This window comes from Rhizobium sp. 10N427 (assembly GCF_056394605.1).
Window position 1 is genome coordinate 57,672 of record NZ_JBFTID010000015.1, and the last position, 88,854, is coordinate 146,525.

Here is an 88,854-nt window from a genome sequence, read left to right on the forward strand (position 1 = left end):
GATCGATCTTGATCGACAGATTGGGCGCTTCGGCTTGCTGGTCGCTGCCAACATCCCGCAGTTGCGGGACGCCTTGAAGGCAGCTGGTAACCTTCGATGCCCAGGTACCAAGCTCCTCGATATCGGCGTCCTGAAGGGTAAACTGATACTGGGTCTTGGCAGGCCGCGCGCCGATATTGATATCCTGCGCGGACTGCATGAAAAGCTTGATGCCTTGCTGCGCATTCAAAGCCCGGCCGAGCCGTTCGATGACTTGCCTGGCACTCACGTCCCGGCTCTCCAATGGCTTCAGTGTAATGTTCACGTGGCCCTGGTTGAGTGCGTTGCCACCATTGCCGCCGCCGATGTCCATGAACACGCTGTAGACCGCCGGATCCTTCAGGATGATGGCGCTGACCCGCTCCTGCAGTTTTGACATCTCCGTGAATGAGATATCCGGAGAGGCTTGCGATAGCCCGCCAATGAAACCTGTATCTTGCTCCGGAAAGAAGCCCTTGGGGATAACAATGAACAGATAGGCTGTTCCTGCGATCGTGGCGATCAATACGCCAAGCGTCAATATCCTGTGGCGAATCACCGGTCTCAGGCTCGCGATATAAAGCGAGGTGAGGCGATCGAAGAACGCTTCTCCAAGGCGATAGAACCGCCCCCGTTGGCGTTCATCGATCGGGCGGATCAGCTTGGAAGCCAGCATCGGGGTCAACGTCAGCGACACGATGGCGGAAATGACGATCGCGACCGTCAAGGTGATCGCAAATTCGCGGAACAGGCGGCCGACGATGCCGCCCATCAACAGGACCGGGATGAGAACAGCGATCAGCGACAGGCTGATCGAGACGATGGTAAAACCGATCTCACGTGCCCCTCGGCGGGCGGCATCACCGGGATCGACGCCGTCTTCGATATGGCGGGTGATGTTTTCCAGCATGACGATCGCATCATCGACGACAAATCCGACAGCCACGACGAGCGCCATGAGAGACAGGTTGTCGAGACTGAAACCGAGCACCCACATCGGCGCCAACGCACCGACGAGCGCAATCGGCAGAGTAAGCACCGGAATGACAGTCGCGCGGAGGTTTCGCAGGAAAAGGAAAATCACCACCACGACCAGTCCGTTCGTCAGCATCAGCGTGAACTGAACATCATTGACTGATGCCCTGATCGTTGTCGTGCGATCAGTGACGAGTTCGAGCTTGATCGACTTGGGCAGTGACGCCTGAAGCGCCGGGAGCTGTTCCTTCACGGCGTTTACGACAGCAATGACGTTTGCGCCCGGCTGACGGAAGACGTCGAGTGCAATACCGCGCTCGCCATTGGTCCAATGCGCCATCTTGTTGTCTTCGGCGCCATCGACCGCCTGACCGATATCGCGGATACGAACCGGACCGCCGCTGCTATACGCGATGACTGCGTCGTTCCACTGCGCGCTGCTGCCGATCTGGTCATTCGTGTAGATCGGAAAGGTCCTGGTCGGATCGTCGATATTTCCCTTGGGCGCGCTGAGGCTGAGATTGCCGATCGCCGTTCGCACGTCCTCGAGTGTGATATCCGCCTGCGCCAGCCGCCCGGGATCGACCGCGATCCGGATCGCGGGCTTCTGCTTGCCGCCGATGTTTACGAAAGCGACACCCGATACCTGACCGATCTTGGATGCCACATTGCGTTCGATAAACTCATCCAGTTCAGGCAAGGTTAGAACATCGGAGCTTGCCGACAGTTGCATGATGGGTGCGTCGGCGGGGTTCGCCTTATGCACCGTGGGCAGAGACGTCATGTCCTTCGGAAGCTGACCAGCCGCTTCGCTAATTGCCGTCTGAACGTCGCTTGCGGCCGTCTGGATATCCTGGTCGAGTCCAAACTGCACCGTGATCGAGGTCGTACCGAGCGAACTGTTCGAGGTCATTTCGGATATGCCGCTGACGCGCGACAACGCGTCTTCGATCGGCTGGGCGACGCTGGCAGCCATGGTCTCAGGCGAGGCGCCGGGAAGGTTTGCTGCGATCTGGATCGTCGGGAAGTCGATCTGCGGCAAAGCCGAGACCGGCATAAACCGATAACAGATGGCCCCGAGAAGGAAGATGCCGCACATGATCAGCCCGGTCGCGACCGGATGAACGATAAAGAAATCGAAAAATCCTGCTGGTTCTCCGGGCTTACGCTCGCGATCGATCATTATGGCGTTGCCTTGTCTGCGAGCTCACCTGCCGGGGAGCCGGTCCATGGGGTGACCGAAACCAACGCGCCGTCGCCGATGCGTGACTGACCGTCCATGACGACCTGATCGCCGTCACTGATACCTTCTGTAACCAGCGCCATCGCATCGGTGACGAAGGCGGTCTTGACCGCGCGGCGGACCGCTTTTCCGCCGGCGCCGACGACGTAGGCGTAGAGTCCGTCGCGACCGCGGGCGAGCGCCTTGTCAGGAACGATGACACCAGTGCGTTTCTCGACCGTCAGCGTTGTTGCGACGGGCAGACCGGGCCAGAGCACCGCCTTGGCATTGTCGAATGTCGCCTTGAGATGGATGGAGCCGTTCGAGGCATCGACGGAGTTGTCGAGAGTGGTCAGTTTCCCGGTGGCAAGTGTGCGGCTGCCGTCGGTGCTCGTCAGTTTGACCTCTGCTATACCCTGATTCAGAGCGTCCCTGATCTCGCCAAACTTGTCGCCCGGCGCCACGAACGATACCCCGATCGGATCCATCTGCGTGATCGTCACGATGCCAGTCGTGGAGCTCGCGTTTACGACGCTGCCGACATCGACCTGCTTGAATCCGGTGCGTCCTTCAAAGGGGGCGGTGATCGTGGCAAACCCGAGCTGGGTTTCCGCGCTTTTGATAAGCGCGTCGTCATATTGGACGGCCGCCGCATATTGTTGACTCGACGCGGTCTTTTGCTCAAGCGTCGAAGCCGACGCAACGCCCTTCTCGGCGAGTGCCGCATACCGCTGTGCGTCTGTCCGGGCACTGTTTAGCTGCGCCTCGTCCTGGGCCTTTTTCGCCTTTGCAGACGCGAGAGCGGAAATCAATTCGCGATCGTCCAGCTTGAGAAGAACACTGCCTTTTTGCACCATCTGCCCTTCAGCAAAGGAGATGTCGACGACTTGCCCGTCGATCCTGGGCCTGACCGTCACAGACTGCAGGGGTGCAACGGTTCCGATGCCATTGATGACGCGGTCGATCGTTCCCGTCCGCGCAGCGATTGCGGTTACCGGCACTGCGGCGGCATCCGCTGCGATTGTTGAACTGCCTTGAAAGGCCGCGGTGACGACGCATGCCGTGAAGAAGACGGACTTGCCAGGAGAGGCAAGCAATTGAACAATAGGTTTGATCATGCGTGCCACTCCCGGAAATCCGCCAGATAACGCGCGCCGTTGATTTTGGTTCAACGGCGCGCCAGGCATCGTTTTTGGAAGCTTCAGGGCTTCATCTCGTGCGACATATTGCCGAGCGGTCCGCCATGCGGGGGAGGTCCAGGCGGCGGGCGAAGGGCGTCGGTCTTGCCATCCTGATGAACAACGTAGCTCGCATGCAGGAACCCGTCGTCGAAGCGGCCTTGGACACTGATGGGTTCGCCGACAGCAACGAGCTTGCCGTCATCGCCGGCCGGACCGGTCTCGATCAAGGCCTTGCCGGTTTCGTCTTGAACGATGAACTTGTTACCGTAGATCTCCGTGACCTTGCCTTTGAGCGTCACCACGCCCCAATCGTCCTTGAGGCTGGAGATCGAGGTGGGTGTCAAGGGTGCAAGCTCGATGCCGGGCCGGGTGAATTTCATTGCCGCGGCACCGCCGGCCGCACCGATTGCAAGGACCGCAAAGGCCGCAATTCCAAAAGCCGCCAGATGCGTTGCCGGCCGGCGCGAGCCGCCCCTGCGGACCGGCCGCTCAGGCGAGGTGCCGGGAGCGTCGTTTTCCATGGACATGATGCTGTCTCCAGTTCGTTTTGACTGGAGGATGATAGGCGTGTCCGGATCGACGCAGGCTGAACGTCGCGGTTCAGTTTCAGTTAAGCAAACGCGCCCTAGTTCTCATGAAGACATCAGAGAAACTGGGTTCACGATGCGCATATTGCTGGTCGAAGACGACGGATGATGGGCCGGGCATCGACGCTGGCTTTGACCCCGGGGCGGTCTCACCTGGCGTGCGGCTGGATGAGACTTCCCCGGACACGGTTTCGGCCTTTCGATAGCACGGGAGCTTGTCGGGCTCTTCGGCGGACCGCTTCATCTCAAGCAGAGGGAAGGTGGGGGACTGGCAGCGACCGTTGAATTTCCGGCATCCTCTGGCCTGCTCAAGCCGTCACAGTGATGTGTTGCCGCAACGTTCTTGGGTGCGAACGGACCGGCGCTCAGGAAGTTCGCCGGACTTGTTCAATTCGAAACAGCGGACGGCCTCCGCGGACTCCGCAAGTATGCCGCCTGGGCACGTTAACTCGGTGTCCGTGGCGACAAGATCGCATTGTTAGTGGAGTTGCTCAACTCTTCTGTCATCCCTCCGGAAGGCCCGCCTTGCGGAAACCGTCGACAAAATGGTCTCCAACAGATGGATCACGCAGCGGTTGGGAACTGAGCCAATGGTTGATCGTGAAATGGGGGTGGGCGATCAAGAACAGCTCTGCCTCGCGACGAGCCTCTTCTAGGTCGTCCAATTGTGCAAGCGAGGCAGCAAGAAATTTACGTGAGTTGGTTCGGTAGGTTTCATCCCGGCGGAGAGTGGCCTTCGCCCCGTCATAATTGCGGGTAGCGTATTGGGCCTGTCCAAGATGACAAAGATACCAGCAGGGTGGATGCGGATTGAGCCGCAGCGCCTTCTCGATCTGTGCCAGTCCGTCGGCGACCCTGCCGTCGAGAACTGACATGTCCGACATCGCAGCCCAGGTATCAGCATGGTTGGGATCCAGCTCCAAGGCCTTGGCGAAGGCCGCCTCTGATTCCTCCCATCGCCGCTCGTAAGCTAAAATGGTCCCCAGAACATAACGGCACCCGGCATCGTTTGGATCGAGGCTGACTGCTCTCTGCGCGAACGTCGTCGCTGTCCGGCGATTGAGATCTTCCGGTTCTCCAAAATGAGACCAGGCGAGCCACCGATTATAGGCGAGCAGCCCAAGCGCCTCGGCATATGATGGCTCAAGCTCAACAGCACGTTGGAGCAGCATATAGGCCTCGCGCGCGGTATGCGGCGACTCTTCCGTCAAGCGCCGAGCGCGGACACAAAGATCGTACGCCTCAAAGTGCTTCGGCCGATTACGTTGTATCGGCACAGCCAGCCGTCCGACAAGCGCCTCAACAATCTTGGCATTAACTTCGTCCTGTAGCTCGAAGACATCTTCCATCGTTCTGTCAAAGCGATCAGCCCACAGGTGCTGGCCGGCACGGGCATCGAACAGCTGCGCATTGATGCGAACACGGCCCGCTGAGCGTCTCGCGCTCCCTTCCAGGACAAAGCGGACACCGAGGTCCTGGGCCACCACCCGCACGTCGATCTGCTTGCCCTTGTACGCGAACACCGAGCTGCGCGCGATGACGAACAGTCCAGGCCTTCGAGAGAGGTCGGTGATCAGATCCTCTGTCAAGCCGTCGACAAAATAGCCGTCCGCTTCATCCCCGGTTATATTGGTGAAAGGCAACACCGCGATCGAGGGGCCATCGGGCAGCGGGAATATGCTTTGCAACTGATCTGGCCAGTGCCAGACGTGGACCGGGCGGATAAGGTTCTTCAGGTGGCATTGGCCTGCGTCGAAGAACCGCTCGTCGATACTGCCGGCGATCTCGCCATGAACGTCCGCTGAAATGCAAATGCCGCCCGGTGCGGCCGCCGTTTGAAGGCGCGCCGCGACATTTACCCCGTCGCCAAGCAGATCTGAACCGTCGTCGATGACATCCCCCAGGTTCACGCCTATCCGCAAGAGGAGGCGCCGGTCTCCGAGATCCTCAACAGCAAGGGTGGCTCGTTGAATTTCCAACGCTGCTTTGACCGCATCCATTGCGCTACCGAACTCGATCAGGAATCCGTCGCCCAGAACCTTGAAGATGCGACCTTTGTGGCGCGTCGCAGCAGGCTCGATAATTCCAAAGCGCAGCTCCCTGACGTTTGCCAAGGTTGCGGCTTCATTGGCTTCCATAAGGCCCGAATATCCTACCACGTCAGCAACGACAATGGCAGCAAGGCGGCGTTGAAGAGATTGATCTGTCATATGAGGACAAGCCTAACGACCTGCCTCGTAAGGTACTGTTCACCCGCAGATCAGTCAACAAGCCGAAAAATACGATCGTTTCGCAGACCAGCGAATAGAGATCTGCGCCTTTGGAGGTCTCGGTTCACCAGGCTAGACATCGAGTTATAAAAAAAGCCCATATCTCGTTTCTTGGAGATCGCACAGGTATCACACAGATCATTGGATACCCGTCCCGCCCATCGCCTACCTTCTTCCAGGCGGATTGGTCCTGCTCCATTCCTCGTATTCACTGCGGGCATCGTCGTGCAGTGGATAATAGCGTTGCAGAGATCCGCCCTGCATGAGTTTCATCCGCGAAAATTCTTCCCAGTCGTGATGCGTTTGCGATTCTTCGATAACCTTGCGGGCCATCGCGACGGGAAGCACCACCACGCCGTCATCATCAGCCACGATGATGTCACCTGGAATTACCGTGACACCGCCACAGGCAATCGGAACATTGACAGCGTTAGGGTAGATGCTCGTCTGGACGTGATAATTTGGCGTCCAGCCGCGAAGCCACAGGGAAAGATCTAGCTTTTCGACATTGGGCCTGTCTCTCATGCATCCGTCGATGACGATGCCAGCACCGCCGCGGCCTTTGAAATAGGTCGACATCATGTCGCCGAAGACGCCGGAGCTCATGTCGCCACGTGCATCGACGACGACGACATCGCCTTCCTGGACGTGGTAGAGGACGTGGCGATGCAGCTGCGTTTCAGGATCAGCATACTCTCCTTCGCTAAAGAGATCCGGCCGCTGGGGCATGAACTGGAGCGTCAGTGCCGGTCCGACGATCGACTTGCCTCGCCTCTGTGAAGTGGGACCGACCATGTGCGGATAGCGAAACCCCATATGCCCGAGTGTGCCGGCAATCGTCGCCGCGCCAATCTCCTTTAATGCATCGATCAATTCCTTGGGCGGTCGCGTAATGTCGGGCGTCTGCGTCATGACAAGCTCCAATGTTGAGTGGATTACCAGTTGGTGACGGAACCATCACGGCGCCTGAGGTGAGGGGCTTCCCAGAAGCGGAAGCTTTGTGCCGCAATTGCATCCTCGTTTACCTCAACGCCGAGCCCAGGCAGGGCGTTGACCGGGTAGTCGGTCCCGTCGAGCCTCGGCTGCACGGGAAAGAAGTCAGAGTTATCAAAGCCAAGTTTCGTCTCAGGAGCTCTGGTCTCCAACCAAGCAAAGTTGGCTACAGCAGCCGCAAAATGGATCGTCGCGGCCGTGCATACAGGACCAAGCGGATTGTGCGGCATCAGATCGACATAATGCGCCTCACTCCAACCGGCGACCTTCATAGCTTCGGTAAGGCCGCCGACATTGCAGACGTCGATCCGGTTGAACTGGTGAAGATCTTGCTCGATGAAGGGTAGAAACTGCCATTTGCTGGCGAACTCTTCCCCTATGGCAAATGGAATGTTGGTCATCTTGCGTAAGGATTCATATGCGCTTGGGGTCTCATCCCTGATTGGCTCCTCAAGAAAATCCAGTACGCCACTCCCGAGCTTGCTGCAGAAGCTTGCAGCTTCCGCAACCGATAGCCGGTGATGATAGTCGATGCCGAGGACGACGTTGTCGCCCAGAACCTCGCGGGCCTTGTTCAGCACCGCCGCAGTCGCGCCAATCGACTCTCGTGGTTCGAAGACCTCGCGGTTGCTTTGTCCGGCCGGAAAGAAGCGGATCGCCTGCCAACCCTGTTCGCGCAGCTCGCTCGCACGGTCAATCGCAGCATCGCCCTCCGCCTCATCGCCGGTAGAGGCAAAGGTCGGTATGCGCTCGCGCTGTTTGCCACCCAGAAGGTCGTAGACCGGTACGCCCAGCGCCTTACCCTTGATGTCATGGAGGGCAATATCGATCGCGGAAATCGCTGCCTGCAAAACGCGCCCGCCTTCGAAATACTGGCTGCGATAAAGCTCTTGCCATATCCGCCCTATCTGCATCGGATCGCGGCCGATCAGGAATTCGCGATAATGTTCGATTGCGCCCGCAACTGCTTGCTCTCGTCCGCTTAAGCCGCTCTCGCCCCACCCGAAGATCCCGCAATCTGTTTCGACTTTGACCAGCATCTGATTGCGGATGCCGACCCAGATCGGATATGGCTTGATCGCCGTGATTTTAAGTTTCGTCGTCATCGACGCCTCGTGTTGCGCATGCGCGTCATCTCAATCTGCCTTGAGAGCCATTTCTGTTTCGCCGTCGAACAAGTGGATCCGCTCCTGATCGAACTCTAGCCAGATCGGTTCATCTGGAGCGACGACAACGGCTGGCGGCACGCTGATATTGACGATAGCGCCGGACAGGAAGGCCTGTACGAAAGTGACGTCTCCTGTCGGTTCAACCGTGTAGGCTTTGGCGGGGACAGTTCCTGGGGTCGCAGTCTTATGCAGTTTGATGGTCGAATGACGCGCACCGAGCACGACCTTCTTGGATGCCGCTTTGGCGACCTTCCTGGCATTCTCCGGCGAAAGTTCCAGTCGCCAACCTTCCGCGCTGGTCAAGACCGTATTGCCTCCTGCGGTGGATGCTTCCAGCGGAACGAGGCTCATCGCCGGACTGCCGACGAAGCTTGCCACGAACATGTTCACGGGATTGGCAAAGACTTGTGCCGGCGTATCGTATTGCTGCAGATAGCCACCGTTCATCACCGCCATTCGGTCGGCCATCGTGACCGCTTCAAGCTGATCGTGCGTCACGTAGATGATTGTGGCTTTCAGATCTTGGTGAAAACGCTTGATCTCCGAACGCATCTGCACGCGGAGCTTGGCGTCGAGATTGGAGAGCGGCTCGTCCATCAGGAACACGGCCGGATCGCGTACGAGGGCGCGGCCGAGCGCCACGCGCTGCTGTTGGCCGCCCGAAAGCTCCCGCGGCTTGCGCTCCAGCAACTGCGTCATGTCCAGGACGCGTGCAGCTTCCCTGACTTTCCTGTCGATCTCGTCCTTTGGCAGTTTGCGCATCTGCAGCGGGAAGGCCAGGTTTTTATAGACCGACTTCTGAGGATAGAGAGCGTAGTTCTGGAACACCATCGCGATGTCCCTGTCCTTGGGGTCGAGATCATTGACCACCCGGTCGCCGATGACAATATCGCCAGACGTCACAGACGTCAGCCCCGCCACCAAGTTGAGCGTTGTCGTCTTGCCGCAGCCTGACGGGCCGACGAGTGCCACGAACTCGCCGTCGTTAACAGTCAGCGTGACGCTCTTCACAGCATTGAAGCTGCCATAATTCTTGATCAGATCTTTGAGGACCACATGGGCCACGAGCAACTCCCTAATGCTTGACTGCGCCTTCGGTGAGGGCGCGTACGAAGTATCGTTGCAGAAGCAGAAACAGGACGACGACCGGTACGCTCATGATGAAGCTGGCCGCCATGAGACCGGGAAAGTCGGTGGTGTTCTCTGAGAAGAAACGCTGGATGCCAACGGGTAGGGTCAACTGTTCATTCTTCGACAGGAACGTGTAGGCATAAATGTATTCGTTCCATGCGCCGATAAACGAATAGATCGCTGTAGCGATGATCCCAGGCGTTGAGAGTGGCACGACAATCAGCACGAAGGCCTGGAAACGGGTCGCCCCGTCAATGCGTGCGGCCTGCTCCAGTTGGATGGGAATATTGTCGTAGAAGCCTTTGAGGAGCCAGATTGCGAGCGGCAAGCCAAATGTAAGGTAGGTCAGGACGAGGGACCCATGGGTGTTCACCAGCCCTAATGCGCGCATGAGAATAAACAGCGGCACGAGGAAGATGACTGCCGGGAACATATTGCGAAGCAAGACAGCGAAAAACAGGAAGTTCCGTCCCGGGAAGGTGAAGCGGGAAAACGCGTAGGCAGCCGGTACCGCCACGACAACCGACATTATTGTAGTCGCCGTGGACACGAAAAGGCTATTCCAAAAGAAACGCAGGAAGTCTTGGCCGACGCTGTTTTGGGGATCAAGCAGCTTTTGGTAGCTGGCAAGAGTGGGTTGGTCCGGCCACCATTGGGGCGGGAACTGCATTGCGGCAAAACCAGATTTGATTGATGTCAGCAGCATCCAGACCATCGGCAAAGCTGTGTAGAGCAGCATGAAGAGCAGGAACACCCGGCCGCCCCACCGCCATCCGTCGATGGTTGTGCGGCCGCGTGCCTGCCTGGTCTGCGCGGTCCCGGGAATTGTGCTCATTCGCTTCCTTCCTTTTGCCCATTGGCGCTTAGCGCGCGAACATAGAAGTAGCCGAAAGACATCAGGATCAAGAACAGCAGGACCGAGTAGGCCGATGCCACACCCCACCGCTGGCGTCCGAACGCGAGTTCATAGATATGCGTGATCCAGATGTGCGATGCGTTCGATGGTCCCCCGCCCGTCATGATCCATGGGATGATGAAGGAATTGAAGTTGGCCACCGCCAAGAGCAGGATCGTTACCGTGGAGACATTTCTGACATGCGGGAAGGTGACGTGCCAGAACCGCTGCCAGGCATTGGCGCCGTCAACTTTCGCCGCACGCAGCAGTTGATCGGGCACTGTTTGTAGGCCAGCCATCATCATGATCATGGCAAACGGGAACTCTCTCCAGATGTTGACGACGATAAGCGAGGGCAGCACCGTATCGACACTGTCGATGAAATTCGGTGGCCGGTCGGCAAGGCCTACGCCGACCAATACCGCGCCGATCACACCAAAGTCCGAATGGTAGATCCACTTCCAGATGTAGGATGCGGCGACTGCACTGATAACCCAGGGGATGATCAGGATGGCTCGCAGGATTGCACGGCCGGCGAAGTCACGATGGAGCGCCAAAGCACAGGCGAACCCAAGAACGAAGGAGATGAAAGTTGACCCGAGGGTCCAGATGAGGGTGTTTTTGGTCACAGTCCAAAACACCGAACTTTTAAGGATGGCAGTGTAGTTGTCGAGGCCGACGAAAATCTTGTCTTTGAGCTGTAGGCCGGGCGGCGTGTTAAAGAAAGACAGCTCGATCGTATAGTAGATCGGGTATGCTATCACGATGAGCATCACTGCGATCGACGGCAGAACGTATGCGTAGTCAGCACGATGGTCCCAGATCTTTCGCAACAAACCGGGCCTGTATTGTTCAAGCGGCCGGGAAACGTCTGCCTTTCCAGTCAAGATCGCCACTACGCTAGGCCCTCATCCTTTGAGACAAAGCCGGCTGCGGGTTTCTCAGCAGCCGGTTAGATCGTCGGATCTGGGCTAGAGCCCACCGTCCATTATTTCTTTAACTTTCTTGGCGGCATCGTCGGCTGCCTGGTCGACCGTCATCGCACCAGTCAAAGCGTTCTGCAGCATGTCCGGTACGATGATGTTCATGATCTCGGGAGACTGCGGTAGTGCGGGGAACGGAATGCCAAACGGCAGCATCGATGTGGTGACGTCAAGGAATTTGATCTTGTCCAGACGGTCCTTCATCCACTTGGTCTTGAAGCCGTTGAGGTTGCCTGGGTTCGAGCCGACATAGGCCAACTTCAAGGACCATTCAGGGCTGGACCACATGCAGACGATAGCCTTCGCGGCTGGTTCGTCCACCTTGCCTCCTTCCACGTATTCGGGTTTGAGGATATGAATGTTTGAACCGCCAAAGACAACGGCACGCTTGCCGTCGGGGCCGGTCGGAATGAGTCCGTAACGCATATTGTCGATGACCGTCTGCGCCTTCTCCTTATCCGTAGCGGTCGCCTTCTTTTGCAGATCCAGCATGACGTCGTAGTCAGACGGATGAGAAACCATCATACCAAGCTGGCCAGCCAGGAAAAGCGGCTGATTGTCTGCCTGCTGGTTTGTAAGAGCTGAGACAGGTACGGATTTGTCACGAACATACATGTCATAGGAAGCCTGCAATGCGGCCTTGCTTTGAGGGCTGGCAAGTTCAACCTCTTTGTAGGTCGGATCCTTGGATGCCTCGTCAAAGACACCTCCGCCATAGGCCCAAAGCTGCGGCATAAAGCGGTAAGGCGTATTGCCGGCGTTCTTGCGAGCCACGAGGCCGTAGCCCGAGATTCCAAGCTTGTCGTGGATCTGCTTGGAATACTTGACAACATCGTCCCAGGTTGCTGGAGCCTTGTCGGGGTCGAGGCCAGCTCTTTTGAATATGTCGGCATTCCAGATGAAGGCCATCGTTTCGTTATTGGTCGGAATGCCGTAGGGCACACCGTCCCAGCTGACGGCCTTCATGGCGCCAGGCCAGAAATCATCCGTTGAATAACCAACATCCTCTGGCTTCAGAGGCTGAAGATAGCCCTTGGCAGCAAACTCGACGCCTCCCAGGATCTGCAGGCGAACCGCCATCGGAGCGGCATTGCCGAGCAGTGCGGTGCGGAATTTATCGAGCAGGTCGTTGTAAGTCAGCCCCTGTTCCTCGAGCTGAATATTCGGGTAGGTCTTGCGGAAGGTCGCAAAGAAATCCTTGTAATATTGCCGCAGCGAGTCTGGATCGCCTTCGAAGATACCCTGGTACCAGAACGTCAGACGTCCTTTGTAGTCCAGGGGCGTAACCTTGCTGCAATCGGCCGCGGTATCGAAGTCCTGTGTGCCAGCAATAGAACGAACGTAGTCCGGTGACCACTTGCTCAGGTCCACCGACGCGCCAAAAGCGGAAGTAGACAGCATAGACACCAGCATAGCAGTCGAGACGGTGCTGCGCAGGACGGCACCTCCGAGTGAAATCCTCGTCATAGGTATCCTCCAGGTTCTCCCAAGCCGCTCTGCTCAGGGCAGGCGGTCCACGCTCGTGGGACTGACCTCCTCAAGCCAGTGTATCCCATGACGCAGATTATACGTTTTCAGATCAAGGAATGTATGTCAATCGACAAAATCGTACATTGTTTGGCTGAGATTTGCATGATAATTGGGAAAATACAGTATTCATGGGGAACATTTTGACCGAGACGACTGAGTTCAGAGCCATGCCACCCGAAGGCATCGACGCAGATGGCGCATCGAGCGAGGGAGCCACCCTCTACAAACTGATCAGAGATGACATCATCGAGGGTCGGCTTGCAGCAAACGAGCGGCTGGTTGCGACCGATCTCGCCCGACGCCACGGCACATCGACCAATCCGGTTCGCGAGGCCTTGCAGCTGTTGCGTGGCGAAGGTTTCGTTACCTTCGTGCCAAACCGCGGTGCGCGTGTGCGGCCTATCGATCAGGACTTCGTTCGGGATGTCTACGAGATTGGCGTGTTGATCGAGCCGGCACTGACGCGATGGTTCGTCACCATGGCGACCGTGGAAGACATCGCAGAACTCGAGCGCATTCAGGATTTGATCGAGCAGAACAACTTCAGCGACCCATTCAAGCATAGTGAGCTGGATACCGCTTTCCACACGGTGATGTATCAGAAACACTATAACCGTCACGCCGCCGAGCTTTGGTGGAAGCATCGTGAAGTTCTGAGGGCGGTCGGCCGGCGTTTCAACTTCACGCTCGCCCGGCGCGCAGCCATCCTCAGCGAACACCGTGAACTTATTGCGCTCGTGAAGGCCGGAAATGCTGATGCGGCAGCCGAACTCATTGCGCGCCACGTCGAGGGTTCGGGCCGACATCTCCTGGAACATATGAGGGCACGTAGCGCGGCCCGCGCGGGATAGGACAAGCCGGCAAACATCTGCTCAGTTCAAAAGGTAGCCCAGATGAAAATCACAAGCGTACGGCCGTGGCTCATCAAGTCCGATGCGTCTTACTGGGGAGAATTCCTTTTCGTGGAGGTAACGACAGACGAGGGGGTGAGTGGCTGGGGCGAAATAACAACCACGACGAAGCTCGCCAATCGCGCGCTCTGCACAATCCTTCGCCAGATCGGTCAGGCTCTCAGAGGCGAAGATCCCGCCCGTATCGAATATCTGTGGCACAAAATATTCCGCAGCTTCACATACATGGGCAGCAGGGGTGCTGCGGTCGAATGCGTAAGCGCCATCGACATCGCTCTGTGGGATATCCGCGGCAAGGTCCTCGGCAAGCCGATCTACGAGTTACTTGGCGGGCCTGTGCGCGACGAGATCGCCCTCTATACCCATCCCAACCAGGCGAAATTCACCAGCAAAGAGGCTGTCATCCGCGAAATTCGGGATATTGTCGATTCCGGCCACACAGGACTGAAGTTCGATCCGTTCCCTCATCAAGGCCGCGGTGCCGATGGAATCGCGCGTGAACAGCGGGACGGTTATCTCGACGGCAGCATGACCCGCAGGGACGAACGCGAAGCCGCCGAGCTGACGGAACTGATCCGCGAGACAGCAGGCCCGGACGTCGACATTCTCATTGACGCCCACGGCCGGTTCGATGTCCCAACCGCCATCCGTCTTTGCCGCAGCCTTGAAGAAGCAGGCCAGATCGACTGGTTCGAAGAGCCTTGCCCACCCGAGAGTCTAAACGCGCTCAAACAGGTCCGGGAAAAGGTAAATGCTGCAATTTCATGGGGGGAACGTGGTCATACCAAGTGGGACTTCGTTCCCATGCTCGAAAACAAGCTCGCCGACTACATCATGCCGGATGTCACCTGGACCGGCGGCATTACCGAGCTCAAAAAGATCTCGGCGCTGTGCGAGGCCTATTATATCCCGGTCTCCCCGCATGACGCCGCCGGCCCGATCAACGTGGTTGCGGGCGCGCAGGTGATGATGACCGTCCCGAACTTCTACAAGCTTGAGACGTCGGAATGGAACCTCGGCAAATATGATCACCTTATCGACCGGCCGCTGGATGTCTCGAACGGCAATCTCAGGCTTGCCCAAAAGCCGGGCCTCGGCGTCGAGATGAACCGCGACTACCTTCAAGACCACGAGATTGAATTGGACTGACCGACGTTTTCGGCTGTGTCGGCCGTGCGGCGACAAGCCCTATCGACTAGCGAGGAATCAAATCATGCGAGAGGTAGATGGAGCGGAAGAAGCGCTCAATCGGATAAACTTGAATTCAAAACCGTCCGAACTTCGCATCACGGATATGCGGGTCGCCGAGATCAACGGTGCCCCGTTCACCTCTGCGCTTCTCAAGATCTATACGAACCAGGGAATTGTCGGGTTCGGCGAGGTTAGAGACGGGGCTAGCGCGACCTACGCTCTTATGCTGAAAAGCCGCTTGCTGGGGGAGAACCCCTGCGACATCGATCGCCTGTTCCGGCGTATCAAGCAGTTTGGTGGACACGGGCGCCAGGGCGGTGGCGTGTCGGCGGTTGAAATTGCTTTGTGGGATCTTGCCGGCAAGGCCTATGGCGTTCCGGTCTACCAGATGCTTGGCGGACGATTTCGCGAGCAGGTGCGCGTCTATTGCGATACCGACGCCACCGTGCCGAGCGGCACGGAGACCGGAAAGCGCCTGAAGCAGCGCATGGAACTCGGTTTCACGTTCCTGAAGATGGATCTCGGGCTGATGCAGATTGCTGATGTGCCAGGAGCTGTCGTGTTTCCCGCAGGATCGCTCGAGGGATACCGCAAAAGCCCGGTGCGTGGGCCGCTGAAAACCATGGATGAGCGCCGTCTGCGCAATGCCGCCTACGATCTGCACAACGTTCAGCACCCGTTCACCGGCCTCCACTTTACAGACAAGGGCCTTGACCTGCTTGAGAAGTACATCGCCGAAGTTCGTGAAGTCATCGGCATGAATATCCCGCTGGCAATCGACCATATTGGCCATATTTCGATGCAGAACGGCATTCGCCTCGCCAGGCGGATCGAGAAATATGTCCCGGCCTGGCTCGAAGACGTGATCCCCTGGCAATATGCGCAGCAATATCGTCAGCTGCAGGATTCGACCACCGTCCCGATCTGTACCGGCGAGGACATCTACCTGAAGGAGGGGTTCAAGCCGCTTCTCGACGGCGGCGGCGTCTCCGTTATCCATCCGGATCTGCTGACCAGTGGGGGGATACTGGAAACCAAGAAAATCGGCGACATGGCACAGGAATACGGTGTCGCGATGGCAATCCACATGGCGGAGAGCCCCATCGCCGCGATGGCGGCTGCCCATGTTGCGACCGCGACCGAGAATTTCATGGCGCTCGAATATCATTCGGCCGATGTCGACTGGTGGGACGACATCGTCACCGGCCTCCCAAAGCCTCTCGTCAAAGATGGCTTCATCACCGTACTGGACAAGCCGGGCCTGGGGATAGACGACGTCGTCGATGAAGTCATCTCACGTCATCTGCAGCCGGGCGTTGCCGGGATTTGGGAGCCTACCGACCGCTGGGACAACGAGTATTCCTGGGATCGTACCTGGAGCTGAAGCGAGGAGGAACGAAGATGAAGATCACCGATCTGCGCTGCGCCGTTATCGGCAAACATCCTATCGTCCGTGTCGTGACGGATGAGGGCCTCTATGGGCTTGGCGAAGTCGAATTCACGAAGTCCTACCTAAAACCGTTTGTGCTGCATTTCCGCGATGCGCTGATTGGCGAAGACCCGACCGACGTCGAAAGAGTGATGCTGAAAATCCGCCAACGCGGGTCTTTCAAGCCATATGGGGCTGCGGTCAGCGCAATAGAGCATGCGTTGTGGGATATTGCCGGCAAGGCGGCGAGCGTCCCCGTTTACAAGCTGCTCGGTGGCAAGGTACGCGACAAGGTGCGCGTCTACAATGGCTCTATCCGCCAGAAGCGCACCGGCGATCGGCCGGAGGATTACGCTGCCGACGTCAAATGGATGATGGAGCAGCCGCAGAACTTCTTTATGGTGAAGCAAGGGATCTCGTTCCATTCGAATATGAAAGACAGCATCGAGGGCTTCCACTACGGCGTAACGCAGAAGAAGGCTGGCTATCACGGCGCAATGGATCAGGGCGTAATCAGCGAGCGCGGCTTCAACCACATGCTCGACTGCGTGATCGCGATGAAGGAGGTGCTGGGCGATAAGGTCAGTCTAGCGCTCGACTGCGGGCCGGGCTGGATGCTGCCGGATGCGATTAAGTTCGCGCGAGCGGTGGAGAAGTACAATTTGATGTGGCTCGAGGATATGTTGACCGGGGACTATGTTCCCTGGGTCAATCCCCAGGCCTATCGCGAACTGACCACCTCCACCTCGACACCGATCCATACCGGTGAGCAAATTTACCTGCGGCACAATTTCAAGGAATTGATCGAGACGCAGGCAGTGCGCGTCATCGGGCCGGATCCAGCTGACATTGGCGGCATTGCCGAACTCAAATGGGTTGCCGAGCATGCGTACATGCACTCGATCCTGATGGCGCCGCATGGCACTGCCAACGGCCTTTTGGGCCTAGGAGCGCTGATCAATGTCTGCGCCACCTTGCCGGCAAATTATGTCGCATTCGAATATCCAAGCGCCTCCGACGCCTGGTGGGAGGATCTGGTCATTGGCCTGCCGCCGAAGATCGTAAAGGACAGCATGGTGGACGTGTTAGAGGCTCCGGGCCTGGGCGTCGATATAGATGCTGAGCGTGCTAAGAAATATCTTATGGAAGAGGATGCGGATTTTTTCGCCTGAACGTCCTCGCCTGACGTGGAAGCTCCTTTCGTAGCAAAGAGATCGCCATCGCGGAGAACTTCAAACGAAGTGCGGGCGCAAGTTGGCGTCCACGCCATTGACTGCGATCGACCCGTGCGAAGGTTGGACATCGCACGTGCTGGGCCGATAACCAAGTCTTTTCAGCAGCGCGTTTTGATCGATGATCTCCGCGTTCAGCTCTGGCTGTCCTTGAGTGCCCGACTTGCTGTGGTCCCCGATATGTCTTGCGAGAGCGCGTAAGGTCGCTCTAGGCTGCTGTTGCATCATTTGTTGATTTTGCTGCCCACGTCTGATGGTCAAAGTGTCAATTCAAACCTGGAAAGCCAAAAACGCAATCAAACAACTGTCACAAGCCGCACTATAGTGCGCTATTTCGTGCCCTGAAGGGCGACTTAAAGGCCTGCAGAAGATGACCTTAGCTTGCGGGACATACAGTTAGTTCTGAGCGCAGAACCACTTTTGCGGGATTTAAAATGCAAGGTTGAACAAGATCCTGCCCCATTGCAAGGTGCCGCAATTTCATCGCGCCATTGTGGCAGCCATTGCCCTACCGACGCTCGGGAGCCTGCCCACCGGAAGTCACCAAGCCCGCGGACAAGCGATCGCGGCTTCCGCTCTAACGCCACGGATCTCTTTGCTCATCGCACGGGTGTTGCGCAGCGCGAGGCGGTTTTTATGCCGATTGCGCAGATGGCCGGCGAAGCGCAGCATACTCCCAAGCGCCTGTGGCGAGCAGTGCCGCCGTGGCGGCGATGTTCATACCGTAGAGCGGCAGCAGCGGCGTAGCGATTGCGATTGCCAGAAGTCCAACGAGGCCTGCGGCATGCGAAAACGGTATCCGCTCCGCCGCGGCCAGTTTTAGCCAAATGTTTCCACATAGGAACAGGAATGGCCCCCCGGCGATTGCTGCAGTGGCCCTCAGGTCAGCTTGCTCGTGAGGGTGCGAGAGCGCAAAGTCTTCGCCAACCGCTGTCAATATGATGCCGGCGACGATCGGCAGATGACCGTAGGTGAAAAGATTGTGCGCCACAGCTTCCGGCTTGGATGTCACCTCGGCCTTTTCCGCGGCCTCTTCTTGGCCCTGGTGAAAATAAATCCACCACATGGCGACTGTGGTTAGAAAGGCCCCACAAAATACCAAAAAAGTTAAATCTGTGCCCATGTGTTCGGCAGCGTTACGCCCGGTTGTCAAAATGGTCTCGCCGAGGCAGATGATGACGAACAAAGCGCAGCGCTCAGCAAGGTGCTCACCGTTCAGGTGCAGCGTTTCCTTTTCGGATCCTCCCAGGCCTGGAAAGCGAAACCGCAACAATGGCGCACTATATTCCAGCCCCAGAGCAATGCTCCAGATGGACAGCCGCCATTCGAATGAAGCCAGCCCGCCTCCGATCCAGAGCGTTCCGGCAGCGCATGCCCAAACGGTGATGCGAAGGAAGGTGGAAGCCGACTTGGGATCATGACGGCGAAATGCGAACCATGCAAAAAGTGACCTTCCGATCTGCATGCCAACGTAAATGACGGCAAATGGCAGAGGATGGTCACCGAAAGCTTCAGGAAGGGCGATAGCCAAGAGAATACCCGCAAACATGAGCGCGAACAAAAGTAAGCGGACAGGCTCGCTGTCGGTATTTAGAAGGTTTGTGACCCAGGTCGTATTGATCCAAAGCCACCAGATCGCCAGGATGAGCAGTAGGGCTTCTCCTGCGGTCGCTGAGGTGAAATCCTCCGCAAGAGTGTGGGACAACTGGATCAGCCCGAATACAAAGACGAGATCGAAAAACAGCTCTGGGAAGCTTGCTTTCGACTTTTCCGCGTCCTTGTCACGGAGCCAGGCCCGGCCAGATTTTCTCGCCTTCATTGAGATGTCCATCGACCAGGGTTAGCGTTGCCAGCGGCCCTCATTGTTATGTGGTTCTCCTTTGGTCGCAGCGAAACGCCAATGTGGGCAACTCTTGCCCTCGCAAACCAGTGACGCGCTTCAAGGCTTGGCCGTCACTCGCCACACCTTGTTTCCGACATCGTCGGCAATGAGTAAAGCGCCGGTTTTATCGAGCGTCACGCCGACCGGCCGGCCTTGCGCCTGTTCCTGATCGTTCAAGAACCCGGACACCACATCCTTCGGCGCGCCACTGGGCCTTCCCTCTGAAAATGGCACGAATATCACCTTGTAGCCGTTGAACGCATTGCGGTTCCAGCTGCCATGCTCGCCGACAAAGGCGCCGCTTCGATATTCTTCAGGCAAGCTCGTGCCGTTAGAAAACGCCATGCCGAGTGGGGCGACGTGGGAACTGAGCGCATAATCGGGGACAATCGCTTTGGCGACGAGGTCAGGCCGTTGCGGCATGACGCGCGGATCGACGTGCTGGCCGTAGTAACTGTAGGGCCAGCCATAAAAGCCGCCCTCTCTGACGGAAGTCATGTAATCAGGCACCAAGTTTGGTCCGAGCTCGTCACGCTCGTTGACCACCGTCCAGAGAGCCTTTGTCTGCGGTTCGATGCTCAGCCCATTTGGATTGCGCAAACCGCTTGCGAAAACGCGGTGCATTCCCGTCTGCCGATCGATTTCCCAGATCGCTGCCCGGTCTTTCTCCGCCTGGATGCCGTTTTCCGTAATGTTACTGTTTGAGCCGACACCCACGTAAAGCAGCGAACCGTCCGCGCTCGCCGTCATGCTTTTTGTCCAGTGATGGTCGATTGGCCCTCCAGGAAGATCTGTTAGTACCGTGCCAGGCTCGGTAATTTTTGTCTCGCCCGGCGTATAGGCATAGCGCACAACCGCGTCGGTATTGGCGACATATAGATCGTTTCCGACAAGAACTACGCCGAAGGGCGAGTTCAAATGATCGAGGAAAACGTCTTGAATTTCGGCCGTCCCATCGCCATCGGCGTCTCTCAGCAGCGTGATGCGGTTGCTTTTGCCGCTGCTTCCGGTTCCTCCAGTCGCGAACGACTGAACTATACCCATGATCAAGTCTTTTGGACGCTTCGCTGACACCTCGGGAGGCGCCACTGACTCCACCGCCAATATATCACCGTTGGGCAACGTATACACTGAGCGCGGATGCTGTAATCCGGAGGCAAGCGCCTTTACTTCAAGACCGCTCGCGACAGTCGGCACTTTGCCGTCCTTCCATCCTACGACCTTGGCTATATGCATTGGCGGAATCAGATATTGGGATTGATCGGGAAGCTTTGGATCTGGCCCGATCTCTGCGTTTGGATCGGGCTCATTGTCGCTGCAGGCGGAAACCAAAAGGGCAGTCGAGGCGAAAAGTGTTGCCATAACAAAAAGGCGGGAACGTTGGCGCGCCATCATATCAATATCCTCTGGCGAACCGCCGCTCGGTGATGGAGCCGCAAATCGAAACCACCACGATGAGCACAAACGCCACGATCGACAAAGCTAGACCGAGGGGAACGACCGACGTCCAGGCATCGCGGCTATGGATCAGCGCGTTTACAAATGAAATAGCGAAAATCGCGATGCCACCAAGAACGTAGAGCGCTGAGGCGAGCCCGGCGAAGCGAAACCGACCACGCGCGAGATCAACAAGACCGGCAAGGAGGGCAACACCGCCGGTGACCAGCCCGGCTGCCAGAAGCCATGCAGAGAAATTCGCCCAGGTCATTTCTGCCGTCTGCCAATACGCAGTGTCAGTGAACAACGCACCAATGAAGCACGCCGCTGAAAAATGAAGCGGGATTGAGCGAAGGGATGGTTTGTAGATGGGGATGGAGGCTTCTACGGGGATCATGGGTCTATCCTGAGGAACGTCTTCGCGTTCTTCACAAACCACCACCGGTCGCAATTGTTCCCGCCCGTCATCGAACCGAGAAGCCAGCACGCAAGTTAGCTACGGCCACATAGACACGCTGTTTCGCGTGGGGGATGTTACAGCCCGGATCTCACAGGACGCAAACCAAGCCAGACATTTCTTTATCAGGCAAAATTTATAGTTCACTGGCCGCAGCGCGTGCTGCGAGAAGTCATTTTTCAAGGTGCAATAAGATCTTGGCGATCGGCCGCAATTTGCTACTATCCGATGATAGGTTCCACGGAGCAATGTGCCGGGGCCTCATCACCGCGCAAACGCACTGCCATTGAACGGGAAGCCGCTCTGTGGCCTCGCGAGGTCGATTTAAGAACTGATCCATCCGGTGTTTAAGCGGTACCGATCAATGCAGAACATCTTTGAAGTCAATGCGGGCAACAATGTCACCTGACTCATTCGTCAATTCAAACACCTGGTCTCGAAGGGCGGCACCGGTCCTCAAGCGCTCGGCAATCATTTCCCGCGCATTTGCTTTTGCCTCATCGATCGCGGCTTCAAGCGAACCGAGGTCACTACCTTCCGGATCTGCAATAAATGTTTCGCCATCTCGAATATTAAAAAAATAGCGCATGTTCTGCTCCGCGGGTCAGTGTCTTTTCTTGGAAATATCTCTTTTCCGAATGATGTGCGCTTCAGATTGTTCCGAGTATTATTCGGTTTCCCTATGCGCGCGGCCGATCAGCCTTTCGAATTCCTGTTCAGGGATACCATAGGATCCAGCAGCGAATTCCTCCAAGCCTTTCCGATCGAGGACAATGATCAAGCCACGATTTGAGCGGATCAGCCGCTCGCCCTCAAGCACGTGCAACGCCGTCGTCACACTTGGGCGACGTGTCCCAAGCATGAAAGCGATATATTCGTGCGTGATATCGAGTTCGTCTGAGCGGAGACGGTCGTGACACATCAAGATCCACCTCGCTAGGCGCTGCTCGATCCTATAGCGGGCATTTGCGAGCGCCGTATAGGCGACCTGTGTTGCGAACACATGCATGTACTTGATGAACGGGATCTGCAGTGAGGAACTCCTTGCCGTCAACTCCCGCATTACTTTGATTGGAACACGGTAACCCAGGCCAGCAACATGCATCTCAATCAAGTAGGGGACGATGTCATCGCCGATGATCGTCGAAGTTGGAACAAAACCTTCCGATCCGAACATCCCTGCCTCCGCCGACCTGTCATTCGGTGAAACGGTCATCACCGCGCCGATGCCCGACTCCGGAAAGTAAAGATACTCAAGTCTGCTGCGCGGCCGGGCGATCTCGAAATGTGCAGGCAGCTTAACCTTCTCAAGATACGGTTGCAGAAGCGTGAAGTCCGCGGGCATCAATGCGGCGAGCATCCGGTTGCCGACTTCGTCCTGGCGAAAGGTCAATTCAAACTCCTCAAGGCGTTATCGACGAACGAACGCGGCTTAATGTTAGCAAGACGCATTGTCTCAAAAAGCCACCGCTTCTTCCGCCAGTGACCCGGAAAACGGCCCGTTGACCTTTAAGAGCGCGACGGCGCAACCAGCGAGGTCCTCTTTTCCGGCGGCGATCGATACGGGTTGCATCTGACGTGCTTCGCAATCAACGAACATCCTAATATTTCCACTGTTCTGCTTGAACACAGCAGATATTCAACGAGTAAACAGCAGGCTGCGACAAATGTTCCAGTTTCGCGGCGTTGCAATCTCCGCCCAACGCGAAGAAGGTGGACTATCGGCAAATTTCGATCATCGTAATTTCCTTATGCCAGCGTCACGATAATACCCTTGACACGCCGGGGGACATCGCTGCGGTTAAAGTATGCCCTTGATCCGGTGTTCAGAGATCCATCCGGCTTCCTCCGCGCAGTCCATCAGCGGCTTCAGGATCGACAGCGTTTTGTTGCCAAAACGATGTCCCTTTTACTCTGTCGTGCGATTGTGTACCGCCTATCGCAGATGCAGTCACCCGGCCAGCAGTCGCAGCGGAAGTAGCCGCGACCGTTACAAGCCAAGCATTTCGAAAGACGATCAGTCATTCGCGTGCTCCCCATTGATTGCAGGAAGTGCCGAACGCTCCAGCGCTAGCAAGGAAGGCATCGTACTGCAGGCCGCCGCGGGATGTCTTACTCAAGAACTGCCGCGATCTTTTCGGCCGCCGACACTAGGATCTGGTGACAATGTGGAGGCGAGGGCCGGATAGCTGAGATTGGCATATCCAAACACGCTCGCCATACCTTGGCGGATTACCTGAAAGACGCCTTAGAGGATTTGGCTGTGCATCGGGGCTTTCATCCGGGGTGTTGTCCCGGTGAACATTCTACAGTGCGTAGTGGATATTGTGGTGATTTGCACGAAGCGACCACCAAATCAGGCCGCCTTCGGGTTGTCTTTTTCGTTTCAGAGATCGGGCCGCCTTCCGTTGCAAAAATACGGTCTTGCGAAGATGAGCCTGATGGCCAAACTCGCTTGTGACCAGCGAGAACGCTGCGGCCCACCACCCATTAGGTGCGTTAAAACAGGTCTTGATTTTCCGCCGCCTTCTCCTAAATCTTGCGCCGTCAAACACGCAACGAGGAAGGAGATGGCCATGGCGAACACCTCGTTTGACGCTCCGTTGTTCCTGAGGAAGCGGCATTATATTCAGGAACTCGCTAGCCTCGAAGATGTCTTTGACTTCCTCGACGAATGGGCGGAAGAGCAAAGAGATGCCACCTATGAGGTTATTGAAAAGGCTTGCCGCATGGCGGCCCAAGGTATCTTTCCTTTGCCAGCGTTCAGGGAAAACCTTCGTCGGTTCCTGATAAAGCACCACATGCTCGCAAACATTGAAGAGGTGCCCGTTGTTGCCAAGCGCCAGAGCGATCGGAACATCGGCTCGTAGGCGCCTTCATAGACACAGCGCAAATTCCACGCCCGCCGCCCTTTCATTCCGGTGGCGGCTTTTCACATCAGGAGATGCCTAGCTTCGTCATAGGATATGGACGCAACGATAGCGGCCTCATCGCAGCGTGGACGGCGCACTAGGCTTTATGTAGTGGACATGGCGGTGATTTGCGCGAAGGGATCCTAGGTTTGCGTCTAACTGCGCGCGCGTCTCCAGCCCGCCGCGCGCGCCTCGGCCTCTGAGCAGAACCCCCGTTCTCCATACTGGGGATAAATCTTGGTCTCTTCGTAATATTCCTGGCCTGGCACATGGTAAATGTGTTCTCGGCTTTGGATGCTGATGTTGCCCTTGATGTTGCAAGCACCACTGAGCGCTGATGTGGGGGTGAGAAGATTGACCGCATCGACGGCACCGTAACCAATCACGCCTGCGCCGATGACAGCCAGATAGAACGCCTTCATCGAGAAGAGCGGTGGCGCCTGCTTCACTCGGTATCGTGGGGCCGGAAATGAGCGGTGTGTCGGCATTCCAGAAGGATGCCGCGACCATGCGGGAACGCAAGGAAAAGTTGAGCTCCGGGTAAACTGAAGGTTGGCAATATCATTAAAAAGCCAAGCTTCGGGCGGCATAATCACAGAAGTGCTACGGCGCTAGATGGTAGCTCTCGGGCCGGTCAAGCACATTGCCGCGATGGTGCACCAACCGACCTACTAGGCGGTTCGCTTTCGTCTAGGCTTAACGGGCTTGACGGGCTCAAGCAGGACCGTAGCGGCTCTCTCCGCGTCGCGGGCTAAGCGCAACTCCCGCAGCTGCGATGTCTTCTTATCGCGAGCGGCATCCTGTGCAGCGATGATCGACATGGATTCCGTATGGGTGGCTTGTGCTTTGGTCGCTGGCTTGTTCATCACCTATAAGTAGTGCGCAAAATGAATCTTTCAATGGTTGGTAGGGACTAGGCGGGCGCGGGAAGCCTCACTGAGGCCATAAGGAAACGTTTCCGCCACGCCTCGTGAGCGAGGGGCGCTTACTATACGCTTCGGGGCCACCCATCAGACCCAAATGAGAGACCAGCGTCGAAAACAATTCCGAGCGCTCCCGTTAAGCCGCCCCTTTTAGCTTCGGCCTTGAAGATCGAGAAAAAGGCCCGCTCTAAGGCGGGGCGGGTGTGCGTATTGGAGTGTGTTGAGGCGATTACAACGCAGACGTCAGAGAACACACCTGCGTTTACAGGCCAGGGATAGTGAACGGCGTCAACCTTCGCACTGCCACCATTGGGGACCTCAAAGCAATGAACCATATGCTTGTGATGCTTGTCGCGGTGGGAAGACGCTCGGCGCGATCTGACGCTGCCTTCGTTCATGACAACTAAGAGCCCGATCAAGCAGCCATCCGATGTTCGGTGGAGCTAGAATGATGGTAGAACTAGATGCCGTGAGGCGACACTCGCCATTCGATGAGACGGACCACACTGACGCTATCCCTTGACCTACTGGATCTTCTCTGTACCCGATGGCGATGTGACCTGGGTTGGCCCGCCCCCACTGCCGCTAGGCGACGGCGATCGGTCTGTTTTTTCCGGCGGACGTGCACTGCCATCGGCCGCGTTATTATCGAATGTGCCTGCTCCGGATGGCTGTGTGTTTATAGGATCGTTCGATGTCGAGGCCGTTGGTTTGGCATCCGTGTCAATGCTTTCGCCCCATATACCGAGGCCAGCCCAGGCGATCAGCGCAAGCACAAGACCACTGATCAGCACGATCAGGACTGGCCTGCCGCGGTTTCCCTGCCTTGCTTGCGTGGCGGTTTCCGTCACATCTCTTTGGTCGCCATCGTTTCTCGTCATTCTGAAATCCTTCGAGCGAGCTGGAATTTCGCGGCCACCACATCGGAAGGCGCTATGTCCTAAGCTAGTCGTTGCCTGAAGGTTCCCGATATCGCACCAATGCTGTACGGGTTTCCGCTAGATCGGTGGGATTTCCTCCGGCGACATTATGGACCGCCCTGAATATCTAAACCGTGGGGATGGTCGGCCCGGCCGTCGAAGGTTGATCTATCCAGTGAGTCCGCGACCGGCATCGTGCGTCATACGTCGACGTAAATTGTCTTGAGTTCAAATTTTGAACGGCTAGCGTCAACGATCGCTGATGGACGGCAGGTGTACTTCAACTTGGTGCCGATCTATTTCGCTAAGCGTTAATATCTTTTCCTTCCAGAACGCCTCCGCCTCCGGAGTGTCCTTGTCCCAGGAACGGACACTAATGATGTTGTCGTCGATATTCGCAAGTCTGCGTCCGCCTAAGCGCACATATTCCTCTGCAAGTTTCCGTGATGTGCTTGTCATTAACTTTCTCCTTCACAAGGAAACACACGTGCGCATCAACAGTTCCTGCTCCGACCTATAATTGCATACCGACCACCTATCATAGCAAAGATCATGCCGGCATCGATCGGCTGTCCGAGACGCTGGACTGCGGGGTGTCTTACTCGTCGCCTGCACTCATCTTCCAATATTGATCGAAGCCGCGAAATGTTTCGCTGCCCCAACCGTTACCGAGAAGAAGTCGAGACTGTCAGCCGGAAGACGATCGGCCCGCAGCCTCACGCTGAGCTTTCAGCCGTTCGGTTTTCTCGCGGCGCGCGTCGATTTCCGCCCCGATGGTCGCCATCGCCAGATCGTTCGTGGTATCGAAGCGATCGCGGCGTTCCTGTGCCGTTAAGGTGTTCCGGCGTCGGATGTGTTCTGGATCTTGTTTGGACATGCCATCGAGCTAGGCCGCCGTCAGAAAGCGGCAAGCCGCGGGTCGGCAAGCGTCCTATACCGTACAGTTGATTAATCGGTAGTGGATAGCCGTAAGATAGTTGCCGGTCGGCGTCTAAGGGCCACGTCAACAGGCCGAGGCGAGTACGACCAGCGGCATAAGTTCGTAYGCTAGTTCACCCACTACCCGGTGACACGCTCTCATCCCCCTTATCGGGTAACGAACCTGCTCCAGGCGTCTTGGTTTCATCCTGAAGATGCGGTTTGTCATGGGGTCCGGCTGGCGGATTATCCACCCCATTGACCGGCTTCTTTCCAGTCTCCTCTATTGCCTGCTGGGCCTTCGTGTCCTTATTCATCTCGCAATCCCTTTCATCGGCCTGATTAAATCCCTGGTCGCTTGGATAGTTCCGCGCTTAGCCCGTGCGCGATCGCCACGCATTCCGCTTCGGCGTAATTTCGGATGCCGGGATTCATAGCAACCGTGAACGCGAACTTTATGATTTTAATCAGCCGATCAGCAATTTTAACAGTGAGCGCGCAACATTCTCTGGCGGCGGGAACGCTGTGCAGGAAATGCGACACCGCCGTTCACCCGTGTTCAGGCCTCCGCCCTTCAATGTCCTCCTTGCCCCGAGGTCTGGCGCGCTGGCCACACCTCGTAGGGGCCACGCTCGCAGAGTTCCAACGTCTTGGCATCGACGGCTTGGCCCGCTAGGTGCAACCGTGCCCAGTCGCTAATCCACTCGATTTTGGGACGAACGTGTTGTCTTTCGGGCAGGTCGGTGTTCGTCTTACGCTAAAGCCGTCGGCGCACCATGCCCTGGCGGCCTTGACTATTGCCTTGCTCTGAGCCTTCGTCAGGCCATGATCTGCCGTAATCTTATCGTTGTTATTTTCTCCCCATAGATCCCCCTTCAAATTCCTGCCGTCCGTCTTTCCCGCTGTCATTGACGTGCTGCGGCACGATCAGGCTCAAGCTTCAGATTTCCACAGTTTGTGAGATCAGCAGCGCGGAGCTAATCGAAACAAGGCTGTTGAGGTCTGTTCTCCTCCCTCGAGGATGGAATTGCTTTACCTAGGATTTTTTTGAGGCTGCGGCTGAAATTGAACGAAGATTGGCTGATGGCGTTTGAAACGGGCAGCGTTCCCCCTAGCTTGTACCAGCGGGGGTCGACCGAATCCGGCACAAGGGAGATGAGCCTATGCATTTCATTGTCAACGGAGAACAGATCGATGTCGAGGCAGACATCCGGACGTCGCTCCTCGATCTGCTCAGAAACTGCCTCGGACGTACAGGCACGAAAAAGGGATGCGACCAGGGCGCCTGCGGCGCATGCACCGTGCTTGTTGAAGGCGAGCGCATTAACTCCTGCCTTGCCTTGGCGGTGCAGTATCAGGGCCGCAAGATCGTCACTGTCGAGGGGTTGGCTCAAGACGGACATCTCAATCCGCTGCAGCAGGCATTCGTCGATCATGACGGGTTTCAATGCGGCTATTGCACTCCCGGTCAGCTCTGTTCCGCCATCGGCATGGCAAGCGAGATTGAGCGGGGCATGCCGAGTGCCGTTACAAAGGATCTGACGTCGCCGCGCATCGCTCTCGATCAGACGGAAATTCGTGAGCGGATGAGTGGCAACCTCTGTCGATGCGGCGCCTACAACGGGATCGTCGAGGCGATTTCCGAGACCCTTTCCGCCGGCAATCACCCTACAATCGGAGAGGGGGTCCGCGCATGAACATCTTCACCTACGAGCAGCCTGGCAATACTGCGAGCGCCATTGCGCTCGCCAAGACGAACGGTCGGGCAAAGTACCTCGGCGGCGGCACGAACCTCATTGATCTCATGCGCGAAACCGTCGAGCAACCTGATGTGCTGATCGACGTGACCGGGCTTGATGACCGGATCGAGATGCGTGCTGACGGCAGTCTCTTCGTCGGGGCGGCGGCCAAAAACTCGGCGCTCGCGGCCAACGCGCACGTTCGCGACAGATATCCGTTCTTGGCGCGCTCGATCCTTTCCGGCGCCAGCGCCCAAATCCGCAATATGGCGACCGTCGGGGGCAACATTCTGCAGCGGACGCGCTGCCGGTATTTCTACGACAACGCGGCAAGCTGCAACAAGCGCGTCCCGGGTGCCGGCTGCGATGCGCGCGATGGCTTCAATCGCTATCATGCGATACTGGGCGCTTCGCCTGCCTGCGTGGCGACCCATCCGTCCGACATGTGTGTCGCGCTTGCTGCACTGGATGCGACCGTTCATCTCGGCGGACCTCTCGGTACACGAATGCTGCCTCTGGAGTCGCTGCATCGGCTGCCAGGTGACCACCCTGAGGTGGAAACCGAACTGCTTCCGGGCGAATTGATTACGGCAGTCGAAATACCGCCGCTCGGTTTTGGTCGACGTTCGACCTACAGAAAGGTTCGGGACCGGGCAAGTTACGCCTTCGCGCTGGTTTCCGTTGCTGCCGCCCTCGATGTCGATAACGCCGGTGTCGTGCGCGATGTGCGTCTTGCTCTCGGGGGCGTTGCTCACAAGCCCTGGCGCGCCGCCATCGCCGAGGCGAGCCTGAAAGGTAATCCGGCCGGATCCGACGCTTTTCGCCGCGCCGCGGAAGCCGAACTCGCCGCAGCGGTCGGGCTCAGGGACAACGGTTTCAAGATCGAACTGGCGAAGCGCCTGATCACCGTCGTGCTTGAAGAATTGATGGGAGAGGAAAAATGAGCGCTGGTCAGGATACAAAACCGCAGAAGCCCGGATACTGGCAACCCGCCGTTACCCGCGATCCGCTCCTTCGAAAACACGGCGCCCTTGGCCAACCCGTATCGCGTATCGATGGACCGCTGAAGGTGCAGGGCGCGGCACGCTTTGCTGCCGAGTTTCCCTATGACAATATCTGCTACGCGGCCCTGGCTTTCAGCACGGTGGCCCGCGCACGCATATCGCAGCTCCATGTCGGCGATGCGGAAAAAGCGCCCGGCGTCATCCTGGTCATGACCTATCGCAATGCACCGCGCATGAAAGCGCCGTCATTGATGATGTCGTCACCCAATGCGGCTGGCGCCAGCGACCTGCCGGTAATGCAGACTGACGAGATCCACTGGAACGGCCAGCCGATTGCGTTAGTTCTGGCCGAAACGCAAGAAGCGGCAGATTATGCCGCTTCGCTGATCGACGCCGACTATGATCTCTTACCGGCCGTGACATCCTTCGCCGAGGCCAAGGCAAATCCGCGTCAGCTCGAAACCCTCCTTGGCCAGCCGCCCGTTCTTGAGATCGGCGATGCCGAGAGCGCATTGCGAGCCGCCGCAGTCCAGGTCGACAACCTCTACCGGACGCCGCGTCACAATCATAACGCCATCGAGCTTCATGCGGCAACAGTGGCCTGGAGCGGCGATAACCTCCGTGTCCATGACGCCAGCCAGCTTATCGACCTCACGACCGGCCAGCTTGCAGAGATCTTCGGGATCGATCCGGCAAACGTCCATCTTACTTCGCCCTTCGTCGGTGGCGGATTCGGGGGCAAATGCCTTTGGGATCATCAGATCCTCGCCTGCGCGGCTGCAAAGCTCGCCAGCCGCCCGGTGCGTATTATGCTATCGCGCGAAGGTGTTTTCCGTGTCGTGGGCGGACGCACGGTGACTGAGCAGCGCGTCGCCCTCGGGGCCGACGAAACGGGGAAGCTTGGCGCTCTCATCCACACTGGCATCGTCGCCATGACACCGCACAATTCCTGCCCGGAACAATTTACCTTTCCGGCACGCCACCTTTATGCTGCGGGAAGCTTCCGGCTTGCCCAGGAGGTGGCGGATATGGACATGCTCGCCAATACCTTCATGCGAGCGCCCGGCGAATCCGTTGGAACCTTCGCCCTCGAATGTGCACTGGATGAGCTCGCCGACAAATTGGGGATCGACCCAATCGAGTTGCGGCGGAGGATTGAGCCAGAAACTGACCCGACGAGCGGGAAGCCGTTCTCCTCGCGCATGTTGGTCGAAGCTTACGAGCGGGGCGCCGAGAGGTTCGGCTGGCGCCACCGTAACCGGAAACCGGGACAGGTGCGCGATGGCGAGTGGCTTATCGGCTTGGGATGCGCGACTGCGACCTACCCGTATCACCGCTTTCCAGGGGGGGCAGCGCGCATCAAACTGACAGAAGATGGTTCCGTTGCGGTCTCGACAGCCGTTCACGACATGGGCATGGGCACCGCGACCGCCCAGGCTCAACACATCTCGGCGCGTCTGGGCGTGCCACTCGACAAGGTGAGCTTCGAATACGGAGACAGCCATCTTCCGCGCGGCGTCATCGCGGGAGGCTCGACGCAGACGGCATCGATAGGAGGCGCGATCATTGCCGCCTCCGAAGTGTTCATCGAGGAGCTGCTTAAACTCGCCGGCAACGACTCTCCCCTTGCAGGCCTGTCGTTTGCAGACGTGGAAGCACGCAATTCCGGCCTTGGTCACGTGCAGGATCAGAGCCGCTTTGAAACCTATCAGTCGATCCTGCTCCGGGCGGGACGCACAGAGCTTGTCTGTCAGGCCGAAGCACCGCCGCCTGCCGAAATGGAAGCCTTTTCCATGCATTCCTATGGGGCGCAGTTCTGTGAGGTCGGTGTCAATCAGATTACCGGCGAGACCAGGGTCCGGCGGTTTCTGGGCTCGTTCGACGCTGGCCATATACTCAATGGCAAGATGGCGACCAGCCAGTTCAAGGGCGGCATCATCATGGGAATAGGGCTTGCCCTGACGGAGGAGACTAATTTTGACGAGCGTACAGGTCGCATTGTGAATGCTTCGCTGGCTGAATACCATGTTCCAGTGCAAATGGACGTTCCTCAGATCGACGTCATTTACCTCGACGAGGCCGACCCTCAAGCACCAATGGGAGCGCGCGGTATAGGCGAGATCGGAATAACTGGGGTAGGGGCGGCCATCGCCAATGCTGTCTATAACGCGACGGGCAAGAGGATCCGTGACCTGCCGATCACATTAGACAAGCTCCTCTGAACGAATGTTTCCTAGGCGGCGAAGTGCCCATCGCCGATCGGGCAGGCTGCCGCTAACGGCTCCCTTGTTTTACCCAGTTGGGTTGCAGATTGGTGTTTCGGCGAGCGGCGTGAAACGAATTAGCGAGTGATAGTAAAGATTGGATCAGTTGGCAGCTGACGAGCTTCTCCCGTTCGATCACGGGGTGATTTACTGCGCCATCTACTGGAAACGATTGCTGCATCCGCGCCGCCGCAGCAATCGTTGCTGTTGTCGGCGACCTTGACAAGCCCGGCGCCTGAACGCTCCAGATCTTGTCTGAATGACCTCGCAGACCGGGCTCTTACCGCATTGGTATTATACGTCCGCGAGCCGCTTCCCGCGCCGGCCATGCTTCGTTCAACCCCGACGTTTACAGGCCACGGCGCGCAACCGTTACCAGCAGTTAACACGTTGAGGCGCGCATCGGCGGACAAAAAAATGACAGGAAATGCCTTGGCCCGTCATTGCAGACGAAGACCTCCGTAAGAAGGCATCTTTTGGAGATCCTGTGCGTTGTTATTGGAACGACAGGAGGATCCTATGGCAGGAACACATACACGGACGAATGCGCGCGTCGTCAAGTCTGAGCTCGATCGCTACGCGCTCGAAATGGAGGAAGCTCGCGCAGAATCTGAAATATCGGGCACGGAGCATATTGCGGAAGCCAAAACTGCAGCGGAAAAGGAGCTCGCATGGCTGAAAAGTGAAGCGACGAACCTTCGCTCACGTTTGGCGATCATCCAAGGCCGAAGCACAAGCAGCAGCGCAAGCGGCCCGAGGGCCTCCTATCGCGTGCTGAAAACGATTTCGGTATTTGCGCTCACTATGATCGTTTCCACGCTTTTACAGCACTCACGATCCGGTGGCCGCGGATAGGCAGAGAGCTCTCATGATGCTCGCCGGTCCAAGCGAAATGCTAAAGGCCGCAGGAGAGGCGGTTTTAAGGGCCTCCTCCGATTTGTATGCGGCGGTTGTAGCGATAGGCCGGTGTCACTTCTGCGCAGGGACGTCTCATCAATATCGCCGTTATTTTTGCTCATGGGGCGAGGGGCCATCGCCCTCGACCCAGTAGTGCATAGCAGGCAAAAGTCTATCTTTCTCAGATGATTGGATAGATCCTAAAGTGTCATGGTCGACATTTTTCTTCTCTGCCTATAATTGTGCGAAAGAAGCGCCCAGCGCGGCCGAAGGTTCCCGAACCTCGCCTGTCGGTAAGGTTCCCAATGCGGTGCGGGAATTAGCACCTTGCAAAAGGAAATCAATGGCAACTCAACCTACAAAGTTCGCAGCTGCGGACATGACGCTCGCCGGCCATCGGCTCGCAAAGCTCGACGATAGCGAGATCAGGACGCGGTTAAGCAGCGGTACGACGTCGAGATCCATCTGTCTTCATCGCGGGTGTAGCCATGGGCGCATAACGCCGCTGCAGCACCCTTATCGCGATGTCGCCACCGTTAAACGTCAGGTAACCATTGACCCGGCCTCAAACGTGAAATGAATCAGGTGCTGGAGATCGGATTGGCAAAGCTTTAGAAAAGTGGTGAAGCTGCCCCCCTTAAGGTAATCAAGAGAAATGAATCTGGCAGGTAAAGCGGGCATAACGGCCCTTTTTAGGAGGATATGATGGCCACGAATGACACCAATGCTACACCCGAGCAACGACGCCCGCGCGATGTAAAGCCGGTTCGCAAGAAGCCCCACATTGCCGACAAGGAATCACTGGCGCCTGCCACGGTGCAGCCTGCAGGCAGCGAGGACGAGAGCGAACGTCCAAGCATTGATCCGGTTACCGGCGTTGCACTATGACCGAGAATGCCGACCTCCAGCTCGAGGTGGAAGCTCTCGCCGTGGCCGCGGAAGCCGAGCCTGAAACGACCGTAGATCTTAGGTCGCTTGCTGTTCAGCTCTGGGCAAATTTCGATGAGTTTTCCGTTGAAGAACTGCAGGACATTTTGCGCCAAGCGTGGCGTATTCGCGGCTTGCCGTTTAACGACAACGCGGGCGGCGATGGCGCCATGCTGTTAAGCTAATCGGTCTTGCACTGATCCGTACACCTGTACTGTTCGTAACAGCGCGAGACCGCATATGGACGCGGCCCGCCGGAGGTTCAATGATCATTTTACATCATCTCAATAACAGCCGATCTCAACGTGTGATCTGGCTGTTGGAGGAGCTCGGCCTCGAATACGACGTCCGTCACTACAGGCGCAATGCCGACATGAGTGCTCCGGATGAACTGAAGCGCGTTCATCCGCTCGGAAAGTCGCCCGTGATTGAAGATGCCGGCCACGGGGACACACAACCCATACTGACCGAGACCGCGGCGATCTGCGAATACCTGGTCGCAAAAGCTGACGGCCAGATGGGCCCGCCGGAAGGCCCCTCCGGCCTGCTTCGCTACCGCATGTTTCTCCACTATGCCGAGGGTTCTGTCATGCCGGTGCTGTTTGCGCTCCTTGCAGTGTCCCGTGTACCGCTTCTGGGAAAGGTCGCCTTCAAAAGGCTTCGCCCTATGCTCGACGTGCACCTCGACTATATCGAAACTGAGCTCTCGACGCGCCCCTGGTTCGCTGGCGAGAGCATTTCGGCCGCCGACGTCATGATGAGCTTTCCTCTTGAGGCTGCAGCCAAGAATGCCCGCCTGAGCGGTTCCCGGCCTGCAATCGCCGAGTGGCTCAAACGCATTCATGCTCGCCCGGCCTATATCCGGGCGCTCGAAAAGGGCGGGCCTTACAGGTTTGCACAGTGATCGAAGATGTTATCTCGGACAACTGTCGCAAGCTGCACGGGAACAAGGATCGTCAGCGGCGCATTGTCGGTCGACGAGGCTGACGAAAGGCATATCGTCGAACTAAGGTCGCCATCGCACACCTGTCTCTATAGGTGGGGTCTGAAGATCATTGCCAGGCCTGTCGCTTTGGTTACAGGCGCCGCATCTGGAATAGGATTGGCGACGGCGTTCAGGATGGCGACCGACTTCGATCTCGCACTGGTCGATTCCGATAGTTAGGGAACCGGTCCGCTCGAAATTTTCCAGTGACCGTTGCCTCACTTTCTGTGCGGATATCGTCGTCGGACGAAGAGATTGGAGGTGCTCGCGCGGCCCTTTTGGCCAGGGTCGGCCGCCTGGATGCCATTGTCGACAACGCCAGCATTAATGGGGTGTGGGCCCCAATTGACGATCTGATGCCGAACGAGTGGGACAGGATCGTTCGCGTCAACCTGCGCGGCACGTACCTCACGCTGGCGTTCGCACTTTCACCTCACCCGGTGCGATTGCTTTACAGCGCGACAAAAGGCACCCAGGTCGCGATGGCTCAGCAGCTGGCACTCGAACTTGGCCGTCATTCAATCCGATCAACGTTCTTTGTCCGGGCGCGATCGCTACCGAAATACAGCCTCGACGCATATCAGGCATCGCGAGGATGTGGAGGTCCCCGTCGTGTGTCCGGAAGGTAGCGTTGCTCTCACGAAAGGCGAGCCAGGAACAGCGCTGATGCAGCTGACGCTATCCATTTTCTGCTGACCGCTAGCGCGAGGAACATAACCGGCCCGCCGCTATTTATCGACGGAGGTCAGGGACTTCTCCGGTAAAGACGGCTACGGCGGTTTTAGCCGTTCGGCCTTAGTCGTCCTGCGTTGGCCGTATCGTATCGACCGAAATCTTGCCATCGACCAAGCCACGCTCAAGATCAGTGCGTCCGTGGTCGATCTCGGTCACCGAATAAAGCTTGTCGTCGCGAAATGAGCTGGCATTCGTCGTGGTCACGCCCTCGGCCGGAGCTGAGTCGATCTCCATGAAGTCGAGCTCGCGGCTGGTCGCAACGATACGGGCGTCTCCTGAGCTGCGCGCAGCAACAACAACAGTCCCATGCCCAGGCGAATTGACCCATCTGGGATCGGTCGGCGCCGCGATTGGCTCCAGCCTGTAAAGATTCAGGGTTTCGCCACCAAAGTCGGCACCGGCCGCAGCCGCATCATCAATCTGAGCTTTGCTCTCGACAGACCTTCCGAAGCGGACCTGACTGGTCGCATTGTTGGGATCTTCTCCGCCTGCTCTCGATACATTCGACATTAATGATCTCCATCGTGCTGGTGTGTCAGTCGTAACGACGGGAGGTCCTAACGGTTCCGTGCTGATGCGCGGTTTCACCGGGCGATGGATGATCGGTCAGTCTGGAGGGGAGATTATCGTCGCTTGTTACTGCGATTCGGTGCCCGCAGCAGCCGAAACACCCCGGCCACAGAGGCCGGGGCGCAAAAGCTTAGGCAGGTCTGACATTCTCAGCCTTGGATTTTCCAGTCTTGCGATCCTGGCCAACGTCATAGCTGACCTTGTCGCCGTCGCGCAGTGATCCCTGACCACCGAGCGCGCTGACATGAACGAAGACATCAGGTCCGCCGGCATCGGGGGTGATGAAGCCGAAACCTTTTTCCTGATTGAAGAATTTCACTGTGCCAGTTGCCATGTTTATCCTCGTGAGAATTGCGGCCTTAACTACCGCTGCCCACCTTAAGCAGCTGCCAACCAGTCCGCAACCTTCCTGTCGCACTCGGCGGGCAGGACCTTCAAATTGATCCCCAGCGGGAACGCTGTCATCAGGAAGAGGCCTGCTCCCAGTGAGTTTTTGTCCGTCACATGTTTTCTTGCCTGAGGATCTGTCCACTGATGCGGAGGGCTCAGTCTTCATCCACGTTCCTGGGCGCCAATTGCGAACGCAATGGTTTGACTGGGAACATATGCAGCCCCTGGAACTGTTGGGCGATCCGCCGCGTTTTTCGAAAAGGGCACGGTATGCTTCATTAGTTTCGGAGACTGAAATGGATGATGAACTCATATTTTCGCGGCGTGACTGGCTCGCTACTGTCAGCGGCGTCTTGACACATAAGGCCACCGGATCAAACGTTGAAGGCGCACCCCGCAATATGCTCCTCGGCAATGCTATCCATCATCTCGCTGGCCTCGAAACTTTGAAATGCGACGAGCACGAGGCTTCGGTCGCACTGGCAGGCATCGTACTCAATTGCAAGGACTGCCGCCGTCTCGCTGCGAAGTTCGGCGAAGCATTGAGAGTAGCCGAATAGGGAAACCTCCGTTTGCTCGCGTTCAACCATTTCGGCTCAGCCGGCAGTGATACACGGTGCAGCTACATTGCCCGCGAGGGCGTCGTCACACGCGGCCAGGACGGCATCGTCTCTGGCTCACGAAAGCACTGGAACAGGGCCGGGACCTCTCCTCGCTGTCCGGAACGGACCAGAGCGGTCTCGTCATGTCGGTTTGGTGGTAGCCAGGGGCAACACGTTGACGCGCATGCCGCGATTGCCAGCCGCTCAACTCTCAAACGCTGGGGCACAGCCGACGATCTGGTGGGTCCAATCTTGTTTTGTGCTCGCCGGCTGCGGCCTTGTCACGGGTGTGACGTTGCCCGTCGATGGCGGTTATAGCGTCGGCTAGCGCTCTCCAGCCAATAACACCCACGCGGCCTCGCTTCGACGCGCTGACAATGTTAGATCGTCAGTGATGCGGTCATATGCGAACCCTGGCAGTCCCAATGAATGATATGTTGCTCCTGTTGCTCGCAGGGATGCTGGCAGGCAGCATGAACGCCTTGGCGGGCGGCGGGTCCTTCGTGTCCCTGCCGGCGTTGATCTCCGTCGGCGTGCCGTCTGTCGCGGCCAACGCGACGAGCACATTTTCTCTTTTCCCGGGTGGGTTGGCGAGCTCCTGGGTGTATCGCGATGGTTTCGGTAAAGTCTGCGGCGTGCCGGTTTTGCCGATTTCGCTTGCAACCGTCCTTGGCGGACTCTGCGGCAGCATGCTGCTGTTATTGACGCCTTCCCGTGTCTTCGACGCCATACTGCCATGGCTGCTTCTGATTGCTACGGGCATGCTTGTCTTCGGTCGGCGCATCAGTGCGGCCTTCCGGAGCCGCGCTTCAGCCCGAACCGCGACCATCGTCCCAATCCAATTCCTTCTTGGCGTCTATGGCGGCTATTTTGGTGGAGCGGTCGGCCTGATGATGCTGGCCACCTGGAGCATTTTCGGCGGAGGCGAGATCAAGGAACTAAACCCGATGCGGATGTTGATGGTGACTGCTGCAAACGCAGTGGCTGTCATTGTTTTCGTCGCAGCTGGGGCGATTGCCTGGTTCCAATGCCTTCCCATGTTGACGGGCGCGCTTCTCGGCGGCTGGGCAGGTGCGCATGTTGGCTTGAAATTGCCAGCCTCCGCGGTCCGTGCCCTCACGATTGCGCTCGCGGTGGCGACAACGGCGCTGTTTTTTGCCCGGGCCTATTTTTCTTAGAAGCTGGCGTATAGCCAAACCTATTTCAAGAAACCGTCGCGTCCGAACTCGTCCCAGCCATCCAATTTTGAAGCGTCGGCGTCAGCCATGGTCCGGACCTTAGCGGGCTTACTCTTTTTGAGCGATCGCGTCAGCTTCGCCTGATATGCGGCGCGCCGCCGGTTTTCGGCTTTGGCAATCGCGTCTTCATCGCGCCATTCGTCCACCACACCCCGGTCCAGAATGTCCTCGACCACCTTGGGATCGAACACGTGGAAGGTGATCCGGCGTGCCCTGCCATTCAGCCGGACGGTTCGCGTACCTGCGCTCGGCAGGCGGCCGTCCGCCAGCCAGCGATGGCGTTCGCTGGTTGTGATCGTCAGGATGTCCTGGATCTCGCGCGGGATCACCGGCAATCGCTCAATGCCATCGAGTAGATTGGCGACGATCGCCGATATCGCATGAAACTCGGCCTTCTGGCTGGCAGGCATCACCAGAGTGATTTCGCCTCCATCAAGGTCAAGCGACTTCTTCGCCGGCGCTGGCACCCTGGCGCGAAGCTCCATGAGAATGCCTTTCGCACGAACCGTCGATCCCATCGTCGCTGCCGGCACGAGTCGCCATGTCTTCAGGAGTTCGACATCATTCTTCTGTTCTTTCCGCATGGTGATGAAATGGGTTGCCGCGCGCTCTTCGTCAACGAGGCGAGTGTCGCTCAACCTGCCAAAGCCACAATTCTGTCGCGCGGGTCATCGCGAAGGATCGAACTGCCAGGTCAATCCTCCATGCACCGTGGAAAATTACAGTCGGCACAGCGCGATCGCCTTAGAAACAGCACGCCGGCGGATCAGGAATTGCATCTACGCAGGCACCCTGCACCAACGACGCGTCATCCGTTGAATGACTGACGCATGATATGGGCGGAGCCACGAAACTCGGGGCAGCCGGGACTGGGTTCGCGAGTGCTTGGCGGCCGGCGCGCGACCCCTGCGGCGCCGGAGCGATTTTCGATCTGCGGAAGTCTTGGAGCATGGGTTAAGAGGCTGTGACCAGTCGTTGTGAACCCTGTGGCTCGGTGGTCGCGACCGACACTTTACGGACTTCAGATGGCATGCGCACGGAACCGCAGGATCAATAAAGCGGATCCGCCCCACAGCCAGTGACCGGTGGGCCGACCTTGATCAGCCCATCCGATCGAAGCTGAGTTTCAGGTTCTCACTTTATGACCGACAAAAAGGGTACTGTCGCGATGAGGGTGCCGCCTTCGTCGCGGACCTCAAATGTCTTTCCGTCGATAGGTTCGCCGCTTAAAACAAGCTCGGCAACCATCTCCCTTGCAGCCTTGACGGCTTCATTGCGGGCTTCCCCACCGCCCGGTAAGTCGATGCCTTCCACGTCTTCGATATAGACTGCATCTTCGTGGATATGGAAAAAGTAGCGCATTTGCTTAGAACCAAGAGAAACCGCATGCGTTCCAAAAATAACAGCAACTTGTGGCCTTGATACGGTTAAGCCGGTGTTCGGCCCCTTTTAACAATATTACAGGTCGGCGGTCGTGAGGAGACGGTCGGCGATCATGCATTCGAGCGGGCAGTTGTATGCTGAGCACGTCCCCTCCGGCGAGCTCCAGACTTCGCACCACTTCGTTCGTCCGGTACCGTCTCACGACGATAGACGGTTTCGCGCAACGTGTGCGGAACCAACTTGTTTGATCAAGGTTTTTATGGCGACACGGAAACCTCGTTCCCAATCGGGGCCACGATCGAAACCCCTCACGATAGCCTGTCGAGACTCAGCCCTCGGTTCCCTCCCTCTCGAACCGAGGGCATTTCTTTTAAAGGAATCGCGAAGTGCCAAGCCTATAGCTAACGATTGCTCTCTCCTTCGCATGCACCCGCACCAACATCCGAGCGGCTCTTTTGAACAGTCTTGCCGCCGGTATCGCGACGACATCTGTTGACGGGTGGGACGGCGTTTAGACCTGGCCAGGCCGATCTTTCAAGGCGCGGGCAACCGCAGCCACAAGGAGCTCGGGTTCGCACGGTTTCGAAAGTTGTTCCCCCTCGGCAAAGGCCGGTTCGATCTCCGGTAGGGACTCCGCCTCGCCAGAATAGACGATGAACGGTGTGCCTCTCTCAACAAGGATTCTGACAACCTCTGCGCACAGCCCGTCCGACAGCCGTGGATCAACGATCGCGGTCGATGGAGTGTTGTCGTTCAGCCATTTCTTCGCATCTGCACATGTGGAAAAGGTCACGTGATCGTGGCCATACTCGCCAAGCAGCATTTCAATGTCGAGCGCGATGAAGGGCTGGTCCTCGAGCAGCATTATTGTAGCCATGATTTTCCCTCTTGGGCAGTCTCAATCGCTACCCGAAAGCCGCCGATTTGTCACTCGTGCGGCTCGTTGCGTGCGATGCCGTACATTTGACGACCGTCTGCAACATTCTGAGAGCCGCGCGCTTTCCAACTGGCCGCCTGTGGTCACCCAAAGCGCCACCGAAACTTTGGAAAGCTCGTCTCCATTGTTGTCTCCTGCGGCTGCGACGATGACAGGTCCTATCATTGCTGAATGATCCGGGCAGGATACCTTTGAAAACAGCGCAAGGCGAGGCTGCAGCCGTCCGCCCGATATTCGACCTATCACCGACCTGTTCGGCAGCGGTCTGGCGCAGGTCGCAACGCTACTTGGAAAATAAAAGGCCCATTATTCGATCCGCCTGCTCCGCCCGACCTCAAGGTCCGGGTTGGTTGATACGAAGGAAATCACGCTTTTTGAAAACCATTCGGAACACGATCGGAAAGTGGGAGTTAAGCTTTCGAGATCATGAGGATCTCTTAAGGAGGAAAATGATAATGGCATCCACTGGCACCGACACTTCGCATTCCAAGAGCGGGTCCAAATCGAGCTCGGGTAAGAGCGCATCATCGACGACGAAAAGCGCAAGCTCGTCTGGCAAACAGGGCGGCTCGCATGAGCAGCACGTCAAAGCCGGCGCACAGAGCCACAAGAACTCGAAGTGACATCAAACCCTTTATCCGAGAAGATTAACGGGCGCGGAACACTCCGCGCCCGAACTGAATCAGGCGATTGGCGGCGATGCCTTGCCGAGCTTCACTGAAGGCTCGCGGCCCCAAACACGCAGCTTGCCGAGTTTCTCAACAAACGCTTCTATGTCCTTGCTATCTGATAACTGAATCGTTCCCTCGTCAAGCTGACCGGAAATTCCAGCTTTTTCAAGGAGCGGCATGGCAGATTGGTCGTAGCCGATGTACTTGCAGTGCTGGAAGGCGTCTGCGACGAAGTCGCGGGCGGCCGCTTCTTTGACAAGGTCGTCGATTGCCTGATGCGACGTTAAAAGCACGACTGCATCGAAAAGTACCGACGGCCCCCCGTCGATCATATGGTTCGCCTCTATGGAGCTCCCGTCGTCGGCCGTGACGCCGCCCACCTTTGGAGCGATCAACTCGATGACGGCTTTTTGGGCTGCGACTGCCTTCGTCAACGCTTTCAGCAGCTTCGCATCGACGCCGTCGGCAATCATAATTCCGAGTTTGCGCCCTTCGAACCGCATCGGTCCGCGTTCGACGATGCTCAGCGCAGGGGAAGCTTCAAGATCCTGCCTTGTCGGCATGGCGGCATCCGCCGGTTTCGGCATCGATTGAAAGCCAAGCTTCTGCGCGACCGTCGTCGCCAGCGTCTCGTCGATGTTCAAAAGGTGCGACACCATTCTCTCACGGATCGCCAACGATTCGACCTTGCTCAGTTCGAATGTCAACGCCGACGCAATATGGCGCTGTTCCGCCCCAGTCTGGCTGATGAAGAATTGCCGGGCCTGGCTATAGTGGTCCGCAAAGCTCTCAGGACGTAGCCGCGCCTTCTGACCCTGTTCGTCAGCAGGAAAGTGCCGATATCCGCGGGACGGCGATTCACGGGGGCCTTCCCCATGCGAGTTCGGTTGGTAGTTCGCCCTGCCGACGGGATTGCGCATCGCCATGTGGCCGTCCTGCTGAAAGTTGTGCATGGGACATTTCGGCGCATTAATTGGCAGATGTGTAAAGTTTGGACCGCCCAGACGCTTCAACTGAGTGTCGAGGTAGGAGAAGTTCCGGCCTTGCAGCAGCGGGTCGTTGCTGAAGTCGATGCCCGGTGGCACGTTCTGCGTCATGAACGCGACCTGCTCGGTCTCGGCGAAAAAGTTGTCCGGCATCCGGTCGAGAACCATCCGCCCGATCGGCCTAACCGGCAGGATTTCCTCAGGAATGATCTTCGTCGGGTCAAGCACATCGAAATCGAAGTTGTCCGCGAAGTCCTGATCGAAGAGCTGAACCGCGAGTTCCCATTCCGGGAAGTTGCCAGACTGGATTGCATTCCAAAGATCGCGTCGATGGAAGTCCGGGTCAGCGCCGTTGATCTTGACAGCCTCGTTCCACGCAACGGACTGCAGGCCGAGCTTCGGCTTCCAATGAAACTTGACGAAGGTCGATTTGTCCTCGGCGTTGACGAACCTGAAGGTATGGACGCCGAACCCCTCCATGAAGCGGAGCGACCGGGGGATGGTTCGGTCCGACATGATCCACATGACCATGTTCATACTTTCGGGCGTCAAACTGATGAAATCCCAAAAATTGCCGTGCGCGGTTTGGGCCTGGGGGAAGGCGCGGTCCGGCTCCTGCTTGGCGGCATGGATGAGGTCTGGGAACTTGATCGCATCCTGGATGAAGAAGACCGGGATGTTATTGCCGACTAGGTCCCAATTGCCCTCCTTCGTATACATCTTCACCGCAAAGCCCCGAACGTCGCGCGCAAGATCAGCGGATCCTTTGTTGCCGGCGACTGTTGAAAATCGCACGAAGACGGGCGTCTTTTCGCCAGCACGCTGGAATACGTCCGCGCGTGTGACGTCCGCCAAGGATTCGTACGTCTCGAAGAAGCCGTGGGCGCCGTAGCCCCGAGCGTGTACAACACGCTCGGGGATCCGTTCGTGGTCGAAGTGGAAAATCTTCTCGCGGAAATGGAAGTCGTCAACGAGAAGCGGCCCGCGTGGACCGACGCGTAGTGAATTCTGATCGTCGGCGACGGGCGCGCCCTGCGACGTGGTTAGGATGTCCTGGCCATCCTCGGCAAACTGGTGAAGTTCGCCTCCAGTGCCTCGATGAAGCTGCTGGTCGTGGATCTTGACGACTTCGTCAGACGAAGGAAGGGATGTGGGTTTCGCTGGGCGTTTCGCCATGTTAGTGTCCCCTTGAACTTGATCTTAATTCGGATAACTGCGAAAAGGCCGCCCTCCGGGCGGCCTTTTGCTTGACAGGTCGCGATCTTATGCGGCCTTGGTTTTACCGGCGGCGTTGGCCTGCTTTTCGGCTAGCTGTGTCAGCTTCTGGTCGGTGGCTTCTTCCTCGGAAAGCGTGGCTTCGAGGAGTGGAACGGCGTCCGTCAAGCCCAGCTGTTTCGCCCAGGCAATGAGCGTGCCGTAACGCGCGATCTCATAATGCTCGACCGCCTGCGCCGACGAGATAAGTCCGGCGTCGAGAGCAGGAGAGCCCTTGAACTCCTCCATGATCTCCTCACCCTCGGCAAGAATGCCTTGGATCGCTTCGCAGGTCTTGCCGCGGGCCGGCTTGCCGAGAATTTCGAATACTTGTTCGAGCCGCTCGATCTGGCCCTGTGTCTCGTCACGATGCTGCAGAAATCCAGCCTTGCCTTCTTCCGATTGCGCGGCGCGGGCCATCTTCGGCAGAGCCTTCAAAACCTGCTTTTCTGCAAAATAGATATCCTTGAGCGTGTCGAGAAATAGGTCGTCGAGTGTCTTGGTCGTTGCCATGATATTCTCCGTTGTTTTACTCGCTCTCAGCCGATCTCGTTTGCGTTCTGATCCTAGGTGAGAGACGCGAAGCTAACCTCCGCGCAGCTGGTTTGTTCCCCGTCCAATATCGGACAAAGAAGGAGCGGCCGTGAGCAGTCGCCAAATTTGATGGAGTCTTGTTGCGCAGTCTGTAGCCGTCATCGCTCAGTCCAACGATGATGTGTTGAGCGTACGAGCTTTCAACTTGCGGTCCGGAGGCGAGCCGGATGCGCTACACGGAAGACGGCGGAACGACCCCAAGCGTGGGTGCTAGAAATCCGACGTCTTGGGTGCGAAGATCAGCTGCGTCCGCGACTATAGACCGGACCTCATCATGTCCCACCCCGCTTTCACCGCCTACTCAATGAGTTCAGCACGCTTCTCCGTGGCGGATGCTCTCGACGTCTCGAAGCGCTGAGGGCTGTAAAGCGAGATAGAACTCTTCGTCATCGACTGCTGGCGGACCTGCGAAACGCTCTCGCCTTCAGTTCGACCGTTTCGTGTCTAGCTCTCTCAAAGTCATTGCGACGAGCCCCCACAAACATGGATGCGATGAGGGCAGTTAGCAAACATATGATTTCTCCAATTGCCCCAATGAGCGCGTGAAGCAAAGTTCCGCAAGCGACCACGCAGCAGGCGGCGCTAACCTTCCAGAAAGACCACGAGTTCTCGCGCGACCGTTTCCGGATCCTCGCGCTGCGGAAAGTGTCCGACGTTCTGAAGGAGAATGCGCTGGAAAGGTCCTGAGAATTTCTGGTGGACGGCTTCCGACATCACAGCTGGGGTGACACCATCTTCTTTGCCCTGAATGAAGATCGCCGGAAGCGACAGGGACTCTGTCTCCTTCACTCTCTGCTCGAGCCACAGGCTGCGCGGATCGGGTTCTGCCTCTTCCCAGCGAACCCGATAGCTGTGAAGCGTGATCGCCACCCAGTCTAAGTTCTCGAACGATTTCGCGACTGCCCCGAAAGTCGCCTCGTCGAACCAGCCTTGGGGCGCCCAGTTTTCCCACTGGATGCGGGCGAACCCCTTAGGATCTTTGGCGATAGCTTCGGCCCCTCGCTTCGTCGCCATGAACCATTGATACCAGTAGAGCTGGGACTGCCGGAACGGCGGCGTCCGCAGACCGCCCATGCGCGGCGTCGACGAAAGCTGGGCAATCCTCTCGACACGGTCGGGCCAGCCGATCGCCAGGCATTCGGCGATATGCGATCCCCAGTCGTGCCCGACCACCGAGAACCGCTCGATGCCGAGCCCGTCCATCAGTGCAATCGCATCCATGGCGAGGATGCCGCCGTTCGCGGTCCTGAGCGCGCTGTCGCTGCGGAAGGTCGTGGGGCCGAAGCCGCGCAGATACGGAATGACAAACCTTAGATTTCGATCCTTCAAGCGCTCTGCGACACCGTTCCATGTTGTGGGGTCGTCCGGCCAACCATGAAGAAGGAGTACAGGTTTTCCGTGCTGTGCTCCCGTCTCGAAGAAGGTGATATCGAGGTCTTGCGTTCGAACGTGCGGCATAGCTTCGCTCCTGGTGCTAACTGGAGATCGTTGTCGATTTCGAAGGATCTAGGCCGCGGCGGCGATCAATCCAGCGCATGACCGGAGTTACCGTCGCGCCATGCATGACGACTGACAGAAGGATGATGACGAACACTGTCGCCCAGACCGTCTCCACGTTTTCGAACTTCGCCTTGCCGGACGCGTAGGCGAGATAATAGATCGAACCAAGGCCTCGGATGCCGAAGACGGAAACGATCAACTTGTCCGCCCATGGCAGCCGGCAGCCGATCAAGCTCACCCATGCAGCGACCGGTCTGACGACGGCGAGCACGAGAACTGCGACCACGACAATACGCCAGTCGGTATGCGACAGAAGCGAACCCTCAGCGAGTATCGAGCCGAAGCACACAAGCAGCCCCATCATCAGCAATCGCTCGATCTGCTCGCCGAAATCGTGCAGATGCCCGTGATACTCGCTCTTGCGCTCGACGCTGCGAAGGGTCAGGGCGGCCACAAAGACTCCCACGAACCCATAACCATGTACGATTTCGGTCGCGCCATAGGCGATACAGGTGAAGCCCAATGCCGCCAGCCCGTCCCCCGTTCTTGCAATGCGGCCAGCCTCCGGCATCCGGAAGGTCAGATAACCGAGAAGACTCCCGACCACCCATCCCATTGCCACACCGGCAGCTAGTTTCCAGACGACATCAAAGGCAAACCAATGCGGGAGCCACCCGAACCCGCCGCCCGGCTGCTCACCGGCGATGGCGATTGCGGCCATGACGAAAGGAAAGCTGAGGCCGTCGTTAAGACCGGCCTCAGATGTTAGCGAGAAGCGGATGGAATCCTCCTCGCCGGTCTGCGGCGGCCCCACCTGTACGTCGGAGGCGAGAACGGGATCGGTCGGGGCGAGGGCGGCACCGAGAAGAATGGAGGAAGCCAAACCCAGGCCAAGTACGCTCCAGCCGACAAGAGCGATCGCTCCGATCGAGAGCGGCATCGCGATACCGAGAAGCCGCCACGTCGCCGACCACCGAAGCAGGCCCAGCGGTCGATCAATCTTGAGRCCGGCACCCATCAGAGCGACGATCAGCACGAATTCCGTGAGGTGCTCGGCCCATTTTATATTTTCGAGAGGGTTAATCGCGGGACGAGGCGTAAAGGGCGACCAGGCCAGCAGCATGCCGATGGCGAGGCAGCAGATCGGCAGTGACAACGGCAGCCGGCTCAAGGCCATTGGTAGCCAGACGGTCAACAGCACGACGGCGCCGAAAATCAGGAGAGTGACGACATAAGCATTCAATCAACGCTTCCCTCTCGTTGAAAAGCTTCCCTCTTGAGCTCCCGGTCACCAGACACAAATACTGGCCGCTCCATCGTAGTCTCGATTTCCCGAGACCCGAAAGCGTTACGGTGCCCCAACACGATCCGGACGGGAATAGCTTTCGATGCCGGGGTCTTGGACAGTTCGTCATGGTGATCGATCGCGTTGAGCACGTTGCTCTCGGGGTAATATGAGGCGATCGTTCCGATCGGTAGGGCATGCGCCCGCACTTCGAGGCCGGCCAACTCCCGATGTTTGCCGTCTGAAAAATCGCTCACCAGCGTGACCCGCTGCCCTTCGAAGAGGCCTGCCGACGCTATGTCTGCCTTGCACATGAGGACGACATCGCGGGTGCCCTCAATGCCGCGGAACCGATCAGAGTAACCGTAGATCGTCGTGTTAAACTGGTCGTTTGACCGGAGCGTTACGAGCCGGAAGCGACCTTCGGCGGGCGCGAATGACAGCGCGTTCAATCGATCCGGTTTCGTGAAGACGGCCTTTTGCTCCGGTGTGTTCCAAACTCGTTCATGGGCGTCGTTTCCACGATAGAAGCCGCCCGCCTGAAACATGCGGGCATTATAGTCCCTGAAGTCTTCTGGATATGTCTTCTCGATAAGGTCACGAACGAGGCTGTAGTCCGCTATCCAGTCGTCCCAGCGCAGCCTTGGACCGGGTTCGAGCGTCGCCTTGGCGATGCCGGCGACAATGGCAAGCTCGCTTCGCAGGCATTTTGACGCCGGTGTGCGCTTGCCCGTACTGCCGCTGATATGGGAAAAGCTGTCCTCGGTGGTGACAGATTGGTTTCCCGATACTTGCCTGTCGATTTCAGTACGAGACAGGCAGGGGAGAATATAGGCTGTCTTCGCCGGGAAGAGATGGCTGCGATTGAGCTTCGTGGAAACCATGACCGTCAGTTCCTGAGCGGCCCATACCCGTTCCATTTCCAACTGGTCGGGAACGGCGCGAACGAGGTTTCCCCCAAGACTGACGAAGGCCTTGACGGTGCCACCCATGAGGCCCTTCACTGCGTCGACGATCGTCATTCCGTCCTTCATCGGGGGATCGAAATCGAACAGCTCCTTGAGCTTGTCCATCGGGATCAGCTTGGTTTTTTCGGCGATGCCGACAGTGCGCTGGCCCTGGACGTTCGAATGGCCGCGCACCGGACAACAGCCGGCGCCTTCACGGCCAATGTTTCCGCGAAGCAGCAGAAGGTTCACGACCATCGCAACGTTCAAGGCGCCCTGCGCATGCTGGGTAAGACCCATCCCGTAGACGCCAATTACGCTTTTAGCGCCGATATAGACGTCGCCGGCATCGCGCAGCGCGACCTCGGTAAGCCCGCTCTCGCGTTCGATGTCTGGCCACGGTGTTTCCCGCACCATTTCGACGAACTGATCGAAGCCCGTCGTGTGCTCCTCGATGAATTCGAAGTCGACAATACGCGGCTTGTGGTCCGCTACAGCGAGGTCATCGGCTTCGATAATATGCTTGCAAACGCCGAGGATGGCGGCGATGTCGCCGCCCGCCTTGACCTGATGATACTGATCGGAGATCTGCGTCTCGTTTCCTGTCAGCATGTCGATGGGGTTCTGCGGGTTGACGAAGGAGATCAGGCCCTGTTCCAGAACCGGATTGAACGTGACGATTCGGGCGCCTCGCCGTTTTGCGTCCTGGAGCGGATGCAAGAAGCGCGGACTGTTTGATCCTGGATTCTGCCCGAAGAAGAAGAAAGCATCGGCCTTCTCGAGATCTTCCCAGACGACGGTACCCACAGGAGATCCGATAACCTTGTTCAGGCCGACGGATGTCGTCTCATGGCACATGTTGGAACTCTGCGGCAGATTGTTGTTGCCATATAAACGGGCAAGCAGCGCGTAGAGATAAGAAGCCTCCAGCCCGGCATGGCCGGACGAGTAGAATACGACACTCTCCTTCTCCAGCCGGTTGAGAATGGTCGCGATGCCTACGAAGGCTTCATCCCATGTCACTTCGACATAGCGGTCGGTGCCGGCATCGTAGCGAAGGGGATGCGTCAAGCGACCCGTCATCTCCAGATCGTGATCTTTCCACTGCCGAAGCTCGCCAACCGTGTGGTCGTTCCAGAAATCGGGCGTGCAGCGATGCGACGTCAGCTCCCATAGTGTCGCCTTCGCTCCGTTTTCGCAAAACTCGAAGGGATGATAGTTGACGGGCTTCGGCCAGGCGCAGGAGACGCACATGAAACCGCCCGGCTTGTTCTGGCGTGCAAGGGTCTCAAGCGCGGCGGGCGTGGGCGAGCTTTCGCCATAGGTACTGGCTATACCTTTCAGCGAGCCCCAGCCACCGGACGGACCTTCTGAGTTGGGGTTTGGAATGTTGTCGGCCATGAAGCTTATCCTTGGTGCGTCTCAATGCGAAAAGGCACCGCCTGAAAAGCGGCGCCGGCCGACGGCGGGATGCACGATCAGGAGGCAGGTTCGTGGATTGGGCACCTGTTGAAGCCCGCGCGGAACTTCGCCGAATGCTCATAGGTCGCCTTGCGGGCCCGGTTGATGTTTCCAAGCGGCTCGTGTGCAGCAAGGCCCGTCCAGACACTGAACCTCATTTCTTCGTCGACCTTCTGCACATTGGTTTTAGACCAGCTGTCCTGCGGCACTGCATATATGGTCGCTACCGCCACGAATGGGGCTTCGTCCTCGTCCCACTGAACCGTCGGATCCTCGACGGGTTGCTTTTCAAGATCGCGACAGAGCTGGACACAAAACTCCCACTCTCCGGACAGATGCCGCATCTCTCCTTGTACCGTCTCGCGAATAGCATCCGGCTGGTCTTTCGTGTCGATCTCCTTGCCGGTCAATTCGGTCAGGTCCTTCGAGACCGGGCGAATGCTGAACTTGGCGATATAGTCCCCATAGCGGAACGGTGTCACGCTATAGTAGGTCTCGCCAAGAGGATCGACGTCGGGCGCCCCACCCATCGATTGCACTGTCGGGCTCGAGAGGCCCGCGGCCTGCAAAGTCGCATTCACGCCCTGCAATACGTTGGACAGGACCTCCTTCGTGCCTTCCATGCGGTCTGTCGTCTTGGCGAGTATTTTCAGACTGCTGAGGAACTTCTTTGCATTCTTTGCCTGGAAGACCGGCCCGTTGACCATGACGAAGTCCTGGGTCGCTCCCTCCGCATCTGGCAGTCGTGCGCCTGTAACCTCGACGACCTTCAGAGCAAGTCCGCGCGGCAGCGAGATGTCATCTGGGAGGATGTCGCCGGCATTCGTTGAGATGCGCATGTAGGTCTTGTAGGCACCAGGGTTCGCAAACAGGCCCTGCGCTAGCTCCGGCGGCAGGCCCCCCTTGACCGTCATCGTGCCTTCAAGGATGCCATGAGCCTTCGCATGCACAGACCGCACGGCATGTCCGTAATCCGCGGCGGTCTTGTTCAAAATGATATCGAACGTCTCGTTGAGCTCCGAGACGGTTTGCTGCTCGTCGCCGTCAAAGGTTTGGACCTCTGGCGTATAAAGGATTGGCGGGTTGAAAGGCATGGGAACTCCTTGCGGGCGCGAGAGTGCTAAAGTTCGGGAACGGCGAGATGTTCCACCAATGCCTGACATCCTTTGAAAAACGTCGTCCGCTCGATGGCGCGCTGTTTCCGGATACGTCCCCTTCGGCAGGTGGAAAGAAATCTGGAGAAGCAGAGCTTTTGACGGTCGACGGAGACGGACGGCGAGCGTCTCGCGGACTTCTCCTGAACTCCGCGGCGAGGTGGCATGGTCTCCCGGTCTTGGGGATAGATCGCGGGCGTATGAAGGTGGACGGACCCGGTTCATCATGGACCACCCGATCCTTTATTCAGGCTGAAGGGAACAATGGGCTTTCGCCGAGGTTGGGTGACGTCTTTTAATCGGAAACCAATCAATGACCCCTCGTACCGCCCGAAAGACGGCGCTGCTTTTTGGCACGCTGCTGGCAACCGCCGCCCCCGTATTTGCGCAGGATGCTCCGAAGCCTGCGCCGGAGATGCAGGCCGTGCTAGATAAGCTGGCTGCCCTCGGCTCAAAGCCGTTTTCGACCTTAACCGTGCCGGAAGCTCGTATGCAGGCGAGCCCGGCCGACGCCGCCCGCGCCGTCCAGTGGGACAAGCGCGTACCATCCAATCCCGAAGCGCAGGTGACCACCAAGGATATCGCGATACCGTCGGAGCAAGGCGGCTTGGCCGCGCGCGTCTATATTCCAGGCGGGGAAGGGCCGTTTCCGGTTGTGGTTTACTATCACGGGGGCGGCTGGGTCGTCGCCGACGTCAATGTCTATGACGGCGCGCCACGTGCGCTTTCGCTCGGCGCCCACGCGATCGTCGTATCGGTCGAATATCGCCATGCACCGGAATACAAGTTTCCGGCAGCCCATAAAGACGCTTGGACCGCCTACAAATGGGTTGTCGAGAACATTCATGAACTGAATGGTAACGCCGACAAGATCGCAGTCGCTGGCGAAAGCGCTGGCGGCAATCTTGCCGCCAACGTTGCGCTGATGGCGAAGGAGATGAAGACCAAGAACCCGGTCCACCAACTTCTGGTCTATCCGGTGGCGGGCAACGACATGGACACGCCCTCCTACAAGGAAAACGCCAACGCCAAGCCGCTCGGCAAGGCCGACATGGAGTGGTTCGTCAAGAACACCGTCACGTCGATGGACGACGCCAGGGATCCCCGCATCAATCTCAACGGACGCTCGGACCTTGCCGGCGTCGCGCCGGCGACCGTGATCCTGGCGCAGATCGATCCGCTGCGGTCCGACGGCGAAACCTATGCCGCAAAGCTCAAGGACGCTGGCGTCTCGGTCGACATCAAGACGTTCGATGGCGTCACCCACGAGTTCTTCGGCATGGCCAAGGTGGTGCCGCAGGCAAAGCAGGCCATGGACATGGCCGTTGCCGATCTGACCGCCGCATTTGACAAGGCCAAGTAAGGAAAGCCGACATGAAAAAGATGATTTCTGCCTCGCTCGTTGCGTTCTCCCTGCTGATCTCCACCGCGAGTTTCGCTGCCATGCCAAAAAGCGCCGACACCGTCGCTGCTCCGATGAACGTCGACAAGGGCTCCTTCGTGAAGGTCGTCACGAGTGCCAATGCCTTCGAGATCGAATCCAGCAAGCTCGCCGAGGAAAAGGCGAGGGATGGCGACGTCAAAGACTTCGCCAAGCAGATGATCGCAGATCATACAAAAGCGGCCGAAGGTCTGAAGAAAGCCGCCAAGCTCGGTGACGAGCCGCCGGTGCTCGCGCCGAAACACCAGGCCATGCTTGACACCCTAAAGGGTGCCTCGGGCGAGGATTTCCAGGCGCTTTACATAGAGATGCAGGCGTCCGCGCACATGGATGCGGTGACACTCTTCGCGACCTACGCGAAGGGCGGGGACGATGCTGCCGTCAAGCAATTTGCGGCAGAGACGCTGCCTAAGCTCGAGATGCACAAGATGCACGTAATGAAGCTCGTGGCCGCGCACTGAACGTTCCCAGACCGCGGGCGGCAATCCATTGTCTGTGGTCTGCATGGGAAAACAATGAAGAGCATTCTCCATTTGACGCGCCGGTCAGTTCTGCGGCGACGACCGCTACTTTTGCCGCCGCCGCGCTCCCGGCGCAATCGCAAGCCCGATCGAAGGAATCAACATCCATGGAAGACCCGACCACGAAATATCCTAAGCCGCCTTTCCAGCGCCAGTCGCAGCCTTTTCCGGGCCTTGCCGGCAAGATGGACCCAAAACCGGATCACGGCGAGACAAGTTATAAAGGCTCGGGTAGGCTCGCCGGGCGCAAGGCGTTGATCACCGGCGGCGATTCCGGAATGGGCCGGGCGGCTGCGATTGCTTATGCCCGCGAAGGCGCGGATGTTGCCATCAACTATCTTCCTGACGAAGAGTTCGACGCCAAGGAAGTTATCGCGCTCATTGAAAAAGAAGGACGAAAGGGCGTGGCATTGCCTGGCGACCTTCGCGATCAGGCTTTCTGCGAGAAGCTTATCGAGGATGCGGTGAAGGGGCTGGGCGGTCTTGATATCTTCGTCAGCAACGCGGGACGCCAGCAGCAGGCGGGAATGTTGTCGGAGATCACTTCCGATGCCTTCGACGCGACGATCAAGACCAACATCTACGCGATGTTCTGGCTGACGAAGGCCGCACTCAAGCATTTGCAGCCTGGTTCGGCCATCATTATCACGACGTCTGAGCAGGCATACGACCCCTCCGAGGACTTGGTCGACTACGCGATGACTAAGGCTGCCGGCATGAACTTCACAAAGTCGATGGCCAAGCAGCTCGGGCCGAAGGGCATCCGGGTCAACGGCGTGGCGCCGGGACCGATCTGGACACCGCTGCAAGTGGCCGGCGGCGCGACGATGGAAAAACTGGAACAGTTCGGCGGCAAGACGCCGATGGGTCGTCCAGGCCAGCCGGCCGAACTCGCCTCGATTTACGTTCAGCTTGCCGATCCCTCGGCCAGTTACGCAACAGGGCAGGTGTATGGCGCGGCCGGCGGTGGCGGCCAGCCCTAAATCCTAAACGATGATCCAAGAAAAACGCGCAGAGGAGAACGACATGAAGGCTTTAACCTGGCACGGTAGCGGAGACATCCGTTGTGAAGAAGTCGACGATCCGATTATCCAGAACGAGCGCGATGCGATCATCAAGGTGACGAGCTGCGCCATCTGCGGCTCCGACCTGCACCTGTACGGCGGTTTCGTTCCAGGCATGCATGCAGGCGACGTTATGGGCCACGAGACGATGGGCGAGGTCGTCGAGGTCGGTCGCGGCAATTCCAAACTCAAGGTTGGCGACCGCGTCGTCGTTCCCTTCACGATTTCCTGCGGCGAGTGCTCGATGTGCCAACGCAGCCTGTTTTCGTTGTGCCAGCGGTCGAATCCGTCCGGCGCTAAACAGGCCGAGCAGATCGGTTATCCGACTGCAGGGCTTTTCGGCTATTCCGACATGTACGGCCGGTTCCCCGGCGGGCAGGCGCAATATCTGCGCGTGCCCTTTGCCGATGTCGGCCCTATCAAGGTGCCAGACGGTTTAAGTGATGAGCAGGTTCTCTTCCTCTCCGATATCTTCCCGACCGGCTACATGGCGGCGGAAAATTGCGACATTCAACCGGGGCAGACTGTCGCCGTTTTCGGATGCGGTCCCGTCGGCCTCTTTGCAATCAAATCGGCGTTCCTCCTGGGCGCCGAACGCGTCATTGCGGTCGACACCGTGCCCGAGCGTCTGGCGCTGGCGCGTCAGGCGGGTGCCGAAACGCTCGATTACACGGACGACGACCTTCAGCAAAAAATCGTCGAGATAACGGGTGGGCAGGGGCCGGACGCCGTGATCGAGGCAGTCGGGCTGGAGAGCCAGGGCGCCGGTGGAATGATGGAGAGCCTGCAGACCAAACTGACATCAACGGAGCGGCCTTACGCCTTGAGCCAAGCGATCCTCGCGTGTCGTCCAGGCGGCACCGTGTCGCTCCCGGGTGTCTTCGTAGGACCGGCCGTGCCCGCACCGCTCGGCGCACTCGTTGCTAAGGGCCTGACACTGAAGACCGGCCAGACCCATGTGCAACGCTATCTCGAACCGCTAATGAAGCTGATCATCGACGGAAAAATCGACCCGTCCTTCCTGATTACGCATCGCATCGGTCTTGAAGAGGGGCCGGATGCCTACAAAACCTTTCGTGATAAGCAAGACGGCTGCGTTAAGATTGTCATTCGGCCAAACGGTTAAACTGCCGATCTTTCCCACTCCACTGTTGGAGGCCATCGTTCGTCGGCGCGTACGCCCTGTTTGTCGAGCTTCGTCAGCATAGCTGGCGCTCTGAGCGCGCTCCTTCCCTGCGCTTCGGAAAGCGGTTTTTTGCCTGCTCCGTGTATGGTTTCCCTCGTTTGCACGGTTAACCGCGCTGCGCGAGTTCGAAGGCGAATACGCTGACGAGGAGAACGTACAGGGCATCAGGCTTAACCGTGTTTCGGCCGCGCGAGCTGCCTCTCGAGAAAGTCGGCGTCGTCCTTGCGTTCCTGGTCGCCGTCCCAAGTACGCGCAGATCCGTGGGGCCTGCTCTTCCATCACCACTACAGGTGGAGCAGAGCGGTCAGGAAGGCCGTGGCCGCTCTGGAGAGCGAAAATTTTTCGGCCGGTGTTGGGATAGCGTTAAATCTTCTATTTGGATGTCGCCGGTCGCAGTGGAAGATGTGTGGCTCTGGCGATTTCGAACTTCCGCTCTTTCTTCTTGTCTCGACCGCGCTCCCACCGTCCGGCTACGGCGAAATCTCGTCGTCGGACTGCAGCTCGTCGGTGTTCAAGCAACGGCTTCAGTCCGTGATTGTTTCACTCCCGGTTGGCCGTCTGCGGGGCGGGGATACGACTCTTGGGATCTGCGCGGCCAGTCTTCGAATCGGCCTCGGTCAAGCCGTCTCCGGCTACGCGGCTGGTGCCCATGTTCACGGGCGGAGCCCGGCGGTCGTCTATGCTTGAGTGAGGAATTGCTTCGTCCTGCCTGTCTTTGTTCAAGGTCCTCGGGAGGAGCTCGTCGGAATTGGGGATCGATTTCGTGATCATTGCAGATCTCCTTCTGAATTCTGAAGGGAGAACTCCGGCACCAAGACCAAGTTCCTCGATCAGACAGGCAAAGGCGACACGGCGCGCGGGGTGTTGGAACCAGCGAGCCTTACGACGGTTCTATTGGTATAGGAGATTCCTGATGAAGGTCGTTCTGATCGCCACTTCGATCATCGTGCTCATGCTGGCAGTCCTTGCCGCCAATTTGCTGCCTTCCCGCCACGAGGCTTCCTATCCCAGGCCGTACGACATCACGCGAGGATAGATTATGCAAGCCACTCGGCATTTCGCCGCGGCCAATCCTAGACCTTTGCCAGGGAGTCCTGAATGTTCCAGACAACCTCTAACCTCAAGACGCTGCGCGAGGCCCTTTCAGACCATATGGAGCTTTCCGAATATTTCCTGGGAATGCATGCCTTCTACAATGGCGAGGTCGTCTTTGCCCGAGATGTTGTCCAGGTGAACATGGAGTTTTCTCCGTTCCCAGTTGACTTCGAAAACCTTTGGGACTGGCTGCGGGAGCAGATTAGGGGTTCTCCCGCGCAGGAAACCTTCGCCTATGAGACAACCTTCGGTATCGAGGACGAAGACGACCCCGTCATGGAGAAACTCATCGAAATGACCCAAAGGTCGGCGAACACGATCTGGATGATCGATCTTGCGCACCAGGAGACGCCGGAGGCCGGCCGCCGGTTCGTCATAGTCACCGCGCCCGACGAAAAGCGAGCACAGGATTTTCGCGACGAGTTCCACGGTAGGGACGTGGCGATTTCATGACGAGAGGAAGCCTGTGCTGTTCGCAGAGGCCCTGGTTGGCTTCGGCTTGTCTGATCTTCAGAGCGTGTCGATAAGGCCGCCGTCCACGCGCACCGAAGCCCCAGTCGTGGCTGATGCCAATGGCGAGGACAGATACGTCACGATATTTGCGATCTCCTCGACGCTGGCCGCGCGCTGAATGAGGGAGCTGCTCCGGTGCTGCTTGACGAAGTCAGCAGCGACTTCCTCAATCGACTTTCCGGTCTTTTCGCGCTCAGCGGCAAGCATTGCTTCGACGCCTTCTGAAAGAGTTGGACCAGGGAGAACCGAGTTTACGGTAACTCCAGTGCCTGCCATTCGTTTGGCAAGCCCGCGCGCGACAGCGATGTCGGCCGTCTTGCTGACGCCGTAGTGGATCATTTCCACCGGAATGTTGAAGCCGGATTCCGATGCGATGAAGACGACGCGGCCCCAGTTTGCTTCTTGCATGCCGGGTAGATAGGCGCGGGACAGTCGGACAGCAGACATGACGTTCACCTGCCAGTGACGGTCCCAGACCTCGTCCGTGGTGTCGAAGAAATCGCTTGGCTGGAAGATGCCGGCATTGTTGACGAGGATGTCGACCAGCGGCACCTTTACCACGAGTTTTGCGCACCCTTCGGCGGTGGCGAGATCAGCCGCCACCCCCGTGACAATGCCCTTGGCGCCTTCGCTTCTCAGCCGTCCTGCCGCTTTCTCGGTCTTGTCTTCGGACCTGCCGTTGACAACCACGTCCGCGCCGGCTCTGGCGAGCTGACGGGCGACGGCGTAGCCTATGCCCTCCGTGGACCCCGTCACCAGGGCGGTCTTGCCTTTGAGATCGATTAGCATGTTCTGCTCCTGTGAAGTTGGATGCCGGTTAAAGATTGCTCATGCCGCCGTCGATGACGAGCTCGCTGCCGACGATATAGGAGGCTTCGTCGGATGCGAAGAAGACCACGGTCTTTGCAACCTCCGACACGTCTCCGAAAAGACCGACCGGGATCTGCTTCTGCACGCCTTCGGCCATTGTCTTCATTTCCGCTTCCGACATGCCGAGCTTTGCGTAAAGCGGTGTCGCGATAGGGCCGGGCCTGACGGCGTTAAGCCGAATGCCGCGGCCGACCAGCTCGCCCGACAGCGTCTTTGCCAACATCAGAAGCGCGCCCTTGGTTAGCGAGTAAACGCTCGAGTTCGGCATGCCGATATGGGCGTTGATCGAAGTATTTAACACGACCGAGGTCGCCTTTCGAGAAGATCGGCAGAAGCGCCTGGATCAGGAAGTAAGGACCCTTTACGTTCGTTGCGAACGACTTGTCGAAGTCTGCTTCCGACCAGCTTTCGACCGGACCGGGGGGCCAGTCGATCCCTTCGTGCCACGTCTTTAGAGCGTTGATCGACCTGATCGTGCGGGGGCGCTATCCTTTTAGATTACCCACCGCTTGTGGTTGGCGCAACGGCGTAGCGCTGGCAAGCAAGATTGATTCGTAAAGGCGTTGGCGCGACCAGCTGATGCCGGCATCCGTGAGTGATATCGATCGGTTCGATTATCGCACGCGTCAATGCCCCGAACCCCGCAAACATCAGTCCCGCGTTCAGCCCTGGGACTCAACTGAAAGCAATCGAACTCGCCGCGTGACCAGCTTTACGGCTCGTTGTAGGCCGAGGCTTTGACAACCACCGTCTTTCCGGCAGGGTTATTCTCGAAAATCAAACCGCCCCTCGTTTTAGACCGGCCTGGAACATAGGCGAGTACGGTTTCGACACTCTCGATGATGGCTTTTCCGTCCTGTAGTTCACCTCGTACCGTCACGTCGGCGGCGGTTGCGCTCGCCTTGTTGCTCATTTCGAACAAAACCTGATAGCCGGTGCTGCGTTGTTCCGTCCGGACGACAGCCGCCTCAAGGTCAGGAGAGCTGTCACTATCCATCAGCGCGTCCTTGCCGATCCAGGTAATGAGCAAGATCACGAGGGCTGCCGAGACGAGGCCGGTCAACCATTCAATCCAATGCGGTTCGGCATTTTCGATGTTTGAAGATCTCGATATCTTGGTCATGCCTGCCTCATAAAATCAGCCGCGCAGCAGCCGCGCCAATAGCGCCCGGGAAACTCAAGATCACAGTTGTCATCAACGCCTGAGTCGTAGAAGTGTCGTCGATCCGGTGAAACGTCCACAGACAAAAGCCGCTGATAGCGAGAGCGATGACATAGCCTGGCAGGGTGAAGCGGACAAAGGCGTGCCACCCAGGCGTCCCCTCGGCAAGGTCATGGCTTCCGTGGAACGACAGGGTGTAGACGAAGCCATGCATTATCGCCAGAGACGCCACGATGATAGCCAATGCGTGCCAGGGCGACATTTTGTAGGAGAGGAGGATCATTTCCTCGGTCGGCGCCACGTTAAGCGCGAGGAAAAGGGCGCCGACAGCCATCAAGAACAGTTCGCCTGCATAGCTCGTCTCCCGGCTATCCACCGGGTCATCTCCGTCACCGTGATCATCAATCTCATCGGACTGCCCGCCAAGCTGGCTGCGCCCCAGCATTGCTCCGATGCTCGACGGCACTGCCTGGATGGCAATCATGCCGATGACCTCGTGCGCAGACTGGTCATTCCGGAGGATGCCCATTGCGGACAAGATAAGAGCACTGCAGACGATGCCAAGGCCGTAGGCGATGCTCGCGTCTCGGACCGCTTCGCTCCAGGTAGACGTTGTCTCGAAGCCAATGCGGTCAGACAGAAAGATGAGCAGCGGGATATTGATGACGAGGAGAAGCAGGAGTCTCGTGCGGTCCATGTAGAACCCGAGTTCCCACATCTCCATAGTCATCAGCATCGGCAGGGCAAAAAGCAGTGCGCCTGCAAAACCGCGCGCTATTCCAGCGGCGAACTCTAGACTGTCGAATTTCGGCTGGGTTTTGCCCCTGAGCTTTTCTGACGACGGTGCCGCGCTCAAATCATGATCTCGCCGCCCGTGACCGGAATAATGGCGCCGGTCATATAGCTACCCTCAGCCGAGGCCAGCAACACATATGCCCCGGCGAGTTCGGCCGGTTGACCAGCGCGGCCAATCAGCGTCTTTTTGCCGAAATCTTTGGTCTTATCCGGCGGCATAGTCGAAGGGATAAGTGGCGTCCAGATCGGGCCGGGGGCGACCGCGTTTACGCGTATGCCTTTTCCCGCCAACATTTCGGCAAGGCCCGCGGTGAAGTTCGAAACCGCGCCTTTGGTGGAGGCATAGGCCAGAAGATGGGAGGAGGGTTGGCGCGATTGGATGGACGTGGTGTTGATGATGCTGGCGCCAGGCTTCATGTGAGGCACGGCAGCCTTGGCGAGGAAGAAAGGGGCATATGTGTTCGTGCGAAAAGTCTCGTCCCATTCTTCCTCGGTGATGTCGCCGATTGCAGCGTAGGTGCGCTGGAAGGCTGCGTTGTTGACAAGAATATCGATTCCTCCGAACTCCCTGACGGTTCGTTCGACGAGAGCAATGCAGTGACTTTCTGAGGTGATGTCGCCGGCAACGGCCAAGGCACGGCTACCAGCTTCTTCGACCCATCTCGCCGTTTCCACGGCATCTTCGTCTTCGCTGAGATATGAGATCAGGACATCGGCGCCTTCACGCGCAAAGGCGATCGCCACGGCACGACCGATGCCGGAATCTGCGCCCGTAATCAGCGCTACCTTTCCCTTGAGCCTGCCGTTGCCTTTGTAGCTCTCCTCGCCGTGATCCGGCGCGGGCTTCATCAATCTTGTCAGCCCAGGCGGCGGTTGCTGCTGCTCAGGTTGCGGCGGTATTGGGCGATTGGTTTCCGGCATGGTTGTGTCCTCTCCTTTAGGTGAGAGAACGGACCGGATAGGGCTTGGTTCCACAATCCAGCGAGAGGTATCAGCGGAGTTTGGGCTCGCGCAGCCATTGTCGACCAACGGCGACATGCGTGCGTTCGACCGGGCCTTCGATGCGATCGTATGTCACGGGGAGGGACTATCACCACTCATGACGCCTTCGAGCTGCTGCGGGCCGAGCGCGGCTCTTAAAGCGGCGACGCCGTTTTCAGGTAGCCTGAGAAAGCCTTTGGAGATGCCTTCTTTCCAGGCTGCGCCGCGATCCCACGCCTCTTGCCAGGCATCTGCAACAACGTCGCCCTGTCGCGTTTCAACGAGTGCCTCAAACAGCAGGGCCGCCTGAGACAGGTCCTTGAAGGCCTTTGCTCGCCCCAGCGCATCTCCGAGCCTCCGCGAAGCGACGATGAGCTTATGGACAGCAAAACGCTCCGGAGCAGGAACCAGCACATTCACACCCTCTCGATGCAGGAGAACGGTGCGCACCGGTTCGTAGATGAGGTAGTCGAGAAACCTTAGATTTTCTGCGGAAGCGCCGCCAAGAGCGGGCATCGGCGAGGGCTTGCCCGTGTGTTCGGCTGATCCGCGATTGCCGGTGAGAAATTCCACCCGGTATCCCCTCGCATTCTGGAAGGCGATCTTGGCCTTGTCCCCCTGGTGGGGAACCGGGCGAAAGCCGCTATCGATTGACCGGAGGATTTCCAGGACGGGAGGCAGGCTGTCGCCCACCTCCGCCGAAATCGCGAAGTCCTGTGCAAAGTCAGCATCGCCGGTCTGCACGGCCGAGGATGGTAAGCGAACGCCGAGAATGCCTGCATAGGCGCTGAAAGCGACGGACCCTATCAGAACTGCGCGCAGGCGGAATAACCCTGCATTTGCAAGCGCCTGCGTGACATCTCCGGCAAACGGATCGGGGCCTGGAAGACCAGCGCGGCGCAATGTGCTTACCATTCGCCTCCGGTCACGAATCGAACCCTTTAGTTCCATGTGGGCATTCACTCGGGCGGTGATCGCTTCATCGTGGTGCGGGCCGACATAGCTTCGCTTGTCTTTGCCGCCAGGAGTGGGCAGGTCGAAGTACCAGTAATTGCGATCCTTGACCGGTACGGTCACGAACCGGCCCTCCAAGGGAAAGTCTGCCTGGAATTGGGCATCGAGCGAGCGCTCGACGAGCTCTGCGAACATTGTCCGGTAGCTAATATCGACTTGTTTGATTTTCGACATGGCCGTTCCTGCTTGTAGCTTAGCACCGAACCGGCGTTATAATTTTCTGACAAAAACATTATAGCGCCGATACGAGAAGTCAACGGAGGGGGTTATAATGATTCGGCAGGAACATTATAACTTGCCCGCGTACAACCTGCGATGGCGTGCACAAGACGCGCGTTGTGACTGTGCGCCTTGTTACATTTGGATATGCCTCGCCCGGACAAGCTCAGGCTGGATTCATGGCGCGAAGATGCTGTCGAACGTCCCGACACGCTCGGCCCAGCGGCGGGCTTGATCCCGCTCCAGGAGCTCGCCACGCGGGTGCTGTCCGTTTTCAAGCATGGACATGACCTCGCAGATGTAAGAGGCGAGCGGCATGGCGCGCGGATCGGCTGCTTGAGAAAGGCCGGTCAACTCCGTCCGCACATAGGGCGGGGAAAGTTCGAGAACCTCGATCGGCAACTTCCGCAGCTGATGACGCAACGACGTCAGCCATGAATGCAGGAAGGACTTGCTGGCGCAGCAGGTGGCAAAATCTGCCCGCGGCAGGAAGGCGAGAGCAGAGCTGGTTGCCATGATGGTGGCATTCCGCTGGGCCTTCAGAACAGGCAGGAAAGCCGCAACAGTGCTAATCACGCCGACAATGTTAGTCTGGATCATGTCCACCGACGATGAGACATTCCATGTGTCGGACGTCATGTCTTCGGTCCGCGAGATTCCGGCATTGGCGATCACCACATTGAGCGTGGGGAAGCGTTCAGCTTACAATTGCTCCAGAGGGATGTTTCGTCGCGCGACTGGCGGATGAGCGGCGCTCGTATCCTATTAACTACCCGACTTCCAATCAACAGGAGTATGAATGTTCGAACTTTCGCGACGGCGATATTGTCTGCACGCGACCGCCTGTTTCAGTGACCACTCCCGACGCGAGCGCGCCGCTATCCGGTCGAAAGCGCCGGACAATCATTGATCGGCAATCGCATCTCGCACTCGAGAGCGTCCATGCCATAAGCCTGCGCAAAATCCGCGCAGAAACTGGCGTCCTTGGCCAGCAGACGGCTCCTCAGGATGCACGGAGCGGCTGTTCCCGTCTTCTTCGACGAGTTGTCTCGTTTTCTGCTGCGGGGCCGCCTACAATCTCTCCGGTTTTCTTCCCTGCCCGCACGGAAAACACGGCGGAACCCAACCGATCCATGCTACATCCGTCCTATCGTGCGCTTCGCGACTGCGCCTAGACGTATCGTCTGATATTTCATGCTCATGACCGAGTGTCTCGGTGAGCGAGCCCTTCTACGCAACAAATTTAAAGGAAATCCATGAACCGCACACCCCGCAGGCCGGCCAATCCGCTCGATGCTGCTGAAGCCCTGTTTAAGCCCGCCACCAAGGCCCCGGCTGCACCTGTAGAACGGCAGGCAATCCCCTCCACCCGGGAACCGGTATCGATCAGGATCGACACCGACGTGCTCGCCTTCTTCCAGGAAGATGGCCCCGGCTGGCAGGACCGCATCAACGCGGCGCTGCGCGAGACCATGGAAGCCAGCCGATGACATCGGTTTCCGGTATGATGGGCCTACCGTCCGTGTCAGGGTGACAATAGACGGCTGGACGGCGCCAGCAGCCCTGACCTATGCACGGATCAGGCGCGTCGAATGCGCTTCTGTTGGCGAGTCTCCGTTGCGATACGTGCACGGCTGGAGGCTGGCTGTCGCTTCCAACCTGTTGCGTAAATCGAACCTGCGCATCGGCAGTATCGGCTGCCACGTCGGCTACGATTCCGGGGCCGCCTTCAGCCGGGCGTTCAAGACCCTGTGCGGCCTGTCGCCACGGCAGGCGCGTTCCACGCCGGCCCAGAGTTCTATCGCGCGCAGTTTGGAGAGCGGGCGCCCACGAAAAGGCTGAAGGCGGCTGTTCTGATCTTTGTATTCACCGATCGATGTTTGATCTCAGTCAGACGACGCTAGCTTCTCCGCAAGCGTATGTGATTGCACTCATCATGTAGTCGGCAGCCGTGAAATTACGGCAACTCGTCAGCAAATGCGGTTCTCTCAGCCGGCCTTACCTGAAAGGGGAGGACGCCGCCTCCGCTCGTCTTCAAGGGATATGCACAAGGTAAATTGCTTGATTGACATTTGTCTAAATGTATTTGACACTTGTAAAAATCGCTCCATTGGAGATGGAGCGTGATGCATGATTGGTCCATCGTGAGATGGCCCGATCGCGGGAGGAACTTGGGTGGAACATCTTCTGGAAGTCGAAGGGCTGGCAAAGTCCTTCAATGGCGTCGCGGCGCTTCGCGACGGCCGGTTTCAGCTCAAGGCTGGATCCGTGCATGCGCTATGCGGTGGCAATGGCGCCGGAAAATCCACCTTCCTCAAGATTTTGATGGGTATCCACAAGCGCGACGCGGGATCTATCCGGCGACGGGGTGTGGACGTGGAATTCTCCGGTCCGGCGGCGGCTTTGGCATCAGGCATCGCGATCATTGAGCAGGAGCTCAGTCCGGTGCCGCACATGACGGTCGCCGAAAACATCTATCTCGGCCGTGAGCCGTCAGGACGTTTCGGCGGCATCGACTTCAAGACCATGAACCAGAATGCGCAGCGGCTGCTGGAGCAACTCGAGTTCAACATCCGCCCGACGCAGTTCATGATGAATCTCTCTGTTGCGCAGATGCAGCTGGTCGAAATCGCCAAGGCGTTGAGCCATGACGCTGAAGTGATCTTCATGGACGAGCCGACCTCAGCGATCGGCGAAAAGGAAGCACAGCAACTCTTCAAGACGATCGAACGGTTGAAGGCCGCGGGCAAGGGCGTGGTCTACGTCTCGCACCGTCTGTCGGAGATTTTCCAGATCGCCGACGCCTACACCGTGTTCCGTGACGGTTCGTATATCGGTGCGGGTGACCTTGCCGATATTGATCGCGCGGGACTGATCCGGATGATCGTCGGCCGTGAACTCGGCGAGGAATATATCAAGACCAACACGCCCACCGATGTCACGGGGTTCGAGGTCGTAGGGTTGACGGCGAGCGGCAAGGTCGAGGACGTATCGTTCTCCGTGAAGAAGGGCGAGATTTTCGGCATCTATGGGCTGATGGGGTCCGGCAGATCGGAGATCTTCAACTGCCTCTTCGGTCTCGACCGGATGGATAGGGGCGAGATCAGGCTCGATGGCAAGGCGATCACCGTCAGCAAGCCTGTCGAGGCCATGGAGCAAGGGCTTGCCCTCGTCACCGAGGATCGCAAGCTGACAGGGCTCAATCTCGTCGATAGCGTCAGGGGCAACATCGCGCTTGCCAGCCTGCCGGAGTTCAGCCCGGCTTTCGTCATGCGCCGCGGCCGCGAGCAGGCGGCCAGCCAGCAGATGATCGAGCGTTTCGGCATCAAGACTGCACGCGACACCATGGCGGTCTCGGGACTATCAGGCGGCAACCAGCAGAAGGTCGTGCTGGGCAAGTGGTTCCTGCGCAACCCGAAGGTGCTTCTGCTCGACGAACCGACGCGCGGCGTCGATGTCGGCGCCAAGCGCGAAATCTACCGGATCATCTGCGAATTCGCAGCCACGGGAGGCACGGTGGTGATGATTTCATCGGAGATAGACGAGGTGCTCGGCATGTCCGACCGCATTCTCGTGATGCGCAACGGCCGCTCGGCGGGCGTCTACCCGCGGGTGGAAACCGACGCGCAAGCGCTGGTGCATCTGTCGACGTAACAGGTGCGCCGCGAATTTCTCAATACGGATCGGCATGGGAAGAGGTTAGAAACAGTGTCCCTTACAGATAACAAACCAACGACGGGCTGGTTCAACTCGGATCGCCGCAGGCTGCTCATCCAGGAATATGGCATCTTCCTCGCCTTCCTGCTCTTGTCCGTGATCCTGTCGGTGTCGAACGAGTATTTCCTGACGGCCGGCAACATCTCGAACGTGCTGCTGCAGACATCCATCAACGGCGTGCTGGCGATCGGCATGACCTTCGTCATCCTGACGCGTGGTATCGATCTGTCGGTCGGTTCGGTGGTGGCGCTTGCCGGCATCATCAGCGCCAGCTTCGTCACGACGTCGGCAACGGCCGGCATTGCGGGTGCCCCGTACCCTGCCATCGTCGCATTGATTGCCGGTATCGCGGTCGGTCTGGCCTGTGGCGCTGTCGTCGGCTTCATCGTCTCGCGCTTTGCCGTCCCGGCCTTCGTCGCCACGCTCGGCATGTTGTCGGCAGCACGCGGCATGACGCTGATCTATGGTGGCGGCAAGCCTGTCCCGGCGCTGATCCCCGAGTTCCGCTGGATAGGTACCGGAAACATTCTCGGCGTGCCGATGCCGGTGGTAATCCTGGCCGTCGTCTTCATCGTGTCCTGGTGGGTTCTGACTCGCACACGCTTTGGCCGCTACATCTACGCGGTCGGCGGCAATCCGCATGCGGCGATTACCTCCGGGATCAACGTCACCCGCATCCGTTTCACGGTCTACTGCATCTCGGGCTCGCTCGCCGGTCTCGCCGGAATGATGCTCTCGGCCCGCACGGGATCTGCGCTGCCGCAAGCCGGTATCGCCTACGAGCTCGATGCCATCGCGGCCGTCGTCATTGGCGGCACCAGCCTCTCGGGCGGTGTTGGCCGGGTGACGGGAACGCTGATCGGGGCGCTGATCATCGGCGTCATGAACAACGGTCTCGATCTGCTCGGTATCCAATCCTACTACCAGCAGGTGCTCAAGGGCGCGCTTATCGTCGGCGCCGTCATGCTGGATCAGAAGCGAAATCAAGGTCTCTGACCTCATCATTCGGATCGCATCCGCGGTCCGTCGACCAACCGCGCGTCATAACGGCGACCGGATATCTCTATGGAGGAGAAAAACATGAAGAAACTGATGCTCGCCCTCGTCGCCAGCGCTGCGATCCTTGCCGCGCCAGCGATGGCGCAGGACAAGAAGCTGAAGATCGGTGCAACGACCTACGGCCTCAATGCCGAATTCATGCAGATCTGGTCGGCCGCGCTGAAGCAGCATCCGGCGGTCAAGAGCGGCCAGGTTGAGCTGACGGTATTCGACGGCCGCTATGATGCGCTGGTCCAGCAGGAACAGTTCAACACCATGATCACCCAGAAGTTCGACGCGATCATCTTTGTGCCGATGGACGTCGAGGCGGGTGCCGCAGCTGTTCAGGCCGCCCACGATGCCGGCATCCCGGTTGTCGGGTCCAACGCCCGCGTCAACTCCGATCTCCTGACCTCCTACGTCGGATCGAACGACGTCGAGGCCGGTGAACTGGAAGCCAAGGCCGTTCTCGACAAGATGGGTTGCAAGGGTAACCTCGTCATCCTCGAGGGCCCGATCGGCCAGTCCGGTCAGATCCAGCGCCTCGAAGGCAACGAGAAGGCGCTGAAGGCGTGCCCTGACGTCAAGGTTCTCGAAAAGCAGACAGCCAATTGGTCGCGTGCGGAAGCCCAGACCCTGATGGAGAACTGGCTGACATCGCATCCTGGCCAGATCAACGGCGTCATCGGCCAGAACGACGAAATGGCGCTCGGCGCTATTGAAGCGATCAAGGCCGCCAACCTGAAGGTCGAAGACTTCGCGATCGCTGGCGTCGATGGCGTTACCGATGCGATCAATGCCGTCAAGCGTGGCGAGATGGCATCGATCCTGCAGGACGCCAACGCACAGGCACAGGGTGCTCTCGACGTGGCCATCAAGGCTGCGAACAAGGACGCCAAGCCGGAATCGGCGATCTGGACCCAGTATCCTGACATGAAGTGGGAAGAGGGCGCATCCAAGGACTACCTCGTCCCGTGGACGCCGGTCACCAAGGAAAATGCCGACAAGCTGCTCGAATCCCGCAAGTAAAAAATGCACCGCCGGGGCGGCGTCGCGCCGCCCCGGCATCCACATCGCAAAGGCTTGAAGAGATGACAGACACTTCTCCCCAGATTGACCTCAATTTCCCCCTGACCGGCAAGATCGCTGTCGTCACGGGTGCCGCGTCCGGGATCGGCTCGGCGATATCCGATGCATTGACTGCAAAGGGCGCCACGGTCGCTGTCCTGGATGTCAATGCCGATATCGCAAGCGCCAAGGCGGCTTCGCTTGGTCATGGGGCTAAATTCTTCGTCTGTGACGTCTCGCAGCCTGATTCCGTCAATCGCGCCATATCCGACGTGGTCGCCGCTTTCGGCCAGATAGACATTGCCGTCAACAGCGCCGGCGTCGTGTTCCTGGCGCCTGCAGAAGACCTGTCGCTCGACTATTGGGACAAGACGATCAACATCAATCTCAAGGGCAGCTTTCTTGTCACGCAGGCTGCCGGCCGCGCCATGATCGCCGCCGGTAAAGGCGGCAAGATCATCAATCTTGCGTCGCAGGCTGGCACCGTGGCCATTGAAGAGCACGTGGCTTATTGCGCCTCGAAATTCGGCGTCATCGGTATGTCGAAGACCTTTGCCGCCGAATGGGGCAAGTACGGCATAACCGTCAACACTATCTCGCCAACTGTGGTCCTGACCGAACTCGGCAAGAAGGCCTGGGCGGGCGAAAAGGGGGAGGCCGCCAAGAAGCGGATCCCCACCGGCCGCTTCGCTTATCCCGAGGAAATCGCTGCCGCTGCTGTCTTTCTGGTTTCGGATGGCGCGAACATGATCAACGGCGCCGATCTTCTGATCGACGGCGGCTACACCATTCTCTGAGCCGGAGCGCCAGGACATTTTTAAGGAGATCCCATGCAGCGGTTCGTCAACAATCCCGATCTCGTCGTCGAGGATACAGTCAAGGGCTTCATCAAGGCCCACTCCGATATCGTGCGGCTTGCCGAAAACCCGCGTGTTGTCGTCGCCAAGAACGCGCCTGTGAAAGGCAAGGTTGGCGTGATCACGGGTGGCGGTTCTGGCCACGAGCCCGGGTTCATGGGCTACACTGGCAAGAACATGCTGGACGCCGTCGCCGTGGGCGAGCTGTTCTCGTCGCCGACCGCCAAGAGCTTCCACGATGCAATTCGCGAAGCCAATGGCGGCGCGGGCGTCGTCTGCCTCTATGGAAACTATGCTGGCGACAATATGAACGTGAAGATGGCGACCAAACTTGCCGCCAAGGGCGGCATCGAGGTCGCGACCGTCGTTGCCAATGACGACGTCTGCTCGGCACCGCTGTCGGAACGCGAAAAGCGCCGGGGCGTTGCGGGCGAGATCTTCATGTGGAAGATCGGCAGTGCCAAGGCCACCAAGGGCGGCAGTCTCGAAGAGGTTCGCGCCGCGGCGCAGAAGGCGATCGACAATTGCCGCTCGATCGGCGTCGGTCTCGGTCCTTGCACCCTGCCGGCCGTCGGTCATCCGAATTTCCAGATCGAGCCGGGTACGATGGAAGTCGGCATCGGCCACCACGGCGAGCCTGGCGTGCGCGTCGAGCCGCTCAAGACTGCGGTCGAGGTGGCCAAGGAGATGTGCAAGATCGTGCTCGACGATCACAATCTTCCGGAAGGCACCGAGGTTGCTGTTCTTGTCTCTGGCCTGGGCGCCACGCCGCTCAATGAACTCTACATTCTCAACGACACGATCGAGAGCGAGATCAGCGGCCGAGGTCTCGTTGTCTACAAAACCTATGTCGGCAATTACTTCACGTCGCTTGAGATGGTCGGCGCGACGCTGACGGTCTTTGCGCTCGATGACGAGACGAAGCCGCTGCTCGACCTCGAAACGTCCTGCACAATCTTGCTCTAGGGAACGGTGACATGCAAAGTTTCAAGAATCCCTCGGCGGGCGCCATCGTTCTTTCAGTGGCCGGCCGTATCGTTGAAAACCGGGCCTATCTCAGCGAGATCGATGGCAAAATTGGCGACGGCGACCATGGGGTCAACATGGCCAAGGGGTTCGGCATGGCGGCCGAGCGTCTGAAAGGGCAGGACTCATCGCTCAGTGGCGCGTTCGAGACGCTGGGCACGTTGCTGATGACCGAAATCGGCGGCTCAATGGGCCCGCTCTATGGCGTCATGTTCACCGAATTCGGTGAGACGATCGAGGGCAGGGATATCGTCGATGCCAAGCTGTTCAGCCAGATGCTGCATGCTGGCCTGGATGGCATTCAGTCGATCGGCTCGGCCAAAGTCGGGGACAAGACGCTGATTGATGCCTTTGTCCCGGCGGTCAATGCTTTCGACGAGGCGACAGCATCCGGAAAGTCTTTCGCCGATGCGCTCGCGGCTTTGGCGGAAGCAGCCGAAAAGGGGCGCGATTCGACGATCGATCTGGTCGCCAAGATCGGCCGCGCCAGCCGCCTGGGCGAACGCTCTCGCGGTGTTCTGGATGCGGGCGCGACCTCCTGTGCCCTCATTCTCAGTGAAATTTCAATCGGTGTTGCCAGCCGGCTTGAGGGCGGCTGATCAGACGGCTTGTCTCCCAAGACAGCGCGGCCTCGCCCTATGGCGGCGGGCCGCGCGCCGCGCGGTTGCAATGCGTTGGTATTGGCGGCATCTTCCCGGCAGATCTAAGCGGGAGTTCATTCCAGAGTGGCAGCGGTTAAGACCCAGCAGGCGCGAAAAGCAGGCGCAGGCAAGAACGACCTCGCACAGGCGCCGGACGCCATGCCGTTGCGCTACGGCGACGACCCCTATGTCTGGGCATGCTGGCTCTACTACGAAGACGGATTAACTCAAGGCGATATCGCCGAGGTGATGGGCATATCCCGCGCAACGGTGAACAGCTATCTCGCCGACGCACGTGATCGCGGCATCGTCAACATTGCTATCGAACCGGCACGGCTTGCATCTCTCACCGTTGCGCAAGCGCTCAAGCGGCATTTTGGCCTTGCCGACTGCCTCGTCGTTCCGAGCGAGGACACCGCCAGGCCGCTGATCGACAGGATCGGCGTTGCCGGCGGCCAAGCGCTACATCGATTGATCAAATCGGGCGATACCGTCGCAGTGTCGTGGGGCCGCACGGTGCTGGCGATCAGCGAGCGCGCCGAGGTTCCAGGATTGCAGGATGTCACCGTTGTGCAGGCAACGGGCGGCACGCGCGCAAGCTTCGCCTATACGCCTGAACTCTGCGCCGCGGCGCTGGCCACCGCCGTCAACGGCAAGCTGATCAACATCTCCGCACCCGCCATCGTCTCGGCGAACGCCGTGCGTGAGTCGTTTATGCAAGAGCCGCTGATCGAGAGCCAATTCGGTGCTCTTGCCGGTGCCAACAAGGCGCTTTTTGGCATTTCGTCGCTGCGCCCCAATTCCACCATTCATACCAGCGGCTTCTTCGAATCTGTTCCACTGCAGGACTATCTAGCCAAGGGCGCCGTCGGCGTGGTGGCCGGACGTTTCATCGATGGGCAGGGCCGCGCGATCGCAGGGCCGCTCGACGACAGAACGATCGGCATTTCCCTTGAGATGCTGAAGAACATCGATCTCCGCATTGCCGCCGCCGGCGGCTTCGACAAGGTGCCGTCCATTCTTGCGGCGTTGCGCGGCGGCTATGTCAACGTGCTGATTACCGACGCGGCGACCGGCCGCGGCATTCTCAACGCCGATGGCGTGACCGATATCGATCAGCGATCGCCCCAGCGCCTGCGGCCGGAAAGCCAGACGCCTCTACCGCCGGCCGCGCGAACGCGCGTGAAGAAATTTCTCAACGATCCCGACAATGTCGTCGAAGAGATGCTGGATGGCGTGGTACGCGCCCATCGCAAGTATCTGTCGCCGATCGAAAAATCGCACCGCGCGCTGGTTGCGCGCGACGGACCAAGACCGGGCAAGGTGGGGCTGGTCATCGGTGGTGGATCCGGACATGAGCCGGGATTCCTCGGCTATGTCGGCAAAGGTTTGGCGGACGCTGTCGCGATCGGCAACATCTTCTCGTCACCGCCTCCCATACCCATCCTGCATTGCGCGAAAGCTGCATCCGGCGGCGCCGGCGTTCTTTTCGTTTATGGCAACTACGCCGGCGATGTGATGAATTTCGAAATGGCGGCGGAGATGGCAGAGGCTGCGGGAATTCCCGTGCGAACGGTTCTTACCACCGACGACATCACCTCTTCGCCGATCGAAGACCGGGATGGGCGGCGCGGCGTGGCGGGCAATTTTTTCACCTTCAAGATAGCTGGTGCGGCCTGCGATCGCGGTCTGCCGCTCAATGCCTGCGAAGCCGTGACCCGCAAGGCGAATTTACAGACCTATACGGTCGGCGTGGCGCTTGAGCCCTGCTCCATGCCGCAGACGCAACGGCCCAATTTCGAGATCGGCGCCGAAGATATCGAGTTCGGCATGGGCATCCATGGGGAGCCGGGCGTCATTCGCGAAAAGATGATCAGCGCCGATGAGATCGTCGACAGGGTGATGGATCGGATATTCCTGGAGATGAGGGCGGCCAAAGGCAGCCGCGTCGCCGTGCTCGTCAACTCGTTTGGCGGGACGCCGATGATGGAGCTCTATATCCTGTTCAGACGTGTCGAGCAGCGGTTGAGTGCCAAGGGCATTGCGATCGAAGCCAATTGGGTCGGGCACTACTGTACGTCTCTCGACATGGTCGGGGCGTCCATCTCGATCATGGAGCTGGATCAGGAACTGACGGAACTCTTGCACCATCCCTGCGACACCGCGGTGCTGAAGATAACGTAAGATCGGCATGCACCGGCCTCATCATCGGGCGTCTTGTGCACATGGGAGGGAAACAATGGCAGAGAATGATGCGCGCAGGCTCAACCGGATGTTCAATCGGATATCCAGCTTGATCGCGGCAGAAAAAGACTACCTCACCGAGCTTGACGGCGCGATTGGCGATGCCGACCATGGGATAACGATGTCTCTTGGCTTTGGCGCCGTCGCTGGTGAATTGGCACGGTCCGATCTCGACGAGATGCCGCCGTCGGTTGTGATGACAACCGCAGCATCGGTGTTTCTCAACGCCGTCGGCGCCTCGACAGGCCCTCTTTATGCGACAGCGTTTTTACGTGCCGCAAAGGCACTGGAAGGCCGGCAGTCTCTGGACGCTGCGGGCCAAGTCGCCATGTTGGAGGCGATAACGCTTGGCATACAGGAACGCGGGAAGGGCCAGCGTGGCGACAAGACGATGCTTGACGCCTGGATTCCGGCCGCCGAGGCGGCTCGTGCAGCACTCGTGCGCAAAAGCGGGGTAAGGGAACTGTGGCGTGACGTGGTGGTGGCAGGCGAGGGTGGGGCGGAGGCCACACGTTCAATGGTGGCGGTGCGCGGACGAGCGGCGCGGCTTGGCGAGCGATCCCTCGGCCATGTCGACCCGGGCGCGGCTTCTGCGGTTCTGGTTTTGAAAGCGATGATGGAAGTATTCGCGGATTGAGTTGATCAGAGCGGCATTTGTCGCGTGACATCCCATAGCAATGCTCCATCCGATTGCACCGGGAACACAGCTTCAGCGGCTGGAGGCAAAGGGCTTTGTGCGACGGGCTTGCGCGAGAACATACGCCAAATGACCGATTGAAGAGGAAAGCGGGCCAGAGCGAGATTGTCGCCGGTTCGGACGCACCAGCACGATGTCAGGGCAGCGGCCTAATCAGCCGAAGCCTGTTGCCAGGTGCAAACTCAACGATACGGTCCTGCTCCAGGGCTTCGAGCACCGCCGTGATCTCATCCTGCGTAAACCCCGCTGCATTCAAGGGAACCCCGAGTTCGAAAAGGTTGATTGTCACATCCGGATTTCCTTTCATCGCACGGAGCCGTTCGGTTATTGCGGCTTCGGTATCTTCAAATCGGCCCATCTCAACTCTCTGCCCGCTTCATCTCCGGCGGGAACGTAGAGGAAACTGCAGCAATTGTCGCGCTATGGCTTCGCATTGCTTCGAGAGCGATGAGGCTTCCGGTGCGATCCACCGGCCAGATCGGCCGCTTTACATGGACGTAGGGCCGCAACTCCGCGCGCAGCGTGGCCAGAGCGCCACTGTCGCAGACGACGACCTGGCCGGCGAGTGGCTCGAAGGGCGGCGCGGAAATGCTGCATCGACTTCAACACCAGGAATTTCAGCGATGCAGGGTCGCGCCGCGGGACAGCCATGGGACCAATGCACGCGAGTTCGCGTGCCACCTGCCGTTAACAGCACGTTTGACGATTCCGATCTCCTTTCGCTACGCGGGGGTCTGCAGGAGGCATTTTCGTGCGGTCTGGAGATCGTTGCCTTCGATCCCAACCGGAACGATTATCTGCTGCTGCCGATCTTGCGTGGCCCTGCCGAGAAATAAGCCGTGCCGGCGGGGCATGACGGTAGGAAAGATGCGCTGATAAACTTTTGCCCTGCAGCCGCCGGAATACGAATCGAGGCCGGGTCCTGCCAACGCCGCTTACGCGACGCCCGCCACAGGCGTTCAATATTTCTTCTTGCGAACGATCTTGTTGCCGCGTGGTCCGCTCAAGACAGGTGTTCGCTCACGGTTTTCCGCAAGCAGGCTGCGCCAGCGTTCCAAGCGATCGGCGGACAGGTCACCGCTTGCGATAGCTGCCTGCACGGCGCATCCCGGTTCATGGGCATGGGTGCAGTCGCGAAAGCGACAAAGCGGCGCCAGCTCGGTTATTTCAGCAAAGAGAGTGTCTATGCCGTCGGCAACATCGCTCACGTAGAGCGTTCTTATTCCTGGTGTATCAATGACCCAGCCGCCGCCTGAAATCGCGTGCAGGGATCGCGCCGTGGTCGTGTGCCGGCCCTGCGAGTCATACTCGCGGATCGCGCCTGTCTTTTGCTGTGCGTCGGGTTCGGATCCCGTCATCGTGTTCACAAGCGTCGATTTTCCGACGCCGGAGGATCCCACCAGCGCAATCGTCTGACCCGCGCCGCACCAAGGCCTCAACTGCGACACGGCATCGGTAGAGCGCCCGTTCAAGGCAACGACAGGCAAATCCCGTTGCAACGCCCCGGCTTCTGCCATGAACCGGCCGGCATCTTCAGTAATGTCGGCCTTTGTCAGCACAATCACCGGATTGCTACCGGCCTGAATGGCCATGATGAGGTAGCGTTCCAGCCGGGCAAGATTGAAATCGGCATTGCACGAGGTCACGATGAATAGGGTGTCGATATTGGCGGCAACAAGCTGCTGGCCACGCCCACCTTCCGGGCGCCTTTGAAAGACACTTTTCCGATCGAGACGGCTGACAAGCATATCGGTCAGGGGATCGGCAAGAACCCAATCGCCCACCGCATAGTCAGCAGTGTTGGCGTGGGCTGGAAGTTCCAGTCCGACTGGTCCGGTGACATCGATTGCCTCGATGCGTGCCCGGTGAACCGAAGCGATACGTCTGGGAACCAAGTCCACCTCGCTCGGCTGGACCTGTTTCGCGAAGAATTCAGACCACCCAAGCAGTTCGAGCGGTGAAGAAATGGGTAAGCGGGTCAATCCTGCACCGCATCCGGATAAGTTGTCATAACGGGTCTCAATGCTGTTTCGGGGGGTAGCGCCTAACGGCGTGGCTGTTCCCGCTTTGCCAAAGAGGTCGCGTAGGCTGCAGCCTCGCCGGGATAGGGGAAATCTTCCCCGAGTTGACGGTCACCGTCATAGACCCTGAAGGCAGGCCCATCAATTTCAACGATCTTATAGCCGTTCACGTATTCAAACTTCGGTGTTTTCCAACCCAAAAAGTTCTCCAGTACCGGTCCACGTTTCGCAGTTTTGAGAGTGATGCTCGGCGGCTCATGCGCAATCGGCTGTCATCTACCACTTGCTAACACAAAATGCGATCAATCAACGAGGCAATAACGATGCGCATTTCCCGCCGGCGCGCAGGAAGACACCGCGAACATGCGGCCTTCAGCTGAAGGCCTCGGCAAGATAACGCGCCCAGCGCAACTGACCATCGGCGGATCCGATCAGGTCTTGGCGGATCTCGACCAGCACGGCATCCAGCCCTCGGTCTTCGCCATGGACAGGAATGGCGTAGTCGCTGATCCGTTCGATGACATAGGGCACGTTCGCGCCGATATTCAACTTGGTGTTCTCCGTCAGACGCTCGATCATCTGCCTGCCCAATCCGAACGACTTGTTGAACAGGATGCCTGCATGCCAGGGGCGCTGCTCTCCCAGGAACACCGGTGTGAACGAATGGATCGCAATGATTTTGGTTGGCCGTCCTTGCTGCTGACGCAGGTCGAGATGCTGCGAGATTGCAGCCTGGAACGGCGTGAATATTCTGTCTGTTCTGAGTTGCCTGTCTTCGGCCCCAAGCTGGACATTGCCGGGGATATCGGTTGCTTCGGACCGTTCGGGAATGCTCGTCGGACTTCCGGGTGGCCTGTTGAGATCGATGAGAAGCCGCGAGTATTTGCCGATGAAACACGGGGCGTCGAGATGTTGCGAGAGCGCGCGGCTTACAGCGTCCGCTCCGATATCCCAGGCGATATGGCGAACCAGGTCTTCGGGCGATAACCCGAGGCCGCCAAACGTCTCCGGAATGTAATTCGAGGCGTGCTCGCAGATCAGCACGATCTCCGACCGGCCTTCCGCGTTGAGCAGCTCGACGGGATCTGGCCACGCGTGAAAATCTGATGTCCGGCTGCTCAATAGACCGCCCTGTAGCTGGCGCAGGTCGCCTCCTCGTCGAGGCCTTCAAGCGACTTGATTTCGAACGCCTTCATTCCGTTGAAGGTGTCCAGGAATACCTTCGGGAACCATGATGCGACGACCGGATCGCCTTGCAGTGCCTCGAGGGCGTCCTGAAGCGTTTCCGGGAGCCGTCGAAGACCCAGCTCTGCGCGGTCTGCTTCCGTCAGTTCGTCGGGGTCGCCGGAGTGAACGGGCGGACAGGGCAGCCGCGCCTTCAGGCCTTCCAGACCGGCGCGAACAATGGCCGCCAGCGCCAGATAGGGATTTGCCGTCGCGTCGGCAGCACGATATTCGACGTTGAAGCTTTTCGCCGGATCGTTGCCGCCGATCGTCACCGTCGGGCATATCCTGAGGGTCGCTTCCCGGTCCTTGTCCCCGAGCCAAGTGTAGGAAGAGCTCCAGTTGTGCGGCTTCAGACGATAGTAGGAGGAGACGCTCGATGCCGTTAATGCGGTGATTGCTGGAAGATGCTTGAGGATGCCGGCGCAGAAGGCGCCAGCCGCTTCCGACAGTCCCGATGGCCCTGACGCGTCATAGGAGGCCGGTTGTCCATCGGCCCCGACGAGACTGAAATGAATATGGACACCGTTTCCGACCGATGACGGTGATGTCTTCGGCGCAAATGACGCCTTCCAGCCGCGGTTGCGCGCGATTTCGCGGATGATCTCTCGCAGCGCGACGGCACGGTCGGCGGCTGCAAGTCCGGTTGATGGCGCATTCGTCACCTCGAACTGGTCTTCCCCATATTCCGAGATGATGACTTCAGGTTTGAGACCGGCTTCATCGAGCGCCTCCATCACCTGCGAGGCGAAGCCATCCACGCGCCGCAAGCCGGCAAAGGACATCACATGTTCGCGTGGCAGGCCAGCGTCCAGCAGTTTGAACTCGTGTTCGAAAGCGGCAACGATCGTCAGTCCGGTCTGTGCCTTCAAGTCATCGAGAGCATTGGCCAGGATGGTTCTGGTGCAGCATGCCCAGGGCTGGCCGTCCAATTCCACAAGGTTGCCCGGCACCATGTCGAATGGCGTGTCCGAGCCGGTCTTTGCGGTGCGGAATCGGGCTGTCGCGTCCGGCAGCAATCGCAGATCGCCCGAAGAGCCCCACGGATTGGGATGCGCAATGACGTTGAAAGGCGTCAGCGAAAGGTTCGCCTGCAGCCAGCCGACGCCGCCCGTAAGCATCTTTTCAAACGCGCCGCTGGCGACAAAGCGGCCCCGGGTCACCGCAGCAATGTCGGTCGTGACGATGCCGGTCAGAGCCCCGGCGCCCGTCATGCCGCTGACCCCGCAGCCAGGCGGTTGACGACCGTATCGGTGTCGGTGACCCAGCAATAGCCGCCGAATGCCTTTAAGGCGATGTCATGGCGTTCCTGGGACGCGGCGGCGCAGGCGTCGGATACGCAGGTCACGTAGTAACCGCGATCTGCCGCGTCTCTGACCGCCATATCGACGCATTGATCGGTCATGATGCCGGTGATGATCAGGTAGCGGATGCCGAGATTCTTGAGAACGTAGTCGATGTTGGTCGAGTTGAAGACGCCGGACGACGTCTTCGGGATGAGGATCTCGTCATTCCTGGGGCCGAGATTTTCAGGAGGAAAGCCCTCAGGGCTGCTTGGCGGGATGTGGATTGGCGTCAGCTTGTGATCGAGCGATCTGTCACGGCCATCCTCCGTCAAGCTCTGGATGATCGTGTGCAACACCTCGATGCCGTTCGCTCTTGCTGCTGCAAGCAGGCGCTCGTTGTTCGGAATGGTGACCGAAGCCGTCTGACGGTAGAAATAGTGATCGGGACCACGCTCCGGATGGTCGGGGTCGAGCCCCGGCTCCAGCCAGATGCGCTGCATGTCGACGAGCAGGATTGCCGTTTCGCCGGGGACGTAAGGAGCATCCCGGCTCAGAAGTAGGCTAGGCATTTTTTATGGTACCTTTCGTGCGCTTGGGGCCGGGTTGTGTGATGCTTTCATCCTCGCCGCCATCGAGCGTGACGGCATTGCGGGCGCGCACGGCTTCGAGGCTTTCAACGCGCCTGCGCGTCGCATCGTCGAGCGAGGCAAGAATTTGTGCTACCAGCGCCTCGATCTGGGCCACCGCCGGTGCCAGAGTGTCGTAGGGCGAAGGGACGTCCAGAGGACAGATGATCGTGACTTCGGCATGTTCCGCAATCGGCGAGAGCCACTGATCTGTAAACAGGATGACCGAGGTTCCACGATCGGCGGCCTGCGAGGCAAACGCGATGACGTCGTTCTGATATCGCCTGTAGTCGAAGGCGATCAGCACATCTCGCTTGCCATAGTCGACCAGAATGTCGAACGACTGTGCGGAAAGCGTGCCGATATCCTGCACGTTCGGCCGGAACTGCGACAGATATCCGGAGAGCATTCCGGCGATGTGGCGGCTGAAGCGGCCGCCGACCAGGCCGACGCGTCCCTTGGCCGCCATGATGATCTTGGCGACCTTATCATAGGTATTGCTGGGCGTCGCGCCGATCGTCTTGTCGATGGTCTCGGAGACAGCGTGAAGATAGGCCTCTGCAATGCCCTGGACCGCGCCATCCTGCCTCTTTGCCTCCATCATCAGCAACGGAGAATGGAGACGGGCCTCGACTTCCGACAGCAACCGCTTCTGCAAATCGGGAAAACCCTCAAAGCCGAGCTTGACCGCAAGACGAACGACAGTCGCATCGCTGACGCCTGCCTTTTTGGCGAGATTTCCAGCCGTACCGAGGCCGGACGCCGGATAGTCGGCCAGAAGAATCTGCACGATCCGTTCTTCAGAAGGCGTCAGCACCAGCTTTTGATCCAACAGCAATGTCCTGACGTCCGTCACGGCTGCTCCCCTCTGAAGTTCAATCTGCGAAATACAATAAAATGGCAAAATGTGAAAGGAATTTTTCAGATCGCCCTTTCTGTGGCGTCGTCCCCGTTTCTTGTCGATCTCATTTCAAGCCTTTGCGCTTCATCGCATCATGAAATGATATTGACATCGCGGCAGGCAGAGGCCTAACGTTCTCGCAACGCAGCAACAGACTGCGTGGGAACAAGTCGAATAGCACCGTACAGCATGCACCGCTTCGCGCATTCGCGTGAAAGAGCGCCGAGAATTTGATTTCGCGCGAAAGCCTCTTTGCGTCGAAATTCCTTCTCCAACTCCGGCTGTATTTAGGGGCCTCAAACTTTGACGATCTTCCCGCGCACCGGCAGGCTTCGCGTGATTTGGGGACGTGGAATGAAACGTAGCGGACTGCATCTGACGGCGTTGAGCCAGGAGACGATCGTGGCCGCGATCGCCGTCATCATCTTTATCGTGGCGTCGGCTGCTCTGCCTGGTTTCTTCACGGCCGAAAATGTCGTCTCGATCATCCGCTCGGTATCCGTGCTCGGCATCCTGGCGCTCGGCATGGCCATCGTCATCATCGGGCGTGGCATCGATCTGTCGGCCGTCGCCGTCATGGCGATGTCTGTCGCGTGGTATCTCCAGCTGCTCAACGATGGAAGCTCCGGCTGGCAAGCGCTCGCCCTTGTGCTCGCAGGGGTCATCGGTATCGGCCTGCTCAACGGCTTTCTGGTCGCTTATGCCGATGTGCCGGCGATCTTCGTCACCCTTGCCAGCGGGTCGTTCGTCTTCGGCTTCGTGCGCTCGCAGCTGATCGCCCAGGATGCCGTGCCGGTTCCGCCTGACAATTGGCTGCAGCTGTTCGGTGGCCTGCGCTTTCTCGACATCCCGATCGAGGTCTTCATTTTCGCCGCTCTCGCGTTCGTTATCTTCCTGTTCCTTCGCTACACCAAATGGGGACGCTACGTGTATTATGCCGGGGACAATCCGGTCGCCGCCCGCAACGCGGGAATGCCCGTCAGGCCGATGCTGGTCTTTCGTTACGTCCTCTCCGCGCTCGTCGCGTTTCTTGCCGGCCTGCTGACGGCCGCCAGCCTTCACTCGATCAATACGCGCGTGGTCAACTCGACGCTCCTCTATGACATCGTGCTGGTCGCGGTGATTGGCGGGATTGGCCTGTCGGGGGGAAAGGGGAGCGTTCGCAACGTGCTGTTCGGGTCGGCGCTGATCGGCATCATGCTGAACGCGATGACCATCATCGACATCCCGCTGATCTACCAGAACCTGATCAAATCCACGATCCTGCTCGTCGCCATCGTAATCGACGGGCTTCTCAATCCGCGTGACGAGCAGACGGCCCAGCAGGGGGACATCTGAACGTGTCGCGTGACGAACGAATTCATCCGTCAACTCATCGGGGGACCCCATGAAATACGTGAAGGCACTCTTTGCCGCAGCGACTTTGTCGCTGTCGGTTTTCGTAACCGCCGCTCCAGCGCAGGAAGATCCGGGTCCGGCAGCTTATTCCCAGACCCTCAAAGGCAAGCGGGTGATGCTCGTTCCGATGGCCATGGGCTTCGACCTCGCGCAGGGCTGGGCGCATTATATCCAGACTGAAGTTGAGGCCTTCGGCGGCGTGTTCGAGACCCGCGACCCCAACTGGAGCGTCGAGGCCGGCGCTCAGGCGATCACCGAGGCGATCTCCTCGGACACCCGGCCGGATGTCCTCATCGTCCATTCGCCGGACCTGAACTCCTACGCGCGTCTGCTCAAGAAGGCGCAAGCCGCCGGTACATACGTCATCCTGATCGACAATCCTGCAAACTTCGCCGCTGACGCTTTCGTCGGAAGTGATTGGGACCGCCTTGGCCAGCTGGAAGCCGAAGCGGTGATCAAGGGCTGCGGGCCCAATTCCTCGAAGAAGATTGGCCTCGTTCAAGGCGACCAGGTCAATGCCTCCAGCCTCTACCAATATGCCGGCATCACCAAGGTTCTGGCGAAGAACCCGGATTTCCAGGTGGTTGCGAAACCCGATTCCAACTGGGATGCGACGACCTCCCGCAACGTCACCACGACGATGCTTCAGCAGCACCCCGATATTTGTGGCATCATCGATTTCTGGGATGGCGACGCCTCGGGTGCAGCTGCAGCCATTCGCGACGCGAAGCTGCAGGACAAGGTGTTCCTCGTCACCACCGGCGGCGGTGAAAAGGCTGCCGACTGCGATAATCTAGAAAACGGCACCTACGGCGCAGTCGTGATGACCGAACTTCATCACCAATCGCGCGACATCAACGCCATCATCAAGTTCCTGCTGCAGAGCGGCCAGCCTGCCGGCACCTCCAAGGCCTATATCTACACGCTGGAAAAGGCGACGACCAAGGCAGACCTGAAGCCTGACAGCTGCTGGGACCTCAAGGCACTGAAGACGGCCGCGAAGTAGGCTCCCGTCTGCAAATGGAGCCCCTCGGCCGAGGGGCTTCGCACTTCTTTCCCATCTCATCCGGTCCATACACATGACATTCAGAGAACGCTTGCAGGCGTGGCGATACAATTTGATCCCGGATCACCTCGCCGGCGAGATCCTGACCAAGCGCTGGACCGACAATGCAATACCATTCCTTGCCCTGGTGATCGTCGTCGCCGGATTTGGCTCGGCAATCCCTGGTTTCTTCAAGATCAATTCGCTCCAGGATTCGACCCGCCAGCTCGGCGAGTTCTCGATCGTCGTCACCGGGTTGACCGTCGTCATGCTGGGAGGCGGGATCGATCTTTCGGTCGGTTCAATTTTTGCGCTGTCCTGCTTTGCGGCCGTCTCCACCTTCTTCATATTCGAGCAGCCCGTCTGGGTCGCCCTGCTGGCCTCAATCGCGACCGGTGTCGCTTTCGGTGCGATCAACGGCTATCTGGTCGGTTTTCTCAGGCTCCGGGCATTTCTGACGACGCTGGTGACCTTCATCATCGGCAGAGCGGTCTACGACATCCTCGTCGTCAATTTCGCCGCCCAGATCCAGATGTCCTCGGCCATGTCCGACGTCTGGGATTTCGTCGGCGATGGCACGGTGCTCGGCATATCTGTGTCCGTCCTGACGGCGATCGTCTTCATCGTCCTGACGCATATTGCCCTGACGCGGTCGCGCCCAGGCTGGCATATTCTCGCCGTCGGCGGCTCGCGCCGCTCGGCGCATAATGCCGGCATCAAGGTCAAGCGGACCGTGTTCCTGACCTATGTATTCTCTGGGCTTTGCTCCTCGCTCGCAGGCTTCCTGATTGCCTGCCGGCTGAGCGGGGCAGGGCCCGGCACGGGCCTCAACCTCGAGATTCTGGCGCTTACGGCGGCGGTCGTCGGCGGCAATAGTCTTGGCGGCGGAAGAGGGTCGGTCATCAAGGGCCTGATGGGCGCAATCATCGTCCTCGTCATGACCAACGGTCTTATCCGGCTGGGTTACGGAACCGGCACCAACCAGATGGTACTCGGCCTGATGCTGGCAGTCGCCGTCACGATCGATATCAGATGGCTGAAGAACCGTCACAAGGTCTTGAACGAAGTCTATGTCGCTCCCGTCTACCTGCGCATGGGGGAAGCGCAATCCGCCGTCCCCGGTTCGGGCACGCCCTATGCGCTGGACGACCGGTTGTCGCAGACGCAATATATCGGCCTTGGCGAGCTCGAAGGTCCCGAGGATGTCATCCTTGATGATGACGACAATCTCTATTGCGGCACGCGTCACGGCGAGATCGTCCGCTTCTTCGCCCCTGATTACCAGCGCTCGGAAGTCTTTGCCCATGTCGGCGGCTTCCCGCTGGGCCTCGCCTTCGACAAGGGCCGCAACCTGATCAGCTGTGTCGGTGCGATGGGTCTCTATTCGATCGCGCCGGACCGCACGGTAACCAAGCTGACGGCCGAGACATCGAGGTCCTGGACTTCCGTCGTCGATGACGCGCGGCTGCGCGACCCGAACGACTGCGACATCGCGCCCGACGGCCGGATTTACTTCACCGACTCGACGAAGCGCTACGACGCGCATGACTGGGCGCTGGACTCGATCGAAAACCGCGCGACGGGCCGCCTGCTGGTCTACGATCCAAAGACTGGCAAGACCAAGACCCTGCTGGATGGGTATCGCTACACCAACGGCGTTTGCGTCGCCCATGACGGCAAATCAATCTTCTTTGCCGAAAGCTGGGCCTGCCGTGTTCACCGCTACTGGCTAGAAGGACCGAAGGCCGGCACCGCCGAATGCGTGATCGCCGATATGCCCGGCTATCCCGACAATATCAATCGCGCCTCGGATGGCACCTATTGGATGGCCTGGCTCGGCATGCGGACACCAAGCTTCGACTTGTCGCTTCGCCACCCAGGCATGCGCAAGCGCATGACCCGGCGCCTTCCGCAGGATGACTGGCTGTTTCCGAACATCAACACCGGCGGCATCGTCAAATTCGACGAAACCGGAACCATCCGCGATGCCATGGCTGATCTTTCCGGCGTCTCGCACCCGATGGTCACGTCGATGCGCGAGCACAGGGGCTATCTCTATGTCGGGGGCATCCTCAACAACCGCGTCGGCCGCTACAAGCTCCCGACCGCCAGTCAGACATGGACCGGGCCGTCCTCTTATTGGGGGAGCGCCCAATGATCTTCGATCCGATCCTCGATCTGTTTCGCGGTAAGGCAGTGACCATCCCGCCGCTCGACGGCGCATTCCGTCCGAATCAGGCGCTCGACGACGCGCCGCTCATCGCGACATTGCATGACGTCGACAACGCGGTCGTGCATGATGGCCAAATTGTCGTCTCGTCTGGACGCAAACTGCTTTCCATCTCGTCCACCGGGCAGCAACAGCTGCTGCAGACGTTCGACGCGGAAATCTGCGCAATGGCGGCATCAACTTCGGGAACACTGGCGATCGCGCTCGTATCCGGCGCACTCGTTCTCGATCGCGAAGCGCTGCCGCTTCCCGGTGAGATCAGCTGCATCACCGCGCTTGCCTTCGCCGCCGACGGGGCATTGTGGCTGGCCAATGGTGCAGACGGCATTTCGCCGGATCAGTGGGCGCGTGATCTGATGTCGAAAGGGCGTTCGGGAAGTGTCTGGAGGATAGAACCCGGCAGCCGGGTGCCGCGCAAGACCGCCGGCGGCCTGGCGTTCCCCTATGGGCTTCTTGCGAATTCCGATGGCGTTGCCGTCAGCGAAGCCTGGCATCACCGGATCGTCAGTATCTCGGCATCCGGCCGCGTCGGCACGGTCGCCGACAATCTTCCCGGATACCCGGCTCGGCTTTCTCGTGCCGCCGATGGTGGTGCATGGCTCTCGATCTTTGCTCCGCGTAACCGCCTGATCGAATTCGTTCTTCAGGAGCAGCGGTACCGCAAAGACATGATGGCAAGCGTCCCGCCGGAATTCTGGATCGCGCCATCGCTTTCATCGGGAACAAGCTTTCTCGAGCCGCTGCAGTGCGGCGGCATCAAGACCATGGGAATACACAAGCCTTGGTCTCCGAGCCGCTCCTATGGTCTGGTCGTCAAGCTCGATGCTCGGCTGCAACCGCTATCGAGCCTGCACAGCCGCGCCGATGGCATCAGGCACGGCACCACCAGCGTTGCCGAACACGAGGGCAGGCTGTTCATCACCTGCAAGGGCGCCGGCATGCTCGTATCCACGGATGTGGAGGAGGTCAGATAAAATGGCGGCAACAAACGAGATCATCGTCCACCTGGAGAACGTCACCAAGGAGTATCGCGGCGTTCCCGCGGTCAAGAATGTCAGCTTCGATTTGCGCAAGGGCGAAGTCCACGCGCTGCTCGGCGAAAACGGCGCCGGCAAGTCGACGCTGACGAAGATCATCGCCGGTGTCGTCGAACGGACGTCCGGTACCATGACCCACCATGGCAAGGAGGTCAGCTACGGCTCGCCGTACCAGGCGCTGGATGCGGGCATCGCAATGGTCTTCCAGGAGACCAGTCTCGTGCCGTCCATGACGGTGGCACAAAATCTATATCTGGGGACGGAAGGCTTTCTGAACCGCCTGCGGGGCATCTACATCTCCGCTCAGCAGTTTTTGCAGTCACTCAACTTTCCTGTCGATCCGACGGCTATGGTTGAAACCCTAGGTGCCGCCAAGAAGCAGATGGTTGAGATTGCCCGTGCGGTTCACCACAATGCCGAGATCATCATTTTCGACGAGCCGACTGCAACCCTGACCCCTGAAGAGAAGCGCCACTTCTTTGCACTCGTGAGGCGGTTGAAGGCGAGGGGAGTGTCGATCGTCTTCATCAGCCATGCGCTCGAGGAAGCGTTGGCAATTGCCGATCGCATCACCATCCTTCGTGATGGTGAACTCGTCGCATCGGGAGACACGTCGGAGTTCGACCGGGAAAAGATCATCGCGGCGATGGTCGGCAGAACGCTCACCGGAGAACTCTATCGCAAGCGTGATTCATCGACCATCCGCAAGCCCGGCAAGAAGGTGCTCTCGGTCCAGGACCTGTCGATGAGCAATGTTGTGCGCAATAACTCGTTCTCGATTTTCGAAGGACAGATCACCGGCGTCTTCGGGCTTATCGGATCGGGCCGGACCGAAACCTTCAAGGTCGTCTCCGGCATCTACAAGCGCGACTTCAAGCGCGGCGGCTCTGTCGAGCTCGATGACAAGCCCGTCCGCTATTACGTTCCCCGCGAGGCGGTGAAGGACGGCATCGTCTATGTCACAGAGGATCGCAAGAGCGAGGGCTTTTTCGAAACGATGTCGATTGCCGAGAATATCTTCGGCGGTCTTCTGTCCGCCGACCGTGAGAAGAGCAGCATCATCAGCATGAGCGAGATGCACAAGCTTGCCGTCGAGTGGACGAGCAAGCTGAACATCCGCGCGATCAACGACAACGCGCGCGTCGTTGAACTCTCAGGCGGCAACCAGCAGAAAGTCGTGATTGGCAAGGGTCTCGTTCAGGAGCCGCGGGTGGTGATCTTTGACGAGCCGACCCGCGGCGTCGATGTCGGCGCCATCGCTGAAATCCATCAGATCATTAATGAGCTCGCCGATCGCGGATTGGCCGTCGTGGTGATTTCATCCTATCTGCCAGAGATCATGAACCTGTCGGACCGCATCCTTGTCTGCAGGCAGGGCCGGATCGTCGAGGAATTTTCGCCAGGCGATTCCACCGAGGCAAAGATCATGTACGCTGCCGTGCACTGAAGAGCGAAAGGAACGACAATGGCGACCGTGAAACTCCTGACCGATGCCGAGATCGACGCGATTCCGGCTGCGAAGGCCATTTTCGAAGATATCCGGGCAACGCGGAAGTCGGATTTCATCAACAACTTCTGGCGTGGCCTCGCCAATGATCCGCCCTTGCTGAAGCGCACTTGGGAAAGCCTCAAGGCCGTCATGGCTGTCGAAGGCGTCCTCGATCCGCTGACGCGCGAGATGATCTACATAGCGGTCTCTACCGCAAATGGCTGTTCCTATTGCGTCCATTCGCACACGGCCGCAGCGAAGGCGCGTGGCATGACTGAAGCTCAGCATGCGGAACTGCTGGCGGTGATAGGGCTCGCAGGGCAAACAAATCATCTTGTCACCGCGATGCAAATTCCGGTCGATGAGGCGTTTCTCTAGAGAAGCTAACCCGAGCGCATTATGGCCGCCTTGAGGGTAGGGCATCAGCCACTTTCCCGCAAATAGGAAGCAAAGGCTTCGCCCCAAGTCGGTCAACCGTTGCTGGGTGACATTGGCAAGATCCGTGTCCCCGGGCATGAAGCGTCGGATGCGTTTGTTGGTGTTCGACGCTTTGGAACGATATTGAGACCTTCGGCATTCTTCACCACCTGCGCGACGAGACGATCCTCACGCTCGAACGTGAGATCGCCTATCCGGCTGGGCGCCGAACCGGCCGTTTATTCGGCTTCCGCCGTCGCCAAGGATTTCTTTGCCGATCTGGCCAGACAGGCTGAGGAATACCTTCAGGAAGTAGAGGCACTCACAGGCAATCGATAGCGGTGCAAACCAGCTTTTCGGTCAGCCGACGCTACGGCGACAGCAGCTTTTGCCAGCATGGAGAATGAGCGCAACGAAATCAGGTAGCACTAGCGTGGCATGGTGCTCCGGGTTACGACGCGGCGGTTCGGGCGCCCTGCCTCACATTATAAACTGGCATTGAATCTTTACGGGAAAATCGTCGAAGGACGTCTGAGCGGCAGGGCGTTAGTCGAACATCTTCTTGATCGTTGCGACGGCGAGGAACATCCGCATCGCGTTGGTGGCCAAGGGCTGAAAGCCGTATCGCTTGTAAAGCTTCACCCGCCTCTCGGTTCGCGCTGCATCACCGCAATCAAGGACATCGAGCATGACGATAGCCGTCCCTATCTCATCGGAGATCCGCGCTATTCTCATGAGACAGTCGATCAGCAAATCGCCGCCGTAACCGCTGCCCGCGAATTTCAGGTCGCGACCGATCATCGAGATGTAGGCGGCCGGAATTGAGCCGTGTCCGGGGCGGTCACGGGCAAACTTCTTCGGAAGCTCGGTATAGTCTACGGCATGGTTGTTGATGGCGTAGAAGCCCATCACTAGGCCTCCGTCTCGAGTCATCACGAAAACACGAAGATTGTCGCTCTTTTGAAGCTTGTTTGCCGTCTTCTGGAAAAAGTTATCGACCTGCTCAATCCCGCAAGAAAACGCCGCCCGATCGTGCTTCGAAGGATCGAACGGCTCGATGATCGGCTTTGGTGCCTCACTCTGCGGCATTATTTTGAGACGACAGTCGCGCTATGGCGCTTGAAAGCTGCCTTAAGGCTATCTGTCGGCTCTGGCGGATTGTCCAGCGCCGCAAAAAAGGCAGCATGATCGGCCGGCTGCAAAAGGGTCCGTTCATGAGCGGCAATCGTGGTCATAGCCGCTTGATAAGCCGCGTTGATGGTAAAAGCCGAATCGTCCACACCGGACAGCGCAGCAGCACGTTGGATTGCTGTCTTGATCCGCGCCTTCGTACGAAAGCCCATACGTGCGTCGCTTGGCTCATCGATCTCTGCGGTCATATCTTTGAAAGCAACCATCATCGCCTCCTGGTCAGGATAATAGTGTCATTATGTATGTACGTCTAAACGACGTACACGTCAAGTTAGCAGATGGATCATTGTACGTCATACATACGTACAATGACGATCGAACTGCGTCCATGATTCTTTTGATCGGCTGTTCCGGCAGCGCTGCTGTTGTCGTCGAAGAAACAGAACCATCGACTTCAACGTTCAGCAATCGTGAAAAACAGCAGGGGTCCTTAATTCACGCAACCGCACCGCTATCAGTGAAAATTCCGCGCCTTGATCTTCAGTGTGTCGATATGAAGGTCCGGAACGAACATATCGCGCGGAGCGATGACCGGCTTCGGTGTATCCCGCGGATCCGGCCCTCAGCAAAAGCGTCGCCGCGGCCGGCCGGCAATCTGAAGGCCTCGTCGCGATCGGCGAGGTCGAGATCGCCAGACAGGTCGAACAGCTGATGGGCAACGAGATGACCGACCTGCCAGCGCTTCTCGAACAGCGTCGGCCAGACGACAGGGTTGGCGGGCCGGTTTCGTCCTCGATGGTGATGAACATGAAGCCTTTTGCGGATCCCGGCTTTTGGCGCACGAGGACAAGGCCGGTCGTATAGACCCATCGCACGTCGCGAGCGCTCACCGCATCGGCGCAGGTGATGATGTTGCGCGCCGAAAGATCCTCGCGGAGGAAGGCAATCGGATGCTGCCGCAGGGGCAGCCCGGTATCGCTGCAATCCTAGATAACGTTATGGCCATCCGTCATCTCCCGACGTGCCACCGCCGGCTCCTGCTGCAGTGAGTTCCATAATGTTGATTATGCGATTTTGATGTGTAGCGGCATTTTAGAGATGCGACATATAGGCTAGTTAGAGATGCGACAGTCGTCGCCTCTTGGGATGCTAGCTGAACGTCAGCATTGGGAAGCAAGACAAGCGACGTGCATCGTGGTCGAGGCCATTTA

The 88,854-nt window shown here is 58.5% G+C and carries 82 protein-coding genes and 5 pseudogenes (1 of these 87 cut by a window edge); 39 read left to right on the plus strand and 48 right to left on the minus strand.

The features are described 5' to 3' along the window. The 3 genes in view from AC1DIJ_RS24905 to AC1DIJ_RS24915 are tightly spaced (at most 14 nt apart) and all read right to left on the minus strand, a layout consistent with a single transcriptional unit that may run on beyond the window. Positions 1 to 2,176, minus strand: partial view of an efflux RND transporter permease subunit gene (locus tag AC1DIJ_RS24905; protein WP_112386815.1) — the 5' portion only. Its footprint begins 962 nt before the window's first position; only the first 2,176 of its 3,138 coding nucleotides appear in the window; the start codon lies at positions 2,174 to 2,176; the stop codon falls past the left edge of the window. Further along, a complete protein-coding gene (locus tag AC1DIJ_RS24910; protein WP_477831654.1) occupies positions 2,176 to 3,402 on the minus strand; it encodes an efflux RND transporter periplasmic adaptor subunit in 1,227 nt (408 codons plus the stop codon). The genes AC1DIJ_RS24905 and AC1DIJ_RS24910 overlap by 1 nt, the downstream gene beginning before the upstream one ends. A gap of 14 nt (positions 3,403 to 3,416) precedes the next feature. After that, complete coding sequence (locus tag AC1DIJ_RS24915) at positions 3,417 to 3,923, minus strand: hypothetical protein (RefSeq protein WP_112386816.1); 507 nt, start codon at positions 3,921 to 3,923, stop codon at positions 3,417 to 3,419. Positions 3,924 to 4,173: 250 nt separating this feature from the next. Here AC1DIJ_RS24915 and AC1DIJ_RS24920 point away from each other — a divergent pair. Then, positions 4,174 to 4,308: pseudogene (locus AC1DIJ_RS24920) on the plus strand (hypothetical protein); the annotation flags it as partial. Between the two features lie 178 nt (positions 4,309 to 4,486). Here AC1DIJ_RS24920 and AC1DIJ_RS24925 read toward each other — a convergent pair. The 7 genes from AC1DIJ_RS24925 to AC1DIJ_RS24955 form a co-directional block, all read right to left on the minus strand. Continuing rightward, on the minus strand, positions 4,487 to 6,193 hold the full coding sequence (locus tag AC1DIJ_RS24925) for an adenylate/guanylate cyclase domain-containing protein (protein ID WP_112386817.1): 1,707 nt from the start codon (positions 6,191 to 6,193) through the stop codon (positions 4,487 to 4,489). Between the two features lie 225 nt (positions 6,194 to 6,418). After that, positions 6,419 to 7,165, minus strand: coding sequence for a ribonuclease activity regulator RraA (locus AC1DIJ_RS24930; RefSeq protein WP_112386818.1), 747 nt, complete (start codon positions 7,163 to 7,165; stop codon positions 6,419 to 6,421). 23 nt (positions 7,166 to 7,188) lie between these two features. Continuing rightward, positions 7,189 to 8,352 carry a mandelate racemase/muconate lactonizing enzyme family protein gene (locus AC1DIJ_RS24935; protein ID WP_112386819.1) on the minus strand — a complete coding sequence of 388 codons (1,164 nt, stop codon included), beginning with the start codon at positions 8,350 to 8,352 and terminating at the stop codon, positions 7,189 to 7,191. Positions 8,353 to 8,382: 30 nt separating this feature from the next. Next, on the minus strand, positions 8,383 to 9,480 hold the full coding sequence (locus AC1DIJ_RS24940; RefSeq protein ID WP_112386820.1) for an ABC transporter ATP-binding protein: 1,098 nt from the start codon (positions 9,478 to 9,480) through the stop codon (positions 8,383 to 8,385). Between the two features lie 10 nt (positions 9,481 to 9,490). Continuing rightward, a complete protein-coding gene (locus AC1DIJ_RS24945; protein WP_112386821.1) occupies positions 9,491 to 10,381 on the minus strand; it encodes a carbohydrate ABC transporter permease in 891 nt (296 codons plus the stop codon). Further along, a complete protein-coding gene (locus tag AC1DIJ_RS24950; RefSeq protein ID WP_112386822.1) occupies positions 10,378 to 11,337 on the minus strand; it encodes a carbohydrate ABC transporter permease in 960 nt (319 codons plus the stop codon). The genes AC1DIJ_RS24945 and AC1DIJ_RS24950 overlap by 4 nt, the downstream gene beginning before the upstream one ends. 75 nt (positions 11,338 to 11,412) lie before the next feature. Next, the gene (locus AC1DIJ_RS24955) at positions 11,413 to 12,891 is read right to left on the minus strand and encodes an ABC transporter substrate-binding protein (protein ID WP_112386823.1); all 1,479 of its coding nucleotides are present in this window, start codon (positions 12,889 to 12,891) and stop codon (positions 11,413 to 11,415) included. 203 nt (positions 12,892 to 13,094) lie between these two features. Here AC1DIJ_RS24955 and AC1DIJ_RS24960 point away from each other — a divergent pair, with 203 nt between their 5' ends. The 4 genes from AC1DIJ_RS24960 (at position 13,095) to AC1DIJ_RS24975 (ending at position 17,657) form a co-directional block, all read left to right on the plus strand. Next, positions 13,095 to 13,805: a GntR family transcriptional regulator gene (locus AC1DIJ_RS24960; protein ID WP_112386891.1), complete on the plus strand. Its 711-nt coding sequence runs from the start codon at positions 13,095 to 13,097 to the stop codon at positions 13,803 to 13,805. 42 nt (positions 13,806 to 13,847) lie between these two features. After that, the gene (locus tag AC1DIJ_RS24965; protein WP_477831655.1) at positions 13,848 to 15,014 is read left to right on the plus strand and encodes a mandelate racemase/muconate lactonizing enzyme family protein; all 1,167 of its coding nucleotides are present in this window, start codon (positions 13,848 to 13,850) and stop codon (positions 15,012 to 15,014) included. A 64-nt stretch (positions 15,015 to 15,078) separates the two neighbouring features. Further along, a complete protein-coding gene (locus AC1DIJ_RS24970; protein WP_112386825.1) occupies positions 15,079 to 16,440 on the plus strand; it encodes a mandelate racemase/muconate lactonizing enzyme family protein in 1,362 nt (453 codons plus the stop codon). Between the two features lie 17 nt (positions 16,441 to 16,457). Beyond that, positions 16,458 to 17,657 (plus strand): mandelate racemase/muconate lactonizing enzyme family protein, encoded by a 1,200-nt coding sequence (locus AC1DIJ_RS24975; RefSeq protein WP_112386826.1) that lies wholly within the window; start codon positions 16,458 to 16,460, stop codon positions 17,655 to 17,657. 694 nt (positions 17,658 to 18,351) lie between these two features. On the opposite strand, the gene AC1DIJ_RS24980 is transcribed toward AC1DIJ_RS24975, so the two are convergent. From AC1DIJ_RS24980 to AC1DIJ_RS25005, 6 genes are all read right to left on the minus strand, one after another. Further along, entirely contained in the window at positions 18,352 to 19,536 is a 1,185-nt protein-coding gene (locus AC1DIJ_RS24980; protein WP_310300502.1) for a low temperature requirement protein A, read from the minus strand. Between the two features lie 120 nt (positions 19,537 to 19,656). Beyond that, positions 19,657 to 20,961 (minus strand): PQQ-dependent sugar dehydrogenase, encoded by a 1,305-nt coding sequence (locus AC1DIJ_RS24985; protein ID WP_442208358.1) that lies wholly within the window; start codon positions 20,959 to 20,961, stop codon positions 19,657 to 19,659. Positions 20,962 to 20,995: 34 nt separating this feature from the next. Beyond that, positions 20,996 to 21,433, minus strand: coding sequence for a DUF2231 domain-containing protein (locus tag AC1DIJ_RS24990; protein ID WP_112386829.1), 438 nt, complete (start codon positions 21,431 to 21,433; stop codon positions 20,996 to 20,998). Between the two features lie 421 nt (positions 21,434 to 21,854). After that, positions 21,855 to 22,082 carry a DUF6894 family protein gene (locus AC1DIJ_RS24995; RefSeq protein WP_112386830.1) on the minus strand — a complete coding sequence of 76 codons (228 nt, stop codon included), beginning with the start codon at positions 22,080 to 22,082 and terminating at the stop codon, positions 21,855 to 21,857. 78 nt (positions 22,083 to 22,160) lie between these two features. Then, positions 22,161 to 22,886: a Crp/Fnr family transcriptional regulator gene (locus AC1DIJ_RS25000; RefSeq protein WP_442208316.1), complete on the minus strand. Its 726-nt coding sequence runs from the start codon at positions 22,884 to 22,886 to the stop codon at positions 22,161 to 22,163. A 63-nt stretch (positions 22,887 to 22,949) separates the two neighbouring features. Further along, a complete protein-coding gene (locus AC1DIJ_RS25005; protein WP_162705945.1) occupies positions 22,950 to 23,093 on the minus strand; it encodes a hypothetical protein in 144 nt (47 codons plus the stop codon). A 976-nt stretch (positions 23,094 to 24,069) separates the two neighbouring features. Here AC1DIJ_RS25005 and AC1DIJ_RS25010 point away from each other — a divergent pair. Further along, positions 24,070 to 24,363 carry a DUF982 domain-containing protein gene (locus AC1DIJ_RS25010; protein ID WP_112386831.1) on the plus strand — a complete coding sequence of 98 codons (294 nt, stop codon included), beginning with the start codon at positions 24,070 to 24,072 and terminating at the stop codon, positions 24,361 to 24,363. A gap of 197 nt (positions 24,364 to 24,560) precedes the next feature. Here the strand turns inward: AC1DIJ_RS25010 and AC1DIJ_RS25015 are convergent, their stop codons facing one another. From AC1DIJ_RS25015 to AC1DIJ_RS25035, 5 genes are all read right to left on the minus strand, one after another. Then, positions 24,561 to 24,893 (minus strand): sunset domain-containing protein, encoded by a 333-nt coding sequence (locus tag AC1DIJ_RS25015; protein WP_477831656.1) that lies wholly within the window; start codon positions 24,891 to 24,893, stop codon positions 24,561 to 24,563. A gap of 959 nt (positions 24,894 to 25,852) precedes the next feature. After that, complete coding sequence (locus tag AC1DIJ_RS25020) at positions 25,853 to 26,209, minus strand: hypothetical protein (RefSeq protein ID WP_112386834.1); 357 nt, start codon at positions 26,207 to 26,209, stop codon at positions 25,853 to 25,855. 288 nt (positions 26,210 to 26,497) lie between these two features. Then, positions 26,498 to 26,707: a hypothetical protein gene (locus tag AC1DIJ_RS25025; protein ID WP_112386835.1), complete on the minus strand. Its 210-nt coding sequence runs from the start codon at positions 26,705 to 26,707 to the stop codon at positions 26,498 to 26,500. Positions 26,708 to 26,936: 229 nt separating this feature from the next. Next, positions 26,937 to 27,125: a hypothetical protein gene (locus AC1DIJ_RS25030; RefSeq protein ID WP_112386836.1), complete on the minus strand. Its 189-nt coding sequence runs from the start codon at positions 27,123 to 27,125 to the stop codon at positions 26,937 to 26,939. A gap of 175 nt (positions 27,126 to 27,300) precedes the next feature. Then, positions 27,301 to 27,483 (minus strand): hypothetical protein, encoded by a 183-nt coding sequence (locus tag AC1DIJ_RS25035; RefSeq protein ID WP_112446054.1) that lies wholly within the window; start codon positions 27,481 to 27,483, stop codon positions 27,301 to 27,303. 846 nt (positions 27,484 to 28,329) lie between these two features. Here AC1DIJ_RS25035 and AC1DIJ_RS25040 point away from each other — a divergent pair. The 8 genes and pseudogenes from AC1DIJ_RS25040 to AC1DIJ_RS25075 all read left to right on the plus strand — a co-directional run bounded on the left by AC1DIJ_RS25040 (position 28,330) and on the right by AC1DIJ_RS25075 (position 35,746). After that, on the plus strand, positions 28,330 to 28,863 hold the full coding sequence (locus tag AC1DIJ_RS25040) for a 2Fe-2S iron-sulfur cluster-binding protein (RefSeq protein ID WP_112386837.1): 534 nt from the start codon (positions 28,330 to 28,332) through the stop codon (positions 28,861 to 28,863). Continuing rightward, entirely contained in the window at positions 28,860 to 29,849 is a 990-nt protein-coding gene (locus AC1DIJ_RS25045; RefSeq protein ID WP_112386838.1) for an FAD binding domain-containing protein, read from the plus strand. The genes AC1DIJ_RS25040 and AC1DIJ_RS25045 overlap by 4 nt, the downstream gene beginning before the upstream one ends. Then, positions 29,846 to 32,131, plus strand: coding sequence for a xanthine dehydrogenase family protein molybdopterin-binding subunit (locus tag AC1DIJ_RS25050; RefSeq protein ID WP_112386839.1), 2,286 nt, complete (start codon positions 29,846 to 29,848; stop codon positions 32,129 to 32,131). The genes AC1DIJ_RS25045 and AC1DIJ_RS25050 overlap by 4 nt, the downstream gene beginning before the upstream one ends. Positions 32,132 to 32,692: 561 nt before the next feature. Further along, a complete protein-coding gene (locus AC1DIJ_RS25055; RefSeq protein ID WP_112386840.1) occupies positions 32,693 to 33,028 on the plus strand; it encodes a hypothetical protein in 336 nt (111 codons plus the stop codon). A 747-nt stretch (positions 33,029 to 33,775) separates the two neighbouring features. Beyond that, positions 33,776 to 33,958, plus strand: coding sequence for a hypothetical protein (locus AC1DIJ_RS25060; protein WP_112386841.1), 183 nt, complete (start codon positions 33,776 to 33,778; stop codon positions 33,956 to 33,958). Then, complete coding sequence (locus AC1DIJ_RS25065; protein WP_112386842.1) at positions 33,955 to 34,182, plus strand: hypothetical protein; 228 nt, start codon at positions 33,955 to 33,957, stop codon at positions 34,180 to 34,182. The genes AC1DIJ_RS25060 and AC1DIJ_RS25065 overlap by 4 nt, the downstream gene beginning before the upstream one ends. A gap of 80 nt (positions 34,183 to 34,262) precedes the next feature. Continuing rightward, the gene (locus tag AC1DIJ_RS25070; protein ID WP_112386843.1) at positions 34,263 to 34,901 is read left to right on the plus strand and encodes a glutathione S-transferase; all 639 of its coding nucleotides are present in this window, start codon (positions 34,263 to 34,265) and stop codon (positions 34,899 to 34,901) included. A 147-nt stretch (positions 34,902 to 35,048) separates the two neighbouring features. Beyond that, positions 35,049 to 35,746: pseudogene (locus tag AC1DIJ_RS25075) on the plus strand (SDR family NAD(P)-dependent oxidoreductase). A 31-nt stretch (positions 35,747 to 35,777) separates the two neighbouring features. Here the strand turns inward: AC1DIJ_RS25075 and AC1DIJ_RS25080 are convergent. Further along, positions 35,778 to 36,227: a hypothetical protein gene (locus AC1DIJ_RS25080; RefSeq protein WP_112386844.1), complete on the minus strand. Its 450-nt coding sequence runs from the start codon at positions 36,225 to 36,227 to the stop codon at positions 35,778 to 35,780. Between the two features lie 190 nt (positions 36,228 to 36,417). Then, entirely contained in the window at positions 36,418 to 36,621 is a 204-nt protein-coding gene (locus AC1DIJ_RS25085) for a cold-shock protein (RefSeq protein WP_112386845.1), read from the minus strand. A gap of 352 nt (positions 36,622 to 36,973) precedes the next feature. On the opposite strand from AC1DIJ_RS25085, the gene AC1DIJ_RS25090 reads away from it, so the two are divergent. Together AC1DIJ_RS25090 and AC1DIJ_RS25095 are read left to right on the plus strand one after the other, a co-directional pair. After that, positions 36,974 to 37,237 (plus strand): hypothetical protein, encoded by a 264-nt coding sequence (locus AC1DIJ_RS25090; RefSeq protein ID WP_112386846.1) that lies wholly within the window; start codon positions 36,974 to 36,976, stop codon positions 37,235 to 37,237. A gap of 467 nt (positions 37,238 to 37,704) precedes the next feature. Then, the gene (locus AC1DIJ_RS25095) at positions 37,705 to 38,457 is read left to right on the plus strand and encodes a sulfite exporter TauE/SafE family protein (RefSeq protein WP_112386847.1); all 753 of its coding nucleotides are present in this window, start codon (positions 37,705 to 37,707) and stop codon (positions 38,455 to 38,457) included. 20 nt (positions 38,458 to 38,477) lie between these two features. Here AC1DIJ_RS25095 and AC1DIJ_RS25100 read toward each other — a convergent pair whose 3' ends face one another. From AC1DIJ_RS25100 to AC1DIJ_RS25110, 3 genes are all read right to left on the minus strand, one after another. After that, a complete protein-coding gene (locus tag AC1DIJ_RS25100; RefSeq protein ID WP_112386894.1) occupies positions 38,478 to 39,101 on the minus strand; it encodes a hypothetical protein in 624 nt (207 codons plus the stop codon). Between the two features lie 550 nt (positions 39,102 to 39,651). Then, complete coding sequence (locus AC1DIJ_RS25105) at positions 39,652 to 39,879, minus strand: DUF6894 family protein (protein WP_112386848.1); 228 nt, start codon at positions 39,877 to 39,879, stop codon at positions 39,652 to 39,654. A 532-nt stretch (positions 39,880 to 40,411) separates the two neighbouring features. Beyond that, positions 40,412 to 40,765: a response regulator gene (locus tag AC1DIJ_RS25110; protein ID WP_477831657.1), complete on the minus strand. Its 354-nt coding sequence runs from the start codon at positions 40,763 to 40,765 to the stop codon at positions 40,412 to 40,414. A gap of 527 nt (positions 40,766 to 41,292) precedes the next feature. Between AC1DIJ_RS25110 and AC1DIJ_RS25115 the strand changes: the two genes are divergently transcribed. Beyond that, positions 41,293 to 41,460, plus strand: a complete 168-nt coding sequence (locus AC1DIJ_RS25115; RefSeq protein WP_310300447.1) for a hypothetical protein — start codon at positions 41,293 to 41,295, stop codon at positions 41,458 to 41,460. Positions 41,461 to 41,519: 59 nt separating this feature from the next. On the opposite strand, the gene katE is transcribed toward AC1DIJ_RS25115, so the two are convergent. The 6 genes from katE to AC1DIJ_RS25145 form a co-directional block, all read right to left on the minus strand. Further along, positions 41,520 to 43,670, minus strand: a complete 2,151-nt coding sequence (katE, locus tag AC1DIJ_RS25120) for a catalase (RefSeq protein WP_477831658.1) — start codon at positions 43,668 to 43,670, stop codon at positions 41,520 to 41,522. Between the two features lie 87 nt (positions 43,671 to 43,757). Continuing rightward, positions 43,758 to 44,261, minus strand: coding sequence for a YciE/YciF ferroxidase family protein (locus AC1DIJ_RS25125; protein WP_112386851.1), 504 nt, complete (start codon positions 44,259 to 44,261; stop codon positions 43,758 to 43,760). A gap of 663 nt (positions 44,262 to 44,924) precedes the next feature. Then, positions 44,925 to 45,800 (minus strand): alpha/beta fold hydrolase, encoded by an 876-nt coding sequence (locus AC1DIJ_RS25130; RefSeq protein WP_112386852.1) that lies wholly within the window; start codon positions 45,798 to 45,800, stop codon positions 44,925 to 44,927. 16 nt (positions 45,801 to 45,816) lie between these two features. Beyond that, positions 45,817 to 47,085, minus strand: a complete 1,269-nt coding sequence (locus AC1DIJ_RS25135; RefSeq protein ID WP_112386853.1) for a cation:proton antiporter domain-containing protein — start codon at positions 47,083 to 47,085, stop codon at positions 45,817 to 45,819. Next, on the minus strand, positions 47,082 to 49,475 hold the full coding sequence (locus AC1DIJ_RS25140) for an FdhF/YdeP family oxidoreductase (protein ID WP_112386854.1): 2,394 nt from the start codon (positions 49,473 to 49,475) through the stop codon (positions 47,082 to 47,084). The genes AC1DIJ_RS25135 and AC1DIJ_RS25140 overlap by 4 nt, the downstream gene beginning before the upstream one ends. 77 nt (positions 49,476 to 49,552) lie before the next feature. Then, positions 49,553 to 50,629 (minus strand): catalase family protein, encoded by a 1,077-nt coding sequence (locus AC1DIJ_RS25145; RefSeq protein WP_112386855.1) that lies wholly within the window; start codon positions 50,627 to 50,629, stop codon positions 49,553 to 49,555. 373 nt (positions 50,630 to 51,002) lie between these two features. On the opposite strand from AC1DIJ_RS25145, the gene AC1DIJ_RS25150 reads away from it, so the two are divergent. From AC1DIJ_RS25150 to AC1DIJ_RS25175, 6 genes are all read left to right on the plus strand, one after another. Continuing rightward, a complete protein-coding gene (locus AC1DIJ_RS25150) occupies positions 51,003 to 52,052 on the plus strand; it encodes an alpha/beta hydrolase (protein ID WP_112386856.1) in 1,050 nt (349 codons plus the stop codon). 11 nt (positions 52,053 to 52,063) lie between these two features. After that, entirely contained in the window at positions 52,064 to 52,591 is a 528-nt protein-coding gene (locus AC1DIJ_RS25155; RefSeq protein WP_112386857.1) for a DUF4142 domain-containing protein, read from the plus strand. 167 nt (positions 52,592 to 52,758) lie between these two features. After that, a complete protein-coding gene (locus AC1DIJ_RS25160; protein WP_442208303.1) occupies positions 52,759 to 53,634 on the plus strand; it encodes an SDR family oxidoreductase in 876 nt (291 codons plus the stop codon). Between the two features lie 43 nt (positions 53,635 to 53,677). After that, positions 53,678 to 54,841 (plus strand): zinc-dependent alcohol dehydrogenase, encoded by a 1,164-nt coding sequence (locus AC1DIJ_RS25165; protein ID WP_112386859.1) that lies wholly within the window; start codon positions 53,678 to 53,680, stop codon positions 54,839 to 54,841. A 973-nt stretch (positions 54,842 to 55,814) separates the two neighbouring features. After that, positions 55,815 to 55,937: a hypothetical protein gene (locus AC1DIJ_RS25170; RefSeq protein ID WP_477831659.1), complete on the plus strand. Its 123-nt coding sequence runs from the start codon at positions 55,815 to 55,817 to the stop codon at positions 55,935 to 55,937. A 62-nt stretch (positions 55,938 to 55,999) separates the two neighbouring features. Further along, positions 56,000 to 56,449, plus strand: coding sequence for a hypothetical protein (locus AC1DIJ_RS25175; RefSeq protein ID WP_477831660.1), 450 nt, complete (start codon positions 56,000 to 56,002; stop codon positions 56,447 to 56,449). A 57-nt stretch (positions 56,450 to 56,506) separates the two neighbouring features. Here AC1DIJ_RS25175 and AC1DIJ_RS25180 read toward each other — a convergent pair whose 3' ends face one another. The 7 genes and pseudogenes from AC1DIJ_RS25180 to AC1DIJ_RS25210 form a co-directional block, all read right to left on the minus strand. Beyond that, positions 56,507 to 57,298: an SDR family NAD(P)-dependent oxidoreductase gene (locus AC1DIJ_RS25180; RefSeq protein ID WP_112386861.1), complete on the minus strand. Its 792-nt coding sequence runs from the start codon at positions 57,296 to 57,298 to the stop codon at positions 56,507 to 56,509. Positions 57,299 to 57,326: 28 nt separating this feature from the next. Continuing rightward, a pseudogene (locus AC1DIJ_RS25185) lies at positions 57,327 to 57,798 on the minus strand (SDR family oxidoreductase); the annotation flags it as partial. A gap of 293 nt (positions 57,799 to 58,091) precedes the next feature. Next, the gene (locus AC1DIJ_RS25190; RefSeq protein ID WP_112386862.1) at positions 58,092 to 58,502 is read right to left on the minus strand and encodes a hypothetical protein; all 411 of its coding nucleotides are present in this window, start codon (positions 58,500 to 58,502) and stop codon (positions 58,092 to 58,094) included. Positions 58,503 to 58,509: 7 nt separating this feature from the next. After that, complete coding sequence (locus tag AC1DIJ_RS25195) at positions 58,510 to 59,397, minus strand: TIGR02587 family membrane protein (protein ID WP_112386863.1); 888 nt, start codon at positions 59,395 to 59,397, stop codon at positions 58,510 to 58,512. Further along, positions 59,394 to 60,257: an SDR family oxidoreductase gene (locus tag AC1DIJ_RS25200; RefSeq protein ID WP_477831661.1), complete on the minus strand. Its 864-nt coding sequence runs from the start codon at positions 60,255 to 60,257 to the stop codon at positions 59,394 to 59,396. Before AC1DIJ_RS25200 ends, AC1DIJ_RS25195 begins: the two co-directional genes overlap by 4 nt. A 153-nt stretch (positions 60,258 to 60,410) precedes the next feature. After that, positions 60,411 to 61,505: a nucleotidyltransferase family protein gene (locus AC1DIJ_RS25205; protein WP_112386865.1), complete on the minus strand. Its 1,095-nt coding sequence runs from the start codon at positions 61,503 to 61,505 to the stop codon at positions 60,411 to 60,413. 222 nt (positions 61,506 to 61,727) lie between these two features. After that, a pseudogene (locus AC1DIJ_RS25210) lies at positions 61,728 to 62,237 on the minus strand (SDR family NAD(P)-dependent oxidoreductase); the annotation flags it as partial. Positions 62,238 to 62,806: 569 nt separating this feature from the next. On the opposite strand from AC1DIJ_RS25210, the gene AC1DIJ_RS25215 reads away from it, so the two are divergent. The 10 genes from AC1DIJ_RS25215 (at position 62,807) to dhaL (AC1DIJ_RS25260) (ending at position 72,778) form a co-directional block, all read left to right on the plus strand. Beyond that, positions 62,807 to 63,040, plus strand: coding sequence for a BrnA antitoxin family protein (locus AC1DIJ_RS25215; RefSeq protein ID WP_112386867.1), 234 nt, complete (start codon positions 62,807 to 62,809; stop codon positions 63,038 to 63,040). Beyond that, on the plus strand, positions 62,976 to 63,392 hold the full coding sequence (locus AC1DIJ_RS25220) for a helix-turn-helix domain-containing protein (protein ID WP_112386868.1): 417 nt from the start codon (positions 62,976 to 62,978) through the stop codon (positions 63,390 to 63,392). The genes AC1DIJ_RS25215 and AC1DIJ_RS25220 overlap by 65 nt, the downstream gene beginning before the upstream one ends. A gap of 333 nt (positions 63,393 to 63,725) precedes the next feature. After that, positions 63,726 to 65,204, plus strand: coding sequence for a sugar ABC transporter ATP-binding protein (locus AC1DIJ_RS25225; RefSeq protein WP_112386869.1), 1,479 nt, complete (start codon positions 63,726 to 63,728; stop codon positions 65,202 to 65,204). Positions 65,205 to 65,258: 54 nt separating this feature from the next. Then, positions 65,259 to 66,263 (plus strand): ABC transporter permease, encoded by a 1,005-nt coding sequence (locus AC1DIJ_RS25230; RefSeq protein WP_112386870.1) that lies wholly within the window; start codon positions 65,259 to 65,261, stop codon positions 66,261 to 66,263. A gap of 84 nt (positions 66,264 to 66,347) precedes the next feature. After that, positions 66,348 to 67,334: a substrate-binding domain-containing protein gene (locus AC1DIJ_RS25235; RefSeq protein ID WP_112386871.1), complete on the plus strand. Its 987-nt coding sequence runs from the start codon at positions 66,348 to 66,350 to the stop codon at positions 67,332 to 67,334. A gap of 62 nt (positions 67,335 to 67,396) precedes the next feature. Further along, a complete protein-coding gene (locus AC1DIJ_RS25240) occupies positions 67,397 to 68,170 on the plus strand; it encodes an SDR family oxidoreductase (protein ID WP_112386872.1) in 774 nt (257 codons plus the stop codon). Positions 68,171 to 68,203: 33 nt separating this feature from the next. Further along, positions 68,204 to 69,196, plus strand: a complete 993-nt coding sequence (locus tag AC1DIJ_RS25245) for a dihydroxyacetone kinase subunit DhaK (RefSeq protein WP_112386873.1) — start codon at positions 68,204 to 68,206, stop codon at positions 69,194 to 69,196. Positions 69,197 to 69,207: 11 nt separating this feature from the next. After that, positions 69,208 to 69,855, plus strand: a complete 648-nt coding sequence (gene dhaL, locus AC1DIJ_RS25250; RefSeq protein WP_112386874.1) for a dihydroxyacetone kinase subunit DhaL — start codon at positions 69,208 to 69,210, stop codon at positions 69,853 to 69,855. A gap of 201 nt (positions 69,856 to 70,056) precedes the next feature. Continuing rightward, positions 70,057 to 72,081, plus strand: a complete 2,025-nt coding sequence (locus tag AC1DIJ_RS25255) for a bifunctional sugar-binding transcriptional regulator/dihydroxyacetone kinase subunit DhaK (protein ID WP_112386895.1) — start codon at positions 70,057 to 70,059, stop codon at positions 72,079 to 72,081. 55 nt (positions 72,082 to 72,136) lie between these two features. Beyond that, the gene (dhaL, locus tag AC1DIJ_RS25260) at positions 72,137 to 72,778 is read left to right on the plus strand and encodes a dihydroxyacetone kinase subunit DhaL (protein WP_112386875.1); all 642 of its coding nucleotides are present in this window, start codon (positions 72,137 to 72,139) and stop codon (positions 72,776 to 72,778) included. A 196-nt stretch (positions 72,779 to 72,974) separates the two neighbouring features. Here dhaL (AC1DIJ_RS25260) and AC1DIJ_RS25265 read toward each other — a convergent pair whose 3' ends face one another. The 6 genes from AC1DIJ_RS25265 to AC1DIJ_RS25290 form a co-directional block, all read right to left on the minus strand. Next, a complete protein-coding gene (locus AC1DIJ_RS25265; protein ID WP_112386876.1) occupies positions 72,975 to 73,196 on the minus strand; it encodes a hypothetical protein in 222 nt (73 codons plus the stop codon). 601 nt (positions 73,197 to 73,797) lie between these two features. After that, the gene (gene rsgA, locus AC1DIJ_RS25270; protein WP_112386877.1) at positions 73,798 to 74,820 is read right to left on the minus strand and encodes a ribosome small subunit-dependent GTPase A; all 1,023 of its coding nucleotides are present in this window, start codon (positions 74,818 to 74,820) and stop codon (positions 73,798 to 73,800) included. A gap of 411 nt (positions 74,821 to 75,231) precedes the next feature. Beyond that, entirely contained in the window at positions 75,232 to 75,981 is a 750-nt protein-coding gene (locus AC1DIJ_RS25275) for an N-formylglutamate amidohydrolase (RefSeq protein WP_112386878.1), read from the minus strand. Beyond that, positions 75,978 to 77,297: a glutamine synthetase family protein gene (locus AC1DIJ_RS25280; RefSeq protein WP_112386879.1), complete on the minus strand. Its 1,320-nt coding sequence runs from the start codon at positions 77,295 to 77,297 to the stop codon at positions 75,978 to 75,980. The genes AC1DIJ_RS25275 and AC1DIJ_RS25280 overlap by 4 nt, the downstream gene beginning before the upstream one ends. Continuing rightward, positions 77,294 to 77,938 (minus strand): cysteine hydrolase family protein, encoded by a 645-nt coding sequence (locus AC1DIJ_RS25285; protein ID WP_112386880.1) that lies wholly within the window; start codon positions 77,936 to 77,938, stop codon positions 77,294 to 77,296. The genes AC1DIJ_RS25280 and AC1DIJ_RS25285 overlap by 4 nt, the downstream gene beginning before the upstream one ends. Further along, on the minus strand, positions 77,931 to 78,827 hold the full coding sequence (locus tag AC1DIJ_RS25290) for a MurR/RpiR family transcriptional regulator (protein WP_477831662.1): 897 nt from the start codon (positions 78,825 to 78,827) through the stop codon (positions 77,931 to 77,933). The genes AC1DIJ_RS25285 and AC1DIJ_RS25290 overlap by 8 nt, the downstream gene beginning before the upstream one ends. Positions 78,828 to 79,250: 423 nt before the next feature. Here AC1DIJ_RS25290 and AC1DIJ_RS25295 point away from each other — a divergent pair, with 423 nt between their 5' ends. From AC1DIJ_RS25295 to AC1DIJ_RS25320, 6 genes are all read left to right on the plus strand, one after another. Then, complete coding sequence (locus AC1DIJ_RS25295; RefSeq protein ID WP_112386882.1) at positions 79,251 to 80,234, plus strand: ABC transporter permease; 984 nt, start codon at positions 79,251 to 79,253, stop codon at positions 80,232 to 80,234. A 49-nt stretch (positions 80,235 to 80,283) separates the two neighbouring features. After that, on the plus strand, positions 80,284 to 81,300 hold the full coding sequence (locus tag AC1DIJ_RS25300; RefSeq protein WP_112386883.1) for a sugar ABC transporter substrate-binding protein: 1,017 nt from the start codon (positions 80,284 to 80,286) through the stop codon (positions 81,298 to 81,300). 73 nt (positions 81,301 to 81,373) lie between these two features. Beyond that, positions 81,374 to 83,497, plus strand: coding sequence for an ABC transporter permease (locus AC1DIJ_RS25305; protein WP_112386884.1), 2,124 nt, complete (start codon positions 81,374 to 81,376; stop codon positions 83,495 to 83,497). After that, the gene (locus tag AC1DIJ_RS25310) at positions 83,494 to 84,543 is read left to right on the plus strand and encodes an SMP-30/gluconolactonase/LRE family protein (protein WP_112386885.1); all 1,050 of its coding nucleotides are present in this window, start codon (positions 83,494 to 83,496) and stop codon (positions 84,541 to 84,543) included. The genes AC1DIJ_RS25305 and AC1DIJ_RS25310 overlap by 4 nt, the downstream gene beginning before the upstream one ends. A gap of 1 nt (position 84,544) precedes the next feature. Continuing rightward, positions 84,545 to 86,053 (plus strand): sugar ABC transporter ATP-binding protein, encoded by a 1,509-nt coding sequence (locus AC1DIJ_RS25315; RefSeq protein WP_112386886.1) that lies wholly within the window; start codon positions 84,545 to 84,547, stop codon positions 86,051 to 86,053. An 18-nt stretch (positions 86,054 to 86,071) separates the two neighbouring features. Beyond that, positions 86,072 to 86,473 carry a carboxymuconolactone decarboxylase family protein gene (locus tag AC1DIJ_RS25320; RefSeq protein WP_112386887.1) on the plus strand — a complete coding sequence of 134 codons (402 nt, stop codon included), beginning with the start codon at positions 86,072 to 86,074 and terminating at the stop codon, positions 86,471 to 86,473. Between the two features lie 585 nt (positions 86,474 to 87,058). On the opposite strand, the gene AC1DIJ_RS25325 is transcribed toward AC1DIJ_RS25320, so the two are convergent. From AC1DIJ_RS25325 to dnaE2, 3 genes and pseudogenes are all read right to left on the minus strand, one after another. Then, positions 87,059 to 87,601, minus strand: a complete 543-nt coding sequence (locus tag AC1DIJ_RS25325; RefSeq protein WP_112386888.1) for a GNAT family N-acetyltransferase — start codon at positions 87,599 to 87,601, stop codon at positions 87,059 to 87,061. Then, a complete protein-coding gene (locus AC1DIJ_RS25330; protein ID WP_112386889.1) occupies positions 87,601 to 87,909 on the minus strand; it encodes a type II toxin-antitoxin system TacA family antitoxin in 309 nt (102 codons plus the stop codon). The genes AC1DIJ_RS25325 and AC1DIJ_RS25330 overlap by 1 nt, the downstream gene beginning before the upstream one ends. Before the next feature lie 248 nt (positions 87,910 to 88,157). Next, positions 88,158 to 88,686 (minus strand): annotated as a pseudogene (dnaE2, locus tag AC1DIJ_RS25335) (error-prone DNA polymerase); the annotation flags it as partial. Between the last annotated feature and the right edge of the window lie 168 nt (positions 88,687 to 88,854).

What these genes read in the sequence shown, in the direction of transcription:
- AC1DIJ_RS24910 (WP_477831654.1), bottom strand. Translation starts at nt 3,402, where the DNA reads ATGCCTGGCGCGCCGTTGAACCAAAATCAACGGCGCGCGTTATCTGGC.
- AC1DIJ_RS24915 (WP_112386816.1), bottom strand. Translation starts at nt 3,923, where the DNA reads ATGTCCATGGAAAACGACGCTCCCGGCACCTCGCCTGAGCGGCCGGTC.
- AC1DIJ_RS24925 (WP_112386817.1), bottom strand. Translation starts at nt 6,193, where the DNA reads ATGACAGATCAATCTCTTCAACGCCGCCTTGCTGCCATTGTCGTTGCT.
- AC1DIJ_RS24930 (WP_112386818.1), bottom strand. Translation starts at nt 7,165, where the DNA reads ATGACGCAGACGCCCGACATTACGCGACCGCCCAAGGAATTGATCGAT.
- AC1DIJ_RS24935 (WP_112386819.1), bottom strand. Translation starts at nt 8,352, where the DNA reads ATGACGACGAAACTTAAAATCACGGCGATCAAGCCATATCCGATCTGG.
- AC1DIJ_RS24945 (WP_112386821.1), bottom strand. Translation starts at nt 10,381, where the DNA reads ATGAGCACAATTCCCGGGACCGCGCAGACCAGGCAGGCACGCGGCCGC.
- AC1DIJ_RS24955 (WP_112386823.1), bottom strand. Translation starts at nt 12,891, where the DNA reads ATGACGAGGATTTCACTCGGAGGTGCCGTCCTGCGCAGCACCGTCTCG.
- AC1DIJ_RS24965 (WP_477831655.1), top strand. Translation starts at nt 13,848, where the DNA reads ATGAAAATCACAAGCGTACGGCCGTGGCTCATCAAGTCCGATGCGTCT.
- AC1DIJ_RS24970 (WP_112386825.1), top strand. Translation starts at nt 15,079, where the DNA reads ATGCGAGAGGTAGATGGAGCGGAAGAAGCGCTCAATCGGATAAACTTG.
- AC1DIJ_RS24975 (WP_112386826.1), top strand. Translation starts at nt 16,458, where the DNA reads ATGAAGATCACCGATCTGCGCTGCGCCGTTATCGGCAAACATCCTATC.
- AC1DIJ_RS24980 (WP_310300502.1), bottom strand. Translation starts at nt 19,536, where the DNA reads ATGAAGGCGAGAAAATCTGGCCGGGCCTGGCTCCGTGACAAGGACGCG.
- AC1DIJ_RS24985 (WP_442208358.1), bottom strand. Translation starts at nt 20,961, where the DNA reads ATGGCAACACTTTTCGCCTCGACTGCCCTTTTGGTTTCCGCCTGCAGC.
- AC1DIJ_RS24990 (WP_112386829.1), bottom strand. Translation starts at nt 21,433, where the DNA reads ATGATCCCCGTAGAAGCCTCCATCCCCATCTACAAACCATCCCTTCGC.
- AC1DIJ_RS24995 (WP_112386830.1), bottom strand. Translation starts at nt 22,082, where the DNA reads ATGCGCTATTTTTTTAATATTCGAGATGGCGAAACATTTATTGCAGAT.
- AC1DIJ_RS25005 (WP_162705945.1), bottom strand. Translation starts at nt 23,093, where the DNA reads ATGTTCGTTGATTGCGAAGCACGTCAGATGCAACCCGTATCGATCGCC.
- AC1DIJ_RS25010 (WP_112386831.1), top strand. Translation starts at nt 24,070, where the DNA reads ATGGCGAACACCTCGTTTGACGCTCCGTTGTTCCTGAGGAAGCGGCAT.
- AC1DIJ_RS25015 (WP_477831656.1), bottom strand. Translation starts at nt 24,893, where the DNA reads ATGCCGACACACCGCTCATTTCCGGCCCCACGATACCGAGTGAAGCAG.
- AC1DIJ_RS25020 (WP_112386834.1), bottom strand. Translation starts at nt 26,209, where the DNA reads ATGACGAGAAACGATGGCGACCAAAGAGATGTGACGGAAACCGCCACG.
- AC1DIJ_RS25025 (WP_112386835.1), bottom strand. Translation starts at nt 26,707, where the DNA reads ATGACAAGCACATCACGGAAACTTGCAGAGGAATATGTGCGCTTAGGC.
- AC1DIJ_RS25030 (WP_112386836.1), bottom strand. Translation starts at nt 27,125, where the DNA reads ATGTCCAAACAAGATCCAGAACACATCCGACGCCGGAACACCTTAACG.
- AC1DIJ_RS25035 (WP_112446054.1), bottom strand. Translation starts at nt 27,483, where the DNA reads ATGAATAAGGACACGAAGGCCCAGCAGGCAATAGAGGAGACTGGAAAG.
- AC1DIJ_RS25040 (WP_112386837.1), top strand. Translation starts at nt 28,330, where the DNA reads ATGCATTTCATTGTCAACGGAGAACAGATCGATGTCGAGGCAGACATC.
- AC1DIJ_RS25045 (WP_112386838.1), top strand. Translation starts at nt 28,860, where the DNA reads ATGAACATCTTCACCTACGAGCAGCCTGGCAATACTGCGAGCGCCATT.
- AC1DIJ_RS25050 (WP_112386839.1), top strand. Translation starts at nt 29,846, where the DNA reads ATGAGCGCTGGTCAGGATACAAAACCGCAGAAGCCCGGATACTGGCAA.
- AC1DIJ_RS25055 (WP_112386840.1), top strand. Translation starts at nt 32,693, where the DNA reads ATGGCAGGAACACATACACGGACGAATGCGCGCGTCGTCAAGTCTGAG.
- AC1DIJ_RS25060 (WP_112386841.1), top strand. Translation starts at nt 33,776, where the DNA reads ATGGCCACGAATGACACCAATGCTACACCCGAGCAACGACGCCCGCGC.
- AC1DIJ_RS25065 (WP_112386842.1), top strand. Translation starts at nt 33,955, where the DNA reads ATGACCGAGAATGCCGACCTCCAGCTCGAGGTGGAAGCTCTCGCCGTG.
- AC1DIJ_RS25070 (WP_112386843.1), top strand. Translation starts at nt 34,263, where the DNA reads ATGATCATTTTACATCATCTCAATAACAGCCGATCTCAACGTGTGATC.
- AC1DIJ_RS25080 (WP_112386844.1), bottom strand. Translation starts at nt 36,227, where the DNA reads ATGTCGAATGTATCGAGAGCAGGCGGAGAAGATCCCAACAATGCGACC.
- AC1DIJ_RS25085 (WP_112386845.1), bottom strand. Translation starts at nt 36,621, where the DNA reads ATGGCAACTGGCACAGTGAAATTCTTCAATCAGGAAAAAGGTTTCGGC.
- AC1DIJ_RS25090 (WP_112386846.1), top strand. Translation starts at nt 36,974, where the DNA reads ATGGATGATGAACTCATATTTTCGCGGCGTGACTGGCTCGCTACTGTC.
- AC1DIJ_RS25095 (WP_112386847.1), top strand. Translation starts at nt 37,705, where the DNA reads ATGAATGATATGTTGCTCCTGTTGCTCGCAGGGATGCTGGCAGGCAGC.
- AC1DIJ_RS25100 (WP_112386894.1), bottom strand. Translation starts at nt 39,101, where the DNA reads ATGCGGAAAGAACAGAAGAATGATGTCGAACTCCTGAAGACATGGCGA.
- AC1DIJ_RS25105 (WP_112386848.1), bottom strand. Translation starts at nt 39,879, where the DNA reads ATGCGCTACTTTTTCCATATCCACGAAGATGCAGTCTATATCGAAGAC.
- AC1DIJ_RS25110 (WP_477831657.1), bottom strand. Translation starts at nt 40,765, where the DNA reads ATGCTGCTCGAGGACCAGCCCTTCATCGCGCTCGACATTGAAATGCTG.
- AC1DIJ_RS25115 (WP_310300447.1), top strand. Translation starts at nt 41,293, where the DNA reads ATGGCATCCACTGGCACCGACACTTCGCATTCCAAGAGCGGGTCCAAA.
- katE (WP_477831658.1), bottom strand. Translation starts at nt 43,670, where the DNA reads ATGGCGAAACGCCCAGCGAAACCCACATCCCTTCCTTCGTCTGACGAA.
- AC1DIJ_RS25125 (WP_112386851.1), bottom strand. Translation starts at nt 44,261, where the DNA reads ATGGCAACGACCAAGACACTCGACGACCTATTTCTCGACACGCTCAAG.
- AC1DIJ_RS25130 (WP_112386852.1), bottom strand. Translation starts at nt 45,800, where the DNA reads ATGCCGCACGTTCGAACGCAAGACCTCGATATCACCTTCTTCGAGACG.
- AC1DIJ_RS25140 (WP_112386854.1), bottom strand. Translation starts at nt 49,475, where the DNA reads ATGGCCGACAACATTCCAAACCCCAACTCAGAAGGTCCGTCCGGTGGC.
- AC1DIJ_RS25145 (WP_112386855.1), bottom strand. Translation starts at nt 50,629, where the DNA reads ATGCCTTTCAACCCGCCAATCCTTTATACGCCAGAGGTCCAAACCTTT.
- AC1DIJ_RS25150 (WP_112386856.1), top strand. Translation starts at nt 51,003, where the DNA reads ATGACCCCTCGTACCGCCCGAAAGACGGCGCTGCTTTTTGGCACGCTG.
- AC1DIJ_RS25155 (WP_112386857.1), top strand. Translation starts at nt 52,064, where the DNA reads ATGAAAAAGATGATTTCTGCCTCGCTCGTTGCGTTCTCCCTGCTGATC.
- AC1DIJ_RS25160 (WP_442208303.1), top strand. Translation starts at nt 52,759, where the DNA reads ATGGAAGACCCGACCACGAAATATCCTAAGCCGCCTTTCCAGCGCCAG.
- AC1DIJ_RS25165 (WP_112386859.1), top strand. Translation starts at nt 53,678, where the DNA reads ATGAAGGCTTTAACCTGGCACGGTAGCGGAGACATCCGTTGTGAAGAA.
- AC1DIJ_RS25170 (WP_477831659.1), top strand. Translation starts at nt 55,815, where the DNA reads ATGAAGGTCGTTCTGATCGCCACTTCGATCATCGTGCTCATGCTGGCA.
- AC1DIJ_RS25175 (WP_477831660.1), top strand. Translation starts at nt 56,000, where the DNA reads ATGTTCCAGACAACCTCTAACCTCAAGACGCTGCGCGAGGCCCTTTCA.
- AC1DIJ_RS25180 (WP_112386861.1), bottom strand. Translation starts at nt 57,298, where the DNA reads ATGCTAATCGATCTCAAAGGCAAGACCGCCCTGGTGACGGGGTCCACG.
- AC1DIJ_RS25190 (WP_112386862.1), bottom strand. Translation starts at nt 58,502, where the DNA reads ATGACCAAGATATCGAGATCTTCAAACATCGAAAATGCCGAACCGCAT.
- AC1DIJ_RS25200 (WP_477831661.1), bottom strand. Translation starts at nt 60,257, where the DNA reads ATGCCGGAAACCAATCGCCCAATACCGCCGCAACCTGAGCAGCAGCAA.
- AC1DIJ_RS25205 (WP_112386865.1), bottom strand. Translation starts at nt 61,505, where the DNA reads ATGTCGAAAATCAAACAAGTCGATATTAGCTACCGGACAATGTTCGCA.
- AC1DIJ_RS25215 (WP_112386867.1), top strand. Translation starts at nt 62,807, where the DNA reads ATGAACCGCACACCCCGCAGGCCGGCCAATCCGCTCGATGCTGCTGAA.
- AC1DIJ_RS25220 (WP_112386868.1), top strand. Translation starts at nt 62,976, where the DNA reads ATGGCCCCGGCTGGCAGGACCGCATCAACGCGGCGCTGCGCGAGACCA.
- AC1DIJ_RS25235 (WP_112386871.1), top strand. Translation starts at nt 66,348, where the DNA reads ATGAAGAAACTGATGCTCGCCCTCGTCGCCAGCGCTGCGATCCTTGCC.
- AC1DIJ_RS25240 (WP_112386872.1), top strand. Translation starts at nt 67,397, where the DNA reads ATGACAGACACTTCTCCCCAGATTGACCTCAATTTCCCCCTGACCGGC.
- AC1DIJ_RS25245 (WP_112386873.1), top strand. Translation starts at nt 68,204, where the DNA reads ATGCAGCGGTTCGTCAACAATCCCGATCTCGTCGTCGAGGATACAGTC.
- dhaL (WP_112386874.1), top strand. Translation starts at nt 69,208, where the DNA reads ATGCAAAGTTTCAAGAATCCCTCGGCGGGCGCCATCGTTCTTTCAGTG.
- AC1DIJ_RS25255 (WP_112386895.1), top strand. Translation starts at nt 70,057, where the DNA reads ATGCCGTTGCGCTACGGCGACGACCCCTATGTCTGGGCATGCTGGCTC.
- dhaL (WP_112386875.1), top strand. Translation starts at nt 72,137, where the DNA reads ATGGCAGAGAATGATGCGCGCAGGCTCAACCGGATGTTCAATCGGATA.
- AC1DIJ_RS25265 (WP_112386876.1), bottom strand. Translation starts at nt 73,196, where the DNA reads ATGGGCCGATTTGAAGATACCGAAGCCGCAATAACCGAACGGCTCCGT.
- AC1DIJ_RS25280 (WP_112386879.1), bottom strand. Translation starts at nt 77,297, where the DNA reads ATGACGGGCGCCGGGGCTCTGACCGGCATCGTCACGACCGACATTGCT.
- AC1DIJ_RS25285 (WP_112386880.1), bottom strand. Translation starts at nt 77,938, where the DNA reads ATGCCTAGCCTACTTCTGAGCCGGGATGCTCCTTACGTCCCCGGCGAA.
- AC1DIJ_RS25295 (WP_112386882.1), top strand. Translation starts at nt 79,251, where the DNA reads ATGAAACGTAGCGGACTGCATCTGACGGCGTTGAGCCAGGAGACGATC.
- AC1DIJ_RS25300 (WP_112386883.1), top strand. Translation starts at nt 80,284, where the DNA reads ATGAAATACGTGAAGGCACTCTTTGCCGCAGCGACTTTGTCGCTGTCG.
- AC1DIJ_RS25305 (WP_112386884.1), top strand. Translation starts at nt 81,374, where the DNA reads ATGACATTCAGAGAACGCTTGCAGGCGTGGCGATACAATTTGATCCCG.
- AC1DIJ_RS25310 (WP_112386885.1), top strand. Translation starts at nt 83,494, where the DNA reads ATGATCTTCGATCCGATCCTCGATCTGTTTCGCGGTAAGGCAGTGACC.
- AC1DIJ_RS25315 (WP_112386886.1), top strand. Translation starts at nt 84,545, where the DNA reads ATGGCGGCAACAAACGAGATCATCGTCCACCTGGAGAACGTCACCAAG.
- AC1DIJ_RS25320 (WP_112386887.1), top strand. Translation starts at nt 86,072, where the DNA reads ATGGCGACCGTGAAACTCCTGACCGATGCCGAGATCGACGCGATTCCG.
- AC1DIJ_RS25325 (WP_112386888.1), bottom strand. Translation starts at nt 87,601, where the DNA reads ATGCCGCAGAGTGAGGCACCAAAGCCGATCATCGAGCCGTTCGATCCT.
- AC1DIJ_RS25330 (WP_112386889.1), bottom strand. Translation starts at nt 87,909, where the DNA reads ATGGTTGCTTTCAAAGATATGACCGCAGAGATCGATGAGCCAAGCGAC.